Origin of the sequence: Blastochloris sulfoviridis (assembly GCF_008630065.1) — a bacterium.
Lineage (GTDB): Bacteria > Pseudomonadota > Alphaproteobacteria > Rhizobiales > Xanthobacteraceae > Blastochloris > Blastochloris sulfoviridis.
Map to the genome: position 1 here is coordinate 1 of NZ_VWPL01000011.1, position 112179 is coordinate 112179.

Below are 112179 nucleotides of genomic sequence, written 5' to 3' on the forward strand. Positions count from 1 at the left end.
GCAAAGTCCGGTTCCGCTGGCTCCATCGCCCATCCTCCGCATCCGAATCGAAGGAACCGACAGATTCAGCACTTCAGGACCTTGTCACGCCTTTCTTCACCCGATCGCCCTGGGCCGGCAGGGCGTCGATGTTGCGCCTACCGGACCCTTGGTGTAAGAGCCCGCTCTTCGAACCGCCCGGCTGTATGGGCTGCCGCGGCGGTTTCGGTTTGCTCACGCAACATCAAGAGCGTGGCCGGCCCTCGTTGGGGCCAGATTGCCGCGCGCATGGAGAGCTGAATGCCCAAGCTGAAGACCAAGTCAGGCGCAAAGAAGCGCTTCAAGATCACCGGAACGGGCAAGGTCAAGTACACCCAGTCCGGCAAGCGCCACGGCATGATCAAGCGCACCAACAAGACCATCCGCGAGCATCGCGGCATGACGGTGCTGTTCAAGACCGACGGCGACAACATCAAGAAGTACTTCCTGCCCAACGGCTGATCGCCCGGGCTTTCCCAACTATTCGAGGAGATCGGCCATGTCTCGCGTCAAGCGCGGCGTTACCGCCCATGCCAAGCACAAGAAGGTGCTGAAGGCCGCCAAGGGCTATTTCGGGCGCCGCAAGAACACCATTCGCATCGCCAAGCAGGCGGTCGAGAAGGCGATGCAGTACGCCTATCGCGACCGCAAGAACCGCAAGCGCACCTTCCGCGCGCTGTGGATCCAGCGCATCAACGCCGCGGTGCGCGCGGCGGGTATCGATTTGACCTATTCGCGATTTATCGACGGTCTCGGCAAGGCCGGGGTCGAGATCGATCGCAAGGTGCTGTCCGACCTCGCCATTCGCGAGCCGGAGGCGTTCAAGGCGCTGGCCGAGAAGGCCAAGGCCGCGCTCGCCGCCTGACGCACCCTATCCCCTTCCCGCAAGGGGAGGGCCCCAGCCTTTCCGAGGCCGCCTGCCGGCGGGGACGAACATCCCCGCACGGCCCGGCGCGGGCTCGCTTTTCCCTCGCCGGGCCGGTAAGACCAGCGGCGGCTGATGCCGGCCGCTGGTGCCGGTCGCAGATTTTCGTGAAATCAGAGCTTTAGCCACAGATTTCACTTATGAAAATCTGCGAGTGCCGCGGCCCGACACCGTCCGGTGCCTGGGTCGTGGGATGCTCGAACGGCCCGACCCGAGGGATATCATGACCGACACCACCCCTTCGTCCGATGCGCTCGGCCCGCTTGAGCGCACGATCCTGGATGCCGTCGCCGCCGCAGGCGACGAGGCCGCGCTGGAGGCCGTCCGCGTCGCCGCCCTTGGCAAGAAGGGCTCGGTGTCGGCGCTGCTCGCGCAGCTCGGCAAGATGAGCCCGGAGGAGCGCAAGACCCAGGGTGCGCTGATCAATGGCGTCAAGGAGCGCGTCACCGCCGCCCTCGCCGAGCGCAAGTCCGCGCTGAAGGATGCCGCGCTCAGCCAGCGCCTCGCCGCCGAGCGCGTCGACGTTACGCTGCCCCTTCGCGATCCGCCGGCCGAGCAGGGCCGCATCCACCCCATCAGCCAGGTGATGGACGAGATCACCGCGATCTTCGCCGACATGGGCTTCTCGATCGCCGAGGGGCCGGACATCGAGACCGACTACCACAACTTCACGGCGCTTAACTTCCCGGTCGGCCACCCGGCGCGGGAGATGCACGATACGTTCTTCTTCAATCCGAAGGAGGATGGCTCGCGCCTGCTTCTGCGCACCCACACCTCGCCGGTGCAGATCCGCACCATGCTGAGCCAGAAGCCGCCGATCCGGGTGGTGTGCCCGGGGCGCACCTATCGCTGCGATTCCGACCAGACCCACACCCCGATGTTCCACCAGGTCGAGGGCTTGGTGATCGACACCGAGAGCCACCTCGGGCACCTCAAATGGATCCTGGAGGAGTTCTGCAAGGCGTTCTTCGAGGTGAAGGACGTCAAGATGCGGTTCCGCCCGTCCTTCTTCCCCTTCACCGAGCCGTCTATGGAGGTCGACATCCAGTGCCGGCGCGGCAAGGACGAGATCCGGTTCGGCGAGGGCGAGGATTGGCTGGAGATTCTGGGCTGCGGCATGGTGCACCCCAACGTGCTGCGGAATTGCGGCATCGATCCCGACGTGTACCAGGGCTTTGCCTGGGGCATGGGCATCGACCGCATCGCCATGCTGAAATACGGCCTGCCCGATCTGCGCGCCTTCTTCGAGGCCGACGTGCGCTGGCTGAAGCACTACGGCTTCCGCCCGCTCGACTTTCCGACGCTGGCGGGTGGGCTGAGCGCATAGGCTTAATAGGATATAGTTCGACCGGGCTGGACCGGAGAGCGCGATGACCAACGCACCGCTTGATCTGATCGAGGATGTGCTTCGCCGCACCCTGGGCCCCTATGGCTTTGACCATGCCGAAGTGCAGGTCAAGGAAGACCATGCCGGCGAGGAAGCCATTTTCATCAACGCGATCCTGAAACCGAACTCGGACCTCGTCGGCGGCGCAGCGGCGACTGCGGCAGACGCCGCGTTGTACGACGCCCTGCTGGCGCAGGGCGATAAGCGCTTCGCCTATATCTTCATCCGCCACCCCGATGACGAGCCGTCGAGCGAGCCCCCGGCGATGGAACAGGATCCGCCTCAGCAATGAGCCCCGACGAACTCCTTGTCCTTGCAGACCACCTGGCTCGCCTGGAAAAAGGTCGTCCGAAGAAGACATCGCTGCGTCGGGCAGTTTCGACGGCCTATTATGCCGTGTTCCACCAGATGGCTTACTTGTGCGCCAACGAGTTGGTGGGCTGGAACAATCCATGGTCGATGGTCTCCCCGGTGTACCGGGCACTCAACCACGCTATGCCGCGAAAGCTCTTCGCCAAAGACCGAAACGGCAGTCTCCTGGGTGTCGAAATCCGCGATATCTTGGGCGCCTTCACCAAGCTTCAGGAGGCGCGCCACACGGCGGACTACGATCCGGAGCCATATGGGCCGCGGCGCGGCGAAGCTCTGGAGCTGATCGATCAGGCGCGACGTACGGTGAAGGCGCTACGATCCTTGCCGCCGGATAAAAAGAAGCTCCTTGCCGTCCATCTGATCGCGAAACCGCGATAGAGCTCAGCTATCATGTGTCCGTTTCAAGCAGCATTTCACATTTGTTTGCCGCGCGCGTGGCGCTCGGGAGAATTCCCATGGGCGTGATCGATGTGCTGGATGACCAGCTCAAGTCCTTGCTGCTCAGGGGGTGGGACGAGGAAGCGCTGCAGCGCTTCCTGCGCAACATCCGCCGCAGCCACGCCGCGTCGACGGACCAGGGCGCCATTCGCCAGGCGGTCGACCAGATCGACGTGCAGGCCACCGGCATCCTCACCCATGTGTCGATGATGATCGCGGCACTCGGGGTCACGGCGGCGTCCGACATCACCTCCGAGTTCCAGGAGACAGTGCTCTACGTCACCATCGTCTGCTACCTGTTCGTCGCCATCGTCTGCCTGCGCTGCATCCGTCCGCCGTCGGTGGAGCACGGCGACTATGAGGAGGACGATTACATCAACGAGCTGCTGCTCGAACTGGTCTATGAGCGCGAACTCAACCGCCGCGCCAACAGCGCCGCCATCGCCCTGACGCTGTTCGTGTTTCTCTATCTGCCGTTTTCCGTTCTGACGTGAGGCGGTGGCTGGCTGGTTGGACATGGTTCGCAACGACGAAGCTGCCGCCGGTTCCCTCCCCCCTTGCGGGGGAGGGTTAGGGTGGGGGGTGACGATGCCACACGAGCAGGTGTGCGACCGCCAGCGCGCCCGTGCCAAGGCGTTGAGACGGACCATGACCCGCGCCGAGACGCTGCGTCGGGCTCGACCTCGACGTCGATCAGGGCTTCGCCTGGGGCATGGGCATCGACCGCATCGCCATGCTGAAATATGGCCTGCTGGACCTGCGCGCCGTCTTCAAGGCCGACGTGCGCAGGCTGAAGCACTGCAGCTTCCACCCGCTCGACGTCCCGCCCCTGGCGGGGGGACTGAGTGCGTGAGACAATTCTTTGGTCTTCGGAGCGCCCCCATGGTGAGTGATCAAGAGCTTGGCCGGATCATCGGTCCCATCCTGTCTCGCCGCCTCGGTGATCTCGGACCTGGAGATCTGAGCTTCGAGACCGGCGAAGATCACGACGGTGATCCCGCGCTGTTCGTGATCGTTCGCAGGCACGATCCCGAACAGGAGATCGACGCGGTGGCGTTGTTGGATAGCATCCGGGACATCCGCGAAGCCTTGTGGACACGCGGCGACGTTCGTCTGCCTTATCTGCGCTACACGACCGATGAGGCGACGTCGTGATCTCCTCCGATCTGGTCGAGGTCGCTTGGCTCCTCGCCCGCCACCCATCGAAAGGCAAGCTGAAGCAGGCGCACACCCGGCGCGCCATCAGCACAGCGTACTATGCTTTGTTCCATGCCCTTGCGACTTTATGCGCCAACGAACTCGTTGGTGCTGGAAAGTCAAAATCGCTTGCCTGGGCACGGACCTATCGCGCCTTGGAGCATAGTTTTGTCAAATCGGCTCTAATCGATCTCGCACGTCGCACGCATGATAAGGATATTGAACTGCTCTCGGAGGCGTTCATCCTCCTTCAGCAAACCCGGTACGAAGCGGATTACGACCCACAGAGAACTTATACCGGCCTCGACGGTCCTCCGTCCGTTCGGCTGGCGGAGTACGCCATTTTAGGACTCTCCAAGTTGACGGACGAGATGAAACTCGAACTCGCAACGACTCTCGTCATGAGAACTCGGCGCTGACATTGCGATAAAGAACGGCAACAATAATGAAATTCACCCTGTCCTGGCTGAAAGACCATCTCGACACCGACGCCCCGCTCGACAAGATCGTCGAGACGCTGACCCTCATCGGCCTTGAGGTGGAAGGCGTCGAGGATCCCGGCGCCAAGCTGAAGGGCTACGTCATCGCCCACGTGGTGGATGCCAAGCCCCACCCCAATGCCGATCGGCTGCAGGTGCTCACCGTCGACGCCGGCACCGGCACGCCGCTGCAGGTGGTGTGCGGCGCGCCCAATGCCCGCGCCGGCCTCAAGGGCGTGTTCTCGCCGCCCGGCACCTACATTCCCGGCAAGGGCATCACCCTGCAGGTCGGCTCGATCCGCGGCGTCGAGAGCTTCGGCATGATGTGCTCGGAGGCCGAGCTGGAGATCTCCGACAATCACGACGGCATCATCGAGCTGCCCGCCGATGCGCCGGTCGGCGTGCCCTACGCAGAGTGGGCCGGGCTCGACGACCCGGTGATCGACGTCGCGGTGACGCCCAACCGCGCCGACGCGCTGGGCGTCCACGGCATCGCCCGCGACCTCGCCGCCGCCGACCTCGGCAAGCTCAAGGACCGCACGCCCAAGCAGGTGGCGGGCAAGTTCCCCTGCCCCGTGACGGTGACGCTCGATTTCGCCGGCGGCGACAGCCTTTGCCCGGCCTTCGCGCTGCGCCTCGTGCGCGGCGTCAAGAATGGCCCCTCGCCGGATTGGCTGCAGGCGCGGCTGCGCGCCATCGGCCTGCGGCCGATCAATGCGCTGGTCGATATCACCAACTACATGACCTATGACCGCGGCCGGCCGCTGCACGTGTTCGACGCCGGAAAGGTTCACGGCAATCTGGTGGTGCGCCGCGCCAAGGCCGGCGAGAGCCTGCTCGCGCTCGACGGCAAGACCTACGCGCTCGACGACACCATGTGCGTCATCGCCGACGAGCAGGGCGTGGAGTCGCTCGCCGGCATCATGGGCGGCGAGGTCTCGGGCTGCTCGGAGACCACCACCGACGTCCTCATCGAATCGGCGCTGTGGAACGAACTCAACATTGCCCAGACCGGCCGTCGGCTCGGCCTCAATTCGGATGCACGCTATCGCTTCGAGCGCGGCGTCGACCCGGCCTTCTGCCTGCCGGGCCTGGAGCTGGCGACGCAGATGGTGCTCGATCTGTGCGGCGGCGAGCCTTCCGAACCCGTGGTGGCCGGCCGGGTGCCGGACGCCGACCGCGTCATCAATTTCCCAATCGCCGAGGTGAAGCGGCTCGCCGGCATCGAGCTCAAGCCCATCCGCATCGCCAACACACTGCGGGCGCTGGGCTTCCACGTCGTCGGCCAAAGCGAGACCGTCAAGGTGGCGGTGCCGTCCTGGCGCGCCGATGTCGAGGGCAAGGCCGATCTGGTCGAGGAGGTGGTGCGCATCCTTGGGCTGGACAATGTGCCGTCCGTGCCGTTCCCGCGCGGGCCGGAGGCGCGGCGCCCGGTCCTGACCCCGCTGCAGCTTCGCACCCGCCGCGCCAAGCGGGCGCTCGCCGCCCGCGGCATGGCGGAGGCGGTGACGTGGTCGTTCGTCTCCAAGCTTGAGGCCGAGACCTTCGGCGGCGGCCAGCCGGAGCTGGCGCTGGCCAACCCGATCGCGTCGGACCTGTCCGACATGCGGCCGAGCCCGATCCCCGGCCTTCTCGCCAACGGCCAGCGCAATGCCGACCGCGGGACGCCCGACGTCGCGTTGTTCGAGGTCGGCCAAGTGTTCGCGGGCGACCGTCCGCAGGACCAGAGCGTGGCCGCCGCCGGCATCCGCCGCGGCCTTGCCGGCTCTGCTGGGCCCGGCCGCCACTGGAGCGGCAGCGTGCCGCCCGGCGTGTTCGACGCCAAGGCCGACGCGCTGGCGGTGCTGGCCGCGGCCGGCGCGCCGATGGCAAGCCTGATCATCGAGGCGAAGGGGCCCGACTGGTGCCACCCCGGCCGCTCCGGCACCATCAAGCTCGGGCCGAACGTGTTCGGCTGGTTCGGCGAGCTGCACCCGAAGGTGCTGGAGACGCTGGAGGCGGATGGCCCGGTCGCGGCCTTCGAGGTGATCCTCGACAAGATCCCTGAGCCGAAAGCCAAGCCGACCCGCGCCAAGCCGCTCCTGGAGCTGTCGCCGTTCCAGCCGGTGGTGCGCGACTTCGCCTTCATCGTCGACAAGGCGGTGAAGGCCGGCGACCTGGTGCGCGCCGCCCAGGGCGTCGACAAGAAGCTGATCGCCGAGGTCGGCGTGTTCGACGTCTATGAGGGGCCGGGCCTCGGCGAGGGCAAGAAGTCGATCGCGGTGGCGGTGACGCTGCAGCCGCGCGAGAAGACGCTGACCGACGCCGAGATCGAGGCGGTGGCCGGCAAGATCGTCGCCGAGGTGGGCAAGAAGACCGGCGCGACGCTGCGGGCGTGACTGCGGTTTGTGGAAGGCGGCTCTTTTGTTCCCTCTCCCCTTGCGGGAGAGGGTGCCGAGCGATCGCCAGATCGCGAGGCGGGTGAGGGGTGAATCTTCCAGCGTTCGCCCGTATGCACCCCTCACCCGGCTCGACCTCGCTTCGCTCGGTCTCGCCACCCTCTCCCGCAAGGGGAGAGGGAAGAAGGAAACCGAGCCGATCGCCCGGAAGCCGAATCCTGCGGCTGGAGCCGCTCAGGCCTCCAGCCGCGGCGCGTAGCCGTACCATCGCGCGAGGCGGTCCGGCGAGACCCCGCACCAGAAGAGAAACCGCAAGGCCCACATCAGCACGATGGTCCGCACCACGCCGCCGCGCTCCCAGCGGCGGCCGGAGGTGAGCGCCCTGGCGCGGAGGCACAAGGGCGGGCCGAGCCGGCGCAGGCGTCTGGACAGCGCGATGTCCTCCATCAGCGCGATATCGGCGAAGCCGCCGGCCGAATCATAGGCGGCGCGGGTGGCGAACATCGCCTGATCGCCGGTGGCGATGCCGGTGAGGCGGGAGCGCAGGTTCATCATCCGCGCCACCGCCGCAAGCAGCGGGTGGCGGCCGGCGATGGCGACATCGAAGCGGCCCCACGCCCGGCCGCTGCGGGCAAGCCCGTCCAGCACCAGCCGGTCGGCCGCCTCGGGCAGCACGGTGTCGGCGTGCAGGAACAGCAGCACGTCGCCGCGGGCGATTTCGGCGCCCCGGTGCATCTGGGCGCCGCGGCCGCGCGGCGCGCCGATCACGTGGCTTGCCAGCGGCCGGGCGCGGGCAACAGTGTCGTCGTCAGAGCCGCCATCGACCACGATCAGCTCGGCGCCGCGGTCCAGCAGCGGGGCAAGCCGCGCCAGGGCGGCCGCGATGCCGGCCGCCTCGTTCAGCACAGGCACGATGATCGAGAGCCTCATCGCGCGCCCCCGCCGCTCATGCGATTTCCGGCTTGATCGGCCGGAAGCCCGATCACGCCACGGCGGCGCGCTTGGCGGTCTTCAGGCTCAGGCCCGCCGCCGCGGTATCCTTGACGAACGCCTTCACCCCGTCGAGCGAGAGCTGCTCGGCCGTGCCGCCGAGACCGGACAGCTTCTTCAGGATGTCGGCCGGCGCGGTGATGATGTGGCAGCCGATGCGGTCGGCCTCGATGACGTTCCACACCTCGCGGGTCGAGGCCCAGATCACCTCGATATTGTCGGTGCCGCGGGCGAGCCCCACCGCGTAGCGCATGGTCGGCATGTAATCGAGGCCGCAATCGGCAAGCCGGCCGGCGAACACCGACACGTAGGCGGGCGCGCCGCCGCGCAGGGCGTCGGTGGCCCGCGTCACCTGCTCGTCGGCGAAGATGACGGTGAAATTGATCTTGATGCCCTCGTGCGACAGCTTGCGGACGAGGTCGTAGAGCGGCTCGCCGCGCGAGGTGGTCACCGGCAGCTTGACATAGACGTTCGGCCCCCAGGTCGCGATCAGCCGCGCCTGATCCTCCATCTCGGCGATGTCGTCGGAGATCACCTCGAACGAGATCGAGTGGTTCGGCACCGCCTGGAGCAGATCCCGCGCATAGGGCTCATAGTCGGTCACCCCGGCCTTGCGCAGCAAGGACGGGTTGGTGGTGAATCCGGCGATGAACGGCAACTTGGCCATATCCACGATCTGCGCCTTGTCGGCGCCATCGGTGAACAGCTTTACCTTGAGGTCGGCGAGCGAAGTCATAAGCGTGTCCTCCGATGTGCCAAAGCTGGCCCCTTGCCATGGGGGTCCCAGGCTCGACGGGATCTGGGCCGATACAAGTTGTCGTGTCCGACCGATTGATATGAGCTGATGCATGCCCGGGCAACCCGTTCCTGACGGCGATCGCCATCAACGTGATCTCACCCTTCTCTGGGCGAGCGTTTGCGACGAGCAAGCCCGTCAACAACTAGCATCACACTTTTGAAGAAGGCCAAATACAAAGCGATGACAAGTGAAATGGCCCCAACGCAAGTCATGAGCCACATAGCCCAGTCGCCATTTTGATTAAACGAAATAGCTCCGTATAAGTAGTGATGCCATATAAAATATGACCTAGCAAAGAACACAATAACCAGCGGGATCGCAAATATAGATAAAAAAACGCATGAACGCCTGATTTGAAATAAAAGAAAAATCGGCGAAATCCATACTGAGTAGTTTATAATTAAATGTTTCGTATGCGGCCAGACCCAAAATAATTTACTGTGATATTGAAACATTATCCAAAGAACCGATAACATATGAACAAAACAAATTATAATAAACAATGCTGTACGAAATTTGTCTTTAGTTATCATCGATACATCTGTTTAAGTAGCTCGAAGTCACATAAACCAACTCACCATTCAATGTATTCACCGCAGGTGCCCCGGGATTTCGCTGCATCTGCAGCCGGGGCGCAACGCGCAAAGACTGAAACCCTGTCAGGTTTCGCGGAACTGGATGGCGTAGAGGTGGGCGTACTTGCCCTTGGCCGCCAGCAGCTTGTCGTGACGGCCGTGCTCGACCACCCGGCCCGCCTCGACCACGCAAATCTTGTCGGCGGCGACGATGGTCTGCAGGCGGTGGGCGATGACGATGGTGGTGCGCCCGCGCATCAGCTCCTCCAGCGCCCGCTGCACCTCGCGCTCGCTCTCGCTGTCGAGCGCGGCGGTGGCCTCGTCGAGCAGGATGATCGGCGCGCTCTTGAGGATGGCGCGGGCGATGGCGATGCGCTGGCGCTGGCCGCCGGAGAGCTGGGTGCCGAGCTCGCCGACCTGGGTCTGGTAGCCCCTGGGGAAGCCCATGATGAAATCATGGGCGTGGGCGGCCCTGGCCGCCGCCTCGATGTCGGCCTGGCTCGCGCCCTCGCGGCCGAAGGCGATGTTGTCGCCCACCGTGCCGGCGAACAGGAAGGTGTCCTGCGAGACGAAGGCGCAGGCGTCGCGCAGCGAGCCGAGCGAGACCGAGGCGATGTCCTGGCCGTCGATGACGATACGGCCGCCATCGACCGGCCAGAACCGCTGCACGAGGTTGACGATGGTGGTCTTGCCCGAGCCAGAGGGGCCGACCAGGGCCGTGGTGCGCCCCGGCTCGGCGACGAAGGACAGGCCCCGCAGCACCGGCTCGTCCGGCCGGTAGCCGAACGTCACGTCGTCGAATTCGATGCGGCCGCCCTTGACCTCCAGCGCCGGCCGCCCCGGCGGGTCGCTCTCGCCGGGCGGCACGTCGATGATGTCGAACAGCAGCTTGGTGCCGACCAGCGCGGCGGAGAGATCGACGTTCAGCTTGGCGAGCCGCCGCGCCGGCTCGTAGGCGAGCAGCAGCGCGGTGATGAAGGAGAAGAACTCGCCCGGCGTCTGGCCGCCCTTGATGACGCTGTGGCCGGCATACATGATCACCAGCGCCACGGCGACGCCGCCCAAAGTGTCCGACAGCGGCACCGGGCGGGAGGCAACGTTGGCGATGCGGTTGGCGGCCTCCTCCACCTCATGGACGTGGTGGACCATGCGCTGGCGCATCAAGGGCTCCAGCCGGAAGCTCTTGACCACGCGGATGCCCTGCACGGTCTCCTGCAGCGCCGACACCACGCCGACGGTGCCGGCGATCTCGCGCGGCACCACCTTCTTCACCCGCTTGACGAAGCCCTTCACCACGAAGGCGGCGACCGGCATCAGGACCAGCGCGATCAGCGACATCGCCGGATCCTGGACGACCATCACCACGATCAGGGCGACGAGCGTGAGCGTGTCGCGGCCGATCGAGGTGGCGAGCAGGTTCAGCACGTCGCGGGTCGAGGTGGCGCCCTTCTGGATGCGCCCGACCAGCTCGCCCGAGGTAAGATCGGCAAAGAAGCCGACGCCCTGGCTGAGCAGGCGGTCGAACGCCCGGGTCTGGGTCTCGGCGATGATGCGGTTGCCGATGTGCGCCAGCACCACCGCGTGGCCCCAGCTCGCGAAGCCCTTGACGACGAAGATGACGATGACGGCGCCCGACAGCCACCAGATCGCGGCGTAGTTCGCCTCGACGAAGATGCGGTTGATGACGTCGCGCATCAGCCAGGCGGCGAGCGCGGTCATCGCCGCCACCACCCCCATCAAAGCGAGGGCGACAAGGTAGCCGCGCATATGCTGGCGGCCCTGATCGGTGATCAGGCGTTTGATCAGAGGCCAAGACCCGGCATCGAGCTTGGGCTTGCCGGCGTCAGGCTTGGGTCCGGCATCGAGCTTGGGATTTGCGGGTTGCGGCGGCGTGGTCGAAGTTGCATGCATGGCGACGGGCTTCTAGCACGGATGGCAAGCCGTCCGGCAATTGGTTATGAGACGTCCATGCCCGATCCGCTGCGCGTTGCCATCGTTCTTCCACGCCACATGAGGTTTTCGCGGCGTGGGGCGACGTCCATCGACCTCGTGGCCCACGACCTGTTGCTGTTCAGCCGCCACCGGGCCTCGTCGGTGGTGGTGGCCGAGCTGGTCGACGACCCGTTCGACGACGTGGCGGTGGTGCCGTTCGCCCGCTGGCCGTTCGAGCCGCACGCCGTGCTCGGCTGGCGCCTGGGCCGCCGGGTGGCGGTGCGCGGGGTGGATGTGGTGGTGGTGCACCAGCACCTGCCGACGGCAGCCGCGCTGACCCGGGCCGTGGCGCCGGTGCCGGTGGTCTTCCACACCCATGGCTGGCCGAAGCCGCCGAAGAACCCGTTCGACCGCGTGCGCCGCCACCATTTGCTCAGCCGGTTCGCCGGCATCGTGCTGGTGTCGGAGGCCTGCCGCGCTGCCTTCGTCGAGGCCTGGGGGCCGGACATCCCGTCCCATGCGGTCCCCAACGCCCTCGATCTGTCGACCTGGCGGCCGGCTGCGGCCCGCGAGCCGCTGATCGTCATGGCTGCCCGGCTGTCGCCCGAGAAGGGCCTCCTGGAGACCGCCCAGGCGCTGGCGAAGGTGCTGCCGGCGCTGCCGGACGACTGGCGGGCGGAGATGTTCGGCGCCATGGGCGACCGATTCCCCGACTACACGGCGGCGGTCAGCGCCGCGCTCGCCCCGCTCGGCGAGCGGGTGACGCTGCATGGCGACCGGCCGCACGCCGACGTGCAGGCGGCCTTCGAGCGGGCGGCGATCGCGCTGGTGCCCTCCAAGGTGCGCGAAGCGTTCGGCCGTACCGCGCTGGAGGCCTTCGCCGGCGGCGCGGCGGTGGCGGCGAGCCCGGTCGGCGGGCTGGCCGAGCTGATCGAGGGCTGCGCCCTGCCCCTCCCCGACGTCAGCGCCGATGCCATCGCCGAGGCCATCCGCAGGCTTGCGGCGGACGAAATCCTGCGCGCCGATCTCGCCGCCAAGGGCCAGGGCCGCGCCGCCGGCTTCGACATCCGCACCGCCGCCGCCGCCTATGACGGCCTGCTGGAAGCCGCGGCCGCCAGCCCCAAGCGCTGACCGGCCGCGATCAACCGGAAACCCGATCATGCCCGTCGTGGGCAGCGGCGAGCCGGCCTGCCTCCCAGCCCAGCATGGCGCGCTTCCGGATCAGGCCCCAATGATAGCCGGTGAGCGCGCCGCCCTGCCCCACCACCCGGTGGCAGGGCACGACGAAGGCGACCGGGTTTTTCCCTACCGCCGCACCGACCGCGCGGACCGCCTGGGGCCGGCCGATCGCCGCGGCAACGTCGGCATAGGTGGCGGCGCGGCCGAGCGGAATCCGCGCCAGCGCCTCCCACACCCGGATCTGGAAATCGGTACCGATCAGCACCACGCGCAGCGGTTCCTTCGGCTGCCACGCCGCGGCGTCGAAGATGCGCCGGGCGAGCGGCGCGGTGCGCGCGGCATCCTCCACGAGGTGCGCCGCCGGCCAGCGGGCGCGCATGTCGGCAAGGGCTGCCGCCTCGCCGCCGGCATCGGCGAAGGCGAGGCCGGCGAGCCCGCGGGCGGTGGCCATCACCAGCGCCGTGCCGAACGGCGAGGGATGAAAGCCGTACCAGACGGTGGCGCCGGCCCCGCCCTGTTTCCACTCTCCCGGCGACATCGCCTCGAAGCTGACGAACAGGTCGTGCAGCCGCGAGGGGCCGGACAGGCCGAGGTCGAGCGCGGCGTCGAACACATTGCCGCTTGCGGCCAGCACGCGCCGGGCATGATCAAAGGTCACCGCCTGGAGAAACGCCTTCGGCGTCAGCCCGGCCCAGCGCCGGAACAGGGCGTTGAGCTGGCGCACGTCGAGCCCGGCGGCATCGGCGATCGCCTCCGTCTCGGGCTGGCTCTTCCAGGCTTCGCCGATGAAGGCGATGGCGCGGCGCACCGCCTCGTAATCGGCGGGATCGACGGCGGGATCGGGAGCGGTCGGCACGCGGTCGAGCATGGCGGTCTCCGAGACGCAAGGATCAATTCTGGCAAGCGCCCGGCCGCCGCGCCACCCGATTTCGCCGCCGATTGGCCGGGCCGACGGCAACGGCTATAGAGACGGGCCGTTCCCCGGATCGCGACATGCCGCGCAAACCCGCCCTCAAAGCCGTATCCGTCGCGCCTGCGAAACCCGGCGCCCCAGGCGCGAGCCGCCTGAGCGCCGACGAGATCGCCGAACTGTTCCGCCGCTTCGCCGCCGCCAATCCGGCGCCGACCACCGAGCTTCACTACACCAACCCGTTCACCCTGCTGGTGGCGGTGGTGCTGTCGGCGCAGGCGACCGATGCCGGCGTCAACAAGGCGACCCCCGCTTTGTTCGCCGCCGCCGACACGCCGGCCAGGATGGCGGCGCTGGGCGAGGACAGGGTGCGCGACCTCATCAAGACCATCGGGCTCTTCCGCAACAAGGCAAAGAACGTCGTGGCGCTGTCCGAGCAGCTCGTCGCCCGGCACGGAGGCGAGGTGCCGCGCCAGCGCGAGGCCCTGGAGGCGCTGCCCGGCGTCGGCCGCAAGACCGCGAACGTGGTGCTGAACACCGCCTTCGGCGAACCGACGATCGCCGTCGACACCCATCTATTCCGGGTTTCAAACCGGCTCGGCCTCGCCCCCGGCAAGACGCCGCTGGCGGTGGAGGCGGAGCTGGAGCGGGTGGTGCCCGACGCCTTCAAGCCCAACGCCCACCACTGGCTGATCCTGCACGGCCGCTATGTGTGCAAGGCCCAGAAGCCCGACTGCCCGCACTGCCTCGTGCGCGACCTCTGCCGGTTCCCCGACAAGACGGGGTGAGGATCGGGCTCGGGGGCTCGGCCTCAGATCACCTTCGCGGCGATCACGAAGCCGGCCACCACGATCAGCGCCAGCGCCGCCGTCACCAGCCCCAGCCGGCGCTCGATGAAGATGCGGGCCCCGATGCCCCATCGGTCGATCAGGAAGGCGAGGAAGAAGAAGCGCAGGCCGCGGGTGATCGCCGACAGCACGACGAAGGACAAGAGGTCGTAGCCGGAGAAGCCCGAGGCGATGGTCACCAGCTTGTAGGGGATCGGCGTCAGCCCCTTGATCAGGATGATCCAGGCGCCCCAGTGGGCATAGGCGGCGCGGAAGGCCTCCAGCTTGTCGCCATAGCCGTAGAGCGACACGATCCACTGGCCGACCGAATCATAGAGCAGGGCGCCAATGGCATAGCCGACGAGCCCGCCCAGCACCGAGGTGACGGTGCATACCAGCGCGAGGAACCAGGCCCGGTCCGGCCGCGCCAGGGCCATCGGCACCAGCATCACGTCCGGCGGCACCGGGAAGAACGAGCTCTCGGCGAACGACACCGCCCCCATGTACCAGGGCGCGGACTTCTTCTCGGACAGAGCGATGATGGCGTCGTAGAGGCGGCGAAGCATGGCGGGCCAAATCGGGTGGGAACGGGGCGGCCCCGCGATACACCGGGCGGGCGGCGCCGGCTACCCTGCCGCCCGGCCCGCGCCGGCCTGATAGCGGCGATTCACGACATCGGGATGTCCGGCCCGTGGCACGATCCGGGCGTGATGCGGCTTCCGGTTGATCCCTTCGGGATGCCGGAAACCGTATTGATCAGCCGGATTTCGTCTGGGAGATCAGATCGTGAAGTCCTCGCCGCTGCGGTCGCGGCCGAGGCCCATGGCCTCGGCCTGCCGGCAGAGGTCGTCCAGCGTGGTGGCGCGGAGCCGCTCGCGGGCGCCGGCCGCGGCCTCCGCCAGCACCGGCGTGACGATCTGCTCGATCAGCGCCGATGGCGGCAGTCCGTCGGGCTCGGCGCGCTCGGCCGCGGCGAGGATGTCGGAAAGCCGGATGCGCCGGCGCTCGCGCGCCAGCGTGTAGCCGCCGTGCGGGCCACGCGTGCCGGCGAGAAACCCTTCGCGCACCAGCGCTTGCAGCAAAGGTTCGAGGGCGCGCGCGGGCAGGCCGAGCCGGGCGGCAACCGCCTTGCCGGGCACCGCGGCGCCGCGCGCATGGAGCGCCACGTCGAGCACGGCGGCAACGGCGAGATGAGCCCGGCGCGACAGCAGCCGCATGGCGGATCCTTCAGGCGCACCCGGAGCCGACGCCGGTCGAACCGAAGCCGCCGGCGCCGCGGGCGGTGGCGGGAAGCTCATCGACCGGCACGAGGCGAGCCTGCGTCACCGCCGCCACCACGAGCTGGGCGATGCGGTCGCCGCGGGCGATGGTGTGCGGGGCCGCGCCGAGATTGACCAGGATCACCGCCACCTCGCCGCGATAGTCGGAATCGATGGTGCCCGGCGCGTTGAGCACGGTGACGCCGTGCTTCAGCGCCAGCCCCGAGCGCGGGCGCACCTGCGCCTCGAAGCCGGGCGGGATCGCCATCTCAAGCCCGGTCGGCACCGCGGCGCGGGCGCCGGGTTGCAGCGTCAGCGGCGCATCCAGCGACAGGGCGGCGAGAAGGTCGAGCCCGGCCGCGCCCTCGGTGGCGTAAGACGGCAGCGGCAGGCCCGCGGCGTGCGGCAGGCGGCGGACGGCAAGCTCGATCATCGCGCCACCTCGCCCAGCAGCACCGCGATGCGCGCCACGAGGCGGCGCGCCACCTCGTCCTTGGACAGATCCGGCCAGCTCTCGACACCCGCCGCCGACACCAGATGCACGCGATTGCGCTCGCCGCCCATCACGCCGGACTCGGGCGACACGTCATTGGCGACGATGAGGTCGCAGCCCTTGCGGGCGAGCTTGGCCTTGGCGTGGTCGAGCACGTGCTCGGTCTCGGCGGCGAAGCCGATGACGAGCGGCGGCCGGCTGGGGCTGCGCGAAATGGTGGCGAGGATGTCGGGGTTCTCGACCAGCGCCAGGGCCGGCGGGCCGTCGCCGGTCTTCTTGATCTTCTGGCCGGCATCGCGCGCAACGCGCCAATCGGCCACTGCGGCGGCGAACACCGCGGCATCGGCCGGCAGCGCCGCCTCGCAGGCGGCCAGCATGTCGCGGGCGGTCTCGATGTGCACGACATCGACGCCTTGGGGGTCGGCAAGCCGCACCGGCCCCGAGACCAGCGTGACGCGGGCGCCTGCTGCTGCCGCAGCAGCGGCGATGGCGTGGCCCTGCCTGCCGGAGGAATGGTTGGCGATGTAGCGCACCGGGTCGATCGGCTCGCGGGTCGGGCCGGAGGTGACGAGCACGTGCCGCCCCTTGAGCGGGCCGGGCTGAGGCGCGAGCCGCGCCATCACCGCGTCGACGATCTCCGGCGGCTCGACCATGCGGCCGAGCCCGCTCTCGCCGCGCTCGGCCATCGCGCCCATGGCCGGCCCCAGCACGGCGACGCCGCGGGCCTGAAGGGTTGCCACGTTGGCTTGCGTCGCGGGGTGCGCCCACATCGACGGGTTCATCGCCGGCACGATGAGGATCGGCCGGTCGGTGGCGAGCAGCGCGGTCGAGGCGAGGTCGTTGGCCAAGCCCAGCGCCATCTTCGCAATCAGGTCGGCGGTGGCCGGCGCCACCACCACGAGGTCGCAGTCGCGCGCGAGCTTGATGTGGCCGACATCGTGCTCGTCGGTGAGGTCGAACAGCTCAAAGAACACCCGCTCGGCCGACAGCGTGCCGACGGTGAGCGGGGTGACGAATTCGGCGCCCGCCTTGGTGAGGATGCAGCGCACAAGCACGCCGCGCTCGCGCAGGCGGCGGATCGCCTCCAGCACCTTGTAGGCGGAGATGCCGCCGGCGATGACGAGAAGGACGCGCTTGGCGGGGGCGGAGGACGTGGCGGACACGTGGGATGTTCCGGGTTCAGGCGGACCAGGGGTCGATGATGTCGAGGCCGACACCGTGGAAGTCTTTCACATTGCGCGTCACCATGGCCATGCCGTTGGCCCGGGCGATGGCGGCGATACCGGCGTCGAAAGGCGCGATCGGGCGGCCGAGCTTTCCTCGGCTGGTGAAAATGTCAACGTAATGGACTGCGGCGAGGGAATCGAATGCCAGGATTCTGCCGTGGAACCGATCCGAAAACATGATTCCCGCGCGTGCGACCAGGACATCGCGGCGGGCACCGTGCGGCATCTTAGCGATGCCGAACAGGATTTCGCACTGGGTGAAGACCGCGATGAACAGATCGTTGCGGCTTATGGCATCGACCCACTCGAAGACCCGTGGCTCCGGCGCTGGGCGCATCAGCTCGGAGACCACGTTGGTGTCGAGCACGAACATCAATCGAAGGTCGGCGGCTCGCGACCGGGCTCGCGCGGCGGCAGGTCGAGCTCGACACCCCCGAGCGGCGCAAACAGCTGATGAATGGCGGAGGCAAGGCCGGTCTCGGGCTCGGCCGGTTCGGCCAGCGCCCGGGTCAGCAACTGCCGCGCCTCCTCCTCCATTGAGTGGCCGCGCTCGGCCGCGCGGCGGCGCAGCCGCGCCTTCACCCCGGCGTCGAGGCCGCGGATGGTCAGGCTGGCGGTGCGCCGCGCGCCGGCTTTCCCGGCAGTCGTCTTGCCGGTTTCCGACTTGCCGGGAGCGCGCGATCTCGGTCTGGCGGACGTTTTCGGCATGCTGGGAGTATAGGCAGCGCCGGCAATGCCAGCAACGCCCTCACCCCAGCTTCACCACCAGCACGGCCAGCAGCGCGGCGATGATCCAGGCCGCCGCGGCGAGCGAGCGGTTGCCGCGGCCCTCGGCGCGGCCGATCGCTTCGACGGTCTCCGGCGCCAGCACGAAGCCGGCGCGGGTCAACTCGTCAGCGCGGCGGGTGATGATCGCGGCGCGGGTGAGAAGATCCGGCACGGCACCGACGAAGCGGCCGATGCCGATGGCGCCATCTGTGACGTCCTCCACCCGGCCGACCGGGCCGAGATTGCGGGCGATCCACTCCTTCACCACCGGCGCGGAGGCCGCCCACATGTCGAACTTCGGGTCCAGCGCGCGGGCCACGCCCTCCACCACCACCATGCTCTTCTGCAGCAAGAGCAGCTCGGGCCGGGTGCGCATGCCGAACAGCGCGGTGATCTCGAACATCAGCGTGAGCAGCTTGGCCATCGAGATCTGGTCGGTCGAGCGGCCGTGGATCGGCTCGCCGATGGCCCGCACCGCCTGGGTGAACGCCTCCACCGAATGGATGTCCGGCACGTAGCCGACCTCGAAATGGATCTTGGCGACCCGCCGGTAGTCGCGCACGATGAAGCCGTGCAGCACCTCGGCGAGGAAGCGCTGCTCGGTGTCGCCGAGCCGGCCCATGATGCCGAAATCGACGGCGACGATGCGGCCCTTCTCGTCCACGAACAGATTGCCGGGGTGCATGTCGCCGTGGAAGAAGCCGTCGCGCATGGCGTGGCGCAGGAAGCTCTGCATCAGCGCCCGGCTGATGGCCCTGAGGTCGTGGCCGGCCGCCAGCAGCGCCGCCTGGTCCGACAGCTTGATGCCGTCGATCCATTCCTGCGTCAGCACGCTGCGGGCGGTGCGGTCCCAATCGACATCCGGCACGCGGAAATCGGCGTCCTCGGCGGTGTTCTCGGCCATTTCTGACAGGGCTGCCGCCTCCAGGCGGAAGTCCATCTCCATGGTGACCGAGCGGGCGAGGGTCTCCACGGCGGCGACGAGACGCAGCCGCTCGCCCTCCTTGCTGTTGCGCTCGGCGAGGTGGGCGAGGAAAAAGAAGTCGTCGAGGTCGCGCTGGAAGCGGCGCTCGACGCCCGGGCGCAGCACCTTCACCGCCACCGCCCGCAGGCTGCCATCCGGCAGCGCCACCGCGGCGCGGTGGACCTGGGCGATGGAGGCCGCCGCCACCGGCGGGCCGAACTCGACGTACAGCGTCTCGACCGGCGCGCCCAGCGCGTCCTCGATCACCTTGCGCGCCTCGTCCGTGCCGAAGGGCGCCATCCGGTCCTGGAGATTCTCCAGGTCGCGGGCGAGCGCCGCGCCGACGATGTCCGGCCGCGTCGCCAGGAACTGGCCGAACTTGACCCAGGACGGCCCGAGCCGGGTGAGCGCAGCCGACAGCCGCACATCGGCGCCGCCGGCATTGCGGCGCTCGATCAGCCGGCCAAGCGCGACGGCAAATCGCAGCGCCGGCGGCAGCGCCTGGGGATCGATAATGGCGAAGACGCCTTCGCGCGCGCAGATGAAGCCTGCGCGGGCGAGGCGGGCAAGATGGCCGATGGCACGCAGCACGAGATCGAGGCTTTCAGAACAGATCTTCTTGGAACCACGGTTTCCGGGTGATCACGTCGTGCCACCCGGAAGCACACTCGCCAAAGATCCGAAAGCGAGAGCGGGATTTTTGGCGATCGGACTGCGAAACTCCGGCCCCAAGGGCCGGATTTCGCATCAGATCTTCCAGGCGGAATGCAGCGCCACCACGCCGCCGGTCATCGGCGTCGCCGACACGCGCTCGAAGCCGGCCGCGGCGATCATGTCGGAGAACACCGCCCGGTTGGGGAAGCGGCGGATCGACTCGACGAGATACTCGTAGGGTTGGGCTTCGCCCACCACCATCCGGCCGATGCGCGGGATCAGATGGAAGGAGTAGAAATCGTAGATCTTGTCGAGGCCCGGCACGTCGACATTGGAGAATTCCAGGCACAAAAACCGCGAGCCCGGCTTGAGCACCCGGTAGGCCTCCGCCAGCGCCCGGTCGATGCGCGGCACGTTGCGGATGGCGAAGGCGATGGTGTAGCCGTCGAACTCGCTGTTCCCGAACGGCAGCTCCTCGGCATTGCCCTCCACGAAGGAGACGCGGTCATCGATCCCGCGTTCGCGGGCGCGCTCCTCGCCGACCTTCAGCATCTCGGAATTGATGTCGCACACCGTGGAGGTGACGGCGGGGCCGGCCCCCTCGACCACCCGGAAGGAGATGTCGCCGGTGCCGCCGCCGACGTCGACCAGCCGGAACGGCCGGCTCGACTTGGGCGCCGCCAGCGTGTTGACCATGGCGTCCTTCCACAGCCGGTGAAGGCCGCCGGACATCAGGTCGTTCATCAGGTCGTAGCGCCGGGCGACGGTGGCGAACACGTCGTCCACCAGCGCCTGCTTCTCGGCAAGCGGAACCTCTCTGAATCCGAAATGGGTCGCTTCCGTATCGCGAAGCGTATCGCCGCCGGCCATCTGTCCTACCACCCTGCTCGAAAAACCGTCCCTGCTCGAAGCGGCGCGGACCATAGCCCAGCGCCGCCCTGCGCGCTATCTCATTGGCGTCCATCGGGCAAGGATCGCCGCAACGGGCATGCCGCCCACCGCCGGCGGGAAAATCGTCCGGGATCCCAACCCCTTGGGCCGGCGGGGCGCGGTTTCGCAGGGTCTGCCCTGCCGGTTTCGCATCAAGACGCCTGCCCGCGTGCGGTGTTTCCCGCAAGCCTCGTTCCTGAAAGGTTCCATGCCCGAACTGCCCGAAGTCGAAACCGTGCGCCGCGGCCTGCAGCCGGTGCTGGAGGGCGCCCGCATCACCGCCGTCCGGCTGGGCCGGGCCGACCTACGCCTGCCGTTTCCGCCCGGCTTCGCCCGCCGCCTCGCCGGCTGCCGCATCGATGCGCTGGGCCGCCGGGCGAAATACCTGCTGGCCGACCTCGACAGCGGCGAGGTGCTGGTGATGCACCTCGGCATGTCCGGCTCGTTCCGCATCGAGGCCGAGGCGGTGGGCATCTTTCACCATCCGCGCAACCGCGACCCGGCCCACGACCATGTGGTGTTCGAGCTCGCCTCGGGCGCCCGCGTCACCTACAACGACCCGCGCCGGTTCGGCCTGATGACCCTGGTGCCTCGCGCGGAGCTGGAGAGCCACAGGCTGTTCGCCGGCCTCGGGCCGGAGCCGCTCGGCAACGCCTTCTCGGCCGCGACGCTGGCCGAGGCCGCCCGCAACCGGACGACCAGCCTGAAGGCGCTGCTGCTCGACCAGCACGTGATTGCCGGGCTCGGCAACATCTATGTGTGCGAGGCGCTCCACCGCGCCGGCCTGTCGCCGCTCAACGCCGCCGCCACGCTGGCAACCGCATCCGGCGCGCCCAATGCTGCGGCAACGCGGCTCGCCGGGGCGGTGCGCGAGGTGCTGACCGAGGCGATCGCCGCCGGCGGCTCGTCGATCGCCGACCATGCGCGGCCGGACGGCAGCCTCGGCTATTTCCAGCACGCCTTCCGCGTCTATGACCGCGAGGGCGAGCCCTGCCCGCGCCCGCGCTGCCGCGGCATCGTGCGGCGCGAGGTGCAGGCGGGACGCTCCACCTTCTTCTGCCCGGCCTGCCAGCGCCCAAGCCGCTGAGTGCCTGCCGGCAAAGGTCTCTTGGCTTGCCTCACCGTCCCCCGACCAACGGACGAGACGCCGCGCGGTTGCGTGAGCGGTGCCATTCGGTAACCTCCCGGCAAACACCCCGGGAGGACCAGATGAGCTACGAGACCCTGATCGTCGAGACCCACGGCCGCGTGGGGCTGATCACGCTGAACCGGCCGCAGGCGCTGAACGCGCTGTGCGACCAGCTCACCAGCGAGCTCGACGCGGCGCTGACGGCGTTCGACGCCGATCCCAATATCGGCTGCATGGTGCTCACCGGCTCGGCCAAGGCGTTCGCGGCGGGCGCCGACATCAAGGAGATGCAGTCGCGCCAGTTCCCGGCGACCTATCTCGACGAGTTCCTCAACTGGGGCGCCATCGCCAAGAAGCGCAAGCCGATCGTCGCCGCCGTGGCCGGCTATGCGCTCGGCGGCGGCTGCGAGATCGCCATGATGTGCGACGTGATCATCGCCGCCGACAATGCCAAGTTCGGGCAGCCGGAGATCAAGCTCGGCGTGACGCCGGGCGCGGGCGGCACCCAGCGCCTCACCCGGCTGGTGGGCCGCGCCAAGGCGATGGATCTCTGCCTCACCGGCCGCATGATGGACGCGGCCGAGGCCGAGCGGGCGGGGCTGGTGTCGCGCGTGGTGCCGGCGGCGGAGCTTCTCACCGTGGCGCTGGATGTCGCCGCCACCATTGCCGCCATGCCGCTCGCCGCGGTGCTGGCGGTCAAGGAGTGCGTCAAGCGCGTCGACGAGGTGTCGCTGGAGGAGGGGCTGCTGTTCGAACGGCGGGCGTTCCATTCGATGTTCGCCACCGCCGACCAGAAGGAAGGCATGGCGGCCTTCGCCGAAAAGCGCGCAGCGCAGTTCCAGAACAGGTGAGGCGCTTCGGGCGGGCGAGCGGCCGGCGGCGTAAGCCGGTGCCCCGCCCGGGACGGTCGTCTACTCGCCGAGCATCATCTCGACGGCCGAGATCGCCCCTTCGAGATCGGCGATCTTGCGCAAGGTCTTGTCGCTCGGCAGCGTATCCGTCTGCGCGCACTGCAGCAGCAGTTCCCGCTGGGCTTGCTTGAGCCGATCGAGCAGCGCCTGCAACTGTTCGTTCATGGCATTCCACCTTTCGAGCGCCGGTCTGCGATGCCTGTGCGTCGGAGACGACGAAGAGGCGTCCGTACATGCAGCCGTTCGCCGCGGCAACATCCTTCCCGCGCCCTTTCCAGTTAATTTCCGCGCACCAGATCGCTGATATGGAATTGGCCGCCACGGCCCGGCGGTCCACACCCGTGCGGAGGCGCCCTGATGAAACAGTTCGGCGGACGCGTGCTCCTTGCGGCCAGCGCCATCGGGCTCGGCCTGTCATCCGGCCTCAGCCCGACCACGGCGCAGCAGGCGCCGATGTCGTTCTTCGTCACCAGCGCCGGCCTGGGCGATGGAGCGAATTTGGGTGGCCTCGCCGGGGCCGATGCCCATTGCCGCGCGCTGGCCAAGGCGGCCGGCGCGGCCGGCGAGACATGGCGCGCCTATCTCAGCACCACCGCGCCGGGCGGCGCGGCCGGGATCAACGCCCGCGACCGCATCGGCAGCGGGCCGTGGGCGAACGCCAAGGGCGTGGTGGTGGCGCGAAACCTGGACGACCTGCATTCGCCCGCCGTCAACATCACCAAGGAGACGGCGCTGACCGAGACCGGCGAAACCGTGAGCGGCCGGGGCGACGCCGTCAACAGCCACGACATGCTGACCGGCTCCGACCCGCAGGGCCTCCATTCGACCGCGGGCGGCGACACAACCTGCGGCAACTGGACGAAAAGCGGCGAGGGCTCGGCGATCGTCGGACACCACGATCGCATCGGCCTGACGGACTCCCGGCACATGACGTCGTGGAACTCCTCGCATGGCACCCGCGGCTGCAGCCAGGATGCGCTGAAGAGCACCGGCGGCGCCGGTCTGTTCTATTGCTTCCTGGCCGAGTGAGGTCCCGACCGATTGAGCTTTCGGCCGTCCAGACCTACCTTGGCGAGCTCCACGCCAGCCCTGGCGAAGGCACCAATCGGTCCTACATGAGAGGCATGTCACCGATGCTGACCGTTCCCTCCTGGTACCCGTCCTGGTATTCCTGGCGCGCCTCGCTTGAGGCGGTGATCGCCGGGGCGGTTTCGGGCGTCGGGCTGCTCACCCTGTTTGCCGCAGTCCACGGCACGCATTTCGACGGCGCGACCCTGTTCTTCATGCTGGGCGTCGCCCTGCCGGCGGCCCTGGTGGTGGCGGCGCCGGTGGGCTTCGTCATCCTGCCGCTCGCCCGGCTGGTGCTCGACAAGATCGAGGCCTACACCGCCGGCCGGCTGGTGCTGGTCGGTGCCGCCACGGGCTTCGTGCTGCCGCTGGCCGTGGCGTGGCGCTTCCACTCCGGCTTCGTCACCGGAAGCTGGGTGCTGATGATCATCTTCGTGGTGGCCGCCACCGCTGGCGGCGCTATCGGCGCGCTGGCCTTCCACCGCCGCATGGCACAGGTGGACCGTGCCTGATACGGTTTGTGGTTGATCCCTTCGGGATACCGGGAACGGTCTCGCCGAAAAATCCTTGGTCCGGAAAGGATTTTTCGGCGACAGGAATACGGTTCTCCGGCCTGATCGGCCGGAAACCGTATGACATCTGCATCCGCAACCGTCAGGGCAAGCCGGCCCCACATGATTGATCCTGCGAATGAAATCGTCCGACATTTGGGAGCCAAGTGTCGGATTTCACCCCTCAGCCGGCGCTGACCCAGCCCGCCGGAGCGGCTTTCGGGAGCACGGAATGCGACGTCGCCTCGCCCTCGGTCTTGCCCTGTCCCTGACCGCCGGCCCGGTGCTGGCCGCGGGCCCGCACGACGGGCAATGGGAGGTGGAGGTGGTGGTCCAGCGCGGCGCGTGCGACCAGGGCTTCGTCTTCCCGATCCAGGTGGATGACGGCGCCATCCGCTATGCCGGCGAGATCGACATCACCGCCACCGGCAAGGTGGGCCGCGACGGGCGGCTCAATGTCCGCTTCACCCGCCAGGCGGAGTCGGTCAGCGTCTCGGGCCGGCTGTCGGGCGGCAGCGGTGGCGGGGTGTGGACGGCGCCCTCGCGCGACTGCGCCGGCCGCTGGCAGGCGCGCAAGCTCTGATCCGGCGTCCGGCCGACCCCGCCATGTGGCGAGATGGTTAAGTTTATCTTCAGATAAAGCAATATTCTACCGCTGCCCGCGCGGCGATTTTTGTGCAACTCTGCGCAAACCCTTGCGTCTTGGCCAATGCTGAAATCGCGGCAACGCGCAATCCCCGGTTCATCCGAAATTTACGGTCGTCATGTAAGGTTGAAACCGGGCCGGCAATGACGTGCTGGTCCGGGTTGTTCTTGCACAACAAGCTATTGTCAGGGTTCCGATGAGCAACAATCGTACCTTTGTGCGGATCCAGACCGGCGGCCGCATTTCCACAGCCGGCAAGATTTTCGCCGATTCCCGCAGTCCCACGATCGATTGCACGGTCATCGATCTCAGCGCGCGCGGCGCCTGTCTCGACGTGCATGGCACGGTCGAGATCCCCAAGCGGTTCACCTTCCTCCATGGCGGCCTCAAGAAGAGTTGTCGCATCCTGTGGCAGAAGGGCCGGCGGATCGGCGTGTCGTTCTGACGGCGGGGCTTCGGTCGCGCCGGCGCGGCCGCCGGATCTCCGGGTTGGGAAAATTGTGAGGCCGTCGATCCGCTGCCAGCGGGCCGGCGGCCTCGCAGTGTTGATCTGCCGCGTCCTGGCGCCGCCGGCACCCCTGGCCGGCCGCAGTGGCATCCTGCATAATCGATTTCCATGGTCGGCCCCGCCGCGAGGCGGTAGGAAGGATTTGGGCGGTTACGAAGGATCGGGCACCAGCGGTGCCAGATCCCGCCCTGGCGAAGCACGCACACAGAAGCACGCACATGAGCCGCATTCCCGATTTCACCCGCGTTGCGTTCACGGACGCACCCCTGCCGGCCGTCGCGGCGACGGGCGAGCCGTGGCTGACGCCCGAGGGCATTCCGGTGAAGAGCGCCTACGGCCCTGCGGATCTGGCCGGGCTCGACTTCCTCGACACCTGGCCGGGCCTGCCACCCTATCTGCGCGGGCCGTACCCGACCATGTACGTCAACCAGCCCTGGACAGTGCGCCAATACGCCGGCTTCTCGACGGCCGAGGATTCCAACGCCTTCTACCGCCGCAACCTCGCCGCCGGGCAGAAGGGCCTGTCGGTGGCGTTCGATCTCGCCACCCACCGCGGCTATGATTCGGACCATCCGCGCGTCTCGGGCGACGTCGGCATGGCGGGCGTGGCGATCGACTCGATCTACGACATGCGCACGCTGTTCGCCGGCATCCCGCTCGACCAGATGAGCGTGTCGATGACCATGAACGGCGCGGTGCTGCCGATCATGGCGCTCTACATCGTCGCGGCCGAGGAGCAGGGCGTGCCGGCTACGAAGCTCGCCGGCACCATCCAGAACGACATCCTCAAAGAGTTCATGGTGCGGAACACCTATATCTATCCGCCCTTGCCCTCGATGCGGATCATCTCCGACATCTTCGCATTCACCTCGGCCAACATGCCGAAGTTCAACTCGATCTCGATCTCCGGCTACCACATGCAGGAGGCCGGGGCGACGCAGGATCTCGAACTCGCCTATACGCTGGCCGACGGCGTCGAATACATCCGCGCCGGCATGGAAGCGGGGCTGACGGTGGACGCCTTCGCGCCGCGCCTGTCGTTCTTCTGGGCGATCGGCATGAACTTCTACATGGAAGTCGCCAAGATGCGGGCGGCGCGCCTGCTCTGGGCCAAGCTCGTCAAGCAGTTCAACCCGCAGAGCCTGAAGTCGCTGCCCTTGCGCACCCACTCGCAGACCTCGGGCTGGTCGCTCACCGCGCAGGACGTGTTCAACAACGTCATGCGCACCGCCATCGAGGCGATGGCGGCAACCCAAGGCCACACCCAGTCGCTGCACACCAACGCGCTGGACGAGGCGCTGGCGCTGCCGACCGACTTCTCCGCCCGCATCGCCCGCAACACCCAGCTGTTCCTGCAGCAGGAGAGCGGCACCACCCGCATCATCGATCCGTGGGGCGGCTCGTTCTATGTCGAGCGGCTGACCGCCGACCTCGCCCGGCGGGCGTGGGAGCACATCCAGGAGGTCGAGGCGCTGGGCGGCATGGCCAAGGCCATCGACGCCGGCATCCCCAAGCTGCGCATCGAGGAGGCGGCGGCCAAGACCCAGGCCCGCATCGACTCCGGCGCCCAGACCGTGCTCGGCGTCAACAAGTACCAGGTGGCGGACGAGAAGCCGATCGACGTGCGCAAGGTCGATAATTCGGCGGTGCGCACCATGCAGATCGACAAGCTGAAGCGGCTTCGCGGTGAGCGCAATGAGGCGGCGGTGGCCGCGGCCCTCGACGCGCTGAGCCACGCCGCGTCCGACCGTGCGAAGGGCAATCTGCTGGCGCTGGCGGTCGAGGCCGCCCGGCACAAGGCGACGGTGGGCGAAATCTCCGACGCGCTGGAGCGGGTGTGGGGCCGCCACCACGCCGAGATCCGCGCAATTTCCGGCGTCTACAAGCGCGAGGCCAAGAGGATGGACGACAAGATCGCCCGCATCCAGCGCCGGGTCGAGGCGTTCGAGGTCGAGGAGGGCCGCCGCCCGCGCATCCTGGTGGCCAAGGTCGGCCAGGACGGCCACGACCGCGGCCAGAAGGTGATCGCGTCCGCGTTTGCCGATCTCGGTTTCGACGTCGACATCGGCCCGCTGTTCGCCACCCCGCAGGAAGCGGCGCGGCAGGCGGTGGAGAACGACGTCCACATCATCGGCGTGTCCTCGCTCGCCGCCGGCCACCTGACGCTGGTGCCGGAGGTGAAGGCGGCGCTGGCCGCCGAGGACCGCAGCGACATCATGGTGGTGGTGGGCGGCGTCATCCCGCCGCAGGATTTCCCGGCGCTTTACGAGGCCGGCGCGGCGGCGATCTTCCCGCCCGGCACGGTGGTCGCCGACGCCGCCGAGAGCCTGCTGGAGAAGCTCGCCGCCCAACTCGGCCACCTGCCCAAGCAGGCGGCGGAGTAACAGCGGCGGCGCGGTCTTCCCTCTCCCCATGCGGGAGAGGGTGGCGAGGACTGAACAAAGTGAAGTCCGAGCCGGGTGAGGGGTGTCTTCGGACCTTACCCCTCACCCGCCCTCGCTTTGCTCGGGCACCCTCTCCCGCAAGGGGAGAGGGAAGAGAGGGCGCTTCCCGCGCCACCGGCCTTCCCGTTCTACCGCGCCTCCAGCACCGTGCGGGCGTGGCGCACCACATGGTCGGCGACCACGGCGTGGCCTTCCGCCGTGGGGTGGAAGGCGCCGCCATAGAGCGCGGCATAGACCGGCTGCAGCACGTCGAAGGGCGAGATGTCCTCGCGGTGGGTGTTGGCGGTGAGAATGGCGTCGTTGGGCGTGTGGAACAGCCGCCAGCGCTTGCCATAGGGCAGCGCTGCCGCCGGCGAATAGGGCACGAATTCGCCGCTCGACAGCGCGCGGCGCGGCACCGCCATCATCGCCTGATCGAGCTGGAGCCGCTGCGGATCGCGCGCACACAGGCCGCGCCGGCCGAAGGCGGCGAGGTGGTCGCCGACCAGGTGGAAACCGGTGCCGGCGCCGGTGGCAAGGTCGAGCGGACAGTCCGCCCCCTTGGCGCTGGCGATGCAGCCCAGGCGCCGCACCAGCTTGGCATGGAAGGCCGAGACCTCGCTCAGGCGCTGCCGGCTGAAGCGCAGATTGGGGCCGACGTCGAGGCCGAGCGTCGGCAGACTGCCGCAAACCTGGCCGGTCTCGTCGAACTGCAGCGGCTCGTACTGGGTCTGCACCACCTGCGCCGGGGCGACGCCAAAGCCCTCTTCGAGCGCCTGCTTCACCGCCTGCAGCCGCTCGTCGAGCACTTCGAGATAGGCGCCGGAGACGCTGGGCGGGAAGCGGATCTCGTGTCCGACCCACACCGCGATCGGCGCCACGTCGGCGGCGCTCTCGGTCACCGAATAGAGCGCGAGCGAGGAGAAGCCGACGTCATTGCCGCCGATTGACAGCAGCACGAGGTCGATCGGCCGCTTGAGCGCCGCACGCGCGCACCAGTCCATGGTCACCGGCGTGACGCCGATCTCGGTCGAGCCGCGCCGGAAGGCCGGCAGGCGGTAGGTGGCGGACTGGTCACGCGGCCCGGCGCACATCAGCTCGGCGAGTTGGTCGAACTGCGGCGGCACCCGGGCGCCACCCGGCTCGGTGAAGCCCTCGCGCGCCTCGCGCGGCAGGAACAGGCCGTCGGCGACCTCCGAGCCGGTGCAGGCGAGGCTGACCAGCGTCACCGCGCGCCTTCGGTTCTCCAGCGCGAGTTCGAGGCCGACCCGCATCGGATAGCCGTAAAGCGAGCGGTGGCAATCCGGGCTCAGCCAGCGGGCGCCGGCGCGCTCGAAGGCGCGGGTGAATTCGCGCGAGGCGAGCTTGAAGGCGATGTCGCGATCCTCGTCCTCCATCCGGCGGCGCGGTAGGGTCTTGGGATCGAAATCCGGCGCCACCGATGCCAGCCCGAAGGTCTGGACCGGCGCCAGCTGCTTCTTCAGCGCCGCGATGTCGTCGCGCAGCAGGGTCGGGTCGTAGACCATCTCGCGCCGGGCGCTGAACACCACCGGCCGGTCGGGATTGCTGTCGCCGGAGGCGAACGAATCGCCCAACGCGACGATCAGCAGGTCCTCGACCACCACGCCGGGATCGGCGAGCACCTGCCCGGTCGGCAGCGTCACCGACACCGCCACGCCCGATTCCGCCATGTTGGGCGAATAGGGCACCCGCGCGATCACCAGCGGCGCCGCGCAGGCCTGCCGGCGGGTTTCGACCCGGCCGCCGGGGCGGCGCGGCTGCCACGTCCAGATGCACTCGCCCTTGACCTCGGCGGAATTGGCCTCGGCGAGGCGCGCCGGCGACAGGCGCACCTGCACGGTGTGCGCCTCGGGCAGGACGTAGGATTCCCTTGCCGTGCCCCAGGAGTACTGGCGCTCGCACGCCTGCCCGTAGCGGCGCGGGCGGACGTCGCGGTCGTAGCAGGTATCCTCGAACAGCTGCGCCGCCCAGCCGAGGCGCGACGCCTCGTAGCGCGCCCGGGCGGTCGCCTCGCAGGCGGCGGGCGTCGAGGGGTCGGCGCAATCGGGATCGTTGAGCCGGCGCTCGGTGCGCCAGACGATGTTGGCCGGCAGCCGGCCGGTGCCCTTCACCGCGCTGAAGGCGCGCTCGTGCAGCGCGAAGGCCGCGGGCTTGCGGAACAGGCGGAACGGGTTCTCCACCTCCCACACCAGATCGCCCGCCGCCGACGCGGGCACGACGAGCGCCAGCGTCGAGGCCAGCGCCAGAGACAGCGAAGAGACGAATAGACGCATGCGACACCTTCCGGCCGGTCCGCAATCGGCGGTCTCGGGACAGGTTCCCACGGGCGGCCGGCTCATATCCGCCCTATGGGAACTTGGCGGGCGGAGCCTATCGCGGTCTTGACCGGCGCGCGACCCTCCACCTCATCCCAACATCACCATCCTTCCTGTCCTTGGGGGCGCTTGGAAACCTGCGGCCGGCGCGCCTATATGTTGTGTGCGGACAGCGAGGGGGACGGTATGGCCGGCGACACCGAGGACAGGATCTTCATCGGCCGGAGCGTGCCGGCAAAGGGCGACAAGGCGGCCGACCAATATCTGACGCTGAGGTTCGGCAACCGTCATGGCCTCGTCACCGGCGCCACCGGCACCGGCAAGACGGTGTCGCTGCAGGTGCTGGCCGAAGGCTTCTCCCGCGCCGGCACCGCGGTGTTCGCCGCCGACATCAAGGGCGACCTCTCCGGCATCGCAGCACAGGGCGAGCCGAAGGATTTCCTGGTCGAGCGCGCCACGGCGGTCGGCCTCGATAACGGTTACCAGCCGGATGAATTTCCGGTGACGTTCTGGGATCTGTTCGGCGAACAGGGCCACCCGATCCGCGCCACCATCTCGGAGGTCGGCCCGCTGCTGCTGGCGCGGCTGATGGACCTCAACGACACCCAGGAAGGCGTGCTCAACATCGCCTTCAAGGTCGCCGACGACGACGGGCTCTTGCTGCTCGACCTCAAGGATCTGCGCGCGCTGCTCGGCCACATCGCCGAGCGGGCGGGTGAGCTCACCACCGAATACGGCAACGTCACCAAGCAGAGCATCGGCGCCATCCAGCGCCAGCTCCTGGTGCTGGAGAACCAGGGCGGCGCCAAGTTTTTCGGCGAGCCAGCGCTCAACATCAAGGATCTCATCCGCAAGGACCGCGATGGCCGCGGCATGATCAACCTGCTCGCCGCCGACAGGCTGATGAACTCGCCGCGGCTCTACGCCACCTTCCTCTTGTGGCTCCTGTCGGAACTGTTCGAGGAACTGCCGGAGGTCGGCGACCTCGATGCGCCGAAGCTGGTGTTCTTTTTCGACGAGGCGCACCTGTTGTTCGACGATGCGCCCAAGGCGCTGCTCGACAAGATCGAGCAGGTGGTGCGGCTGATCCGCTCCAAGGGCGTCGGCGTCTATTTCGTCACCCAGAACCCGCTCGACGTGCCCGAGAGCGTGCTGGCCCAGCTCGGCAACCGGGTGCAGCACGCACTGCGCGCCTTCACCCCGCGCGAGCAGAAGGCGGTGCGCACCGCCGCCGAGACCTTCCGCCCCAATCCCAGGCTCGACACCGCCCAGGTGATCATGGAGATGGGCAAGGGCGAGGCGCTGGTGTCGATGCTGGAGGGCAATGGCGTGCCCTCCATGGTGCAGCGCACGCTGGTCCGGCCGCCGGCCGGGCGCATCGGCCCGATCACGCCGCAGCAGCGGGCGGCAATCCTCGGCCGCAGCCCGCTGAGCGGCAAGTACGACACGGCGATCGAGTCAGAATCCGCCTATGAGGTGCTGAAGGAGCGCGCCGGCGAGCGCGCGACGGAGCGCAATGGCGGCCCCGCCGGCGCGCCCTCCGGTCCTTGGGGGCGCCAGCCGGCCCCGCAACAGCCGGCCGAGGCACCGCCCGCCGGCGGCGGGGGACTGGGCGGCATTCTCGACAGCATCTTCGGCAGCGGTACGCCAGGACCGCGCGGTGGCCGCCCATCGGGCCGCGCCAGCGTTACGGAAGTTGTAGCCAAGCAGGTGGCCCGTTCGGTGGCCAGCCAGGTCGGCACCCAATTGGGCAAGGCCATCCTGCGGGGCGTGCTGGGCGGCATGCGCCGTTAACGCGGCGCGTTTACCGTTAAGGGTGCCTAATTGCGGCGCAAGCATAACAGTTGCGCACAACCTCCCGGCTGGGTATGAATGGGTCGCGGCTTTTCGCGCGGCGACCGTACCTCCGGGACGGGCCGAATGGCGAGCTTGCCTTGGGCGCCCCGAGACGAAACTGACTCGACGATGAAACTGATCCTCTCCGCCCACGTGCTCGTGGTCGACCCCGACCCCCAGACCCGGCACGATACCGGCGAAGCGTTACGCTTGCTCGGAATCCAGCGGATCACCGAGGTCGGAACCCTTGAAGAAGCCAGCGAGACCTTCGCCGGCGCGCGGGTCGACGTCGCCGTCGTAACCTGCGTCGGCGAGTCCGAGGGCGAGCCGCCTCCCGGCCAGCTGCGCCAGTTTCCGGCGGCGCCGGGACGCGATCTCAACGCACCGAGCATCCTCCTGCTCGCCGACCCGGTGCGCGGCGACATCCGCGCCGCCAATGCCGCCGGCTACGACGCCGTAGTGGCGCTGCCGCTGGTGGCGCGTACGCTCTACCGGCGGATCGGCTCGCTGATGCAGCGGGCGCGCCGGCAGGAGCGCACACGCCCGCCGGTCGGCTTCCCCGGCGGCCCGGTGATGCTGCCGGCCGCGGCCGAAGCCAAGGAATGATACCAACGGCGGCGATGGCCGACCGTTGGTCCCGCTTGCGGATTTTCGTGAAATCGTTGATTTCCTTAAAGAAAATTCGCAAGAGTCCACGACCCCACGCGCCAGCGGTTGGGGCCGTTGGCATGATGCGAAATCCGGCATCCCGAGAGGATCGACCGGAGACCGAAGGATCCGACATCCGGCCCACGCGGCCGGATTTTCGCATCACCCGCTTCAATGATTTGCGAGCGGAGCCGCCGCCGGGCTGCACAATATGACGTGGTCCGCAAAATTCGGTATAGGGTCGGACGACATGACCGGAGCCGCCTGATGCCGGAGCTGAACCGAATCCTCGACGCCGTCGACTGCGAGCTCGACCGCAGCCTGGAGCGCCTGTTCGCGCTCCTGCGAATCGCCTCGATCTCGACCGACCCGCTGCACGCCGCCGAATGCCGCCGCGCCGCCGACTGGATCGCGTCCGACCTTACGGACCTCGGCTTCGAGGCGAGCGTGCGCGAGACCGGCGGACATCCGGCGGTGGTCGGCAGGCACCACGACGGCAGCCGCCACCGCGTGCTGTTCTACGGCCATTACGACGTGCAGCCGGTCGATCCGCTGTCGCTGTGGGAGACCGCGCCGTTCGAGCCGCGCATCACCACCGGCAAGACCGGCACCCAGCACATCGTCGCCCGCGGCGCCAGCGACGACAAGGGTCAGATCATGACCTTCATCGAGGCCTGCCGCGCCTACAAGATCGCCACCGGCACGCTGCCCATCGGCGTCACGGTGCTGATCGAGGGCGAGGAGGAGATGGGCTCCAAGCACCTGCCCGCCTTCGTCGAGGCCCATCGCGAGGAACTCGCCGCCGACGTCGCGCTGGTGTGCGACACCGGCATGTGGGACCGGGCGACGCCGGCCATCACGCTGTCGCTGCGCGGCCTGGTCTATGAGGAGGTGCGCGTCCGCTGCGCCGACCGCGACCTGCATTCCGGCCTGTTCGGCGGGGCTGCGCGCAATCCCATCCACGTGCTGTCGCGCATCCTCGCCGACCTGCACGACGAGACCGGCCGCATCACCCTTCCAGGCTTCTATGACGGGGTCGCGGAGCTGCCGGCCGACCTGCGCGACGAATATGCGCGGCTGAACCTGTCGCCGGAAGGCTTCCTCGGCCAGGTCGGGCTCAAGGTTCCGGCCGGCGAGCGCGACCGGCTCTTGATCGAGCAGATTTCCACCCGGCCGTCCTGCGACGTCAACGGCATCTGGGGCGGCTATACCGGCGAGGGCACCAAGACGGTCATCCCCGCCGAGGCCTCGGCGAAAGTGTCGTTCCGGCTGGTCGGCGCGCAGGATCCGGCCAAGGTGCGCGAGGCGTTCCACGCCTTCGTGCGCGCCCGCCTGCCGGAGGATTGCCGCGTCGAGTTCATCTCGCACAAGGGCTCGCCGGCCGTCAGCGTGCCGTTCGACCACCCCCGGCTTGAGTGTGCGCGCGCGGCATTGGCCGACGAATGGGGCAAGCCGGCGGTGCGCATCGGCTCGGGCGGATCGATCCCGATCATCGGCGATTTCAAGCGGGTGCTGGGGCTCGATTCGCTGATGATCGGCTTCGCGCTGGAGGACGACCGCGTCCATTCCCCCAATGAGAAGTACGACCTGACGTCCTTCCACAAGGGCATCCGCTCGTGGGTGCGCATCCTGCACGCGCTGGCGCAGTAAGGTTCCGCCTCGCCCGGTCCGCGTTCACGCGGCGGCGCCCGCCTGCTTCATCACGGCCGGGCGCGAAAAGTCGAGGTCGGCGGCCGGCGCCGGACGTCCGAACAGATAGCCCTGGCAGAAATCAACCCCGGCACCGCGCAACAGTTCGAGCTGGGCGTGGTTCTCGACGCCTTCGGCGATGGTCGCCACGCCCAGGCAGCGGGTCAAGGTGATGACCGAGGCAATCACCGCCGCGCAATCGGCGCGCTTGGTCATGTTCATGGTGAAGGAGCGGTCGATCTTCACCGTGTCGAACGGGAAGGTGGTCAGATAGCTCAGCGAGGAGTAGCCGGTGCCGAAATCGTCGAGGGAGATCGAGACGCCGAGCTCCTTCATCTGCCGGACGATGGCGATATTGTCCTCGGCGCCGGTGAGGAACACATTCTCGGTGATCTCGATTTCAAGCCGGCGGGCGGGAAGGCCGGAGTCCGCCAGAGCCTGCCGGATCATCGCCACCGGATTGGCGCGGCGAAACTGGGCCGGCGACAGATTGACCGCCACCACCGTGTCGTCCGGCCAGGCCGCCGCCTCGATGCAGGCGCGGCGCAGCACCCATTGGCCGATCTGGTCGATCAGGTCCGACTCCTCGGCAAACGGAATGAATTCGAGCGGCGGCACCAGTCCGCGGCGGGGGTGGCGCCAGCGCACCAGCGCCTCGGCGCCGCAGACGCGGCGCGTGTGGGCGTCGACGATCGCCTGATAGTGCAGCTCGAACTCGCCATTGGCGATGGCGTGGCGCAGCTCGCTGTCCAGCCGCTGGCGGGCATCGGCCACTTCCATCAGCCCGTCGTCATAGACGCTGTAGCCATTGCGGCCTTCGCCCTTGACCCGGTACATCGCCAGATCGGCATTGCGGATCAGCTTGTCGGCCTCGACGCCGTGCTCGGGCGCCAAGGCGATGCCGATGCTGACGCTGACCGTCACCTCCTGTCCGCCGAGATCATAGGGCGCGGCGAGGCAGGCAAGCAGCCGATCGCTGAACGCGGTCGCCGCTTCGAGCTGATTGTCGGCGCCGATCTGGATGATGGCGAATTCGTCGCCGCCGAAGCGGGCAAGCACGTCGGTCTCGCGCAACGCCGCCTTCAGCCGCTCGGCGGTCTGCTTCAGCAGCAGGTCGCCGGCCAGATGGCCGAGCGTGTCGTTGACCTGCTTGAAGCGGTCGAGATCGAGCAGCAGCACCGTGAAGGTCTCGCCGAACCGCCGCTGCCGCGCGGCCGCCTCCTCGATCTTCTCGGAGAAGGCGGCGCGGTTGAACAGGCCGGTCAGGAGATCGTGGCGCGCCATATAGGCGATCTGGGTTTCGCTGCGGTGGCGATCGGTGATGTCCTCGTGGGTGGTCATCCAGCCGCCGTCGGCCATGCGCTGGCAGCGAATGTGGATGGCACGCCCGTCCGGCAGAAGCTGCACCTCGGAGGGGCTCGCGGCGAGATCGGAAAAATAGTTGCGCGGCGGCTCGCCGGCATGCGTGCCGTTGCGGATGCGGCTGTCGAATATCGCGACGAGCGAGGTGCCGGGCGCGGCCTCGTCCGGCGACAGCCCGTAGATTTCGGCGAAACGGGCGTTCGACACGACGATGCGCTCGTCGACGTCGAACATGCACAGGCCCTGCGAAATGTTGTTGAGCGCCGAATCGAAGCGGATGTTCGACACCGCGAGCGCCCGGCTCTTGTCGCGCAGCTTGCGCTCGGAACGGCGCAGCCGCTGGAACTGCCCCAGCACGGCCGACAGCAGAACGGTCGCCGCCGACAACAGCAGTGCCGCGCCGACTGCGATCGCAACGGCGCGGCGATACCAGCGGGCCAGCATCTCGCGCTCCGAGACGCCGACATTGAGCACCAGCGGATAGGTCTGCAGCGGCCGCACCGAGAACCAGCGCGCCACGCCGTCGAAATAGCCCGGCGAACGGAACTCGCCGCCACCCTTGGCCACCAGCACGTACCAGGGCGAGGACGCCGGGATCATGGCGCCGGTGGTGGCGTTCGCCAGATCGGGATAGCGCAGCATCACCGTGCCGTCGCGCCGCACCAGCGTGAGCCGCATGTCGCTGAGCGACTTGATCGGCGCATAGATGGTCTCGAAATAGTCGACGGTGACGGTGATCAGCACGACACCGGCGAACGCGCCGGCGGCGTCGGTGATGCGGCGCGCAAACGCGATGTTGCTCACGCCGGTCATACGGTTGGTCAGAGGCTGCGAGATGTAGAGGCCGCGCGCGGCATCGCTCTTCAGCTCGCGAAAATAGTCGCGGTCGGAAACGTCGATGACCCACTTGATGTCGGGAAACGTGGTGACGAGGTTCCTGCCGTCGGCGCCATAGACCGAGGCGCCATAGGCCTGCGGCAGTCGCTCGACGCGCTCGCGCAGCAGGTTCTGGAAGCGGTCGCCGGTGACGAGGTCGGCAAGACCGCGCTGATCCCGCACGCCGGCCAGCGCGATGAACTCCATCAGATCGAGCAGCGTGATGTCGATCGCCTCGATCGAGCGTTCGAGCTGGCCGGACAGCACGATGGCGAGGTTGCGGACCTGGATGGTGCTGTCCTCGATGTCGTCGGCCCGGAACTGCCAGGTCGCCATCCCGACGCCGACGAAGCAGGCGAGCAGGAACGCCGCGGCGACGCTCAAGATACTGCGCACCGAGAAGCGGTTCAGAACCGACAGAGTCACGTCGCCCTCGCCCGGTCGCAGACGGGCAACGTCCTGCCGGCCGCCGGCATCCATGCCGGCTCAGGCCGCCAATCCGACATTGCGCACATTCGGAATGCCTCCCCGGCGGCCGGTTGCGCCGGCTCGCCCATTGCGTGTCCGCATCAGCAGCCTGCACCGTAACGTTTTAATCGGCGCTAACGGTCGCCCGGCCGGGGGAGGACATTGCCGAGAGGGTGAATTTTCTGCAACCAAGGATGGGGTGCGGTTGTTCATGTCCAAGCTGTCCCCGTGGGATGGCCACGGATGTCGCTTCGGACGGAATTCGCACGGTCTGCGGCTTGATCCGCCGGCAACCGGTTCAGGCCAGCGTGTAGGCCACCTTGACCGCGGTGTAGAACTCGCGCGCATAGGTGCCCTGCTCGCGCGGGCCGTAGGAGGAGCCCTTCCGGCCACCGAACGGCGCGTGATAGTCGATGCCGGCGGTCGGCAGATTGACCAGCACCATGCCGGCCGCCGAGCGCTTCTTGAAGTCGGCGGCGTATTTCAGCGAGGTGGTGCAGATGCCCGACGACAGGCCGAACTCGGTGTCGTTGGCGACCGCGACCGCCTCCTCGTAATCCTTGACGCGGATCACCGAGGCCACCGGCCCGAACACCTCCTCGCGATTGATGCGCATGGCGTTGTCGGTCTCAGTGATCAGCGCCGGCGACATGTAGTAGCCCGGCGTGTCGCGGTTGAGCCGCTCGCCGCCGGTGACCACGCGCCCGCCCTCTTTGCGCGCGATCTCGACATAGGCGAGGTCCTGCTCAAGCTGGCTTTGCGACACCACCGGCCCAAGCTCGCTGCCGGGGGACAGCGCATCGCCCACCTTCAACGCCGCGGTCTTCTCCGTCAGCGCCGCAACGAAGCGGTCGTGGATGCCGGCGGTGACGACGAGGCGCGAGGACGCCGTGCAGCGCTGGCCGCACTGGAAGAACGCGCCGTTGAGGGCGGCCGCCACCGCCACGTCGAGATCGGCGTCGTCGAGCACGACCAGCGGGTTCTTGCCGCCCATTTCGAGCTGCACCTTCTTGCCGCGGCTGACGCACTCCACCGCGATCGTCCGCCCCACCTCGACCGAGCCGGTGAAGCTCACCGCCCGCACCTTGGGCGACGTCACGAGGGCGTTGCCGACCTCGCGGCCCGCCCCCATCACCAGATTGAACACGCCGGCCGGCAGCCCGGCGCGGGATATGATCTCGGCCAGCGCCCAGGCCGAGCCCGGCACCAGATCGGCGGGCTTCAGCACCACCGTGTTGCCGAAGGCGAGCGCAGGCGCGATCTTCCAGGCGGGAATGGCGATGGGGAAGTTCCAGGGCGTGATCAGCCCGACCACGCCTTCCGGCTCGCGGGTGATCTCGACATCGACGCCGGCCCGCACCGAGGGGATGCGATCGCCGCCCGGCCGCAATGCTTCGCCGGCAAAGAACTTGAACACCCGTCCGGCCCGCACCACCTCGCCGATGCCATCGGCGAGCGGCTTGCCCTCCTCGCGCGACAGCAGGCGGCCGAGCTCGTCCCTGCGGGCCAGAATCTCGGTGCCGATGCGATCGAGGATGTCGGAGCGCTGCTCGATGGTGGCGGCCCGCCAGGCCGGCAACGCCGTGAAGGCTGAGTCGATGGCGGCCTCGACCTGCGCGGCGCTGGCGCGCGCATACTCGCCGATCACGTCGTCGAGGTTGGACGGGTTGATGTTGCGGTTGAGGTCGGTGCCCTCGACCCAATCGCCGGCGATGAAGTTCCTGTGCAGCATGCCCGGTCCTTCCCGAAAACCTGCGCGAAATCCTGCTCGCAATCCTCGCTGAAATCCCGCGCGGCCGACGATCTCGCCCGCGCGCGGCCCAGAGGGCGGCGGTTCAGCCCGGAAGGCCGATGTCCTCGGGCAGGACGACATAGCGGGTCGAGCAGAACTCGCACGTCACTGTGATCCTGCCGTCCTCGACCATGTGGGCGCGGTCCTCCAGCGAGAAGCGGGACAGCATGTCGCGGATGGCCTCCTGCGAGCAGCGACAGAAATTGGTCACCGGCCGCGGCGCGAACACCCGAACGCCGCGCTCGTTGAACAGCCGCCACAGCAGCCGCTCCGACGACAGGCCGGGATCGACCAGCTCGTGGTCCTCGACGGTGGCGGCCAGCGTGCGCGCCTCCACCCAGGCGTCATCCTCCTGCACCTCGTGCGGGGCGATGCCCGCCGGCGCATCGCCGGGGTCGAGATCGGCCCGCGCCAGCCGCGCCGGGTCCTTGGGCATGAACTGCACCAGCAGGCCGCCGGCCCGCCAGCTCCGCCGCGTGCCCTGGCCGGTCGCCGTCATCTCCTCGGCAACCGCCAGCCGCACGAAGGTGGGGATCTGCTCCGACTGGGCGAAATACTGGTGGGCGGCAGCTTCCAGCCCCTGCCCCGACAGATCGACCACGCCCTGGTAGCGGGCCATGTCCGGTCCCTGGTCGATGGTCATGGCGAGGTGGCCGCGCCCCAGCAGCGCCGCCGGCCGCACATCCTCCGCCGCCGCCACGGCCTCGGCGTCGAAGCGGGCGCAGGCGCGCACCTTGTCCGGGCTCTCGAAGTCGACCACCAGCATCCGCACCGGGCCGTCGGTCTGGGTCTGGAGGATGAAGCGGCCCTCGAACTTGAGCGAGGCGCCGAGCAGCGCTCCCAGCGCCACCGCCTCGCCGAGCACGCGCGACACCGGCTCGGGATAGCCGTGGCCGGAAATCATGGCGTCGACCGCCGGCCCGAGGGTGACGATGCGGCCGCGGACATCCAGCGTCTCGACCTGGAACGGCGTGATGAGGTCCTGCCCGGCGGTGTCGTCGGGCAGGCGCTCGCGAGCCTCGCCGCTCATGCCGCCGTCCCGCCGTCGAGACACCAGGCCAGGATGCTCTTCTGGGCATGCAGCCGGTTCTCGGCCTCGTCGAACACCGCCGACTGCGGCCCGTCCATCACCTCGTCGGTGACCTCCTCGCCGCGATGGGCCGGCAGGCAGTGCATGAAGATCGCGCCGGGGGCGGCCAGCGCCATGAGCTGCGCATTGACCTGGAAGGATTTCAGCATGTTGTGGCGGCGGGCGCTCTCGCGGTCGCCCATCGACACCCAGGTGTCGGTCAGCACGCAATCGGCGCCGCGCACCGCCGCCTCGGGATCGTCGCCGAAGGTGACGCAGGCGCCGGTTCGCCGCACGAAATCGATCAGTGCGGGGCGCGGCGCGAGCTCCGGCGGCGTCGCCACCCGCAGCGAGAACTCGAAGCGCTCGGCGGCGTGGATCCACGAGGCCAGCACATTGTTGGCGTCGCCGCTCCAGGCCACCGTGCGGTCGCGGATCGGCCCCTTGCGCTCCTCGAAGGTCATGACGTCGGCCATCACCTGGCAGGGATGCGACAGGCGGGTAAGGCCATTGATGACCGGGATGGTGGCGTAGTGCGCCAGCTCCATCACCGCCTCATGGTCGAGGGTGCGGATCATGATCGCATCGACATAGCGCGACAGCACGCGCGCGGTGTCGGCGATGCTCTCGCCGCGGCCGAGCTGCATCTCGGCGCCGGTGAGCATGATGGTCTCGCCGCCGAGCTGGCGCATCGCCACGTCGAAGGAGACGCGGGTGCGGGTCGAGGGCTTGTCGAAGATCATCGCCAGGATGCGGCCTTCGAACGGCCCCTTGGCGCGGGCGCCTCTTGCGCGGTCGCGCTTCATCTCGACGCCGTGGTCGAGAATGCGCCGCAGCTCCGACGCCGGAAGCTGGTCGAGATCGAGGAAATGCCGGGGCGCGCCGTTGCTGCTCATGCCGCGGCTCCCGCCTGCGGGGCGGCGGCAAGCCGCACGCACGCCCGGTCGATCGCCTCGATGGCGGCGTCAATCTCGGCCTCGCCGATGATCAGCGGCGGCAGGAGCCGCACGACATTGTCGCCGGCCGCCACCGTCAGGAGCTTCTCGGTGCGAAGCGCGGCCTGCATCGCGGTGTTGGGGATGGCCGGGCGCAGGCCGAGCAGCAGCCCCTCGCCGCGCACCTCGTCGATGATCGCGGGATGGCGGTCCTTCAGCTCGGCGAGGCGCTGCTTGAGCCGCAGCGCGGTCTCGCGCACCCGCTCCAGGAAGCCGTCCGCCAGCACGATATCGAGCACCGCATTGCCCACCGCCATGGCCAGCGGATTGCCGCCGAAGGTCGAGCCGTGGGTGCCGGCGGTCATGCCGCGGGCGGCCTCAAAGGTGGCGAGGCACGCCCCCATCGGAAAGCCGCCGCCGATGCCCTTGGCGATCGCCATGATGTCGGGGGTGATGCCGGCCCATTCGTGGGCGAACAGGCGGCCGGTGCGGCCGACGCCGGTCTGCACCTCGTCCAGCACCAGAAGCAGGCCGGCCTCGTCGCAGATCTGGCGAAGCGCCCGCAGCGTCTGCGTCGGCAGCGGCCGCACGCCGCCCTCGCCCTGGACCGGCTCGACCAGGATGCCGGCGGTGGCGGGGCCGATCGCCGCGCGCACCGCGTCGAGATCGCCGAACGGCACCTGATCGAAACCGTCGACCGGCGGGCCGAAGCCTTCGAGATATTTCGTCTGGCCGCCGGCGGCGATGGTCGCCAGCGTGCGGCCGTGGAACGCGCCCTCGAAGGTGATCAGCCGGTAGCGCTCCGGCTGGCCGCCGCTGGCGTGATGCTTGCGGGCCGTCTTGATGGCGCACTCCAGCGCCTCGGCGCCGGAATTGGTGAAGAACACCAGATCGGCGAAGGTGGCCGCGGCGAGGCGCGCCGCCAGGCGCTCGCCCTCGGGAATGCGATAGAGATTGGAGACGTGCCACAGCCGCGCCGCCTGCTCGGTGAGCGCGGCCACGAGATGCGGATGGGCGTGCCCGAGCGAGACGACCGCAACGCCGCTGCCGAAATCGAGATATCGCTGCCCATCAAGTGCGGTCAGCCACGCGCCTTCGCCGCGGGCGAAGGCAAGGTCTGCGCGGGCATAGGTCGGCAGCAAGGCGGACGGGGCGTTCGACGTCACGGGCTCGACAGTCACGGGCACCTCTCCGACACACTCGCGCCGGATGGGGCTTGACGCCGGAGCGCGAGGCGGAACGGGCAGAAAGAGGTCAACAAACGAAACGTGCCGCCCCGCGGGGCGGCACAATCACGCTTGATAGTACCCCCGAAAGGCCGTGTGTCAACCGCGCCACACTCATCGGGATTATTGCGGTTCAGCGGGCCGTTTTTTGGGGAAAATGAGTCGCGAGTCCGGCGGACTCTTGTCGGCGAGTCAACGCATATGTAGCCTCTGCTTTGCCTGATACGACATCTCGTCTGCGGCGGCTGTTCCCCTGAGTGATGCGGCGCGTTTTGCCGAACCCGTATGGGCTCGGCATGGGGAGGGATTCTGCCAAGGGCGGGGTGGCGCGACCCCGGACGAGAGGCTGACGACCATGTCGTGGAACGACGAGCGGATCGAACAACTCAAGAAGCTGTGGGCGGATGGCCTCTCGGCCAGCCAGATCGCAGCCGAACTTGGCGGCATCACCCGCAATGCGGTGATCGGAAAGGTCCACCGGCTCGGCCTGTCGGGCCGGGCCAAGACGGCCACGGCTGCCGCGCCGCGCTCGCGCAAGCAGCGCACCCCGGCGCCGGCGCCCCGGCAGAACGGGTTCGTTCGCGGCAATGTGGTGCTGGCGCCGCGGGTTGCCCCCGAGGAGGTTCCAGAGGTCGAGACGGAACTGGCCGCCGAGCCGGTGGAAAACGTGGTGCCCATCGGCCAGCGCTGCTCGATCCTCGAACTGAACGAGGCCACCTGCCGCTGGCCGCTCGGCGAGCCGGGCCGGCCCGACTTCTCCTATTGCGGCGGCCGGGCGATCTCGGGGCTGCCCTATTGCGCCTTCCACGCGCGCATCGCCTACCAGCCGGTGGCCGACCGGCGGCGCGACCGGCGCGCGAGCTGACGCCAACCGGATTCCGGCCGATCGGCTCGGCGCCCTCGTCCTCTCTCCCGCAAGGGAAGAAGGGGACCGGGCGCCTCGCCTGGAACAGGGACGATGAGGGCGGGCCCGCTCCGGCGCGCGTCACGAATTGCGGGCGAACAGCTCGTTGAAGGAATAGCCGGCGCCGCGCACCGTGCGGATCGGGTCCGGCTCGCGGCCGCGATTGATCGCCTTGCGCAGCCGGCCGACATGGACGTCCACCGTGCGCTCGTCGATATAGACGTCGTGGCCCCACACGCCGTCGAGGAGCTGCTCGCGGGTGAAGACGCGGCCGGGCGACTGCATCAGAAATTCCAGCAGGCGGAATTCGGTGGGGCCGAGGTGGATCTCGCGGCCGGAGCGATGGACGCGGCGGGTTTCGCGGTCGAGCTCAAGATCGCCGTAGCGCAGCAGCATGGCGATGTGCTCCGGCTTGGCGCGGCGCAGCAAGGCGCGGATGCGGGCGATCAGCTCGGGCACCGAGAACGGCTTGGTGATGTAGTCGTCGGCGCCGGTGGCAAGGCCGCGCACGCGTTCGGATTCCTCGCCGCGGGCGGTGAGCATGATCACCGGCAGGCGCTGCGTCTCCGGCCGCGCCCGCAGGCGCCGGCACAGCTCAATGCCCGACAAGCCCGGCAGCATCCAGTCGAGCAGCACGAGGTCGGGCAGCCGCTCGCGCAGCAGGGTCTCGGCCTCGTCGCCGCGGGCGACGGCATCGACCTCGTAACCTTCGACTTCGAGATTGTAGCGCAGGAGAAGCGTCAGTGGCTCCTCATCCTCCACGATGAGGATCTTGGTGCTCATCGTCCGGGGTCCGTGCGAAGAGTGTTCGAGGGTCACGTCTCCTCCGCCACATGCTTGGGATTGAGCGTGGTCGTGTCAGCTTTCGGCCGCTCGACCGGCAGCAGTTCCCCGGTGATCAGATAGTGCGCGGTCTCGGCGATGTTGGTCGCGTGGTCGCCGATCCGCTCGATGTTCTTGGCGCAGAACAGAAGGTGGGTGCAGAAGGTGATGTTGCGGGGATCCTCCATCATGTAGGTGAGGAGCTCCCGGAACAGCGACGTGTAGAGGGCGTCGACCTCGTCGTCGCGCTTCCACACCTGCGTCGCCAGCTCGAGGTCGCGCCGCGCATAGGCGTCCAGCACGTCCTTGAGCTGCGCCAGCACCAGCGTGGACAGGTTGACGGCGCCGAACACCACCTTGAGCGGCGGGTATTCGCCGTTCATCGCCAGAACGCGCTTGGCGATGTTCTTGGCGAGGTCGCCGATGCGCTCGATGTCGCTGGCCAGCCGCATCGCCGAGATGATCTCGCGCAGGTCCGAGGCCATCGGCTGGCGCTTGGCGATGGTCAGCACCGACCTGTCCTCGACCTCGCGCTGCAGCAGGTCCAGCCGGCGGTCGGCGACGATCGCGGTCTGGGCCAGCGTGGTGTCGCGCTTCAGCAGGGCCTGCATGGCGTCCGACAGCATCTTCTCGGCGAGGCCGCCCATTTCGGCGATGCGCTGGCGCAACTCGATGAGCTCGGCGTCGTAGGCACGCACGGTGTGGTCGGTGATCATGTTCGCTCGCTCCTCAGCCGAACCGGCCGGTGATGTAGTCGAGGGTGCGGCGGTCCTTCGGATTGGTGAAGATGCTGTCCGTCAGCCCGTCCTCGACCAAGACGCCAAGATGGAAGAAGGCCGTGCGCTGCGAGACGCGCGCCGCCTGCTGCATCGAGTGGGTGACGATGATGATGGTGTAGTTCTCGCGCAGCTCGTCGATCAGTTCCTCGACCTTGGCGGTGGCGATCGGATCGAGCGCCGAGCACGGCTCGTCCATCAGGATGACCTCGGGCGCCACCGCGATGGCGCGGGCGATGCACAGGCGCTGCTGCTGGCCGCCGGACAGGCCGGTGCCGGGCTCGTCGAGCCGGTCCTTGACCTCCTCGAACAGCCCGGCCTTCTGCAGGCTGCTGATCACGGCCTCCTCCAGCTCGGCCTTGGTGCGGGCGAGACCATGGATGCGCGGTCCGTAGGCGACATTCTCGAAGATCGATTTGGGGAACGGGTTGGGCTTCTGGAACACCATGCCGACACGGGCGCGCAGCTGCACGACGTCAAGCGCCGGATCGTAGATATCCTGGGAATCGATCTCGATCCGGCCGCTGACGCGGCAGCTCGCGATCGTGTCGTTCATCCGGTTGATGCAGCGCAGAAAGGTCGACTTGCCGCAGCCGGACGGACCGATGAACGAGGTCACCGAGCGGGCGTCGATGTCGAGCGAAACGTCCTTGAGCGCCTGCTTGTCGCCATAATAGACGTTGACGCCCCGGGCGACGACCTTGGCCGGGCGTTCCAGCTGAGGCTGCGCCGTACCGGAAGTCACCGTTTCGACAGTCGGCATCGTCGTCATCCTAATACTCCGGAAGGTTGCGGATCACCAGCGTCGCTCGAAGCGCTTGCGCAGCACGATGGCGACCGCATTCATGCAGATCAGGAACGCCAGCAGGATGATGATCGCGGCGGCGGTCTTCTGCTGGAAGGCGAGTTCGGGGAAGTCGGCCCACATGAAGATCTGGACCGGCAGCAGCGTCGCGGCATCGGAGAAGCCCTTGGGCAGGTCGACCACGAAGGCCACCATGCCGATCATCAGCAGCGGCGCCGTCTCGCCCAAAGCGTGGGCCATGCCCAGAATGGTGCCGGTGAGAATGCCCGGCATGGCCAGCGGCAGCACGTGGTGGAACACCGCCTGCTGGTGCGAGGCGCCGACACCGAGCGCGGCCTCCTTGATCGAGGGCGGCACGGCGCGGATGGCGGCGCGCGAGGCGATGATCACGATCGGCAGCGTCATCAGCGCCAGCACCAGACCGCCGACCACCGGCGCCGAGCGCGGCATGTCGAAGAAGTTGAGGAACACTGCCAGACCGAGCAGGCCGTAGATGATCGAGGGCACCGCGGCGAGATTGTTGATGTTGACCTCGATCACCTCGGTGAAGCGGTTCTTGGGCGCGAACTCCTCCAGATAGAGGGCCGCCGCCACGCCGATCGGGAAGGCCAGGAGCAGCGTCACCGACAGCGTGAGGAAGGAGCCGACGATGGCCACCCACACGCCGGCCATCTCGGGCTCGCGGCTGGCGCCGGCGGTGAAGAACTCACGCGAGATGCTCTGTTCGATCAGGCCGCGCTCCTTCATCGTCTGCAGGAAGATGACCTCGCGGTCGCCGATGCGGCGGCTGGCCTCCGGCACCGGCAGGCGCAGAATCTCCCACGCGCCGGCCTTGGCGACGGCATCGGAGGCGAGCGGCAGGATCACCTGGCCCTCGGCCTGGGCGCTGGACAGCGCGGTGAGCTTGATGACGCCGCCATTGATGCGGACGAAATAGCTTGGAATGGTCCGCTCCAGCGCCTCGCGCTCGTCGGCGGCGCCGGCGCGCGCATCGAGCTCCGCGACCCGGAGGCGCAGATCGGCGATCTCGCCACGGGTCGCATCGAGCGCCCGGGTCTCGGTGCGAATGCGCGCGTCATTGGCGGGCGAGCTCGCGCGGGCACGAAGCGCGGCCAGGTCGCTCTCGAGCCGCGCCGCGACGCGTTCCTTGCCGGCGAGGTCGGCCCGCGTGCGGGCGGCAAGGGCGCGAAGCTCGGCCTTCACCTCCGCGATGATCGGCTCGAAATTGTTGACGGTGGAGGAGAGCTGCACCGTGCCGGTGGTGCCCGAAACCCCGATCTCGCCCACGCCGGGACGTATCTCGACCGGCGTCATCCCGCCCTTGAAGAACATGTCGGCGACGTCGTCGACCGGCACGGCGATGCGCTGGCGGGTGCCGATCCAATCGGGATTGTCGAGCACGGCCCGGCGCAGCACCACCGGGGCGCCGCTCGACAGCACCGACTGCAGCGCGCGCCGGTCGGCGCGGCCGGTCACGCCGGGAAACTGCGCATAGAGGGCGTCGCGCAGCAGGCCGTCATAGTCGGCACGGCCGATGACCTGCGGGTCGCGGGTTCCCTCCGGATCGATCTTGTCCTTGCGCAGGTCGAATTCCAGCGTGGCGTAGTTCTGGAAGAAGGCCGGAATCCCCTGGCTGAAGATCGTGCCCAGGAACACCGCCAGGAAGGTGACGGCGAGCAGCACCGCGGTGAGACCGTAGGCCTTGAAGCGGGCCTCGGCGCGATAGCGCGCGCGCAGGCGCACCAAGGCGGCCTCGGTCTGGTGGACTTTCGACGGATCAAGCGGGGTCGCCGCTTCGGGCAGCGCAACGTCACTCATACTGTTCTCGATACCGCTTGACCACGCGCAGCGCGATCAGATTGAGGGTGAGCGTGATGACGAACAAGGCAAGCCCGAGCGCAAAGGCCGACAGCGTCTTCGGACTGTCGAACTCCTGGTCGCCGGTGAGCAGCGTGCCGATCTGCACGGTGACGGTGGTCACCGCCTCCAGCGGATTGAGGGTGAGATTGGCGGCGAGGCCCGCGGCCATGACCACGATCATCGTCTCGCCGATGGCGCGGCTGATGGCCAGGATGAGGGACGACACGATGCCCGGCAGCGCCGCCGGCAGCACCACCTTGCGGATGGTCTCCGACTTGGTGGCGCCCATCGCCAGCGAGCCGTCGCGCAGGGACTGCGGCACGGCATTGATGACGTCGTCCGACAGCGAGGAGACGAACGGCACGATCATGATGCCCATCACCACGCCGGCGGCGAGCGCGCTCTCGGAGGAGACGTCGAGCGTCAGCGACATGCCGGCGTCGCGGATCGCCGGGGCCACCGTCAGCGCCGCGAAGAAGCCGTAGACGACGGTGGGAATGCCGGCCAGCACTTCGAGCACCGGCTTGCCGATCGCCCGCACCGGCTTGGAGGCGTAGTCGGACAGATAGATCGCCGACAAAAGGCCGATCGGCGCGGCCACCGCGATGGCGATGGCGGTGATCAAGAGCGTGCCGACGATCAGCGGCACGAAGCCGAACGCCGCCTCGCCTCCCACCTGATCGGCGCGGAACGCCATCTGCTGCGGCGTCCAGCTCAAGCCGAACAGGAAGTCGATCGGCGAGACATAGGTGAAGAAGCGCAGGGATTCGGCGATCAGCGAGAACACGATGCCGATGGTGATGAGGATGGCGAAGCCGGCGCAGGCGACCAGGAACACCTTGACCGCGCCCTCGACCCGGTGGCGGGCGCGGAACGCCGGCGCAATCCTCCGCCAGCCATAGAGAAATCCGAGCACGGCGACGACCGCCAGCAGCACCGCCAACACAGCCATGCCGGCGGCATGAAGATCGGCATAGCTGCGCACCGCGTCCGCGAGCAGCGCATCATGGAGCCCCCGGGCGCCGCCGCCGGCGCGAATGTCGCGCCACAGCCCCTCAAGCTGCGCAGGACCGAGCCCACTGAGGCGGTCGGCATACCAGTCGAACACCAGGGCGCGCTCGACCCGCGGCGCGAGCAGCGACCACAGCACCAGCAGCGCCAGCGCCGGGCCGGCGCAGGTCATGGCCAGCCAGCCGCCATGATAGGAGGGCAGAGAGTGCAGCCGGGAGAATTCGCCGTTCACCACCGCGAGCGCACGGTTGCGGCCGAGGCCGACGCAGACGACCGCGGCCACGAAGACGCTCACGAACAGCCAGAACATCATTAGCTTCAGGTCCGCAGGAAAGAGCCGCGCCCGTTCGGGCCTGCGAGGGACCGGCGTCTGCCGCCGACCCCTCGCGTCGCATGACGGAATGCGAAACCCGGCCCGACCGGTCGGGTTTCACGTCAGATCACAGCCCGGCCATGCCGGTGGCGGCACGGGCCGCCTTGGCGACCGCCTCGCGGTCCGCCTTCGGCAGCGGCACAAGGCCCTTCTTCTCGAGATAGCCGTCCTCGCCGAAGGCCGCTTCCGAGACATACTCGTTGATGAAGTCCTGCAGCCCCGGGATCACGCCGAGGTGCTCCTTCTTGATATAGACATAGAGCGAGCGCGACAGCGGGTACTTGCCCGAGGCGATGTTGTCGACCGAGTCCTCGATGCCATTGACCTTGGCGCCCTGGATCTTGTCCTGGTTTTCCTCAAGGAAGGAATAGCCAAAGATGCCGAAGGCGTTCGGATTGGAATCGAGCTTCTGGACGATGATGTTGTCGTTCTCGCCGGCTTCGATATAGGCGCCGTCGGCACGGATCTGCATGCACCGCTTGTTGTCGATCTTGATGCCGAGACGCTTCTGCACGGACTTGCAGCCGCCTTCCATCGCCATTTCGTTGAAGGCATCGCGGGTGCCGGAGGTCGGCGGCGGGCCGAGCACCTCGATCTTCTGGTTCGGCAGGTTGGGAGCGACGTCCGACCACTTCTCGTTGGGGTTCTTCACCAGCTTGCCGTCTGCCCCCGGGATTTCGGCGGCGAGCGCGAGATAGAGCTGCTCCAGCGTGATATCGATCTCGCGCGACTTCTTGGAATTGGCCAGAACGATGCCGTCAAAGCCGACCTTGACCTCGATCGGCGTGGCGCCGTTCTTCTTGCAGGTGTCGAACTCGGACTGGGTGATGCGACGCGAGGCGTTGCTGGCATCCGGCGTGTTGGCGCCGACGCCGGCGCAGAACAGCTTCATGCCGCCACCGGTGCCGGTCGACTCGACGATCGGCGCCTTGCCGAACTTCTGGCCGAACCGTTCCGCCACCGCCGTGGTGAAGGGGAACACGGTGGAGGAACCGACCACCTGGATGCGGTCGCGGGCTTCGGCCGCGCCGGACACGAGAGCGCCGGCCGCCACAAGCGCAAGCGCGCTGGCGATAGTCGTGAGCTTCACGAGAAATCTCCTTGGTTGCGAATCCGGCCCCGGTAACGGCCGCGCAGGCGGCGACGGGCGCAGACTCATTCAGACACGGACAGTGCTACAGGTCCGCCGGCAAGCTTGTATGACTCATTCATGAAGGCCATGTGACACTTCATGGCATTGACTCCGCTTGCTTTTTAGCCGGCGGCAAAACCTGCGACAGGTCCATCCGAACGGCGAAGATCGTGCCCTTGCCGGCCTCGCTGGCGATCGACAGGCGGCCGCGATGGCGGTTGACGATGTGCTTGACGATGGCCAGCCCGAGGCCGGTGCCGCCCTGCTCGCGGCTTCTCGGCACATCCACGCGGTAGAAGCGCTCGGTGAGGCGCGGCAGGTGCTCGGGCGCGATGCCAAGGCCGTAATCGATCACCGACACCACCGCCTCCCGGCTGCCGTCCTCGCGCGCGGTCTCGGCGCAGACGACGTCGATGCCCCGCTCGGTGCCGCCATATTTCAGCGCGTTCTCGATCAGGTTCTCGAAGACGCGGATCATCTCGTCGCGGTCGCCCTGCACCGGCAGGCTGGCGGCCTGCTCGTTCAGCCGCAGCTCGATGCCGCGGTCGAGCGCAAGCGGCGCGAGCGCGTCGATCACCTCGCGCGCAACGTGCACGAGGTCGACCCGGGTGTCGGGCCGGATGTGCAGGTTGAGCTCGATGCGCGACAGCGACAGAAGGTCGTCGATCAGCCGCGACATGCGCTTGGCCTGCTCGGCCATGATGGCCAGGAATCGCTCGCGCGCGGCGGCGTCGTTGCGGGCCGGCCCCTGGATGGTCTCGATGAAGCCGGACAGCGAGGCGAGCGGCGTGCGCAGCTCGTGGCTGGCATTGGCGACGAAGTCGGCCCGCATCTGCTCCAGCCGGCGCTGCTGGGTGAGGTCGCGCAGCAGCACCAGCACCACGTCGGGCAATCCCGGCGCCACCGCCTCCGTGCCCGAGAAGCGCACCGGGGCGACGTGGGCCTCATACCAGCGGTCGACCGGGATGCGGGCTTGGAACTCGACGCGGCGGGCCGAGGCGCCGCCGGCCACCGCCCGCACCGCCTCCAGCACCTCCGGAACCCGGAGCGTGAAGGTCAGCGGCTCGCCGATGCGCGCCGGGCCGATCGTCGCCTCGACCCGCGAATTGGCGGCCAGCACCCGGGCGCGCCGGTCGACCAGCAGCGCCGGCTCGGGCAGCGCCGCGACCAGGTGGCCGAGCCGATCATCCTGGGTGGGCGAATGCGCCTCGCGCGGAAGCGCGGCCAGCGGCGACCGGCGGCGGCGGTCGGGCAGTGCTGCGGCGCCGGTCACCAGGGCGAAGCCGGCGAGGGCGACCAGGGGATCGAGCCCGCCGATCATGACACCGCCCGCCGCCGCGCCCGCCGCGGCGATCAGGACCCTGCGTGCCACAACGAGGCGCCCCGGAAGATCCAGGCCGGCCAAGTCAGCGGCGTCGGACTGCTCGCGAAAACGCATGTTGATCCGCCCGATCTGGTGCATAACCCCATGGCCGGCCGGCGCCAACCATGGCTCGCCTGCAACCACGCATGGTTCGCCCGCAACGCCGGTCGGCCCGCGCACGGCTTGGCTTTCCTTGGCCGTCCTTGCCCTGCCTTGGCTTGGCCGTCCTTGGCCGGCCGTCCCGGCGGCGGCGAATCACCGGACCTGTATGCCACGCGCGTGCCACGCGGCTATGTCAGGGACAGGAATACCATGGAGGTTTCGACGATGCGGTTCGGCCGAAGGCCGGTTGGCCAGATGCTCCTCACCCTGCTCGCGCTCTGGCCGGCGGCGGTCCGTGCCGGCGAGCCCCTGCCGCTGCCGAGCGTGGACTTCGCCGCCCACGGCACCTTCATCGGCGGCGGCACGATGACCATCCGTCACCACGGCGGCACGCTGCGCACCGACATGACCATGCCGGGCGCACCGATGCCGATGACCGGCTATTTCGACCTGGCGACCAAGAAAGCCCTCATGGTGGTGTCGACGCCGGCCGGACCGATGGCGATGGAGGTCAGCCTTGCCGACCAGGTCGGCTATGGCGCGATGATCGGCACCGGCGTGCGCGAAGGGCGCGACGCGGTGGCCGGCGAGCCCTGCGACATCTGGCGCATCGAGACCAGCCGCCCGGAGGAGCCGGTGCGCTCCTGCATCACCGCCGACGGGATCGCGCTGCGCACCGATGCCGTGGTCGGCGGCAAGCCCCAGACGGTGTTCGAGATCGCCGGCCTGACGCGTGGCGCCCAGAACCCCGCAGATCTGCGCATGCCGCGCGACGTGCCGGTGATGCGCATGCCGATGCCGCAGCCCGGCGCGCCGCGGCCTGCGGTGCCGGCGCGCTGAAGCCCCCGGCCTGAGGCCGGGGGGCTCAGGCGCCGGGGGCGGTGCCGTCCGGCTTGCCGGCGCAGGCCGTGCCGGGGTCGCGACAGGCTGGGCCGGCTTCGGAAGACGCCTTGGCTTCTTTGGTCCTGAACAGCAGGGCGTCGCGCAGGCCGCTCACGCCGCCGAGCCAGACCTCCCGCGACGCCAGCAGCACCAGCGCGACGGCGAACGGCATCAGATAATAGAACACCCGGAACAGCAGGAGCGAGGCCAGGAGCTCCTCCTTGTCGAACACCGGCACGCCCCACTTGCCGCTGGTGAAGGCCACCAGCATGGCGGCGTCGAACACGCCGATGCCGCCGGGCGTGTGGCTGGCGAAGCCGAGCAGCGTTGCGGTGATGAACACCACCGCGACGGTGATGAAGTCGGCATCGGGGTGCGCCGGCATCAGCACGAACATCGCCAGCGCGCAGCAGGTGAGATCGACGACGCCGATGACGATCTGCAGCAGCGTCGGCCCGCGCGCCGGCAAGGTGACGTACCAGCTCCCGCGGCCATAGATGCGCGGCTTGCGGCCGATCCACATCACATAGGCCACCAGCCCGCACAGCGCGGTGACGGCGATGATGCGATTGGCCAGCGGCGGAAGCTGATCCACCGCCGAGGCGGCCTCGGGATGGATGAAGATGCCGATGCCCAGCACCGTGATGTTGCCGAGCCAGAAGGTGAGGCCGGCGACGAAGGCGAGCCGCGCGACATCGAGCACGGTCAGGCCCCAGCCCGAATAGAGGCGATAGCGCACGGTGCCGCCGGTGAACACCGTGGCACCGACATTGTGGCCGATCGAATAGCTGGAGAAGCCGGCCAGCGCCGCCACTCGATAGGGAATGTGACCCTTGCCGATGGTGTGCAGGCCGAACCAATCGTAGAAGGTGAGCGTGAAGTAGCCGAGCACGACGAACAGCGCGGCCAGCAGCAGCGCGTGCACCGGCTTGCTGGTGAAGGCCTCGCCCACTTCGGCGAGGTTGATGCCGTGCAGCATCTTCCACAGCACGTAGCAGGCGACACCGAGAATGAGCACCGACAAGATGAGCCCGAGGCGGTGCCAGCCGATCCGGGTACGCAGCAGGTGGCCGACGCGACTCAACAAACTGCCGGCCATGCTCTCTCCCCGCTGCGGTCCACGCGATACTGCCCGCACCCACGTCCGGACGAGCCGGCCGTCTGGGTAGCAGAGCCGCGGCGGGTCGAGAACATCAATTTTGCAGCACCCGCCGGCCGCGGTGCCGGAGATCGGATGCCGGCGCGTCATGCGATCCCCGGCGACCATCCCCTGGCCGCCGGAAACCGGCTTGTCGGACTTCCTCGTTCGGAAGCGGGACTTTCAGCGATTTCACGCCGCCCCCCCCGGCCGGCGGCCGGGGTTCTGGTCAGTCGACGACCTGTCAGTCGACGACCTGGACGGTGACCGGGGCGAGGCCCGACGAAATCATGCCGATGCGCTGGGCCGCGGCACGCGACAGATCGATCACCCGGCCGCGCACATAGGGCCCGCGATCATTGATGCGGACACGGACCGAGTTGCCATTGCGGTGATTGGTGACGCGCACCACCGTGCCGAGCGGCAAGGTGCGGTGGGCGGCGGTGAGGCCATTGGGGTTGAAGCGCTCGCCGGTGGCGGTGCGCTGGTTCTGCCAGTAGTAGGAGGCGACGCCGCGCTGGCCGCCGCGCGACTTCCGGCCGCTGTCGGCGTCCGCACGCTCGGCTGCGGCCGGCTGCGTCCTGGCGAACCGCCCTTCGACGCTGGCAGCGGCCACGCTTGGGGCAACGACGCTGCCGGACGCGGCCAGGGCCGCAAGAATACTGGAAACCTTCAGCAACGCTCCTGTTCGTCTAAGCAAAAGCTACTCTCCTATACTCGACGTATCACCACGGTTTTGTTTCAAACCAGCGAATGGTCGGGCAATATCCACATGAATTTGACCATTATTCGATGCCTTGGCCATAACCATGGTATAATTTAGCTCTCTATGAAATTTCACCTATTATGCATAATTCCATTCATTCAAAATCGTTTTTCATGAAATTCAACCTGCCGCGCCCTTTCGATTCTCGCGTCATGGCTGCAGATCCTGGGATCCTCCCCAATAGACTTATCCCGCTACGGCCTATTCAGGATGCGGGGCGGCGAGGCCTGGAGGTCCTTGTCGATTGATGCCTCGGCGGCATGGCGCGCTGCCGTCTCATCTTGCCGGACCGCCAGCAGGGCGGCGGCGCCTGGGCGGCTCCGCGGCGAGGGGCGGCGCGCCGATGCAGGCTGAAGCTGCGGAAGCGGCGGCAGTGAACTGCCAACTTGCACCGGCTGACCGTTTCCGGCATATTGGCCTCGTCCGTTATGGATTCTCATCCGGGCCTGATCGGCCGCAGTTGAGAGTGGGCCCCACCCCGGGACCCGCTCTTTTTTATTACCTGCGGCATGACGGCCCGCGGGAGCAGCAATGAGCGTGATCGCCGCGGCCGATGAGCCGCGTTTCGCCACTGAGCAGGGGCTGGCCGCGCGCGTGGCCGCCGTGGTCGAGCCGGTGCTGGGCGGCATCGGCCTGCGGCTGGTGCGCGTGCGCATCAGCGGCATCGCCGGCAAGACCGTGCAGATCATGGCCGAGCGGCCCGATGGCACGATGACCATCGACGATTGCGAGGCGGCGAGCCAGGCGATCTCGCCGGCGCTCGACGTCGACGATCCGATCGAGGGCGCCTACCATTTGGAGGTGTCCTCGCCCGGTATCGACCGGCCGCTGGTGCGCCGCAGCGATTTCGTCCGCTGGGCCGGCCACGTCGCCAAGATCGAGATGCGCCTGCCGCAGGCACGCGGCCGCAAGCGCTTTCACGGCCTGGTCAAGGGGCTGGAGGACGACGCGGTGCGGCTGGAGCGCAGCGATGCCCGCGAGGACGAGCCGGTGGAGGTGCTGCTGCCGGTCGCCGAGATCGGCGAGGCGCGGCTGGTGCTGACCGATGACCTGATTGCGGAAGCCCTGAGGCGGAGCCGCGCCGACGAGCCGGATGAACCGCCGGCTGACGAGACCGTTCTTTCCAACGACGCCGACCGGGCGCCGCGCCGCGGCCCCGGGCGATTCAAACGCAAGGAGACCCACTGATGGCGACGGTCAGCGCCAATAGGCTGGAGTTGTTGCAGATCGCCGACGCCGTGGCGCGCGAGAAGGTGATCGACCGCTCGATCGTCATCGCGGCGATGGAGGATGCGATCCAAAAGGCCGCCCGCTCGCGCTACGGCAGCGAGACCGAGGTGCGCGCCGAGATCAACCCCAAGACCGGCGAACTCCGGCTGTCGCGCCTCCTCTTGGTCGTCGACCAGGTCGAGAACGACGCCACGCAGATCGCGGTGGAGGAGGCGCGGCGCAAGAACCCGGCCGCCCAGGTCGGCGACTACATCGCCGAGACGCTGCCGCCGCTGGAATATGGCCGCATCGCCGCCCAGTCCGCCAAGCAGGTGATCGTGCAGAAGGTGCGCGAGGCCGAGCGCGACCGCCAGTACCAGGAATTCAAGGACCGCATCGGCGAGATCGTCAACGGCGTGGTCAAGCGCGTCGAGTACGGCAATGTCATCGTCGATCTCGGCCGCGGCGAGGGCATCATCCGCCGCGACGAGCTGTTGCCGCGCGAGGTGTTCCGCAATGGCGACCGGGTGCGCGCCTTCGTCTACGACGTGCGGCGCGAGGCGCGGGGCCCGCAGATCTTCCTGTCGCGCACCCACCCGCAATTCATGGCCAAGCTGTTCGCCCAGGAGGTGCCGGAAATCTATGACGGCATCGTCGAGGTGAAGGCGGTGGCCCGCGACCCGGGCTCACGCGCCAAGATCGCGGTGTCCTCGCGCGATTCCTCGGTCGACCCGGTCGGCGCCTGCGTCGGCATGCGCGGCTCGCGCGTGCAGGCGGTGGTCAACGAGCTGCAGGGCGAGAAGGTCGACATCATCCCCTGGAACCCGGACTTCGCCACCTTCATCGTCAACGCCTTGGCCCCGGCCGAGGTGGTCAAGGTGGTGCTCGACGAGGACCGCGAGCGCATCGAGGTGGTGGTGCCCGACCAGCAGCTGTCGCTGGCCATCGGCCGGCGCGGCCAGAACGTCCGCCTCGCCTCCCAGCTCACCGGCTGGGACATCGACATCCTCACCGAGCAGGAGGAGTCCGAGCGGCGCCAGAAGGAATTCGCCGCCCGCACCCAGGCCTTCATGGAGGCGCTCGACGTCGACGAGATGGTCGGCCAGCTCCTGTCGTCCGAAGGCTTCAACTCGGTCGAGGAACTGGCCTACGTCCCGGTCGAGGAACTGGCCGGCATCGAGGGCTTCGACGAGGAGACCGCGGCCGAGCTGCAGACCCGCGCCCGCGACTATCTCGCCCGCGTCGAGGCCGAGTTCGACACCGAGCGGCAGGCGCTCGGCGTCGAGGATGCGGTGAAGGAGGTGCCCGGCGTCACCACCAAGATGCTGGTGGCGCTCGGCAAGGCCGGCATCAAGACGGTCGAGGACCTCGCCGGCTGCGCCACCGACGACCTGCTCGGCTGGACCGAACGCCAGGACGGCGAGAGCGTCCACACGGCGGGCGCGCTCGACGGCTTCGAGCTGTCGCGCGAGGACGCCGAGACGCTGATCATGCAGGCCCGTCTGAAGGCCGGCTGGATCACCGAGGCCGACCTCGTCAAGCCGGAACCCGAAGACGCGGCGGACGGGGACGAGACCGAGGCCGAGACCAGCGCCGAGACTGAGACCAGCGCCGAGGCCGGCGCCGGCGCCGGCGCTGACGCGCCGGAGGCGTGAGGGAGGCCCGTCGCGTGCTGGCAGATCTCGACCACGCAAACGCCGAGCCGGACACCGAGACCGATCGCGGCCCCCGCGACGGCCGGGCCGGGCCGGTGCGCACCTGCATCGCCACCCGCCGCCAGGGCGCGCGCGAGACGATGGTGCGCTTCGTGGTCGGGCCGGACGGCGCGGTGGTGCCCGACCTTGCCGCGCGCCTGCCGGGCCGCGGCGCCTGGACCAGCCTCAGCCGCGCCGCGGTCGCGACCGCGGTGAAGCGGCGGGCGTTCGCGCGGGCGTTCCGGCGGGAGGTGACGGTCGATCCGGCGCTGGCCGATCAGGTCGACCAGCTGCTGGAGCGGGCGGCGCTGGAGGCGCTGTCGCTGGCCAACAAGGCCGGCGCGGTGGTGGCGGGCTTCACCAGGGTCGAGGCGGCAATCGCCGCAGGCGACGTGGCGGCGCTGATCCATGCGCGCGAAGCCGCCGACGACGGCGTCGCCCGGCTCGACCGGGCGTTGCGTGCGTCTTTGTCCGGATATGGGCCTGGAAATGCCCCCAATGGCGGAGAACTACCGATCCTCCGCCTGTTCACCGTCGAGCAATTGAGTTTGGCACTCGGGCGACCAAATGTGATACATGCAGCCGTGCTCGCTGGCGCGGCGAGCAGCGGGTTTCTCGCGCGAACAACTCGGCTCGACCGCTACCGCACGGGTGACCCGGCGGAGACAGTCTAGCCGCAAACTTGCGTGCGATTTTAGGACCAGGACCGGATGACCGAGACGAAGACCCCCGGCGACAAGACACTGAGCGTCTCGAAGACGCTGACTCTGAAGCGCCCCTCCGAGCAGGGCTTGGTGCGCCAGAGCTTCAGCCACGGGCGCACCAAGGCCGTGGTGGTGGAGAAGGTGAAGCGGCGATCGAGCCCCGGCGAGACCGGTGGCGGCACGGCGCCGTCGGCCCCGGCGAAGCCCGGTCCATCAACGACGCCGCTGTCGACCAAGCCGCGCGTCGGCGGTCCGCCCGCCAGTCCGTCAGCCGGAACGCGGCCGTCGGGCGTGGTGCTGCGCACCCTCACCGAGGACGAGCGCGACGCCCGCACCCAGGCGCTGCAGGAAGCCCGCATCCGCGAGGCCGAGGAACGCCGCGCCGCCGTGGAAGAGGCGCGCCGCCGGGTCGAGCGCGAGGCCAAGGAGCGCGTCGAGCGCGAGGCCGCCGAAGCCCGCAAGCGCGAGGAAGATGCGCGCCGCGTCGCTGAGGAGGAGGCCCGCCGCAAGGCCGAGCAGGAAGCCCGCAAGCGTTTCGGCGAGGAAGAGGCCGCGCGCCGCACCGCCGCGGCCGCTGCGCCATCCGGCCAAGCGGCATCCTCGCCCCAGCAGACCCCAGGTTCGCAGCGCCCGTCCTACCGGTCGGGCGGCGGAACGGGCGCGCCGCGTCCCGCCGGCTCTGGTGCCGGTGGACCCCGCCCCGGCCCCGGTGGTGCGCCCGCGATCGCGCGTCCCGGCGGCGTCCCGGCCGGACGGCCGGGGGGCGGTGAAGAAGAGGAAGCCCGCAAGGTTCGCCGTCCCGGCGGCGGTGGCCCGGCCAAGCCGGCCATCCCGCCCAAGGCGCCCAAGGCCACGCCCGGCGAGGAGAAGCGCCGCGGGCGCCTGACCGTGGTCACGGCCTATCAGGAGGGCGAGCAGCGCGAACGCTCGGTGGCGGCCTTCCGCCGCCGCGTCCAGCGCATGACCGGCCACCGCCAGAGCGAAACCAAGGAGAAGATCTCGCGCGAAGTCATCATTCCCGAGACCATCACCATCGCCGACTTGGCCAACCGCATGTCAGAGCGTGCGGTCGACGTCATCAGGATGCTGATGCGCCAGGGCCAGATGGTGAAGATCAACGACGTCATCGATGCCGACACCGCGCAGCTGATCGCCGAGGAACTCGGCCACACGGTCAAGCGCGTCGCCGAGGCCGACGTCGAGGAGGGCCTGTTCGACGCGCCGGACGATCCGGACGCGCTGGAGTCGCGGCCGCCGGTGGTCACCATCATGGGCCACGTCGACCACGGCAAGACCTCGCTGCTCGACGCCATCCGCCACGCCAATGTGGTGGCGGGCGAGGCGGGCGGCATCACCCAGCATATCGGCGCCTATCAGGTGACCTCGCCGTCCGGCGGCAAGGTCACCTTCATCGACACGCCCGGCCACGCCGCCTTCACGGCGATGCGCGCCCGCGGCGCCAAGGTGACGGACGTGGTGGTGCTGGTGGTGGCGGCCGATGACGGCGTGATGCCGCAGACCATCGAAGCCATCAACCACGCCAAGGCGGCCAAGGTGCCGCTCATCGTGGCGATCAACAAGATCGACAAGCCCGACGCCAAGCCCGAGCGGGTGCGTACCGAGCTGCTGCAGCACTCCATCGTTGTCGAATCGATGGGTGGCGACACGCTTGAGGTCGAGGTGTCGGCCAAGCAGAAGATCAATCTCGACAAGCTGCTCGAGGCGATCAACCTGCAGGCCGAGGTGCTCGACCTCAAGGCCAACCCCGAACGTGCCGCCGAAGGCACGGTGATCGAGGCCAAGCTCGACCGCGGCCGCGGCCCGGTGGCAACCGTGCTGGTGCAGCGCGGCACGCTGCGGGTGGGCGACATCGTGGTCGCCGGCGCCGAATGGGGCCGCGTGCGGGCCCTGGTCACCGACACCGGAACGCAGGTCGAGACCGCGGGTCCCTCCTTCCCGGTCGAGGTGCTGGGCTTCAACGGCACGCCGGAGGCCGGCGACCGGCTGGCGGTGGTCGAGAACGAGGCGCGCGCCCGCGAAGTCGCGGACTATCGCTCGCGCCAGCGCCGCGACAAGGCGGCGGCCAAGGTCACCGGCCGCGGCTCGCTCGCGGAGATGATGAAGGAGCTCAAGGCCGGCGCCGGACGCAAGGAGTTCACGCTGCTGGTCAAGGCCGACGTGCAGGGTTCGCTCGAAGCCATCGTCGGCTCGCTCGACAAGCTCGGCACCGACGAGGTGATGGCGCGCGTCGTCCATTCGGGCGTCGGCGGCATCTCGGAGTCGGACGTCACGCTGGCGGCCGCCTCGGGTGCGGCGATCATCGGCTTCAACGTGCGCGCCCACAAGGAAGCGCGCGAGGCGGCCGAGCGCGCCGGCATCGAGATCCGCTACTACAACATCATCTACGACCTCGTGGATGACGTGAAGCAGGCGATGAGCGGCCTCCTGCCGCCGACCGTGCGCGAGATCATGCTCGGCAACGCACTGGTGCTGGAGGTGTTCAACATCACCAAGGTCGGCAAGATCGCCGGCTGCCGCGTCACCGACGGCACCGTCGAGCGCGGCGCCCACGTCCGGCTGATCCGCGACAATGTCGTCATCCATGAAGGCAAGCTCAGCCAGCTCAAGCGCTTCAAGGACGACGCCAAGGAGGTGCTCGCCGGCCAGGAATGCGGCATGTCCTTCGAGAACTACCAGGACATGCGTGCCGGCGACGTGATCGAGTGCTACCGCGTCGAGACGGTGAAGCGCTCGCTGTGACGCTGATCTGATCCCCGTTCTGCGCCGCCCGGGCCACTGGCCCGGGCGCCCGAACCGCGACGGCCCGGCCGTGCGCGGCCAAAGGCATCCCCATGGCCATGTCCCGAAACCGCCCCGACAGCGCCCAAGCCGGTCCGTCCCAGCGCCAGCTCCGGGTGGCCGAACTGGTGCGCCACGCCATCGCCGACATCCTGGCGCGCGGCGAGATCGCCGACCCGGTGATCTCCGGCCACCTGATCACCGTGCCGGAAGTGCGCATGTCGCCCGACATGCGCCTCGCCACGATCTATGTCGTCGCCCTCGGCGGCAAGGACGAGACGGCGGTGCTCAAGGCGCTGGAAGCCCACCACAAGTTCATCCGCACCGAGATCGCCCACCGCGTCAATCTGCGCTACGCCCCCGACATCCGCTTCCGCCGCGACGACCGGTTCGAGGAGGCCGAGCGCATCGACCGCCTGCTGCGCTCGCCGGAAGTGGCGCGCGATCTCGACCCTTCCGAAACGACGGACGATTCCGACGAGGAGACCAGGTCTTGAACGCTCCGCGCCGCATCAAACGCGATGTCGATGGCTGGCTCATCCTCGACAAGCCGGTCGGCATGACGTCGACGCACGCCGTGTCGATCGTCAAGCGCGCCTTCCAGGCCAAGAAGGCCGGCCATGCCGGCACGCTCGATCCGCTCGCCTCCGGCGTGCTGCCGATCGCGCTGGGCGAGGCCACCAAGACGGTGCCGATGGTGATGGACGGCCGCAAGGCCTACCGCTTCACCGTGCGCTGGGGCATCGAGACCGATACCGACGACGCCGAGGGCCGCGCCATCGCCACCTCCGACGTCCGCCCCGACCCGGCGGCGGTCAAGGCGCTGCTGCCGCGCTTCACCGGCGAGATCGCCCAGGTGCCGCCGCGCTTCTCGGCGATCAAGATCGACGGCGAGCGCGCCTACGACCTCGCCCGCGAGGGCGAGGAGGTGGTGCTGGCGGCGCGCCCGGTGATCATCGACAGCCTGGAGCTGGTGTCGGTGCCCAACGGCGACCATGCCGAGTTCGAGGCGGTCTGCGGGAAGGGCACCTATGTGCGCGCGCTCGCCCGCGACATCGGCCGGGCGCTCGGCACCCATGGCCATGTGGTGGCGCTGCGGCGCATGTCGGTCGGCCCGTTCCAGGCCGAGACGGCGGTGCAGGTCGCGCCGTTGGAGGCGCTGTTCGACGCCGAGCCCGAGGCGCGGCTCGCCGCCCAGACGGCGCTGCTTCAGCCGGTCGCCTCGGCGCTGACCCAGCTCGTCTGCATCCCGGTGAGCCACAATGACGCGGCGCGGCTGCACCGCGGCCAGCCGGTGCTGCTGCGCGGGCGCGACGCACCGGTGATGGCGGGCCTCGTCTACGTCACCGCCGGCGGCAATCTGGTGGCGCTGGCCGACGTCGAGCAGGGCGAGCTGGTGCCCAAACGGGTGTTCAAGCTCGCCGGCGCGCGCACGTGATCCCAACGACCCCAACGCTGACGCGTGGGGCCGGAGGTCTGACGCGGGCTCCCGGTGATTTGCCGCACTGTCGCGAAGATGTTATACGCGCCCCTTCGGGTTGGCCTGCAGAGGCACGACACGGCTGGACGACATCCCGGCCGCTGCCGCCCGGGCGGAGGACGCCTCTCATAAGCGCGTCCGCTGCAATTGTTTTCCCTGAAGATAGAAAGGACTGCCCGATGTCGATCACGGCCGAGCGCAAGGCTCAGCTCATCAAGGACTACGCCACCAAGCCGGGCGATACCGGCTCGCCCGAGGTTCAGGTCGCGGTGCTCACCGAGCGCATCGTCAACCTGACCGAGCACTTCAAGATCCACGGCAAGGACAACCATTCCCGCCGCGGCTTGTTGAAAATGGTGTCGCAGCGCCGCTCGCTGCTCGATTACGTCAAGGCCAAGGACGAGCAGCGCTATCGCTCGCTGATCGAACGGCTCGGCATCCGCCGCTGAGGCGGCGCCGTTCCGGCCCGCACCGGGCCGGGCGCCCGACCGGAGGCCGCGCACGCTACGCGGTCGCCGCAGGCGGAGGGCAATGGGGCCCTCCCGGTGGATGAAGTCCGGCAGGCCGCCATTGCGGGCCGGGCGCGTTTCATCCGCGACTTCAAATGGAGTGGGCAGGCCGTCCGGGCACACCGCAAGGTGTGCGTGCCCGGGAAAGGCACTGCCAGGAAATTCACCCGTGACGAAAGCCATCGGCAGGATCGCCGGATGCTGTGGTGCGCAGGAGTTTTTGCTCCGCGACACAGCCTCTCGCCGTCTTGCTCGTGGCTTTCGCGCGGCCTCAAGTCATGGAGACAGACCGAATGTTCGAAATCCATCGTGAAGAGCTGATCTGGGCCGGCCGCAAGCTGACGCTCGAGACCGGCAAGATGGCCCGCCAGGCCGACGGCGCCGTCGTCGTCACCTATGGCGAGACCAAGGTGCTCGCCACCGTGGTGTCGATGAAGGAGCCCAAGCCCGGCGTCGACTTCTTCCCGCTCACCGTCAATTATCAGGAGAAGTTCTACGCCGCGGGCCGCATCCCCGGCGGCTTCTTCAAGCGCGAAGGCCGCCCGACCGAGCGCGAGACGCTGATCTCCCGCCTGATCGACCGGCCGATCCGCCCGCTGTTCCCGGACGGCTACCGCAACGACACCCAGGTGATCCTGACCACGCTGTCGCACGACCTGGAGACCGATCCCGACATCCCGGCGATGATCGGCGCCTCGGCGGCGCTGACGATCTCGGGCATTCCGTTCATGGGGCCGGTCGGCGGCGCCCGCGTCGGCTACATCAATGGCGAGTTCGTGCTCAACCCGCAGCTCGACGAGATGAGCGAGTCCAAGCTCGAACTGATCGTCGCCGGCACCGCCGACGCCGTGCTGATGGTGGAATCGGAAGCCAAGGAACTGCCCGAGGACGTCATGCTCGGCGCGGTGATGTTCGGCCACAAGCACTTCCAGCCGGTGATCGACGCCATCATCCGCCTCGCCGAGAAGGCGGCCAAGGAGCCGCGCGAGCTGACGGTGTCGGATTCCACCGAGCTTGAGAACGCCATCCTCGGCCTGGTCGAGGGCGACCTGCGCGAGGCCTACCGCACCCCGGCCAAGCAGGAGCGCCACGACAAGGTCGACGCCGCCCGCGCCAAGGTGGTGGCGGCGCTGCTGCCGGAGGGCGGCGAGGCGCGCTGGACCGCCTCGCAGGTCAAGGAGGCGTTCAAGACGGTCGAAGCCAAGATCGTGCGCTGGAACATCCTCGACACCGGCATCCGCATCGACGGCCGCGACGTGAAGACGGTGCGCCCGATCGTCGCCGAGGCCGGCGTGCTGCCGCGCGCCCACGGCTCGGCGCTGTTCACCCGCGGCGAAACCCAGGCGCTGGTGATCGCCACGCTCGGCACCGGCGAGGACGAGCAGTTCGTCGACGCGCTGGAGGGAACCTACAAGGAGCCCTTCATGCTGCATTACAACTTCCCGCCATTCTCGGTCGGCGAGACCGGCCGCATGGGCGGGCCCGGCCGCCGCGAGATCGGCCACGGCAAGCTGGCCTGGCGCGCCATCCACCCGATGCTGCCGCCGCACCACGAGTTCCCCTACACCCTGCGGGTGGTGTCGGAGATCCTGGAGTCGAACGGCTCCTCCTCGATGGCCACCGTGTGCGGCACCTCGCTCGCGCTGATGGACGCCGGCGTGCCGCTGCGCCGGCCCACCGCCGGCATCGCCATGGGCCTGATCCTGGAGGGCGAGCGCTTCGCGGTGCTCACCGACATCCTGGGCGACGAGGACCACCTCGGCGACATGGACTTCAAGGTGGCGGGCACGTCCGAGGGCGTCACCTCGCTGCAGATGGACATCAAGATCGCCGGCATCACCGAGGAGATCATGCGGGTCGCCCTCGGCCAGGCCAAGGACGGCCGCCTGCACATCCTCGACGAGATGTCCAAGGCGCTGACCACGGCGCGCGCCGAGCTCGGCGAGCACGCTCCGCGCATCGAGGTGATGCACATCCCGGTCGACAAGATCCGCGAGGTGATCGGCTCGGGCGGCAAGGTCATCCGCGAGATCGTCGAGAAGACCGGCGCCAAGATCGACATCCAGGACGACGGCACGGTCAAGGTCGCCTCGGCCAATGGCGAGTCGATCCGCGCGGCGATGAACTGGATCAAGTCGATCGCCTCGGAGCCGGAACTCGGCGTGATCTATGACGGCACGGTGGTGAAGACCACCGACTTCGGCGCCTTCGTGAACTTCTTCGGCTCGCGCGACGGCCTCGTCCACATCAGCCAGCTCGCGCCCAAGCGGGTGCAGAAGGTCACCGACGTCGTCAAGGAAGGCGACAAGGTCAAGGTGAAGCTCTTGGGCTTCGACGAGCGCGGCAAGGTGCGCCTGTCGATGAAGGTGGTCGACCAGGAGACCGGCGAGGACATCGAGGCCAAGATCAAGGCCGAGGCCGAAGCCCAGGCGCAGGGCGAGGCCGGCGCGGCGGAGTGATCCGGTTTCCGGCCGATCCCTTCGGGATACCGGAACCGGTCTCGCCGAAGAATCCTTGAACCGATGGGGATTTTTCGGCGATCGGACTGCGAGGCTCCGGCCTGATCGGCCGGATTTCGCAGGCGCCCGCGCCCAAAGGTGTGAAGATCGAAAGGGCGGCCGCAGGGCCGCCCTTTTTCGTTGGTCCGGTGATGATCCATCGGCGCGAGGCTTGTCGGCCGCGTCGCGAAACGCTACCTCCGCAGCGTCGAGGTCCGCTCATGATCCGTTTCCTGATCCGTCTTGCCGGATTCCTGCTGCTCGCCGGGGGGTTCGCCTCGCTGGTCATCGACGGCACCCGCTCGATCGCCGTCTCGGCGGTCACCGTCACCCGTGCCGGCGACGCCTGGTACGCGCTGTCGCCCGCCACGCTCAACCTCGTGCAGGCCGCCACCGAGCGCTATGCCGCGCCCTGGCTGTGGGACCCGGTGCTGGTGAGCGTGCTGTTCGTGCCGGTGTTCGCGCTCCTTGGCGGCCTCGGCTTCCTGCTGCTGGTGATCGGCCGCCAACCCGCCACCCCGATCGGCTGGTCGTCGCGCGACTGAGCCGGCGGACGCCCGCTCGCCGGCAGCCGCGCCTCGTCCCCTCGCGATTTGTTGACCGCTGCCGTGATCGCAGCCCGGCGGGCGCGCGCCCATATCGTGTGGGCGCGACGCGAACGCTGGGCGGGCAGGCCTGCGTTTGGCGGCGCGCTCGCCGGAAATCGCCCCCCCAATGCGGATTTCCGGTGACAGTCGGATCCGGGAGACCCAACACTGGTCTCCCGGATCCCGTGTCGGGAGGAACTGACGATGTTTCCCTTCAAGATCGCCTCCGCCTTGCCGGGCGCGCACGAGGCCTTGCCCGGCCGTCTCGTCCCGATCGACACCGCCGAGCGCCACGCCGTCTCCGGCCGGCCGCTGAAGGGGCCCTATCCGCCGGGCTCGGAGACCGCGGTGTTCGGGCTGGGCTGCTTCTGGGGCGCCGAGCGCAAGTTCTGGCAGATCCCCGGCGTGTGGGTGACCGCGGCCGGCTATGCCGGCGGCCACACGCCCAACCCAACCTATCGCGAGGTCTGCACCGGCCGCACCGGCCACGCCGAGGTGGTGCTGGTGGTGTTCGACCCTGCGCGCGTGTCCTACGCCACCCTGCTCAAGACCTTCTTCGAGGCGCACGACCCGACCCAGGGCATGCGCCAGGGCAATGACGTCGGCACCCAGTACCGCTCGCTCATCCAGGTCGCCGACGACGGCCAGCGCGCCCAGGCGGACGCGGCCCAGCGGGCCTATGCGGCGGCGCTGGCACGAAACCGCTTCGGCCCGATCACCACCGAGGTCGGCCCGCGCGGCCCGTTCTATTTCGCGGAGGCCGACCACCAGCAGTATCTCGCCAAGAACCCGGCGGGCTATTGCGGCCTGGGCGGCACCGGCGTGAACTGCCCGGCAGGCGAGGCGGCCGGCGCCGCCTGATCCGGTTCCCGCGCGATCCCTCCCGGATTATTGAAACGGCTTCAAGCTTGCCCTGTGCCGGGCCGCCATGGCATCAATCCAATATGGTTTCCGGCTCAACAGGACGCGGTCTCAGGAAACATACCCGCCGAAGATCCCTGTTCGGAAACGGGATTTTCGACAACCGGACGACAATGCTCCGGCCCCTCGGGCCGGAGTTCGCGTGATGCGACAGGCGGAGGGGCGCGATGCTTGAAAAGCCGATCGAAAAGACGATCTTCCTCAGCCGCTGGCTTATGGTGCCGTTCTATCTCGGCCTGCTGGTCAGCCTCGCGGTGCTGGTCATCACCTTCCTCAAGGAGCTCGGCCACCTTCTCGGCCACGCCTTCGACGCCACCGAGGCCGACATCATTCTGGGCGTGCTGGCGCTGATCGATCTGTCGCTGGCGGCCAATCTGGTGCTGATCGTGGTGTTCTCGGGCTATGAGAACTTCGTCTCCAAGATCGACGCCGCCGGCCATCCGGACTGGCCGGACTGGATGACCAAGGTCGATTTTCCCGGCCTGAAGCAGAAGCTGATGGCCTCGATCGTGGCGATCTCGGCGATCCAGCTTCTCAAGGCGTTCATGCACATCGACACCTCGTCCGCCGGCACCTTCAACAGCGAGGCGCTGATGTGGCTGGTGATCGTGCACATGGTGTTCGTGGTCTCCGGCGTCATCCTGGCCTGGACCGACGCTATCGGCTCGAAGGGCCATGGCGAGGCCGGGGACGCACATTGACCCGCCCGCCGCCGAGAGGATCCTCGACCATGCGGAACCGATCGCTGCTTGCGCTTTTCGTCCTCGCCGCGAGCGTGCCCGCCGCGGCGGCGCAGAGCCCGCGCGAGGCGCTGCGCAGCGCCTGCAGCGCCGACGCTAAGAGCTTCTGCGCCAACGTAACGCCGGGCGGCGGGCGCATCCTGCGCTGCCTGCAGGACAATCGCGACAAGCTTTCCGAAGCCTGCCGCGCCGCCTTGGCGGCGGCGAAACAGGCGAAATAGCGCTTCCCTTCCCACGAGATGCCGACGCGCCGCCATGCCGGATTCCGTCTCATGTCGGCCCAGGCGCGGCCGCACAGCTCAGATTGGCCGACATCTGCATCAGCACCGCCAGGAACTCCCGCGTCTGCGCATCGCTGAGACCGCGACCGGCCAGGCGGTTGACCTCGTGGGCGGCGGCGACGGCGGGCGCCTGCACCGACCAGCCGCGGGCGGTGAGCCGCACCAGGGCGCGGCGGCGGTCGTCCGGGTCGGCGGCGCGGGCGATCAGGCCGTCGCGCTCCATGCGGGAGAGTATCTGCGCCATGGTCGGCTGCTCCACCCGCACGATCCTCACCAGCTCGCTCTGCGCCAGGCCGTCGCGCTCCCACAGCGCCAGCAGCACCGGAAACTGGCCGGTGGTGAGGCCGAGCGGCGCGATGCGCTCGGCGAGCGCGCGCTCGAACAGCCGCGCCGCCAGATTGATCATGTAGCCGCTGGATTCGTAGCGCCAGGGCAGCGGCCGGGCCGGTTCGGCCGGCGGCGGCTGAGCGGTCCCGGCGGGCGCCGGTGCTGGTTCGGGTTTCGCCATCGGGGTTCTCCGGCTGCAACCGGATTGACTTAACATAGGCTCCTATGCAATAAAAGATAGGTTGCTATGCAATTGCCCGCCGCCTGCCGTGCAGGCCCATCCGCCAGGGAGACCGCCATGACCAAGACCGACACCGCCGACGCCACGGTCGAGCTCGACCGCTCCGACATGCCGCCGCTGCTGCGCCTGATTCACCCGCTCGCCGGGGCGGTCGCGCTCCTCACCATCGCCACCTTCTGGATTTCGACCGTCGCGGTCGAGGCGCTGGGCACGCCCACCGACATCGCCCGGCTCAAGGATGCGATTCTGTGGGGCATGCTGGTGCTGGTGCCGGCGATGGCGATTGCCGGCGCCTCCGGCATGCGCCTGGGCCGCACATCGCTGCACCCGCTCGTGGAGGCCAAGCAGAGCCGCATGCCGATCATCGCGCTCAACGGCCTCCTGGTGCTGGTGCCGGCGGCGTTCTTCCTCGCCAATCGCGCCGCGGCGGGCATGTTCGATCAGGTCTTCTACACCGTGCAGGCCATTGAGCTGGCCGCCGGCGCGTTCAATTTCTACCTGCTGGTGCTGGCGATGCGCGACGGCTTCCGGCTGACCGGCCGCTTCGGCTTCCAGCCGGCCGCGCGCTGAGCGTCGCCGTCACTTATGCCAATGGCAGCGAAAGCTGGCCGTTGGCCCCGGTCGCGGACTTTCTCGAAATCTTTGATTTCCCAAAATAAAATCCGCGAGTGTCAACGGCCCCACGCGTCAGCGTTCGGGGCCGTTCGTATTACACCGGCGCCCGCTCGGCGAGCAGGCGGGCCAGCGAGGCCCGCAGCTCCGGAATGCCGGCGCCGGTGCGGCTGGAGGTGACGAGAATCTCCGGATACGCCGCCGGGTGCTTGGCCAGCGCCGCCGTCACCTTGGCGACGGTGTCGGCCAGCGCCGCCGTCTTGGTGTCGTCGGCCTTGGTCAGCACGATCTGGTAGGACACCGCGGCGCGGTCGAGCGTGTCCAGCACCGGGATGTCGGCGTCCTTCAGCCCATGGCGGGCGTCGATCATCACCAGCACGCGGGCGAGGTTCGCCCGTCCGCGCAGGAAATCGTGGATCAGCCCGGTCCAGGCCGCCACCTTCTCCTTGGCCACCGCGGCATAGCCGTAGCCCGGCATGTCGACCAGCGTCAGCGGGCCGCCGGCCGAGAAGAAGATCAGATCCTGCGTGCGCCCCGGCGTGTGCGAGGTGCGCGCCAGCGCGTTCTGCCCGACCAGCGCATTGATCAGGCTGGACTTGCCGACATTGGACCGGCCGGCGAAGGCGATCTCCAGCCCTGCCATGGCGGGCAGCGAGGCGAGCGAACTGGCGGCGGTGGCGAACGCCCAGGGCGCGGCGAACATCCGCCGGCCGGTCTCCATTTCGTCGGGCGCGAACGGCTGGGCGCTGGGCATGGCGGGTCTTCGGTACTCGGTTTCGGGAGAGCAGTCTGCGCAAAACCGATACCGGTCTTGCGAAAGAGAATGCGGCAATTCGGGTTTCCGGCAGATCCCTTCGGGATGCCGGAAACGGATTCGCCGAACCCCCCTTGTTCGATAACGGGATTTTCGTCGGCCGGAGCCGCCGGCGAAGGGGGCCATTCAGCCGAAGTCCCGGCGCGGCGTGCGGCGCCGGCCGGGACCACGGGCAGGGGCAAACGCGGCGCCGCCTCAGCTCGACGCCGGCTTCTTCTTGTTCGGCTCCGGCTTCTTGACCGTCTTCTTGAGGTTGTCCCAGAGCTCGACCTTGACGCCATGCTTGCGCATGATGACGTACTGTTGGGTCACCGACAGGAAGTTGTTCCAGGTCCAGTAGATCACCAGCCCCGCCGGGAAGCTCGCCAGCATGAAGGTGAACAGAACCGGCATCCAGGCGAAGATCATCTGCTGGGTCGGGTCGGGCGGCGGCGGATTCATCTTCATCTGAACCCACATCGTCACGCCCATGATGATCGGCCACGCGCCGAGCATCAGGAAGGACGGCGGCGCCCAGGGAATCAGCCCGAACAGGTTGAAGATGGTGGTGGGATCGGGCGCGGCAAGGTCGTGGATCCAGCCATAGAACGGCGCGTGCCGCATCTCGATGGTGACGAACAGCACCTTGTAGAGCGCGAAGAACACCGGGATCTGGATCAGCACCGGCCAGCAGCCGGCCAGCGGATTGATCTTCTCCTTGCGGTAAAGCTCCAGCATCGCCTGCTGCAGCTTCATCTTGTCGTCGCCGTAGCGCTCCTTGATGGCCACGAGCTGCGGCTGGATCGCCTTCATCTTGGCCAGCGAGGCATAGGACTTGTTGGCCAGCGGGAAGAAGATCAGCTTGATGAACACCGTGACGATGAGGATGGCGAGGCCGAAATTGCCGACCAGCTTGTAGAAGAAGTCCAGCGCATAAAACAGCGGCTTGGTGATGAAGTAGAACCACCCCCAGTCGATCAGCAGCTCGAAGCGCTTGATGCCGAGATTGACCTCGTAGCCGTCGACGACCTGCACCTCCTTGGCGCCGGCGAACAGCCGGCCGACCACCTCGGCGGTGGCGCCGGGCGCGACGGTGACGGCATCCGACAGGAAGTCGGTCTGGTAGGTCTTGAGCGCGCCGAGCTGGCCGGCCGAGAAGCGCGACTGGACCGGGCTCGCCTGATCCGGGATCAGGGTCGCCGCCCAGTACTTGTCGGTGATGCCGAGCCAGCCGCCGGTCGACTTCCAGGTCTTGGGGCCGTCGTCGGTAATGCCGGAATAGCCCACCTCCTGCAGGCCGGCGTCGCCGAACACGCCGATCAGGCCCTCGTGCAGGATGTAGAAGCCGGACACCGGCGGCGTGCCGTGCCGGGAGATCAGGCCGTAATTGTAGAGATTGACCGGCTCGCCGCCGCGGTTCTCGACCTGGTCCGTCACCGTGAACATGTAGCGGTCGTCGACCGCGATCGTGCGGCGGAAGACGAGGCCCTTGCCATTGTCCCAGGTGAGCACCAGCGGCTGGGCCTCGCTCAGCGGCCCCGACGTCTTGGGCGTCCATTCCGTCGTCGGCCCCGGCAGCGGGATCGCGCCGTTCGCCGGGCCGACCCAGCCGAACTCGGCATAGAACGGGTGCTCGGAGCCCGACGGCGACAGCAGCACGATGTTCGGGCTCTTGCGGTCGACCGTCTCGTGAAAATTGAGCAGCGACAGGTCGTCGATGCGTCCGCCGCGCAGATTGACCGATCCCCGCAGGCGGCCGGTCTCGATGGCGACGCGCGGGCTCGCGGCGAGGGCCGCGGCGCGGTCGACCGCCGGGCTGGCGGTGGTGGCCGGCGGCGTGGCGCCCGCGGCGGGCGCCGGCGGCTGGCCGGGCTGGGCGGCCGGCTGCGGCGCGCCTTGGGGGGCGCCTGGAGCGGCCGGTGCGGGCTGGGTCTGGCTGGTCTGGGCCTGCTGGGCGGCCTGGCGCTGCTTGTCCGCCTGCGGCACGCCGACAAAGTACTGCCACACCAGCAGCACGATGAGCGACAGGCCGATGGCCAGGCCCAAATTCTTGTTGTCATCGCTCATCGCGATCATCTCCGGTACGCGCCGGCGCCGCCCGGCCGGATCGACCGCGGCGGTCTGCGGCGTGGACGCGGCTGAGCGTCCGCGAAAACTCTCGGGCAAGCTCCGCGAAGGGAGCGTTGATGGCGTCGCGCCGAGCCACGACGACATAATCGAAGCCCGGGCGGGCGGCGGCGCCCTCCTGGCGCACGATCGCGCGCAGGCGGCGACGGACGCGGTTCCGCTCGACGGCGGTTCCGACCTTCTTGGTAATTGTCAGGCCGAACCGCGGACCGGCGTCATCGCCGCGGTCGCGGCTCTGTAGCACAAAGGCGCCGGCATGGGCACGCGCGCCGCGCTGGGCGGCGATAAAATCGGCGCGTTTCCGCAGGCGGTCCGTCGCTGTCGACATGTGGCCCGTCATACGCGGCCCGTCACGCTTGGCCAGATGCAGGCGAGGCCGGGAACACGCCCCGGCCTCCCGCCCCGCTCAGGCCGACAGGCGCTTGCGGCCCTGCGCCCGGCGCGCCGCAATCACCTTGCGGCCGCCCTTGGTTGCCATGCGCGCGCGAAAGCCGTGGCGGCGCTTGCGCACCAGCTTGCTCGGTTGATAGGTCCGCTTCACGATCGATCTCCGGAAGTTGCGGCGAGAGCCCTCTGCGATCGCATCGAATCGGGCCCTGGATCCTCGGTCAGTCGCGCCCCCGTTGGCTGGCCCCGTGGCGGCCGCTGCGGAAGACGCTGCAAATCCTTGAGTTTGTCGCGTCTTCCGGCGCCGGGCTGGACCCCAGCCTTCGCCGAAAACGCTCCGCCCCCGGGAACCGCTGCTGGCAGGCCAACCGATACCGGCCCGTCAAGCCGTCCCGGCTGCGAGTTGGCGGCGCTTATACTGGCGCCCCGCCTGCGAAGTCAATTGAAGCCGGCCGAGGCCCGGCCGGCTCCGGCGGCGCCGAAGCGCACAGGTGGGTGTTCAGCGCTCCTCGTCGTCCTCGACATCGCCGATGACGTCGGAGAGATCGTCGTCCCCCTCCTCCTCCTCTTCGAGGAAGGTCTCGTCATCGTCGTCGAGGGTCTCGTCCTCGATCTCGATGTCCTCCTCGGAGGTCACGGTCTTGCCCGCATCCTCCTCGGCCTCCTCGAGCGGCACGATTTCGACGTCGCTCGCCTCCTCGGTCTCGGGTTCCTCTTCCGAAGCCGGCGCAACGGCAGCACGCGCCGCCACGCCGCGCGCGCTCAGCCGGCCCGCAACGGGATCGAACATGCTGCGGGGATAACTCTCGCCGGTATAAGGCGAAACGATCGGGTCCTTGTTCAAGTCGTAGAACTTGCGCCCCGTGACAGGGCAGACCCGCTTGGTGCCGAGTTCGTCTTTGGCCACCGCGGACGTTCCTTCGAATAAATGTCTTCGGAGAAACGATGCGGTTAGCGGCGCCGGGCGCCCCCGTCAATACCCTCCCGTGCCCCGGTTGACGGTCCCGGCCGGCCATGTCACAGCCCGCGGCCGAACGAGGCAGGCCACGAGCCCACATAGCATGACACCAGACACCGGCTCCCACGCCGCCACCCGACCCGTCACGGCGCGCCGCTCCGGCCCGCTGCGCGGCCAGATTCGCGCGCCCGGCGACAAGTCGGTGTCGCACCGGGCGCTGATCTTCGGGCTGCTCGCCTGCGGCACCACCGAGATCGCGGGCCTGCTGGAAGGCGCCGACGTCTTGGCCACCGCGCGAGCCTGCGCCGCGCTCGGCGCCAAGGTCGACCGGCTGGGCGAAGGCCGCTGGCGGGTCAAGGGGGTCGGCGTCGGCGCCCTGCTCGCGCCCACCGAGACCCTCGACTTCGGCAATTCCGGCACCGGCGCCCGGCTGATGATGGGCGTGGTCGCCGGCCATCCCGTCACCGCGCGGTTCGACGGCGACGCGTCCTTGCGCAAGCGGCCGATGAAGCGGGTGCTCGATCCGCTCGCCCTGGTCGGCGCCCGCGTCGTCGAATCCGCCGAGGGCGGCCGCCTGCCGCTGGTGCTCGCAGGCGCGCGCGAGCCGCTGCCGGTGACCTATGAGACCCCGGTGCCGTCGGCGCAGGTGAAGTCCGCGGTGCTCCTGGCCGGCCTCGCCGCGCCGGGCGAGACCGTCGTGATCGAGCGCGAGGCGACGCGCGACCACACCGAAGCCATGCTGGCCTATTTCGGCGCCGACGTCCGCGTGGTGCCGGAAGGCGCCCACGGCCGGCGCATCACGCTGGCGGGACGGCCGGAATTGCGCCCCGCCCCGGTGAGGGTGCCCTCCGACCCCTCCTCCGCCGCCTTCCCGCTGGTGGCGGCGCTGCTTCTCAAAGGCTCCAAGCTGGCGATCGACGGCGTGATGGCCAATCCGCTGCGCAACGGGCTCATCGTCACCCTGCGCGAGATGGGCGCCCGCATCGAGGTGCTGGATGCGCGGCGCGAGGGCGGCGAGACCGTCGAGGATCTGGTCGTTCAGTTCTCGGAGCTGACCGGCGTCGAGGTGCCGGCCGCGCGCGCGCCGTCGATGATCGACGAATACCCGATCCTCGCCGTCGCCGCCGCCAATGCCCGCGGCGTCACCCGCATGCGCGGTCTCTCGGAACTCAAGGTCAAGGAGAGCGACCGGCTGGCCGCGGTTGCCGCCATGCTGCGCGCGGCGGGCGTCGACGCCCAGATCGAGGGCGATGATCTCATCGTCGAGGGCAAGGGCCCTGGCGGGGTGGCGGGCGGCGGCACCGTCGTCACCCACATGGACCACCGAATCGCCATGAGCGGGCTTGTGCTGGGGCTGGCCGCCGAGGCCGGCATGACGGTGGACGACGCATCTTTCATCGCCACCTCCTTCCCCGACTTCCTGCCCATGATGGCGGGACTCGGCGCGGAGATCGGCTGATGGCCGCCACCCTGATCATCGCCCTCGACGGCCCGGCCGCCTCCGGCAAGGGCACGCTCGCCAAGAAGATCGCCGGTCAGTTCGGCCTGCCGCATCTCGACACCGGCCTGCTCTACCGCGCCGTCGCCCGCGGCGTGCTCGACCGCGGCGCCGACCCCGGCGACACGGCGGCCGCGGCGGCGGTGGCCGCAGCGCTCGATGTCGCCGCCCTCGACGAGGACCGGCTGCGCGGCGCCGAGATGGGCGAGGCGGCGAGCCGGGTGGCGGCCATTCCGGCGGTGCGGGCGGCGCTGTTCGACCTGCAGCGCGCCTTCGCCGCCCGGCCGGGCGGGGCGGTGCTCGACGGGCGCGACATCGGCACGGTGATCTGCCCCGACGCCACGGTGAAGATCTTCGTCACCGCCACGCCCGAGGTGCGGGCCGAGCGGCGCTACAGGGAGCTTCAGGGCCGCGGCGAGAGCATCGCGTTCGCCGACGTCCTGGCCGACATCCGCCGGCGCGACGCGCGCGATTCCAGCCGCACCGCCGCGCCGCTGGCGGCGGCGGCCGATGCGCACTTGCTCGATACCACCACTTTGGATATAGACGCGGCGTTCCAGACGGCCCTCGGCATCATCGGTCGCAGGTAGCGCGGACGGCGCGGTTCAAGTCCACCGTCGGCCCGGCTTCCTCCGCTCCTGCCACGGCCATCGCGAACAGAACCCTGTCCCGATCGACGTGGTTCACGCGCCGGCCCGCCGGGAGTCTCCGGCGGCTCGTCCGATCCGCATCATGCGGCGGGCGCGCGTCGAACGGGGCGAACCGCAACACGTGACGCCGGCGCCGCCCATCCAACCAATTCAGGACACTGCATGACCGCTGTCGCCGCTCCGACCAAGGAGGACTTCGCCGCACTTCTCGAAGAGAGCCTTGCCCATACCGAACTCAACGAGGGAACGGTCGTCAAGGGCATCGTCGTCGGGATCGAAAAGGATCTCGCCATCATCGACGTCGGGCTCAAGACGGAAGGCCGCGTGCCGCTGCGCGAATTCGCCGGCCCCGGCCGCGAGGCGGCGCTCAAGATCGGCGACACTGTCGAAGTCTATCTCGACCGGGTCGAGAACGCGCTCGGCGAAGCGGTGATCTCGCGCGACAAGGCGCGCCGCGAGGAAAGCTGGGGCAAGCTGGAGAAGGCGTTCCAGAACAACCAGCACGTCTCCGGCGTGATCTTCTCCACGGTGAAGGGCGGCTACACGGTCGACCTCGACGGCGCGGTGGCCTTCCTGCCCCGCAGCCAGGTCGACATCCGCCCGGTGCGCGACGTCGGCCCGCTGATGCACCAGCCGCAGCCCTTCCAGATTCTCAAGATGGACCGCCGGCGCGGCAATATCGTGGTCTCCCGCCGCACCGTGCTGGAAGAGACCCGTGCCGGCCAGCGCCAGGAACTGGTGGCCTCGCTCGAAGAGGGCCAGGTGATCGACGGCGTGGTGAAGAACATCACCGATTACGGCGCGTTCGTCGACCTTGGCGGCATCGACGGCCTGCTGCACGTCACCGACATTGCCTGGCGGCGCGTCAACCACCCGTCCGAGGTGCTGAACATCGGCCAGCAGGTCAAGGTCAAGATCATCAAGATCAACCACGAGACCCACCGCATCTCGCTCGGCATGAAGCAGCTTCTCGCCGACCCGTGGGAAGGCATCGAGCGGCGCTATCCCGAAGCCACCCGCTTCAAGGGCCGGGTGACCAACATCACCGACTACGGCGCGTTCGTGGAGCTGGAGCCGGGCATCGAGGGCCTGATCCACGTCTCCGAGATGAGCTGGACCAAGAAAAACGTCCACCCCGGCAAGATCGTCTCCACCTCGCAGGAGGTGGAGGTGGCGATCCTCGAGGTCGACCCTGTCAAGCGCCGCATCTCACTCGGCCTCAAGCAGACCCTGCGCAACCCCTGGGAAGTGTTCGCCGAGAAGCACCCGCCCGGCACCGCGGTCGAGGGCGAGGTCAAGAACAAGACCGAGTTCGGCCTGTTCCTCGGCCTCGACGGCGAGGTCGACGGCATGGTCCACCTGTCGGATCTCGACTGGAACCGGCCCGGCGAGCAGGTGATCGAGGAGTTCAAGAAGGGCGACATGGTGCAGGCGGTCGTTCTCGACGTCGATGTCGACAAGGAGCGCATCTCGCTCGGCATCAAGCAGCTCCAGGGCGACCCCTTCACCACCTCCGGCGAGGTGCGCAAGGGCTCGGTCGTCACCTGCGAGGTGATCGAGGTGAAGGAAGCCGGCCTTGAGGTGAAGATCGCAGGATCCGACCTCACCGCCTTCATCAAGCGCGCCGAACTCGCCCGCGACCGCGCCGACCAGCGCCCCGAGCGCTTCGCGGTCGGCGACAAGTTCGACGCCCGCGTCACCCTGATCGACCGCCGTGCCCGCAAGGTCACCGTCTCCATCAAGGCGCTGGAAATCGCCGAGGAGAAGGAGGCCGTGGCGCAGTACGGCTCGCAGGACGCCGGCGCCTCGCTCGGCGACATCCTGGGCGCCGCCCTCAAGGAGCGCGAGAAGCAGCGCCGCTGAGGCCGCCTCGCCACGACACGCTGATCAGCCCCGGCGGGCCTCCCGCCGGGGCTTTTCGTTGCGCCGAGCCCGGCCCACGGGCGAGGCGCGCGGTTTCCAGTGCGGCAAGGGGTGAACGATCCGCGCCGCCGTACTATATGTGCGCTTATCAATGTCCCGCGCGCCGCTTGGGCGGCCGGGGCCGTCCCTGACCGCCGCTTCGGGAATACCGCATGTCGCTTGATGCCGATCTCATTGTCGAACGCCGGCGCCTGCGCCGCGCGCTGACGAAATGGCGCGTCGCCGCCGTGCTGGCGGCCGCCGCCGCCATCGGCGCCCTCGTCGTCGGGCTCGACGGGCCCGGATTCGTCGAGAAGCGCCAAGCCCACATCGCCCGCATCCCGATCACCGGCCTCATCCGCGCCGACCGTGAACGCCTCAAGATGATCGAGGAGGTCGCCAAGTCGGGCGCCAAGGCGGTGATCGTGGCGATCGACAGCCCCGGCGGCACGGTGACCGGCTCCGACAGCCTGCACACCGCCATCCGCCGGCTGGCCGAGAAGCGGCCGGTGGTGGCGCTGGTCGAGGGCATGGCGGCCTCCGGCGCCTATGCCGCGGCGCTGGGCGCCGACGAGATCATCGCCGGCCGCAACAGCATCGTCGGCTCGGTTGGGGTGATCGTACAGTTCCCCAATGTCAGCGGGCTGCTCGACTCGGTCGGCGTCAAGGTCGAGGAGGTGAAGTCGACTCCGCTCAAGGCGGCGCCGTCCGCCTTCGTGCCGACCTCGCCCGAGGCGCGCCAGGCGCTGCAGTCGGTGGTCGACGACAGCTACGCCTGGTTCAAGGATCTGGTGAAGACGCGGCGCAGCCTCGATGATTCGCTGGCCCAGACGGTGTCGAGCGGCCGGGTGTGGACCGGCGCGCAGGCGCTGGAGCTGAAGCTGGTCGACCGGCTGGGCGACCAGGAGGCCGCCGTGGCTTGGCTCGCCGAGACCCACGGGATTGACAAGACCCTGCCGGTGCGCGACTGGCAGGCGAGCCGGTCGGCGACCGACGAGATCCGGCTGTCGACCCGCGTCCTCGCCTGGCTGGCGGAGGCCGCCGGGTGGCCGGTCTTGGCGCAAAACCTGCGGACGGAGGCGTCTGCGCTCTCCACCACGCTTGACGGTGTTCTGGCGGTTTGGCACCCTCCTGCCGGTCAGTGAGGGTTGAAATCCACCACGCACTTTCGGACGCTCGAGCGTCCGCCGATCTGATTGAACCGGGCGGCCGCTCTAAGGTATTGAGTTGTCGCATTCTCTTTCGCAAAACCGGTTCCCACTTTTGCGGAGAATGCTCTAGCGGCGGGCCTCATGATCAAATCCGAACTCGTTCAGAAGATTGCCGAAACCAATCCCCACCTCTACCAGCGCGATGTTGAGACCATCGTGAACGCGATTCTCGACGAGGTCACCGCCGCCCTGGCGCGCGGCGACCGGGTGGAGCTCAGGGGGTTCGGCGCATTCTCGGTGAAGGCCCGGCCGGCGCGGGTCGGCCGCAATCCCAGGACCGGCGAGCATGTGCCGGTCAATGAGAAGTACGTGCCGTTCTTCAAGACCGGCAAAGAGATGCGCGACCGGCTGAACGCCGACTGACCGACGCCGAAGGAGGATCGCGGTGCTCAGGAAGCTGCTGTTTCTGGTTCTCGGCCTGCCGCTCGGGATCGTGCTGGTGGTGCTGTCGGTGGCGAACCGTGCGCCGGTGACGCTGGTTCTCGACCCCTTCACCGGCGACGCGGCGACGGCGGCCTACACCGTCTCGGTGCCGCTCTATCTGCTGATCCTCGGCACGCTGACCCTGGGCGTCATCCTCGGCGGCGTCACGAGCTGGCTGACCACCGGCCGCTGGCATCGCACGGCCAAGCGGGCGCGCGCCCATATCCACCAGCTCCAGGCCGAGATCGAGCGGCTGCGCGGCGGCGGCGCATCGGCGCCCCCCGCCGAGGCCGTGCCGGCCCTGCCGCGGCCGCGCCGCAACGCCACCTGATCGGCACGTCGCAGATCGCGACCGACGCGCCCTCCTGCGCCGGCGGAGCGAAGCGGAACCCGCAAACGGGCCGCGGGTGACCGTGCGGTTTTGGGGTAGAATGCCGGCCGCAAAGCGTGGCTCTCGCAGAGCAGGTGCCTGCAAGGCGCGGCGCTCGATCAGGGGCGGGGTGGTTGGCGGAGGGCTGCATGAACGTTCCGATCCTCGACCGGTCGGCCCTGCTCAAGCATATCCGCGCCGTCGAACAGGACCATCCGCTGAAGATCATCGCGCTCCTGCCGCGGGGCGCCGCGCCGCACGTCGAGGGTGACGATGCCGTCGACTTTCTGGCGGAAAAGCGTGAGGGACTGTCGCTGCTTGGCCTGACCCGTGCCGAGCTCGACCTCGCCGCCCGTCTCGGGCGCCCCGTCGGCATCGTGCTGGCGAGCGAACTCCGCGGTGCCGAGAAGGCGCGGATCGAACGGTCCGCGAGACCCTTATGAGCGGCCGCACGACCGTCGACTTCCTGACCGACGCACGAAACCATTGCATCATGCTGGCCGACCGGGCGCGCGACGTTGCGCCGGCCGCCTTTGCCGGCGACGAGGTCCGTCTGCAGTCGGCGATCTATTGCGTGCTGGTGATCGGCGAGGCGATGAACCGCGTCCCGAAGGAGGTCCGCACGCTGGTGCCCGAAGTCGCCTGGGAGCCGGCGATCGCCATGCGTCACCGCCTCGTCCATGCCTCTTGGCTGGCCGATCCGGAGATCGTCTTCCGCGTCGCCGCCGACGATGCGCCGAAACTGGCCGGACAACTCGACCGTCTGATCCTTCGCCTGAGCTGAGCGCCGATGACCCTGCTCGTCAAGATTTGCGGGCTCTCCACCCCGCCCACCCTTCAGGCGGCGCTGGAGGCCGGCGCCGACATGGTCGGGCTGGTGTTCTTCGCCAAGAGCCCGCGACACGTCTCGCTCGACGCCGCCGCCGGGCTGGCGGCGCAGGCGCGCGGCCGGGCGCGGATCGTGGCGCTGACGGTGGACGCCGACGACGCGACGCTTCAGTCGATCGCCGGGATGGTCCAGCCCGACCTGTTCCAGCTCCACGGCCGCGAGACTCCTGAGCGGGTGGCAGAGGTCCGCGCCCGCTTCGGCTTGCCGGTGATCAAGGCCCTTCCGGTCGCGACGCGCGACGACCTCGCGCCGGTCGAATCTTTCGCGCGGGTCGCCGACATGCTGCTGTTCGACGCCAAGCCCGCCCCCGGCGCGGCGCTGCCGGGCGGCAACGGCCTCGCCTTCGACCATACGCTGGTGGCCGGCCTTGACCCCGGCGTGCCGGTCATGCTGTCTGGCGGCCTCGATCCTGCAACGGTGGCGCAGGCGATCGGCCTTGTCCGGCCCGCCGCGGTCGACGTCTCCTCGGGGGTCGAACGGGCGCCGGGCGACAAGGATCCGGCGAAAATCCGCGCCTTCGTCGCGGCGGCGCGGGCCGCGGATGCGCGCGCGACGCTATAGGAGCCGCTTCGGTGACGGTGCACCAACCCAATTCCTACCGGTCCGGCCCGGACGAGCGCGGCCGGTTCGGCAAGTTCGGCGGCCGCTTCGTCGCCGAGACCCTGATGCCGCTGATCCTTGAGCTGGAAGAGGCCTACGCCGCGGCCACGGCGGACCCGGCCTTCCGGCAGGAGATGGACGGCTATCTCGCCCATTATGTCGGCCGCCCCAGCGCGCTTTATTTCGCCGAGCGGCTGACGGAGCACTTTCGCGCGGTTTCGACGGCCTCCGGCCTGTCGGGCGGCGCCAAGATCTACCTGAAGCGCGAGGAGCTGAACCACACCGGCTCCCACAAGGTGAACAACGTGCTGGGCCAGATCATGCTGGCGCGGCGCATGGGCAAGAAGCGCATCATCGCCGAGACCGGCGCCGGCCAGCACGGCGTCGCCACCGCCACGCTGTGTGCGCGGTTCGGGCTCGACTGCGTGGTCTATATGGGCGCGGTCGACGTCGAGCGCCAGAAGCCCAACGTGTTCCGCATGAAGCTTCTCGGTGCCGAGGTGGTGCCGGTCGAATCGGGCACCAGGACGCTGAAGGACGCCATGAACGAGGCGCTGCGCGACTGGGTGACCAATGTCGAGACGACGTTCTACTGCATCGGCACGGTGGCTGGCCCGCACCCCTACCCGATGATGGTGCGCGACTTCCAGTCGATCATCGGCCGCGAGACGAAAGAGCAGATCCTGGCCATTGAGGGCCGGCTGCCGGATTCGCTCGTCGCCTGCATCGGCGGCGGCTCCAACGCCATGGGGCTGTTCCACCCCTTCCTTGACGATCCCGCCGTCGAAATCTACGGCGTCGAGGCCGCCGGCCACGGCATCGCGACCGGTCTGCACGCCGCCTCGCTGTCGGGCGGCAAGCCCGGCGTCTTGCACGGCAACCGCACCTATCTGCTGATGACCGAGGACGGCCAGATCAAGGACGCCCATTCGATCTCGGCCGGGCTCGACTATCCCGGCATCGGACCTGAGCATTCGTACCTGCACGAGACCGGCCGGGTGACCTATCTCTCCGCCACCGATGAGGAGGCGCTCGAGGCGTTCCAGCTGCTGTCCAAGCTCGAAGGCATCATCCCGGCGCTGGAGCCGGCCCATGCGCTGGCCAGGGTCGCCGAACTGGCGCCCAGGATGCCGAAGGACCACCTGATGGTGGTCAACCTCTCCGGCCGCGGCGACAAGGACGTGCCGCAGGTCTCCGAGATGCTGGGGAGCAAGGTGTGATGACCGCCCGCCTCGACGCGAAGTTCGCCGCGCTCGCCCAGGAGGGCCGCGCCGGGCTCGTCACCTTCCTCACCGCCGGCGATCCCGACCCGGCGACCACGCTTGAGCTGCTGAAAGGTCTGCCCGCCGCCGGCGCCGACGTGATCGAGCTGGGCATGCCGTTCTCCGACCCGATGGCCGACGGCCCGGCGATCCAGTGGGCCTCGCTGCGGGCGCTGAAGGCCGGGCAGACGCTGGCCAAGACGCTCGACCTCGTGCGCGCCTTCCGCGCCGCCGATGCCGCCACGCCGCTAGTGCTGATGGGCTACTTCAACCCGATCTATGTCTATGGCGTCGAGCGCTTCCTCATCGAGGCCAAATCGGCCGGCGTCGACGGGCTGATCGTGGTCGACCTGCCGCCGGAGGAGGACGACGAACTCTGCCTGCCGGCGCTGAAGGCGGGGCTCGCCTTCATCCGGCTCGCCACCCCCACCACCGACGATCACCGCCTGCCCAAGGTGCTCGCGAATACCGCCGGATTCGTCTATTACGTCTCGATTACCGGCGTCACCGGCACCGCGACGCCCGATTTCGACAGGGTCGGCTCGGCCGTGGCCCGCCTGAAACGCCACACCACCCTGCCGGTCGCGGTCGGCTTCGGCGTCAAGACCGCCGCACACGCCGCCGCGGTGGCCAAGGGCGCCGACGCGGTGGTGGTGGGATCGGCGCTGGTGGAGCGGCTGCGGACCTCGCTCGATGCCGAGGGCCGCGCCACGGCGGCCACCGTGCCGGGCGTGCTCGACCTCGCCAGGGAACTCGCCGCCGGCGTGCGCGCCGCCGCCAAGGCGGCTTGAAAGGACCGGCCATGAACTGGATTTCGACGACGCTGCGACCCAAGATCCGCACGCTGTTCAAGACCGAGACGCCGGAGAATTTGTGGATCAAGTGCCCGGAAACCGGGCAGATGGTGTTCCACCGCGACCTCGAAGCCAACCAGTACGTGGTGCCCGGCTCGAACTACCACATGCGGATGGGCGCCACCGCGCGGCTGAAGTCGGTGTTCGACAACGCCACCTGGTTCGACGTGCCGCTGCCGGAAGCGCCGGTCGATCCGCTCAAGTTCCGCGACGAGAAGCGCTACATCGACCGCCTCAAGGATGCCCGCACCAAGACCGGCATGCAGGACGCCGTGAAGCTCGGCTTCGGCAAGCTGGAGGGCCTGCCGGTGGTGATCGGGGTGCAGGATTTCAGCTTCATGGGCGGCTCGCTCGGCATGGCGGCCGGCGAGGCGATCATCAAGGGGCTCGACACGGCGCTGGAAAAGGGCACGCCCTTCATCCTGTTCGCGGCGTCGGGCGGCGCCCGCATGCAGGAGGGCATCCTGTCGCTGATGCAGATGCCGCGCACCACCGTGGCGGTGCAGCGCCTGCGCGAGGCGAAGAAACCCTACATCGTGGTGCTGACCAACCCCACCACCGGCGGCGTCACCGCCTCCTACGCCATGCTCGGCGACGTCCAGATCTCCGAGCCCGGCGCGCTGATCGGCTTCGCCGGCCCGCGCGTCATCGAGCAGACCATCCGCGAGAAGCTGCCGGAGGGCTTCCAGCGCGCCGAATATCTGCGCGCCCACGGCATGATCGACATGGTGGTGCACCGCCACGAGATGCGCGCCACGCTGGCCCGGCTGTGCCACCTCCTGACCAAGACGCCGCGGCCGGAGCCGCCGGCACCGCCGGCCCCCGCGCCGGTGCAGGACGCGGCACCGCCGGAACCCGAGACGCCGCCCGCCGCCGAGGCGGCCCCGGCGGAGACCCCGGCTGCGTGAGACGGGGGTGCCACGGCCACCTGAGACCGGGTTGCGGGGTCACGGCGTGACCCCGCGGTGGCGAAATCGCCCGAAATCCCTGCTTGAACGTGTGATTTCGGCACTCCGAGTGCGAAGCTCCAGCTTAGTCTGCTGAATTCTGTGCCGCAAAATCCGAATGTCACTGGCGAAAGACCGCCCCTGCAATTCAATGCCCGGGGCAGCATAAGCTGCTCAGGACTGCAGTAAGCGGCCACATGACTCACCGAACGATAGAAATTTTTTCCTGTTCCCACGGTGTTCGTGTAAGCAACAAAGGGGGATTTTGTTTTTATCTGCCTTTCACTATCGAATAAGCTGTAGCTATAAGAGACACCATCACCTTCCGACACAGAGTAACCGCGTCCCTTTGTTTTTAGGAAATTCGCCAACGGCCACATAGCCGGCTTGCAATTGCGCCATCAGGGCCGACAGCAGGCCGCCGAACACCCCAACCGGGCGCGTTGCATTGGCGGTCGACAGGGCCGACCACGACACCGTGCAGTCTCCGAGATGATACAGCTTGCCGGCGTGGGTCTTCAGGTTGGTTTCGAGATCGCGCAGGCTCCGCACACCGAACAGCTGCGCATACAGCATGGCGATCAAATGAGCCTTGGTCTTCAGGCCGCGATCGTCCCAGTCGGCGTTGTGCCCGTCCACTAGCCGGTCGAACACCGCCCACGGAACGTGCTTCAGAAGGCCATGGAAGACGCTATTCTGGTGCTGCACGGCGTTGATCCTCTCGGGTCCAATTGATTCGCAACCAACTGGAAACAAGCAGAATCAATGCCGTGCACCTCTTCAAGCACAATCCGTGCCGGACAGCCGTGGGCCAAGCGCGGGCATGACGAGTCATAGTCCGCGACCGTTGGTATAAGGGTCAGGGCCGCAGGCCGTCGGCCCGTTTGGGGATCGCGCCGACGATCGTCGGGTCGGGGTCGAGGATCGAGGTGATGACGCGGGTCCGCACAACCGGCGGATCGCCCGGCTTGCGGGCAACCTGGCTCGTCAGCGAATCCCCGACCGTCGCTGCGATATTGGCGAGCCAAGTGAACGCTATGGCCGCGACGACCGCCGCAAACGCCATGATCTGCACCCTCGACATGCCGTCCTCCTGCGCGCTTCGCACAGGATCGGCAGCATGGATGGCGGCGGTGGACATAGCGTTAACCGCCGCTGTCCCGACTGCGTAAAATTTGAAGGATCGGCGGACCTTCGTTGAGGCAACAGCCCGGCGGGATGCGGGTGACGGATGAAGGTCGCGCGCACCGGGATGTTCCTGTTCAACCGGGAAGATGGTCGACACTTTGGACCGGGATGATGGTCGACAGGTCTGGGTTGGGGTTTGCGGTTTGTTCCGCCGGTTCGCGGAGCCCCGTCCGGGGCGGAGCGAAGCGGCGGAAAACGCGGCCGTGGCGCCGCCGGCAAGACCCCGATCGTCGCGGCGGTCGAGACGACGGCGGAGGGCAAGCCGGTGCGCATCAAGCTGCGGCGGGTCCAAGGCTTCCGCCGCAAAGAGGTCAAGGCCCTGGCGCGCCGCAATTTCGAGCCGACCAGTACGGTCGTCAGCGACGGTCTCGGCTGCTTCGTCGGCATCGCCGACGCCGGATGCAGCCATCAGCCGATCCTTACGGGATCCGGAAAGAAGGCCGTTCAGACCCCGGCCTTCAAATGGGTCAACACCATGCTCGGCAACATCAAGAACGCCCTGACCGGCACCTACCGCGCCATTCGCAGCAAGCATATTCCCCGCTACCTGGCCGAATTCGAATACCGTTTCAACCGACGCTACGACCTCGCCGCCATGATGCCCCGCCTCGGATGGGCCGCCGTCAGGACCCCGCCAATGCCCTACCGCTTCCTCAAATTGGCGGAGGATCATGCGTAATCAGGTTCTGTTTAGCTCTCGCTCCGGCTATTCCTCGTTGCGATAGCGCTTGATGTCCATGCGCAGCTCGCCGAACTGCCGGGTCAGCTTGGCCAGATCATGTTCGAGCCGGGCGACCCGCTCGGCGAGACTGGCGGCGGCCGGCCCCTCCGGCTCGGCCGCCTCGAAATGCACGCCGATGTCGCGGTTGCGGGTCCAGACGATCCGCACCGGCCGGGACGCGAAATCGAGCTGCGGCACCGCCAGCGCGAAGGTTTCCGGCAGGGCGGCGTCCGTCTGCACCTCGAGCCGCGCCCCGCCGACCGACACGTCGCGCACGGTGCAGTCCAGGCTGACGCTGCGGCCGGTGTGCAGGATGGTTCCCCGGTAGAAGGTCCGGCGGCGCTTGGTGCGACGGCGCTCCTCGATCATCGCTGGTCTCTCCGCAATCCGCTGCCCGGTTTCGCCCAGGCGAAATCCGACCGATCGCGCGGAGCATCGCACCAGTCGCTGAAGATCCGGTTTGCAGCGGCAGCGTTCGGTGCGCGTGGCGCCGAAGATCACGAAGAAATCATTCGAGCCTTTATCATACGGCTTCGGCGCCGGCCGGTGCCGCGGGCTTCGCGGCCGGACCTTGCGCGAAATCCGTCACCGCCCGGCGGATCGCCGCGAACAGCCGGGCGCGGTCCTCGGCCGCCACCGCCGCCTCGACCTCGGCCACCAGCCGCCGCATCTCGGCCAGCGGCGGGAACACCGGCTGGGCCGCCACCACGCCGGGGATGCCGATATCGGCGGTCGGCTCCTCGCGGGCGAACAGGATCTCGTTCAGCCGCTCGCCGGGCCGCACGCCGGTGAAGGCGACCTCGATGTCGCGCCCCGGCTCGAGCCCGGACAGGCGGATCATGCGCTCGGCCAGATCGAGGATCTTCACCGGCTGGCCCATGTTCAGCACATAGACCGAGATCCGGTCCTGGTCGGGCGAGGCGTGCGGCGCCAGCGCGTGGCTGGCCGCCGTCACCACCAGATTGCACGCCTCCCGGATGGTCATGAAGTAGCGCACCATGTCCGGGTGGGTGACCGTCACCGGGCCGCCGGCGGCGATCTGGGCCTTGAACTTCGGCACCACCGAGCCGTTGGAGCCCAGCACATTGCCGAAGCGCACGGCGATCAGCCGCGTCGGGCCCGACGCCAGCTCGGCGTCGAGCGCCTGGCAGTACATTTCGGCGAAGCGCTTGGTGGCGCCGAGCACCGAGACCGGCTCGATCGCCTTGTCGGTGGAGATCATCACCATCGCCCGGGCGCCGGCGGCGACCGCGGCCTCCGCAACGTTCACCGAGCCCAGGATGTTGGTCTTCACCCCCTCGATCCAGTCGGCCTCCAGATAGGGCACGTGCTTCAGGGCGGCGGCGTGGAACACCAGGTCCGGCTTGAACTCGGCCATCAGCCGATCCATCCGCGACCGCTCGCGCACATCGCCGATGCGGCCTTCGACCTGGGTCTCGGGATCGAGCGCGGCGAGCTTTTCCAGCACCGCGTGCAGCGCCGGCTCGGCATTCTCGACCACCATCAGGTGCGAGGCCCGGTGGGCGACCGCGCGCTCGCAGATCTCGGCGCCGATCGAGCCGCCGCCGCCGGTGACCAGCACGCGCCGGCCGCCGACCGCCGCCTCCAGCCGGCGATAGTCGATCGCCACCGTCGGCCGCAGCAGCAGGTCCTCGACCTCGATCGGCGCGAGGCGGACCGCCCCGCCCTCGTCCAGCGTCTGCATGCGCGAGATCGGCAGGCCGAGTTTGCGGGCGCGCGCGAGCAGGGTGTCGGGCGCGGACTCCGGCGCCAGGGCGGAGGGGGTGACGATCAGCCGGCCGATGCGCAGGCCCCGCGCCTCGTATTCGGCGACCGTCGCCTCCAGCAGGTCGAAGCCGCCCAGCACCGGCACCGCCCGCAACGACTGATCGTGGTCCGAGGCGTTCGGCGACAGGATGGCGATCGGCATCAGCTTCTTGAGCGCGCCGGATTCGAAGGCGCGCACCACCACCTCGGCGTCGTGGGCGCGGCCGAGCACCAGGGCCCGCGTCGCATTCTCGACGCTGGCGCCGTGGCGGGTGCGGGCATAGCGATAATAGCGATAGGCGATGCGCGGCCCGCCCAGGAGGAACATCTGAATCACCCAGTAGAGGGCGATGGTGACCTTGCCGAAGAAGAACTCGTTATAGAATGTCGAAGATGCGAGAATGTAATCGAGCACCAGCAGGCTGAGCGCCAGCACCGTCACCGCGCGGAAGATGCTGGAGAGATCCGGCAGCGAGGCGAAGCGCCACTTGGCCCGATAGAGCGAGAAGAACGAATAGACCAAGCTGGCGTAGAGGGCGAACAGCGGCAGGAACACCGCGAGCACCGGCCAGCGGGCTTCGAGCCCGGCCGCATCGAACCGCACATAGAAGCTCGCCAGCACGGCGAGGCACGTCATCACCGCGTCGTGGATGACGACGACGACTTGGCGGACGTTCCGAAATGGCGTGAGCAATGACGGTATCGGCAAGGGCTTCGACTCGTTGAACACCGGCGACCGTGTCTAGCCGCGTTCGTTCGCCAGCGCCACTGCGTCGATCATCCGGACGCCAGTCTCAGAGACGTGTAGATTCTCTCCCGAATCAAATGGCACACTTTGCGCGCGCGAGTTCGAGAAGACGTAGGAATATTTACGGAAATGAAGCGTAATTTGGTCACGTTTGCTACAGTTCTAGTGGCGATTTTTGCGGTTACGCTGACCTTCTGGCTTTATGGGGCCAGCGGAATCGTCGAAACCATTCTCGGTTACTCGCCGGGGTCCATCCTGTTAGCCTTGGCTTTCCTTAGCCTTAACTATGTCATCGCCTTTGCGAGGTTTCTCTTTGTTATCAGGCGCTTGTCGGGGGAGTGCCTCGCGTGGCCGGCGGCTTTCGCCGCCTACAATGTCGGCCAGATTTCGAGCATCTTCCTTTTCAACATCGTCGGACAGAGCCTGGGACGGGCCGCGATGCTCTCCCGGCAAGGCATCGGGGTGGATGCCAGCGTCGTCGGAACCTATGTCGAGCGGCTGGTCGCCACCGCGGTGCTGGGCCTGTCGGCTGTCTTCGCCGCCATCCTGCTGTTCGGAACGATTGGCCTGACGTTCGAGGGCGGCTTCGACTACCTGCTCGCGGTGACGCTGTCGCTGACCATTGCCGCGTGTTTCGCGTGGCTGCTGGTGTTGCGGGGCCGGCAGGAGTGGCGCGTCTGCACCAGCATCGTGCCGACAGGGTCGCTCCTGTGGCTGACGGTCCTTCTGACCGTGATCGCCCAGATCGCGATGGGGGCAGCCTATTGGGTACTGCTCTCTCCGCACACCGCCGGCATCGATGCAGGCCAGATTGCCGCGGCCCTGGTCATCGTGATGTTCACCTCCAGCCTGCCGATCAGCTTCTCCGGCTGGGGAATCCGCGAGCTCAGCGCGGCCAAGGCGCTTGGGCTTCTCGGCGTGCTGCCGACGGCGGCCGTTGCGTCGGCGTTGACGATCGGGACGATCTCGCTCGTCATTCCGCTGATCGGGGCCGCGCTATCGGCGATCCTGGCGCGCGTTCTGCCGGATCGTCGGCGCTCCGAGGCAAACACCGCCGGACGGGTGGCGGTGCCGGGAGCCGCGGCGCTCGTCCTGATCCTGGCGTTCGCGACCGCCATCCTGGTCCTGTTCCAGGTTCGCGTGCCGTTCGAGAACCATGTCGCGACGGTCAGCCCCGGCGACGCCGGTGCGCTCACCGCGCTCGGTCTTGTCGGTTACCTGCTGTGGCGTCAGCATCGCGGGCACGCCGTCCTGCCGCCGGCAGTGCTGGGATGCCTCGGACTTCTCAGCCTCGTGGTGGGATATGCCCTTTGCATCGGCTATGTGCGCTTCGGCACGATCGACTGGGCCTGGCTCAATCGCGGGCTCGGTTGGATCGTCTGCCTCGGCTACGTCTCGGTCGGCGCCGGCGTGGTTCTGGTGGCGGGCGACCGCGGGCGGCTTCGCGTCCTGGCCGTGTTCCTGGTGGCGCTGCTCACGGTCTCGATCATCCAGATCGGTCTCTATGCGGCAGCGCATCTGCAATTGTTTGATGAAGCCTGGTTCAACAGCAGTTGGATCGAAGGCTTCGCGCTCAACCGGAATGCCTTCGGGTTCCAACTGGCCATTGGCCTCGTGGTGGCGTGGCTGTTCGTATTTCGCGATGTCGGTCCGAGGTACTGGCGGTGGCACTGGCGGTGGCACTGGTTTTCGGCCTCCTGTCTGTTCCTCGCTACCTACCTCACTTTGTCGCGCGCGGCCTTTGTCACGCTGGGCGTGCTGATCGTGCTGGGCGCCGCCTTCGCGTCCCGGCCGCGGTGGCAACGCCTGTCGGTGTTCGCCGCCGCTCTCGCCACCGCGACCGTGCTGGGGACGGCCGCGCCGACCCTGGAGCCGCTCAACGGCTTCGCCACGGCGATCGGCCGGCAGGTCGCGGGCGATTGGCGGGCACACAGTCCAAAAGCCGAATTGTCCGCGGATTTGGCGGCAAACCGGCAAAGCTCCGATGCCGAAAGGTGGCAGACCATCAATGACGGTCTGGCGCTGTGGCGCCGGCATCTGCTGTTCGGGGCGGGCCTCGGTGGCTATGTTCAGGAGCGGTTGCAACGCGGCGAGAGCTTCCAGGTCATCCACAGCGTGCCGGTCTGGCTGCTCGCCGAAGCGGGAGCGGCCGGCCTGATCCTGACGCTGGCCGGTGTCGGCTGGGTTCTGCTTTGGCTGTGGCGGCAGCGCGACGGCCGGCAGGGACTTCAGGCCCGCGCGGCCGCGATGGCGCTGGCCGTGTTCGGGGTCTTCGGGCTGGTTCACGACGTGTTCGCCCAGCGAACCTTCTGGTTCGTGTTCGGGCTGCTCGTCGCCATGAACCTGCCTGGTCGTTCCTCAACGACGACTTGGAGCGACGCTCCCAACCGCGAGTCACCTTCCGTCGCCACTGGGTAAACCTGTGATCAGGATGGCATCAATCTCTTGATATCCAGAAAATGAAAGCCAATCAATCTCTGCAAGTCCGTCATAAAAAATCAGCGAATCACCGCCGCGAATTCGATAATTGATATACTTTTCTCCGGAATTAATCGGATCAACATTTGTTTTAACGAAATATTTGTTCATTTTGTTGATAGTAAATATTGTAATTTCTGCATCGTTTTTGAATCGCATTGTTCTTACCCAGGATCTGTCGTAGCGACTTCCCAAATAGTCCCAAAATGTCGTCAGCTTGAGATGGGAAGAATTGCGCCGAACATCTTTTGATGATCCATCAACGGTGCCGATGTGCATTTGCTCGCCGGCGCCAATCGGTACTTCGACTTCGATGTTGAGTGTGTCGCCCTGGCGGGCAAATCTCGGCGAGTGCATTTCCAAGTAAAAATCCGCGCGACCGGAAGCGGCAACAGCATGCCATTGCATCGGCCTCCCGGAGCGCGTCAGGACGGGTTCGGGTCCTGCAATCCGCCCATCCTGCAGGGGGACGACTCCGAAGAACGGATCCAAGAAAATGTGCCTGCCGCCATCAATCTCTGCGACCACGCCGGAGTGGCCCGTCGTGTCGTCTACGATGTTGATTTGGTCCGCATCGATCCCCCGGGATTCGAGCAGGAATATCAGGGCTCGCGCCGCGGAATCGCACAGCCCGTAGGGGAACAAGAGATCGACAGCTTCCTGATTGACGCGGAAAAACTGCGGAATATGCCGACTTGATAATATGTATAAAATGGATTTGTATCTCGGAAGTTGGCTGGATTTTACGAAGGATGCGTGAATATGTCGCGTCATTTCGATCGCAAGACGATCTTTGTCTGTTGAAATCTCAGAGGATGCCTTTGATATGGTGGCTGCCTTTGACAGCGCGGCTATCTCAATGCCGATTTTTGTTATAATGAGAAATACGACGACAATCAGTGACAAAATAAAAACAGATCGGACTATTTTCCAGCCCACAACGGTGCTCCACGATCTAGAGCGGGATCCGATCTGACGCTCTAAGTTTTGGTTTGTCGCATTTTCTTTCGCACAACCGGTGTCCACTTGTGCGGAAAATGCACTAACGAAATACCTCTTTCGACGAGGCTAGTGTGGCGTCATCATAGGAATTAAACCCTGCCGCGGCCTGAATGAATCGCACGCACGGCGTCATCGCGCGGCCGATTCCAATCCTGGGGAACACTGTCGCAGGTCGGCGGTAGATGGTCTAGACAAGGCGCATGGCCAATCCCACCACCATCACCATTCGCCGGCCGGACGACTGGCACCTGCATCTGCGCGACGGTGTCATGCTGGCCGCCGTGCTGCCCTTCACCGCCAGCCAGTTCAGCCGCGCGGTGATCATGCCCAATCTGGTGCCGCCGGTCCGCCGCGCCGCCGAGGCCTGCGCCTATCGCTCGCGCATCCTGGCGGCCCTGCCGCACGGGCTGAACTTCCACCCGCTGATGACCTGCTACCTGACCGACGAGACCGATCCCGACGATCTGATCGAAGGCCAGCGCACCGGCGCCTTTTTCGCCGCCAAGCTCTACCCCGCCAACGCCACCACCAATTCGCAGTTCGGCGTCACCGACCTCGAACGGCTGAACCGCGTGCTGGAGGCGATGGAGTTCGCCGGCATGCCGCTGCTGGTCCATGGCGAGGTCAGCGATCCCGCCGTCGACATCTTCGACCGCGAGGCGGTGTTCATCGAGCGGGTGCTTGAGCCGATCCGCCGCCGCTTTTCGGCGCTGCGCATCACGCTGGAGCACGTCACCACCGCCGACGGCGTGGCCTTCGTCACCGAAGCCGGCGAGCGCACCGGCGGCACGGTGACGCCCCACCACCTCACCTTCAGCCGCAACGCCCTGTTCCAGGGAGGCTTGCGGCCGCATTTCTATTGCCTGCCGGTCGCCAAGCGCGAGCGCCACCGTCAGGCGCTGCGCGCCGCTGTCACGTCGGGCCACCCCCGCTTCTTCCTCGGCACTGACAGCGCCCCGCACCTGCGCAGTGCCAAGGAGAGCGCCTGCGGCTGCGCCGGCCTGTTCTGCGCGCCGACCGCGCTTGCCGCCTACGTCCAGGTGTTCGCCGAGGAGGGCGCGCTCGACAAGTTCGAGGCCTTCGCCGCCGAGAACGGCGCCCGCTTCTACGGCCTGCCGCTCAATGGCGACCGCATCGCTTTGACCGCCGAGGAGACCGACGTGCCGGAGGACGTGCCGGTGCAGGGGCTCGGCACGCTCCACCCCTTCCTGGGCGGCACCCGCATGGCCTGGCGCGTCGACGGACGGCCGGTGCCCGCCCGGTCTGACACGAGGACTCCATGACCGACACGTTCCACGGCAAGCGCCTGATCGCCCGCGAGACCGCCCGCATGCTGCTGGAGGTGAAGGCGGTGCTGTTCAATGCGACCGAGCCGTTCCGCTTCACCTCGGGCCGCATGAGCCCGGTCTATATCGACGGCCGCAAGCTGATCTCGTTTCCGCGCCTGCGCCGGCGACTGATGGAGTTCGCGGTCACCACCATCGAGCGCGAGGTCGGCTACGAGGCGTTCGACGCGGTGGCGGGCGGCGAGACGGCGGGAATCCCCTACGCCGCCTGGATGGCCGACAGGCTCGACCTGCCGATGCTCTATGTGCGCAAGAAGCCCAAGGGCTTCGGCCGCAACGCCCAGATCGAGGGCGACCTGAAGGAGGGCCAGCGCGTGCTGCTGGTCGAGGATCTGGCCACCGACGCCGGCTCGAAGATCAATTTCGTCAGCGGCCTGCGCAATGGCGGCGCCGTGGTCGAGCACGCCTTCGTGGTGTTCTTCTACGGCATCTTTCCGGTGGCCGAGACCAAGCTCGCCGAGCTCGGCCTCAAGCTGCACCACCTCGCCACCTGGTGGGACGTGCTGCAGGTGGCCAAGGACGGCGGCTATTTCGACGCCCACACTTTGGGCGAGGTCGAGGCCTTCCTCAACGCGCCCGAGCCGTGGTCGCTCGCCCATGGTGGGGCGCCGGTCGAGGTCGCCTGATTCCGAAAGGGTCTCCGGCCGAAGGGCCGGAGAACCTTATTCCGAGTCACACCGGCGGCTGGAAGCTCTTCAGCGTCCGGGTCTTGAACTCGTAGATGCGGCCCGAGTCAGTGAAGCTCGGCAGGCACATCTCGACGATCTTCTCGGCCGGCGCATCGGGCGGCGGCAGCGTCTCGGGATCCTCGCCCGGCATGGCGGTGGCGCGCATCTTGGTGCGGGTGGGGCCGGGATTGAACAGATTGACCTTCACCGGCGTGGTGGCGACCTCGGCGGCATAGGTGCGGCCCATGCAGTCGACGGCGGCCTTGGTCAGCGCATAGGGGCCCCAATAGGCCCGCGGCGACTGGGCGACGCCCGACGACAGCACCACCACCCGGCCGGCGTCCGAGGCGCGCAAGAGCGGGTCCATGGCGCGGATCGCCCGCCAGGTGGCGGTGATATTGACGGCGATCAGATGGTCCCAATGATCGACCTCGACATGGGCGAGCGGCGAGATCGGCCCCAGCGTCGCGGCGTTGGCCACTAGGATGTCGAGCTTCTTCCAGCGCTCCCAGATGGCGGCGGCGAGCCGGTCGAGCCCGTCGCCATCCTTGACGTCGAGCGGCACCAGGGTCGCGCCCTCGCCGGTGGCGGCCTTGATCTCGTCGTCGAGCTCAGTGAGGCCGCCCTCGGTGCGGGCAATGGCGATGACGTGGGCGCCGGCCTTGGCGAGCGCGAGGGCGGTGGCGCGGCCGATGCCGCGCGAGGCGCCGGTGACCAAAGCGATGCGGCCGGCGAGAGGTTGGGTCATGGCAGGATTCCGAACTCTTCTCGAAGGTGGTTGAAATTCACAGCATCCCGTTCGTTCTCGAGGAGCGCGACGTGCAAGGCGCTGTCGGTGGTGATCACGAGAACGCCGTCGGAGGCAAGGAGCGTCGCGCAATCGGCAACGCCGAGACCGGGGTATCGCTCACTCTGAACGGCCTTGATCGAGGCAATGGGAACTTCATGGATCACGGAGATCAGCTCGCGAACTTGGGTGCGGATGTCCTGTCCTCTCGGGTTTTGTCGGACAAGATTATCCGTCTCGGTGATGATGTTCGGGGTGGCAACGACCCGGTCTATCTGGTCAACAATGGACACAAGCAGGTGGAAGTCTTCGACTGAGAAATCTTTCGTGTTCTTGTGTTGGGAAATGTAGTTCGAGTCAAACGAACCCACAGCGAGCATCAACAGGATATTCGTATCGAGGATCACACCGGCGCGCCGGTAGCGTGCGATGAGGCGGTCGATGTCCACCGGTTTACTCGATCGGCAGGAGCTGGCGAACCTTCATGGATTTGACTTCACCGCTGCGCGCATCAATGCGGAAGACCTTGTAGTTGCGTTTTCCTTTTTCGAGCGCGAGCACGCGCCGCATCGTCTCCCCGCCGATGGTGGGCGAGGGCGGGATTTCGATCGTGCTCAAGGTAATCAGCCAGAATCCCCCATCGTCGTATTCGGTTTCTTCCAGCCGGATGTTCTCTCCGGGAATGAAGTCGCCAAGTTCCTGCAGGTAGCGGATCGCAATCCGCACCGCGGCTTTGACGTCGATGATGTCCTCGGCCATCTCCGTCTCCCTGGGCTGCCCCGCCCTCAGCTCGCCTCCGCCAGCAGCGACAGCTGGCGCGGCGGCGGCGCCTCGCCATTGCGGTCGGTCAGCGCGGTCGGGTACTCGCCGGTGAAGCAGTGGTCGGTGAACTGCGGCCGCGACGGGTCGCGTTTCTCCGCCCCCATGGCGCGGTAGAGCCCGTCCACCGACAGGAAGGCCAACGTGTCGGCGCCGATATAGCGGCGCATGCCGTCGAGATCGTGGTTGGCGGCGAGCAGCTTGTCGCGCTCGGGCGTGTCGATGCCGTAATAGTCGGGATGGGTGATCGGCGGCGAGGCGATGCGGAAGTGTACCTCGCGGGCGCCGGCGTCGCGCATCATCTGCACGATCTTCACCGAGGTGGTGCCGCGCACGAGCGAGTCGTCGACCAGCACGATGCGCTTGCCGGCCACCACCGCTTGGTTGGCCGAGTGCTTCAGCCGCACCCCCATCTCGCGGATGGTCTGGGTCGGCTGGATGAAGGTGCGCCCGACATAGTGGTTGCGGATGATGCCGAGCTCGTAGGGGATGCCAGCCTGCTGGGCGTAGCCGATCGCCGCCGGCACGCCCGAATCGGGCACCGGCACCACCACGTCGGCTTCGACCGCGGTCTCGCGGGCCAGCTCGCGCCCGAATCCCTTGCGCACCTCGTAGACCGGCCGGCCGCCGACCATCGAATCCGGCCGCGCGAAATAGATGAACTCGAAAATGCAGGGCCGCGGCGGCATCGGCGGGAACGGTTTCAAGCTCTCGACGCCCTCGTCGGAGACCACGATCACCTCGCCGTTCTCGACGTCGCGGACGTAGCGCGCGCCGATGATGTCGAGGGCGCAGGTCTCGGAGGCGAAGATCGGGTGGCCGTCGAGCATGCCCAGCACCAGCGGCCTGATCCCTTGCGGGTCGCGGGCGCCGATCAGCTTCTTGTTGGTCAGGCCGACGAAGGCGTAGGCGCCCTCCAGGTGGCGCAGGGCCTCGACGAAGCGGTCGACGAAGCGGTTGCGCTTGGAACGGGCCACGAGGTGCAGCATCACCTCGGTGTCGGTGGTCGACTGGCAGATGGCGCCGTCCTTGACGAGCTGGTGGCGCAGCGTCAGCCCATTGGTGAGGTTGCCATTGTGGCCGATGGCGAAGCCGCCGCCGTCGATCTCGGCGAACAGCGGCTGGACGTTGCGCAGGATGGTCTCGCCGGTGGTGGAATAGCGCACGTGGCCGATGGCCGAATCGCCGGCAAGCTGGGCGATGATGCCGGGATCGGAGAAGGTGTCGCCGACGAGGCCGAGCCGGCGTTCGGAATGGAAGCGCTGGCCGTCGAAGGTAACGATGCCGGCCGCCTCCTGGCCGCGGTGCTGCAGCGCGTGCAGGCCCAGCGCGGTGATGGCGGCGGCGTCGGGGTGGCCGAAAATGCCGAACACCCCGCACTCCTCGCGCAGGGTGTCGCCGTCCAGATCCTCATCGCGCCCGATCATGTCGTGCATCCTGTGCTGTGCCGGAAATGGAACCCGGGCCGGCGCCGCAGCCGTCACCACGTCAGCTTGTCGCCTTTTATCAGGTGCGGCCGGGCGTGCCGATCCGGAAGTCCCATCACGGTTTCGTGCCCGGGGGGCGCGGCCGGGCGGCGGGCTCGGCCTCCTCCGTGGGCGGCTTGAGATTGCGCAGCATCGCCTCGGGATCGTCCGGCAGCAGCGACATCAGCCAATCCCCGGTCGAGCGCAGCACCGCGTAGGACTTGGCGTCCTTGATCCAGGCCGGCTGCTTGTCCTCCAAGAGCCAAGTCAGGAACAGGAAGGCGACCACCATCACGATCAGGCCGCGCCCGAGCCCGAACACGAACCCCAGCGAGCGGTCGAGCGCGCCGATCCGGCTGTCGAGGATGGCGTCGGAGATCTGGGCGGTGAGGATCCATACCACCAAGAGCGTGACGAGGAAGATGCCGGCGGCCGAGGCGGCGAGCGCCAGCGTGTCATGGCTGATGTACTGGCGGGCGAACGGCAGCACCTGCGGATAGAACGCGACCGCGGCGGCGGCGGCGGCGATCCAGGAGCCGATCGAGAACAGTTCCCGGACCAGCCCGCGCACCATGGCGAGCAGCCCGGAGATCAGCATGATGACGAGCAATGCGATGTCGAGAGGGGTCAGCGGCATAGCATATCGCCGGAACGAATCGGCGCTTTCGGGCGGGACGGGAAGGATGGAACGGACAGGCTCGCAGCCCTCTATACCCTTGCCGCGCGCCGAAAGTCACCCGTCTTGTCGCCGGCTTGTGACAGCCGGGGGACGCTCGAGGTTTTCCCGGCGCGGCGGTTCGGTCCGCTCGCGGCGCGGGTCGCCCGTCCGCTCCCGGCGCGGGTCGCCCGTCCGCTCGCGGCGCGGGTCTTCTTGCCGCTCGCGGCGCGGGTCTTCTTGCCGCTCGCGGCGCGGGTCTTCTTGCCGCTCGCGGCGCGGGGCCTGGGCGGCGATGTCGGCGACGAGGCCGGCGAGCGCTCCGGTTGGGGACAGCGCGAGTCCGGGCTCGACGGGGTCTCGCCCGCCCTCCGGGCACACCGCCCGCTTGAAGCCGAGCTTCATCGCCTCCTTGAGGCGCGCCGCCGCGTGCGCCACCGGCCGGATCGCCCCCGACAGGCTGACCTCGCCGAAATAGACCGCGTCCGCCGGCAGCGGCGCCCCGGCCAGCGACGACACCAGGGCTGCGGCGGCGGCGAGATCGGCGGCGGGCTCGCCGATGCGCAGGCCGCCGGCGACGTTCAGGTACACATCGTGGCTCCCGAGCCGGACGCCGCAATGGGCCTCCAGCACCGCGATCACCATGGCCAGCCGGTTGGCATCCCACCCCACTACCGCCCGGCGTGGCGTGCCGAGTGGGCTCGGCGCCACCAGCGCCTGGATCTCGACCAGCAGCGGCCGCGTGCCCTCCATGCCGGCGAACACCGCGGTGCCCGGCGCGCCGAGGTCGCGCTCCGACAGGAACAGCTCGGAGGGGTTGGCCACCTCGGCCAGGCCCTTGCCGGTCATCTCGAACACACCGATCTCGTCGGTCGGGCCGAAGCGGTTCTTGAGCGCGCGCAGGATGCGGAAATGGTGGCCGCCCTCGCCCTCGAAGGACAGCACCGCGTCGACCATGTGCTCGACCACCCGGGGACCGGCGATCTGGCCGTCCTTGGTGACGTGGCCGACCAGGATCACCGCCGCGCCGCTGGTCTTGGCGTAGCGGATCAGCGCCTGGGCCGAGCCGCGCACCTGGGCCACGGTGCCCGGCGCCGATTCCACCGCGTCGGTCCACATGGTCTGGATCGAATCGATCACCGCCAGCCGCGGCGGCGGGCCGTCGGACAGCGTCGCCAGGATGTCCTCGACATTGGTCTCGGCGGCGAGCGCCACCTTGGCGCCGGCAAGGCCGAGCCGCTCGGCCCGAAGCCGCACCTGGCCGGTCGCCTCCTCGCCGGAGATGTAGACCACGCCCTCGCCGCGGCCGGCCATCGCGGCGGCGGCCTGGATGAGGAGCGTCGACTTGCCGATGCCGGGGTCGCCGCCGATCAGGATCACCGAGCCGCGCACGAAGCCGCCGCCGGTGACGCGGTCGAGCTCATGGATGCCGCTCGGGGTGCGCGGCGCGTCGGCGCTGCCGCCGGCCAGCGTCTCCAGCGCAACGAGGCGGCCCTTGCGGCCGGGGCGCTGGGCGGCCGGGGCGCTGACGAGGGGGCTCGTCTCCTCGGCGATGGAGTTCCACGCGCCGCAGGCGTCGCACTTGCCCTGCCAGCGCGAAGACACCGCGCCGCAGGCTTGGCAGACGAAATTGACGGTGCGCTTGGCCATGGCGCCATCGAGACGGAATCAATCCGGAAGTCAACGCTGAGTCGCGGCCGGCGTCGAAGAGCGGTGGGCGTCCCGCCTCGTCCGCAGGACGAACATCACTGGGGTTCAGTGACTACCATGCACACGGCCGACGATCTTCCCGCAAAGATCGCATTGCGTTACTCTAGGTTGCCAAAACGGTGGCACACTGAGTCAAATGGAGACGAAATGTCCAGTCAAGATGTTCTTCTTCAACGTGAGTACCACCGCAGGACAGCTGGCGCATATGACGATATGCACGTCGAATCTCATGATGAGCATGCCTTGTCTCTGGCGATATTGTCCGCTCTTATTGAGTTTAATGGGGTAAATAGTATCCTCGACGTTGGCAGTGGAACCGGAAGAGCGCTAAAGGTTCTTCAAAAGCATTTTCCAGAACGAAAAATCGTCGGTATAGCGCCTGTTGCAAACTCATCAATCTATAGTTGACGTACATCTATGCACAATCTATAGTAAATTTCGCTGGCTTTGCCAGTTCGCTTCGCGCTCGATTGTGTTGCCCGAGTTTCCGCATGGCCCACTATTTCCGCGAACCTGATCGCCGCCAGCGCTTCTTGTTGCCGGTCGACATGATGGACTGGCTGCCGCAAGGCGACATCGTTCATCTGATCGTCGACGCCGTGGCGCTGATGGACCTCTCCAAGTTCGAGGCGACGTGCAAGATCGGGCGGGCCGGCCAGGCGCCGTTCGCGCCGCGGGTTCTGCTCGCCCTGCTGATCTACGCCTATAGCCATGGCGTCCGCTCCAGCCGGGCGATCGAGAGATTGTGCGAGCGCGATGCGGGCTACCGGTTCATCGTCGGCGAGCACGTGCCCGATCACTCGGTGATCGCGCGTTTCCGGCAACGCCATGCGGAGCGGATGAAGGGTCTGTTCCTGCAGGTCCTGGAGCTGTGCCGCGAGGCGGGCCTGATCCGGCTGGGGCTGGTGGCGCTGGACGGCACCAAGGTGAAGGCCGCGGCCGGGCTGGATGCGAACCGCACGGCGGCACATCTGGACGGTGAGATCGCCCGGATGTTGACGGAGGCCGAGACTATTATCCGGATCCTGCGATCCCCGATCCGGCTTGCCGGACGATTTGTCGCAAATTCGCCCGATCGCGGAGAGGTTTCGTTAACCTTTCGGTCACCACCGGGCGCCTAGGCTTGGCGCGGCCTTCCGGACACGCCGTTCGCAATCCCGGAAGACGGCCTTGCCCGAGCGCCGGACGTGCGCGGCGGCCTTCGGCGGGCGGACTACGCGTCTCCGGCCTCGTGAGCCGGACTCCATCTCTTGATCGTGGGAGGCGCGCGTGAGTGTTGCTTTGAGACGGAATCTCCGACGGATCACCCTGATGCGCCGTGTGGCGACGGGCATCGAATACGGCCTGCTGGCGGTCGGCGCGGCGATCGTCGGCTTCGCCGCGCTGATCCTGGTCGAGGACACCGGCCGCGACAGGGTGGCCGTGCGCACCCAGCCCGGCCTCATCGAAGCCGGCCCCGTCCGCCCGGTTGCGTCGCCCGAGACGGTCGGCAGCATCCCCGCCGCCGAGCTGCGGCGCTGAGGCGGGCACCGCCTACGGCGACACCTTGGCGCGGGCCTGCTCGGCCATCTCCTTGAGGCTCTTGCGCAGGTCGGCCGGCGCGGTCAGGCGCTGCGGGAACGCCACCCGCGCCGTCTCGTCGCCGCAGGCCAGGTCGAGCCCCTCGGGATCGCAGCCGGTGACGCTCCAGCGCCCGTCCGGCGCCTTGGCGAGCCGCGTCGCATAGAGGCGGACCGCGTCCGCATGGTCCTCGTTCATGTGGTCGAGGATGCCGGGCTCGGCCTCGATCAGCGCCTCGGCACCGGCGACATCGGTCAGCACGTCGGCCGGGGTGACCGCGGCCGCCCGGCCGAAGCCGCCATTCAGGTGGACGGCCGCCAGCTCCATGCGCCAGAAGCCGAAATCCGGAAGCTGCACATAGAGCTGCGACTTCGGATGCTTGGCCAGGAAGCGGCGGCGGGTGCGGGCATCCGCCACGCGCGTGCAGCGACCGACCAGCGACAGGCGCGGATGGGCCAGCGGATCGCCCTTGCCGGTCTCCGCCAGCAGCAGCGAGGCGCGGCCGTCGGCGGCGAGGTTGCGGGTGTGCAGCGACAGGCCCGACAGCAAGAGCAGCGGCGCGCCGTCGATGTCGGTGGCGACATTGACCAGGGTGGTCAGCGGGAAGCCCGACTGCGGATCGTTGGTGGCGAGCGCGCCGGCGCGGGCGGTGCGAAGCAGGGTCTTGGCCAGTGCGGCGGCATCGAATCCGGCGGCCGGATTGAGCGGCAATTCGATGCCCGTGCCGGTGATCGGCGGCACGGCGTCAGGCGGCTGATTGCCCATCGCCTTCTCCGTATTGGGTTTTTTGTTTTCGGCTGCCGTCTTTCCGCCACCCTTCCGGCAGCGTCTCGGACGGGTATCGCGCAACTGACATCGCACTATATATTGGTGTCGGCGCGAGCCGGTCACAGATCGGCCCCGATCACGGTTTTTTTCGCAGCCACGCGGGCTGCGCCGGCTTGGCCGCGCGCCCAAATTCCCCGGTGACGCTTCGTCGCCGCGATGCAAAGGTCCCTTTCATGCCGACCATCGCCCTTGTCGACGACGACCGCAACATTCTCACCTCGGTCACGATCGCACTCGAGTCCGAAGGCTATCGCATCATGACCTACACGGACGGTGCGTCCGCCCTCGAAGGCTTCAAGACCAGCCCGCCCGACCTCGCCATCCTCGACATCAAGATGCCGCGCATGGACGGGATGGAGCTGTTGCGCCGGCTGCGCCAGAAGACCGACATGCCGGTGATCTTCCTCACCTCCAAGGACGAGGAGATCGACGAACTGTTCGGCCTCAAGATGGGCGCCGACGATTTCATCCGCAAACCGTTCTCGCAGCGCCTTTTGGTCGAGCGCGTGAAGGCGGTGCTGCGCCGCATCACGCCCAAGGACGGCGTCACGCCGCCGCGCGAGACCGACGCGGCCAAGGTGCTGGAACGCGGCCTGCTGCGCATGGATCCCGAGCGCCACACCTGCACCTGGAAGAACGAGCCGGTGACGCTGACGGTCACCGAATTCCTGATCCTGCAGGCGTTGGCGCACCGGCCGGGCGTGGTGAAGAGCCGCAACGCGCTGATGGACGCGGCCTATGACGACCAGGTCTATGTCGACGACCGCACCATCGACAGCCACATCAAGCGCCTGCGCAAGAAGTTCAAGGTGGTCGACGACAATTTCGAGATGATCGAGACGCTGTACGGCGTGGGCTACCGCTTCAAGGAATAAGGAACACCGCCGCCGATGGCGCCCGTCCGGCCCCCGCTCCCGCCCCAGCTCCAGGCAGACCGCCGATGACGGCCGACATTGAGGCGCGGCCGGCAAGCAAGCGGCGCGGCGCGCGCAAGGTGCGCGCCGCCGGCTGGACGGTGCGGCTGCGCCAAAGCGCGACGACGCTGGTGTTCTCCAGCCTCACCCGCCGCATCGTCGTCCTCAACCTCACCGGCCTCGTCGCCCTGGTCGCCGGCATCCTCTATCTGTCCGAGTTCCGGGCCGGGCTGATCGATGCGCGCATCCAGAGCCTGTTGATCCAGGGCGAAATCATGGCCGGCGCGGTGGCGGCGTCGGCCACGGTCGAGACCAACACCATCACCATCGATCCCAACCGGCTGCTCGAACAGCAGCTCGGCGAGTCCTATTCCGACGACGCCGTCTCGCCGCTCGAATTCCCGATCAATCCGGAGCGCGTCGCGCCGCTGCTGCGCCGGCTGGTGTCGCCGACCAAGACGCGCGCGCGCATCTACGACCGCGACGGCATGCTGGTGCTCGACAGCCGCGGCCTCTACGGACGCGGCGACATCCTGCGGCTCGATCTGCCGCCGCCGGTCGACAAGGCCAGCGGCCTGGAGAAGATCTGGGGCGAGGTGCAGCGCTGGTTCACCCGCGGCGCGCTGCCCTTCTACAAGGATCTGCCGGCCAGTGCCGGCAAGAGCTATCCCGAGGTGGCCCAGGCGCTGGCGGGAGCCAAGTCCAGCATGGTGCGCATGAACGACCGCGGCGAGGTGATCGTCTCGGTCGCGGTGCCGATCCAGCGGTTCCGGGCGGTGCTCGGCGCGCTCCTGCTGTCGACGCAGGGCGGCGAGATCGACGCGCTGGTCGAGCAGGAGCGCTTCGTCATCGTGCGGGTGTTCGTGGTGGCGGCGCTGGTGATGATGGTGCTGTCGGTGCTGCTGGCCGGCACCATCGCCGGCCCCGTGCACAAGCTCGCCGACGCCGCCGAGCGGGTGCGCCGGCGCATCAAGGGCCGGGTCGAGATTCCCGACTTCACCACCCGCGCCGACGAGATCGGCCATCTGTCCGGCGCGCTGCGCGACATGACCGACGCGCTCTACCGGCGCATGGAGGCGATCGAGAGCTTCGCCGCCGACGTCGCGCACGAATTGAAGAACCCGCTCACCTCGCTGCGCTCGGCGGTGGAGACGCTGCCGCTCGCCCGGAGCGAGGAGAGCCGCGGGCGGCTGCTGGAGATCATCCAGCACGACGTCAAGCGGCTCGACCGGCTGATCTCCGACATCTCCGACGCAAGCCGGCTCGATGCCGAGCTGCAGCGCCAGGTGGCCGAGCCGGTCGACCTTGTGAAGCTGCTGTCGGCGGTGGTCACCGTCGCCAACGAGGTGCGGCGCGACGACGGGGTGAACGTCCTCGCCAGCTTCGTCGAGCTTGCCGGCGTGGCGCCGGCCCGCCAGTTCGTGGTGCCGGGCCACGATTCGCGGCTCGGGCAGGTGGTCCACAACCTGATCGACAATGCCCGCTCGTTCTCGCCGCAGGGCGGCACGGTGCAGGTGACCTGCCGCCGCCTGCCCGACGAGATCGAGATCACGGTGGAGGATGACGGCCCGGGCATCAGCCCCGACGCGCTGGAGAAGATCTTCACCCGCTTCTACACCGACCGGCCCAACCAGGGCTTCGGCCAGAATTCCGGGCTCGGCCTGTCGATCTCGCGCCAGATCGTCGAGGCCCATGGCGGCGACATCTGGGCCGAGAACCGGACCGGGCCGGCCGAGGATGGCGACGACGCCGTTCTCGGCGCCCGCTTCGTCGTCCGCCTGCCGGCGGCGTGAGCGCGCGACGGGGGCCGCCATGCTCGCCACCGGCCGGACGATCCATGCCAGCGCGGTGCTGGTGGGCGAGAGCGCGGTGGTGATTCGCGGCCCCTCCGGCTCCGGCAAGTCGCGCCTCGCGCTCGGGCTGATCCGCCTGGCCGAGGCCGGCGGCACGCTCCCCTTCGCCCGCCTGGTCGGCGACGACCGCGTGGCGCTGGCGGCGGCCTCTGGCCGGCTCCTGGTGTCGCCCGCCCCCAACATTGCCGGTCTGATCGAGGTGCGCGGCCTCGGCGTGCTGCCGCTCCCCTACGAGCCGCTGGCGGTGGCCGGGCTGATCGTCGATCTCGCCGCCGAGGACGGCGCCCGGATGCCGGCGGCGGACAGCGCCCGGACACGCGTTTTCGGCGTCGAGGTGGCGCGCCTTCCGGTCGCCGCCGGCGCCGATCCGCTGGCCCTGGTGGCGGCCCTGATCGCCGGCCGGCGCGTCCCCTCCGCCGCGGCCCTGTGGGACCACCACTTGCGCTGGGGGAACCGGTGCGGCAATGATGCCGGCGGTCCGGGAGATGGGCATAGCTCCGTCTCCGGCGGAGCGGGGGCATGATCGGTCTGGTATTGGTTACCCACGGGCGGCTGGCCGTCGAGTTTCGCGCTGCCCTGGAACACGTCATGGGCGCCCAGCGGCAGATCGAGACCGTGACCATCGGTCCCGACGACGATATCGAACAGCGCCGCCACGAGATCATCGCCGCGGTCGAGGCGGTCGACAGCGGAGAAGGAGTGGTGCTGCTCACCGACATGTTCGGCGGCACCCCCTCCAACCTTGCCATCTCGGTGATGAACCGGCCGGGAATCGAGGTAGTGGCCGGGATCAATTTGCCGATGCTGGTCAAGCTCGCCACGGTGCGGGACGAAATGCCGCTCGCCGACGCCGTTTGCCAAGCGCAGGAAGCTGGCCGTAAATACATCTACATCGCGAGCCGGCTGCTGAACGGGAAGTGAACCAGGCGTCGCCGCACGCCGCCCGGACCGGAAACCTGCGGTGTCGCAATGGGGGTGGCGCCATCATGAACGAGTCCCAGGCGAACGGCGGCGGCCACAATGGCGAGGCGGCGGGATGCGATGGCGCGCTGCGCCGCGAGCTCCTGATCGTCAACAAGCGCGGCCTGCACGCGCGCGCCTCGGCCAAGTTCGTGATGCTGGCGGAGACCTTCGAGGCCGACATCACCGTCTCGCGCTGCGGCGAGACGGTGGGCGGCACCTCGATCATGGGGCTGATGATGCTGGCCGCCGCGCCCGGCACCTCGATCGAGATCGCCGCCAGCGGCCCGCAGGCCCAGGAGGCGATGGAGGCGCTGAGCGCGCTGGTCGCCGACCGGTTCGGCGAGGGCGAGTAGCCCCTCCGGCGGCATAAAGAAATCTTTATATGTTTATTGACTCGGGGGGCGGGTCTGCTAGACCAGCGCCGAACGCGGCCGGGCTCGCCCCGCCGTGCCCGATCCATATGCCGAGGTGGTTATGAGCAAGGATTACGTGGTCAAGGACATCGCTCTCGCCGAGTGGGGCCGCAAGGAGATCGACATCGCCGAGACCGAGATGCCCGGCCTGATGGCGACCCGCGCCGAATACGGCCCGGCGCAGCCCTTGAAGGGCGCGCGCATCGCCGGCTCGCTGCACATGACCATCCAGACCGCGGTGCTGATCGAGACGCTGGCCGCGCTCGGCGCCGACATCCGCTGGGCGTCGTGCAACATCTATTCGACCCAGGACCACGCCGCCGCGGCCATCGCCGACCGCGGCATCCCGGTGTTCGCCGTCAAGGGCGAGAGCCTGGAGGACTATTGGGAGTACACCCACAAGATCTTCGAGTGGGCCGACGGCGGCGCTCCCAACATGATCCTCGACGACGGCGGCGACGCCACGCTCTTGGTCCATCTCGGCCTGCGCGCCGAGCAGGGCGATGTCGCGTTCCTCGACACGCCGACCTGCGAGGAAGAGGAAGTGCTGTTTGCCGCCATCAAGCGGCGCCTCAAGCACAAGCCGGGCTGGTACTCCAAGCTCGCCGGCTCGATCCGCGGCGTCACCGAGGAGACCACGACCGGCGTCCACCGCCTCTACATCATGGAGCGCGAGGGCAAGCTCTTGTTCCCCGCCATCAACGTCAATGACTCGGTGACCAAGTCGAAGTTCGACAACCTCTATGGCTGCCGCGAGTCGCTGGTCGACGGCATTCGCCGCGGCACCGACGTGATGATGGCCGGCAAGGTGGCGATGGTCGCCGGCTTCGGCGACGTCGGCAAGGGCTCGGCCGCCTCGCTGCGCCAGGCCGGCTGCCGGGTGCTGGTGTCGGAGATCGATCCGATCTGCGCGCTGCAGGCGGCGATGGAAGGCTACGAGGTCACCACGATGGAGGATGCCGCGCCGCGCGCCGACATCTTCGTCACCGCCACCGGCAATGTCGACGTCATCACCATCGACCACATGCGGGCGATGAAGGACCGCGCCATCGTCTGCAACATCGGCCACTTCGATTCCGAGATCCAGGTGGCGACGCTCAAGAACCTCAAGTGGCACAACGTCAAGCCGCAGGTCGACGAGATCGAGTTCCCGGAAGGCAAGCGCATCATCCTGCTGTCGGAAGGCCGCCTGGTGAACCTCGGCAACGCCATGGGCCACCCGTCGTTCGTGATGAGCGCCTCCTTCACCAACCAGACGCTGGCGCAGATCGAACTGTTCACCAAGCCCGGCGCCTACGACAAGAAGGTCTATACGCTGCCCAAGAAGCTCGACGAGAAGGTGGCGCGGCTGCACCTCGACAAGATCGGCGTGAAGCTGACCCAGCTCTCCGACAAGCAGGCCAAGTATATCGACGTGCCGGCCGAGGGCCCGTTCAAGCCGGAAACCTACCGGTATTGAGCACAGCGCGCAGGGTGTAAGGTCGTCGTCCCGGGCAAGGGCCGCAGGCCTGCGACCCGGGACCGTTTTCAGAAAGGGGTGCCCTTTCCTGAGGACGATCCCGGCTCTCGCTGACGCTCGGCCGGGATGACGCCGGGAGCGATGATGACGCTGGGAACGATCCCGGGGTGAACGCAGGCGCAGGGCGCAATCGCGAGAGCGTCGTGCGCCGTTCGTCGGCGCGTCAGCGGCGGATCACGCCTTCGGCTGATCCGCCCTACGCGTTACTGGCCGCCATCGACCTCGACGATGAGCCGCTCCTCCCGGCAGACGAAGTCCACCACGAAACGGTCGATCGGCACCTGCCGGACGAACTTCCTCCCGAGCAGAGCGCGGCTGCGCAGGCGCTGCCAAAGCGCGGTCTCGGCATCCGTCGACTGCCGACGCAAGTGGCGCGCAAGATGGGTTCGAGGCTGATTGGCACCGCGCATCGTACCGAGGCGACGCGTCGAAATCCGAACCCGGAAGCCCGAATCTCGAAGCCACCCGGCCGCAAACCGCCTCAGACCACGGCCTTGCGGCTCGCCATCATCTCGGCGAAGCGGGCGAACAGATAGTGGCTGTCCTGCGGGCCGGGCGAGGCTTCGGGGTGGTACTGCACCGAGAAGGCCGGCCGGTCGGTCAGCGCGATGCCGCAATTCGAGCCGTCGAACAGCGACACGTGGGTCTCCACCGCATTGCCCGGCAGCGTGTCGCGGTCCACCGCGAAGCCGTGGTTCATCGAGGTGATCTCGACCTTGCCGGTGGTGAGATCCTTGACCGGGTGATTGGCGCCGTGATGGCCCTGGCGCATCTTGCGCGTCCGGGCGCCGACCGCGAGGCCCAGCATCTGGTGGCCGAGGCAGATGCCGAAGGTCGGCACCTTCGCCTCCAGCAAGGTGCGGATCACCGGCACGGCGTAGCGCCCGGTCGCCGCCGGATCGCCGGGGCCGTTGGAGAGGAACACGCCGTCCGGGCTCAAGGCCAGGATGTCCTCGGCCGGGGTGGTCGGCGGCACCACCGTGACCTTGGCGCCGGTGGTGGCGATGAGGCGCAGGATGTTGCGCTTGATGCCGTAGTCGATGGCGACGACGTGGCGGTTCGTCGCCTGCTGCCGGCCATAGCCGCCGGGCCACGCCCACACCGTCTCGTCCCAGCCGTAGCGCTGGGTCGAGGCGACCTTCGGCACGAGGTCGAGCCCGTCCATCGAGGGCAGCGCCGCCGCCGCGCGCGTCAGCGCCTCGACGTCGAAGCGGCCGTCCGGCGCATGCGCGATCACCGCATTGGGCATGCCGGCCTCGCGGATGCGCGCCGTCAGCGCCCGGGTGTCGAGCCCGGAAATGCCGATGATGCCGCGCGCCTTCAGCCAGGCGTCGAAATGCTTGGCGGCCCGCCAGTTCGAGGCGCCGGTGATCGGCGCGCGCAGCACCACGCCGCAGGCCCCCAGCACCGCCGCCATGTTGACGGTCTCGATGTCGTCGTCGTTGGTGCCGACATTGCCGATGTGCGGGAAGGTGAAGGTGATGATCTGCCCGGCATAGGACGGGTCGGTCAGGATTTCCTGGTAGCCGGTCATCGCGGTGTTGAAGCACACCTCGCCGGCGGCCTGGCCGGTGGCGCCGAGCCCGAACCCTTCGAGCACCAGCCCGTCGGCCAGCACCAGCAGCGCGGTGGACTTCGGGTCTTGCCAGACGTGGCCCTGCCAATTGTCTTGTTCGCTGCCCATCGCTCGCCTACATATGTGGCCGCGCGCGGGCGCACGCCGCAAACGCGACGCCCGGGCGCGGGTCGTTGTCGGATCTTGATCTGCGAACCTAAGTGACAAAGGTCCGCACGTCAACCGCCACCCAGATCGAAATTTCCACGTTTTATCAATTAGATAAAGCGATGCCGCCGTCGTTTCGGCGAACGCGTTGCCATCTCGCGAAACGCGTCGCCATCTTGCGAAAGGTCTGTTCCGTGTTCCGCACCACCCTCACCGAGGCGCTGACCGCCGCCGTCAAGGCCCAGGACAAGCGCAGGATGTCGACGCTGCGGCTGATCACCGCCGCGCTCAAGGACCGGGATATCGACGCCCGCGGCAACGGCAAGGGTCCGCTGGCGGACGACGAGATCTTCGCGTTGCTGGCCAAGATGATCAAGCAGCGCCAGGAATCGGCGACGATCTACGCCGATGCGGGGCGGCCCGAGCTCGCCGCGCAGGAGCGCGAGGAGATCGACATCATCGCCGCCTTCCTGCCCCAGCAGCTCGGCGAGGACGAGGCGAAGGCGGCCATCGCCGCGGTGGTGGCCGAGACCGGCGCCGCCGGCATGAAGGACATGGGCAAGGTGATGGCGGTGCTGAAGGAGCGCTTCGGCGGCCGCATGGATTTCGGCAAGGCCTCCAGCTGGGTCAAAGCCGCGCTGGGGTGACGCGCCTTCCGGCCGATCAGGTCGGGAAGCCGCATGCCGTTCGCCGAAAAATCCTCGTCCGATCAAGGATTTTTCGGCGAGACCGTTTCCGGTATCCCGAAGGGATCGACCGGAAACCGCACGATGCGCCTTCCGGCCGATCCGGCCGGCCACCGGCCCATCAGCCCGGCGCATGCTCCAGATCCACCACCTGCGCCCCGGTCAGCGCCGCGAGGCGGGCGGGCGCAAGCTCGATCTGCAGGCCGCGCCGGCCGCCATTGACCAGCACGGTGGCGTGCGCCATTGCCGCCGCGTCGAGGAAGGCCGGCACCCGCTTCTTCTGGCCGAGCGGCGAGATGCCGCCGACATGATAGCCGGTGATGCGCTCGGCCGCCGCCGGCGCCATCATCGCCGCCTCCTTCACCTTGGCCGCGGCGGCGAGCTTCTTGAGGCTCACCGTACGGTCGGAGGCGATGATCGCCACGGCCGGCTTGCCGCCGGCCTCGACCATCAGCGTCTTCAACAGGCGCGCCGGGTCGATGCCGAGCGCCTCGGCCGCCTGCAGGCCGATGCGGTCGGCATCGGGGTCGTAGTCGTATTCGTGCAGCGCGAACGGCTCGTTCGCGCGCTCCAGCGCCAGCGTCGCCGGCGTGCCCTTGGCCATGGACGGATCACCTCATGCGGTTTCCGGTCGATCCCTCCGGGATACCGGAAACGGTCTCGCCGAAAACCCCTTGTTCGATGCCGGGCTTTTCGGCGATCGGAATACGGTTTTCCGGCTTGATCAGCCGGAAGCCGCATCAAACGCCGAACCGCCCTGCACCGCCAGGGGATTGGGGCGGATGCAGGGCGGCCGCTCGCTTCGGGCGCGCCGAAGACGAACTCAGGCATGGGGGGACGCCGCGTCATAGGGTTGCCGGGTGATCCCCTCGGGCTGCCGGAGACGGTCTCGCCGAAAATCCCGTGTTCGATAACGGGCGTTTCGGCGACCGGAACGCGGCTCGAAGGCTTGATCAGCCGGAAGTCGCATCAGCGGCACACCCGCACGGTGCGGACATAGTTGCCGTAGCGGTCGAAGCGGTCCTGCAGGTAGCACTCGCGGTAGGAATTGGACGCCGCGGCCGCGGCGATGCCGCCGAGCAGCAGGCCGGCTGCGACGCCGCCGGCGATCGCGCCGCCATGGCCGCGATGCCAGTGGCCGCCATGGTGGTGGTGATGGGGGTGCGGATGCCACGCCTGGGCCGGGCCGGCGGTGCCGAGCGCGGCGGCGCCGAAGAGGACGGCGGCGAGTGCGGTGGCGATCGAGGTCTTGGCGATCGAGGTCTTGGTGATCGAGGTCTTGGTGATCGAGGTCTTGGCGAGGCGGATGGTGGCGGAGCGGGTCATGGTGGTCTCCTCGGGCTGGCGTGTGGGGCCGTGCGGCGCCGTCCTCCTTTGGTCGCGGCGTCCGCCGGGGAGGTTCAAGGGGTGCGCACGAAATTCGGATGCGCACGAAACTGCCGACGGCGGCCGGCCGGAAAGGGCGGCGTGTGTGCGCGCGTCGCGATGGCGCTCGCGGCAAATCCTGCGTAGATTTCGGCAAATCCGTCCGCCGGGGCGCGTCTCGGTTCAGGTGCAACCGGATTCCGGGGCGTGACGAACGCCTGTGGTGGGGGGCGGGTTCGGTCGCAAACCGGTCGCGCGAGCGGGCAACGTTTGCGCCTCGACAGGGGGCGATGCCGGCTCGCGACGCCGAAATTCGCATGAGTTCTTGATCGGACGCAGTTTCTTCCGCAAAACCGCGATCCCGTATCGCGATCCACACGTGCCGACCAATCGTGCCGACCACTTTTGCAGATGACCGCTCTGGGGAGCCTCGCCCGATGACCGACCTTTCGCTCGCGTCCGACTTTCCCGCCGCCACCCGCGACGACTGGCTGAAAGTGGTCGAAAACGTGCTGAAGGGGGCGCCGTTCGACAAGAAGCTGGTGTCCGCCACCGCCGACGGCATTCGCATCGAGCCGATCTATCCGCGCCGCGCCGACCGCGCTCCGCTGGCCGGCCGCGCCGCCGGTGCGCCCTGGCGGGTGATGGCCCGCCTCGACATCCCCGATCCGGCCCGCGCCAACGCCCAGGCGCTGGAGGATCTCGAAGGCGGCGCCACCGGCCTGACGCTGGTGTTCAACGGCGCCATCGGCGCCCGCGGCTTCGGCCTGCCGGCGTCGGCCGACGCGATCGCGGCCGTGCTCGCCGACGTGGTGCTCGACGCCATCGCCATCGATTTCGACCTCGGCCCCGAGGCCAAGGCGGCGCCGGGGATCTTCGCCGCGCTGGTGGCCGGGCTCGGGGTCGATGCGTCCGCACTCGACGTGTCGTTCGGCATCGACCCGCTGGGGGCTGCCGCGGTGCGCGGTGGGCTTGCCACCCCCTGGCCGGCGCTGGCGCCGGATTTCGCCGCCGAGATCGCGGCGCTGGCCCAGGCCGGCTTCCGCGGGCCGTTCGCGGTCGCCGATGGCCGCCCGGTGCACGATGCCGGCGGCTCGGAGGTGCAGGAGCTGGCCTTCGTGCTCGCCGCCGGGGTGGCCTATCTGCGGGCGCTGGAGGCCGGCGGCATTCCGCTGGAGGACGCCCGCCGCTTCGTCTATGCGCGGCTGTCCGCCGACGCCGACCAGTTCCTCACCATCGCCAAGCTCCGGGCGCTGCGCCGGCTGTGGGCGCGGCTGGAGGCGGCCTGCGGGCTTGAGCCCGCGCCGCTGCGCATCGTCGGCGAGTCCGCCTGGCGCATGTCGAGCCGGCGCGACCCGTGGGTGAATTTGCTGCGCAACACGGTGGCCTCCTTCGCCGCCGGCGTCGGCGGCGCCGACGG

113 protein-coding genes and 2 pseudogenes (1 of these 115 only partly in view) are annotated in these 112179 nt (G+C 68.4%); 64 read left to right on the forward strand and 51 right to left on the reverse strand.

Annotated elements, in window-relative coordinates:
- The first annotated feature begins 279 nt into the window (after window positions 1-279).
- The 10 genes and pseudogenes from rpmI (at window position 280) to pheT (ending at window position 7194) form a co-directional block, all read left to right on the forward strand.
- Window positions 280-480, forward strand: a complete 201-nt coding sequence (rpmI, locus tag F1193_RS07910) for a 50S ribosomal protein L35 (RefSeq protein ID WP_126401260.1) — start codon at window positions 280-282, stop codon at window positions 478-480.
- 37 nt (window positions 481-517) lie between these two features.
- Window positions 518-883 (forward strand): 50S ribosomal protein L20, encoded by a 366-nt coding sequence (gene rplT / locus F1193_RS07915; RefSeq protein ID WP_150097144.1) that lies wholly within the window; start codon window positions 518-520, stop codon window positions 881-883.
- A gap of 283 nt (window positions 884-1166) precedes the next feature.
- On the forward strand, window positions 1167-2270 hold the full coding sequence (pheS, locus tag F1193_RS07920; RefSeq protein ID WP_150097145.1) for a phenylalanine--tRNA ligase subunit alpha: 1104 nt from the start codon (window positions 1167-1169) through the stop codon (window positions 2268-2270).
- 43 nt (window positions 2271-2313) lie between these two features.
- Window positions 2314-2622, forward strand: a complete 309-nt coding sequence (locus F1193_RS07925; RefSeq protein ID WP_150097146.1) for a hypothetical protein — start codon at window positions 2314-2316, stop codon at window positions 2620-2622.
- On the forward strand, window positions 2619-3080 hold the full coding sequence (locus tag F1193_RS07930; protein WP_150097147.1) for a HEPN domain-containing protein: 462 nt from the start codon (window positions 2619-2621) through the stop codon (window positions 3078-3080). The genes F1193_RS07925 and F1193_RS07930 overlap by 4 nt, the downstream gene beginning before the upstream one ends.
- Before the next feature lie 77 nt (window positions 3081-3157).
- Window positions 3158-3634, forward strand: a complete 477-nt coding sequence (locus F1193_RS07935; protein ID WP_150097148.1) for a hypothetical protein — start codon at window positions 3158-3160, stop codon at window positions 3632-3634.
- A gap of 167 nt (window positions 3635-3801) precedes the next feature.
- Window positions 3802-3993 (forward strand): annotated as a pseudogene (locus F1193_RS07940) (tRNA ligase subunit PheS family protein); the annotation flags it as partial.
- A 29-nt stretch (window positions 3994-4022) separates the two neighbouring features.
- Entirely contained in the window at window positions 4023-4295 is a 273-nt protein-coding gene (locus tag F1193_RS07945; RefSeq protein WP_150097150.1) for a hypothetical protein, read from the forward strand.
- On the forward strand, window positions 4292-4756 hold the full coding sequence (locus tag F1193_RS07950) for a hypothetical protein (protein WP_150097151.1): 465 nt from the start codon (window positions 4292-4294) through the stop codon (window positions 4754-4756). The genes F1193_RS07945 and F1193_RS07950 overlap by 4 nt, the downstream gene beginning before the upstream one ends.
- A 26-nt stretch (window positions 4757-4782) precedes the next feature.
- Entirely contained in the window at window positions 4783-7194 is a 2412-nt protein-coding gene (gene pheT, locus F1193_RS07955) for a phenylalanine--tRNA ligase subunit beta (protein WP_150097152.1), read from the forward strand.
- Window positions 7195-7428: 234 nt separating this feature from the next.
- On the opposite strand, the gene F1193_RS07960 is transcribed toward pheT, so the two are convergent.
- The 3 genes from F1193_RS07960 to F1193_RS07970 all read right to left on the reverse strand — a co-directional run bounded on the left by F1193_RS07960 (window position 7429) and on the right by F1193_RS07970 (window position 11469).
- Window positions 7429-8124, reverse strand: coding sequence for a TIGR04283 family arsenosugar biosynthesis glycosyltransferase (locus F1193_RS07960; RefSeq protein WP_150097153.1), 696 nt, complete (start codon window positions 8122-8124; stop codon window positions 7429-7431).
- A gap of 52 nt (window positions 8125-8176) precedes the next feature.
- Window positions 8177-8920 (reverse strand): transaldolase, encoded by a 744-nt coding sequence (locus tag F1193_RS07965; protein ID WP_150097154.1) that lies wholly within the window; start codon window positions 8918-8920, stop codon window positions 8177-8179.
- Between the two features lie 722 nt (window positions 8921-9642).
- A complete protein-coding gene (locus F1193_RS07970) occupies window positions 9643-11469 on the reverse strand; it encodes an ABC transporter ATP-binding protein (protein WP_150097155.1) in 1827 nt (608 codons plus the stop codon).
- A 57-nt stretch (window positions 11470-11526) separates the two neighbouring features.
- On the opposite strand from F1193_RS07970, the gene F1193_RS07975 reads away from it, so the two are divergent.
- Window positions 11527-12621: a glycosyltransferase family 4 protein gene (locus F1193_RS07975; protein WP_170263456.1), complete on the forward strand. Its 1095-nt coding sequence runs from the start codon at window positions 11527-11529 to the stop codon at window positions 12619-12621.
- A 10-nt stretch (window positions 12622-12631) separates the two neighbouring features.
- On the opposite strand, the gene F1193_RS07980 is transcribed toward F1193_RS07975, so the two are convergent.
- Entirely contained in the window at window positions 12632-13537 is a 906-nt protein-coding gene (locus F1193_RS07980) for a methylated-DNA--[protein]-cysteine S-methyltransferase (protein WP_150097157.1), read from the reverse strand.
- Window positions 13538-13662: 125 nt separating this feature from the next.
- Between F1193_RS07980 and nth the strand changes: the two genes are divergently transcribed.
- Window positions 13663-14367 (forward strand): endonuclease III, encoded by a 705-nt coding sequence (nth, locus tag F1193_RS07985; protein ID WP_150097158.1) that lies wholly within the window; start codon window positions 13663-13665, stop codon window positions 14365-14367.
- 23 nt (window positions 14368-14390) lie between these two features.
- Here nth and F1193_RS07990 read toward each other — a convergent pair whose 3' ends face one another.
- From F1193_RS07990 to ubiE, 8 genes are all read right to left on the reverse strand, one after another.
- Window positions 14391-14972 (reverse strand): YqaA family protein, encoded by a 582-nt coding sequence (locus F1193_RS07990; RefSeq protein WP_150097159.1) that lies wholly within the window; start codon window positions 14970-14972, stop codon window positions 14391-14393.
- A 213-nt stretch (window positions 14973-15185) separates the two neighbouring features.
- Window positions 15186-15623 (reverse strand): RrF2 family transcriptional regulator, encoded by a 438-nt coding sequence (locus F1193_RS07995; RefSeq protein WP_150097160.1) that lies wholly within the window; start codon window positions 15621-15623, stop codon window positions 15186-15188.
- A 10-nt stretch (window positions 15624-15633) separates the two neighbouring features.
- On the reverse strand, window positions 15634-16098 hold the full coding sequence (dut, locus tag F1193_RS08000) for a dUTP diphosphatase (protein WP_150097161.1): 465 nt from the start codon (window positions 16096-16098) through the stop codon (window positions 15634-15636).
- Window positions 16095-17321 carry a bifunctional phosphopantothenoylcysteine decarboxylase/phosphopantothenate--cysteine ligase CoaBC gene (gene coaBC, locus F1193_RS08005; protein ID WP_150097162.1) on the reverse strand — a complete coding sequence of 409 codons (1227 nt, stop codon included), beginning with the start codon at window positions 17319-17321 and terminating at the stop codon, window positions 16095-16097. Before coaBC ends, dut begins: the two co-directional genes overlap by 4 nt.
- Window positions 17322-17337: 16 nt before the next feature.
- A complete protein-coding gene (locus tag F1193_RS08010; protein WP_150097163.1) occupies window positions 17338-17757 on the reverse strand; it encodes a type II toxin-antitoxin system VapC family toxin in 420 nt (139 codons plus the stop codon).
- Window positions 17757-18092: a FitA-like ribbon-helix-helix domain-containing protein gene (locus F1193_RS08015; protein WP_342781792.1), complete on the reverse strand. Its 336-nt coding sequence runs from the start codon at window positions 18090-18092 to the stop codon at window positions 17757-17759. The genes F1193_RS08010 and F1193_RS08015 overlap by 1 nt, the downstream gene beginning before the upstream one ends.
- A gap of 40 nt (window positions 18093-18132) precedes the next feature.
- A complete protein-coding gene (gene ubiB / locus F1193_RS08020; RefSeq protein WP_150097164.1) occupies window positions 18133-19707 on the reverse strand; it encodes a 2-polyprenylphenol 6-hydroxylase in 1575 nt (524 codons plus the stop codon).
- Between the two features lie 156 nt (window positions 19708-19863).
- Window positions 19864-20640 (reverse strand): bifunctional demethylmenaquinone methyltransferase/2-methoxy-6-polyprenyl-1,4-benzoquinol methylase UbiE, encoded by a 777-nt coding sequence (gene ubiE / locus F1193_RS08025; protein ID WP_150097165.1) that lies wholly within the window; start codon window positions 20638-20640, stop codon window positions 19864-19866.
- 268 nt (window positions 20641-20908) lie between these two features.
- Here ubiE and mutM point away from each other — a divergent pair, with 268 nt between their 5' ends.
- Both mutM and F1193_RS08035 read left to right on the forward strand, forming a co-directional pair.
- Window positions 20909-21787 carry a bifunctional DNA-formamidopyrimidine glycosylase/DNA-(apurinic or apyrimidinic site) lyase gene (gene mutM, locus F1193_RS08030; RefSeq protein ID WP_150097166.1) on the forward strand — a complete coding sequence of 293 codons (879 nt, stop codon included), beginning with the start codon at window positions 20909-20911 and terminating at the stop codon, window positions 21785-21787.
- A gap of 122 nt (window positions 21788-21909) precedes the next feature.
- Entirely contained in the window at window positions 21910-22680 is a 771-nt protein-coding gene (locus F1193_RS08035) for an enoyl-CoA hydratase (RefSeq protein ID WP_150097167.1), read from the forward strand.
- A gap of 60 nt (window positions 22681-22740) precedes the next feature.
- On the opposite strand, the gene F1193_RS17055 is transcribed toward F1193_RS08035, so the two are convergent.
- On the reverse strand, window positions 22741-22905 hold the full coding sequence (locus F1193_RS17055; RefSeq protein ID WP_165439200.1) for a hypothetical protein: 165 nt from the start codon (window positions 22903-22905) through the stop codon (window positions 22741-22743).
- Window positions 22906-23097: 192 nt separating this feature from the next.
- Here F1193_RS17055 and F1193_RS08040 point away from each other — a divergent pair, with 192 nt between their 5' ends.
- The 5 genes from F1193_RS08040 (at window position 23098) to scpA (ending at window position 27897) form a co-directional block, all read left to right on the forward strand.
- Window positions 23098-23769, forward strand: coding sequence for a hypothetical protein (locus tag F1193_RS08040; RefSeq protein ID WP_150097168.1), 672 nt, complete (start codon window positions 23098-23100; stop codon window positions 23767-23769).
- A 104-nt stretch (window positions 23770-23873) separates the two neighbouring features.
- A complete protein-coding gene (locus F1193_RS08045) occupies window positions 23874-24320 on the forward strand; it encodes a hypothetical protein (protein WP_150097169.1) in 447 nt (148 codons plus the stop codon).
- Window positions 24321-24591: 271 nt separating this feature from the next.
- Complete coding sequence (locus tag F1193_RS08050) at window positions 24592-24942, forward strand: hypothetical protein (RefSeq protein ID WP_150097170.1); 351 nt, start codon at window positions 24592-24594, stop codon at window positions 24940-24942.
- Between the two features lie 259 nt (window positions 24943-25201).
- Complete coding sequence (locus F1193_RS08055) at window positions 25202-25450, forward strand: PilZ domain-containing protein (protein ID WP_150097171.1); 249 nt, start codon at window positions 25202-25204, stop codon at window positions 25448-25450.
- 281 nt (window positions 25451-25731) lie between these two features.
- Complete coding sequence (scpA, locus tag F1193_RS08060; protein ID WP_150097172.1) at window positions 25732-27897, forward strand: methylmalonyl-CoA mutase; 2166 nt, start codon at window positions 25732-25734, stop codon at window positions 27895-27897.
- 188 nt (window positions 27898-28085) lie between these two features.
- On the opposite strand, the gene F1193_RS08065 is transcribed toward scpA, so the two are convergent.
- Window positions 28086-30230: an SGNH/GDSL hydrolase family protein gene (locus F1193_RS08065; protein ID WP_150097173.1), complete on the reverse strand. Its 2145-nt coding sequence runs from the start codon at window positions 30228-30230 to the stop codon at window positions 28086-28088.
- A 228-nt stretch (window positions 30231-30458) separates the two neighbouring features.
- On the opposite strand from F1193_RS08065, the gene F1193_RS08070 reads away from it, so the two are divergent.
- The 3 genes from F1193_RS08070 to F1193_RS08080 all read left to right on the forward strand — a co-directional run bounded on the left by F1193_RS08070 (window position 30459) and on the right by F1193_RS08080 (window position 34406).
- Window positions 30459-32066, forward strand: a complete 1608-nt coding sequence (locus F1193_RS08070) for a helicase HerA-like domain-containing protein (protein WP_150097174.1) — start codon at window positions 30459-30461, stop codon at window positions 32064-32066.
- A 171-nt stretch (window positions 32067-32237) separates the two neighbouring features.
- Complete coding sequence (locus tag F1193_RS08075) at window positions 32238-32714, forward strand: ANTAR domain-containing protein (RefSeq protein WP_150097175.1); 477 nt, start codon at window positions 32238-32240, stop codon at window positions 32712-32714.
- Between the two features lie 309 nt (window positions 32715-33023).
- Entirely contained in the window at window positions 33024-34406 is a 1383-nt protein-coding gene (locus F1193_RS08080; protein WP_150097176.1) for a dipeptidase, read from the forward strand.
- Window positions 34407-34430: 24 nt separating this feature from the next.
- Here the strand turns inward: F1193_RS08080 and F1193_RS08085 are convergent, their stop codons facing one another.
- From F1193_RS08085 to F1193_RS08105, 5 genes are all read right to left on the reverse strand, one after another.
- Window positions 34431-37109, reverse strand: coding sequence for a bifunctional diguanylate cyclase/phosphodiesterase (locus F1193_RS08085; RefSeq protein ID WP_170263458.1), 2679 nt, complete (start codon window positions 37107-37109; stop codon window positions 34431-34433).
- 340 nt (window positions 37110-37449) lie between these two features.
- Window positions 37450-38883: an aldehyde dehydrogenase family protein gene (locus F1193_RS08090; protein ID WP_150097178.1), complete on the reverse strand. Its 1434-nt coding sequence runs from the start codon at window positions 38881-38883 to the stop codon at window positions 37450-37452.
- A gap of 103 nt (window positions 38884-38986) precedes the next feature.
- The gene (locus F1193_RS08095; RefSeq protein WP_150097179.1) at window positions 38987-39973 is read right to left on the reverse strand and encodes an Hsp33 family molecular chaperone; all 987 of its coding nucleotides are present in this window, start codon (window positions 39971-39973) and stop codon (window positions 38987-38989) included.
- Window positions 39970-40908 (reverse strand): ornithine carbamoyltransferase, encoded by a 939-nt coding sequence (gene argF, locus F1193_RS08100; protein WP_150097180.1) that lies wholly within the window; start codon window positions 40906-40908, stop codon window positions 39970-39972. Before argF ends, F1193_RS08095 begins: the two co-directional genes overlap by 4 nt.
- Window positions 40905-42128: an aspartate aminotransferase family protein gene (locus F1193_RS08105; protein ID WP_342781793.1), complete on the reverse strand. Its 1224-nt coding sequence runs from the start codon at window positions 42126-42128 to the stop codon at window positions 40905-40907. The genes argF and F1193_RS08105 overlap by 4 nt, the downstream gene beginning before the upstream one ends.
- 391 nt (window positions 42129-42519) lie before the next feature.
- Here F1193_RS08105 and F1193_RS08110 point away from each other — a divergent pair, with 391 nt between their 5' ends.
- Entirely contained in the window at window positions 42520-43038 is a 519-nt protein-coding gene (locus F1193_RS08110; RefSeq protein ID WP_170263466.1) for a GcrA family cell cycle regulator, read from the forward strand.
- 120 nt (window positions 43039-43158) lie between these two features.
- On the opposite strand, the gene phoB is transcribed toward F1193_RS08110, so the two are convergent.
- The 8 genes and pseudogenes from phoB to F1193_RS08145 form a co-directional block, all read right to left on the reverse strand.
- A complete protein-coding gene (gene phoB, locus F1193_RS08115) occupies window positions 43159-43860 on the reverse strand; it encodes a phosphate regulon transcriptional regulator PhoB (RefSeq protein WP_150097183.1) in 702 nt (233 codons plus the stop codon).
- Between the two features lie 32 nt (window positions 43861-43892).
- Entirely contained in the window at window positions 43893-44612 is a 720-nt protein-coding gene (phoU, locus tag F1193_RS08120; protein WP_150097246.1) for a phosphate signaling complex protein PhoU, read from the reverse strand.
- Between the two features lie 16 nt (window positions 44613-44628).
- Window positions 44629-45447: a phosphate ABC transporter ATP-binding protein PstB gene (pstB, locus tag F1193_RS08125; protein ID WP_150097184.1), complete on the reverse strand. Its 819-nt coding sequence runs from the start codon at window positions 45445-45447 to the stop codon at window positions 44629-44631.
- Between the two features lie 24 nt (window positions 45448-45471).
- A complete protein-coding gene (gene pstA / locus F1193_RS17780; protein WP_425457222.1) occupies window positions 45472-46779 on the reverse strand; it encodes a phosphate ABC transporter permease PstA in 1308 nt (435 codons plus the stop codon).
- A 21-nt stretch (window positions 46780-46800) separates the two neighbouring features.
- Window positions 46801-47298 (reverse strand): annotated as a pseudogene (locus F1193_RS17730) (DUF3333 domain-containing protein); the annotation flags it as partial.
- Window positions 47291-48664: a phosphate ABC transporter permease subunit PstC gene (pstC, locus tag F1193_RS08135; protein ID WP_425457221.1), complete on the reverse strand. Its 1374-nt coding sequence runs from the start codon at window positions 48662-48664 to the stop codon at window positions 47291-47293. The gene pstC and the pseudogene F1193_RS17730, both read right to left, overlap by 8 nt.
- Before the next feature lie 127 nt (window positions 48665-48791).
- Window positions 48792-49814 carry a PstS family phosphate ABC transporter substrate-binding protein gene (locus tag F1193_RS08140; RefSeq protein ID WP_246164208.1) on the reverse strand — a complete coding sequence of 341 codons (1023 nt, stop codon included), beginning with the start codon at window positions 49812-49814 and terminating at the stop codon, window positions 48792-48794.
- A gap of 139 nt (window positions 49815-49953) precedes the next feature.
- Complete coding sequence (locus F1193_RS08145) at window positions 49954-51228, reverse strand: ATP-binding protein (protein ID WP_246164209.1); 1275 nt, start codon at window positions 51226-51228, stop codon at window positions 49954-49956.
- A gap of 348 nt (window positions 51229-51576) precedes the next feature.
- Here F1193_RS08145 and F1193_RS08150 point away from each other — a divergent pair, with 348 nt between their 5' ends.
- Complete coding sequence (locus F1193_RS08150) at window positions 51577-52161, forward strand: hypothetical protein (protein ID WP_150097189.1); 585 nt, start codon at window positions 51577-51579, stop codon at window positions 52159-52161.
- 25 nt (window positions 52162-52186) lie between these two features.
- Here the strand turns inward: F1193_RS08150 and F1193_RS08155 are convergent, their stop codons facing one another.
- Window positions 52187-53302, reverse strand: coding sequence for a putative bifunctional lysylphosphatidylglycerol flippase/synthetase (locus F1193_RS08155; protein ID WP_150097190.1), 1116 nt, complete (start codon window positions 53300-53302; stop codon window positions 52187-52189).
- A gap of 283 nt (window positions 53303-53585) precedes the next feature.
- Window positions 53586-53957, reverse strand: a complete 372-nt coding sequence (locus F1193_RS08160) for a septal ring lytic transglycosylase RlpA family protein (protein WP_342781794.1) — start codon at window positions 53955-53957, stop codon at window positions 53586-53588.
- Between the two features lie 681 nt (window positions 53958-54638).
- Here F1193_RS08160 and rimP point away from each other — a divergent pair.
- The 12 genes from rimP (at window position 54639) to F1193_RS08220 (ending at window position 67469) form a co-directional block, all read left to right on the forward strand.
- Window positions 54639-55295 (forward strand): ribosome maturation factor RimP, encoded by a 657-nt coding sequence (gene rimP, locus F1193_RS08165; protein WP_150097192.1) that lies wholly within the window; start codon window positions 54639-54641, stop codon window positions 55293-55295.
- Complete coding sequence (gene nusA, locus F1193_RS08170; RefSeq protein ID WP_150097193.1) at window positions 55295-56971, forward strand: transcription termination factor NusA; 1677 nt, start codon at window positions 55295-55297, stop codon at window positions 56969-56971. The genes rimP and nusA overlap by 1 nt, the downstream gene beginning before the upstream one ends.
- Before the next feature lie 14 nt (window positions 56972-56985).
- Entirely contained in the window at window positions 56986-57684 is a 699-nt protein-coding gene (locus F1193_RS08175) for an RNA-binding protein (protein WP_246164211.1), read from the forward strand.
- 36 nt (window positions 57685-57720) lie between these two features.
- A complete protein-coding gene (infB, locus tag F1193_RS08180) occupies window positions 57721-60474 on the forward strand; it encodes a translation initiation factor IF-2 (RefSeq protein ID WP_150097194.1) in 2754 nt (917 codons plus the stop codon).
- A 98-nt stretch (window positions 60475-60572) separates the two neighbouring features.
- Window positions 60573-61010 (forward strand): 30S ribosome-binding factor RbfA, encoded by a 438-nt coding sequence (gene rbfA / locus F1193_RS08185; protein WP_150097248.1) that lies wholly within the window; start codon window positions 60573-60575, stop codon window positions 61008-61010.
- Window positions 61007-61951, forward strand: a complete 945-nt coding sequence (gene truB / locus F1193_RS08190; protein ID WP_150097195.1) for a tRNA pseudouridine(55) synthase TruB — start codon at window positions 61007-61009, stop codon at window positions 61949-61951. The genes rbfA and truB overlap by 4 nt, the downstream gene beginning before the upstream one ends.
- 221 nt (window positions 61952-62172) lie before the next feature.
- Complete coding sequence (gene rpsO / locus F1193_RS08195; protein ID WP_150097196.1) at window positions 62173-62442, forward strand: 30S ribosomal protein S15; 270 nt, start codon at window positions 62173-62175, stop codon at window positions 62440-62442.
- A gap of 353 nt (window positions 62443-62795) precedes the next feature.
- Window positions 62796-64961, forward strand: a complete 2166-nt coding sequence (gene pnp / locus F1193_RS08200) for a polyribonucleotide nucleotidyltransferase (protein ID WP_150097197.1) — start codon at window positions 62796-62798, stop codon at window positions 64959-64961.
- 260 nt (window positions 64962-65221) lie between these two features.
- Window positions 65222-65545 carry a hypothetical protein gene (locus F1193_RS08205; RefSeq protein WP_150097198.1) on the forward strand — a complete coding sequence of 108 codons (324 nt, stop codon included), beginning with the start codon at window positions 65222-65224 and terminating at the stop codon, window positions 65543-65545.
- 246 nt (window positions 65546-65791) lie between these two features.
- Complete coding sequence (gene msrA, locus F1193_RS08210) at window positions 65792-66448, forward strand: peptide-methionine (S)-S-oxide reductase MsrA (protein ID WP_150097199.1); 657 nt, start codon at window positions 65792-65794, stop codon at window positions 66446-66448.
- A gap of 227 nt (window positions 66449-66675) precedes the next feature.
- Window positions 66676-67209: a TIGR00645 family protein gene (locus tag F1193_RS08215; protein WP_150097200.1), complete on the forward strand. Its 534-nt coding sequence runs from the start codon at window positions 66676-66678 to the stop codon at window positions 67207-67209.
- Window positions 67210-67238: 29 nt separating this feature from the next.
- Window positions 67239-67469 (forward strand): cysteine rich repeat-containing protein, encoded by a 231-nt coding sequence (locus F1193_RS08220; RefSeq protein ID WP_150097201.1) that lies wholly within the window; start codon window positions 67239-67241, stop codon window positions 67467-67469.
- Window positions 67470-67518: 49 nt separating this feature from the next.
- Here the strand turns inward: F1193_RS08220 and F1193_RS08225 are convergent, their stop codons facing one another.
- Window positions 67519-68037 (reverse strand): MarR family winged helix-turn-helix transcriptional regulator, encoded by a 519-nt coding sequence (locus tag F1193_RS08225; protein WP_150097202.1) that lies wholly within the window; start codon window positions 68035-68037, stop codon window positions 67519-67521.
- Between the two features lie 117 nt (window positions 68038-68154).
- Here F1193_RS08225 and F1193_RS08230 point away from each other — a divergent pair, with 117 nt between their 5' ends.
- Window positions 68155-68667 (forward strand): hypothetical protein, encoded by a 513-nt coding sequence (locus tag F1193_RS08230; RefSeq protein WP_342781795.1) that lies wholly within the window; start codon window positions 68155-68157, stop codon window positions 68665-68667.
- A 139-nt stretch (window positions 68668-68806) separates the two neighbouring features.
- On the opposite strand, the gene yihA is transcribed toward F1193_RS08230, so the two are convergent.
- The 5 genes from yihA to F1193_RS08255 all read right to left on the reverse strand — a co-directional run bounded on the left by yihA (window position 68807) and on the right by F1193_RS08255 (window position 72923).
- Window positions 68807-69463 carry a ribosome biogenesis GTP-binding protein YihA/YsxC gene (gene yihA, locus F1193_RS08235; protein ID WP_210247329.1) on the reverse strand — a complete coding sequence of 219 codons (657 nt, stop codon included), beginning with the start codon at window positions 69461-69463 and terminating at the stop codon, window positions 68807-68809.
- A 255-nt stretch (window positions 69464-69718) separates the two neighbouring features.
- Window positions 69719-71569: a membrane protein insertase YidC gene (gene yidC, locus F1193_RS08240; protein ID WP_150097203.1), complete on the reverse strand. Its 1851-nt coding sequence runs from the start codon at window positions 71567-71569 to the stop codon at window positions 69719-69721.
- Entirely contained in the window at window positions 71559-71957 is a 399-nt protein-coding gene (gene rnpA / locus F1193_RS08245) for a ribonuclease P protein component (RefSeq protein WP_150097204.1), read from the reverse strand. Before rnpA ends, yidC begins: the two co-directional genes overlap by 11 nt.
- Before the next feature lie 78 nt (window positions 71958-72035).
- Window positions 72036-72170, reverse strand: a complete 135-nt coding sequence (gene rpmH / locus F1193_RS08250; protein WP_126401410.1) for a 50S ribosomal protein L34 — start codon at window positions 72168-72170, stop codon at window positions 72036-72038.
- 345 nt (window positions 72171-72515) lie between these two features.
- On the reverse strand, window positions 72516-72923 hold the full coding sequence (locus tag F1193_RS08255; protein WP_150097205.1) for a TIGR02300 family protein: 408 nt from the start codon (window positions 72921-72923) through the stop codon (window positions 72516-72518).
- Window positions 72924-73077: 154 nt separating this feature from the next.
- Here F1193_RS08255 and aroA point away from each other — a divergent pair, with 154 nt between their 5' ends.
- From aroA to accD, 12 genes are all read left to right on the forward strand, one after another.
- A complete protein-coding gene (gene aroA, locus F1193_RS08260; protein ID WP_150097206.1) occupies window positions 73078-74433 on the forward strand; it encodes a 3-phosphoshikimate 1-carboxyvinyltransferase in 1356 nt (451 codons plus the stop codon).
- 11 nt (window positions 74434-74444) lie between these two features.
- Complete coding sequence (cmk, locus tag F1193_RS08265; RefSeq protein WP_150097251.1) at window positions 74445-75062, forward strand: (d)CMP kinase; 618 nt, start codon at window positions 74445-74447, stop codon at window positions 75060-75062.
- A gap of 222 nt (window positions 75063-75284) precedes the next feature.
- Window positions 75285-76985 carry a 30S ribosomal protein S1 gene (gene rpsA, locus F1193_RS08270; protein ID WP_150097207.1) on the forward strand — a complete coding sequence of 567 codons (1701 nt, stop codon included), beginning with the start codon at window positions 75285-75287 and terminating at the stop codon, window positions 76983-76985.
- A gap of 212 nt (window positions 76986-77197) precedes the next feature.
- Complete coding sequence (gene sppA, locus F1193_RS08275; protein WP_150097208.1) at window positions 77198-78169, forward strand: signal peptide peptidase SppA; 972 nt, start codon at window positions 77198-77200, stop codon at window positions 78167-78169.
- Between the two features lie 147 nt (window positions 78170-78316).
- Window positions 78317-78598 (forward strand): integration host factor subunit beta, encoded by a 282-nt coding sequence (locus F1193_RS08285; protein WP_150097210.1) that lies wholly within the window; start codon window positions 78317-78319, stop codon window positions 78596-78598.
- Window positions 78599-78620: 22 nt separating this feature from the next.
- A complete protein-coding gene (locus F1193_RS08290; RefSeq protein WP_170263460.1) occupies window positions 78621-78989 on the forward strand; it encodes a lipopolysaccharide assembly protein LapA domain-containing protein in 369 nt (122 codons plus the stop codon).
- Window positions 78990-79177: 188 nt separating this feature from the next.
- On the forward strand, window positions 79178-79471 hold the full coding sequence (locus F1193_RS08295) for a hypothetical protein (protein ID WP_150097212.1): 294 nt from the start codon (window positions 79178-79180) through the stop codon (window positions 79469-79471).
- Entirely contained in the window at window positions 79468-79812 is a 345-nt protein-coding gene (locus F1193_RS08300; protein WP_150097213.1) for a HepT-like ribonuclease domain-containing protein, read from the forward strand. Before F1193_RS08295 ends, F1193_RS08300 begins: the two co-directional genes overlap by 4 nt.
- Before the next feature lie 6 nt (window positions 79813-79818).
- A complete protein-coding gene (locus F1193_RS08305) occupies window positions 79819-80478 on the forward strand; it encodes a phosphoribosylanthranilate isomerase (protein ID WP_150097214.1) in 660 nt (219 codons plus the stop codon).
- An 11-nt stretch (window positions 80479-80489) separates the two neighbouring features.
- On the forward strand, window positions 80490-81737 hold the full coding sequence (trpB, locus tag F1193_RS08310; protein WP_150097215.1) for a tryptophan synthase subunit beta: 1248 nt from the start codon (window positions 80490-80492) through the stop codon (window positions 81735-81737).
- Window positions 81737-82570 (forward strand): tryptophan synthase subunit alpha, encoded by an 834-nt coding sequence (gene trpA, locus F1193_RS08315; protein ID WP_150097216.1) that lies wholly within the window; start codon window positions 81737-81739, stop codon window positions 82568-82570. Before trpB ends, trpA begins: the two co-directional genes overlap by 1 nt.
- Before the next feature lie 11 nt (window positions 82571-82581).
- Window positions 82582-83541 (forward strand): acetyl-CoA carboxylase, carboxyltransferase subunit beta, encoded by a 960-nt coding sequence (accD, locus tag F1193_RS08320; protein ID WP_150097217.1) that lies wholly within the window; start codon window positions 82582-82584, stop codon window positions 83539-83541.
- A gap of 357 nt (window positions 83542-83898) precedes the next feature.
- Here accD and F1193_RS08325 read toward each other — a convergent pair whose 3' ends face one another.
- Both F1193_RS08325 and F1193_RS08330 read right to left on the reverse strand, forming a co-directional pair.
- Window positions 83899-84288, reverse strand: coding sequence for a DUF4372 domain-containing protein (locus tag F1193_RS08325; protein ID WP_170263462.1), 390 nt, complete (start codon window positions 84286-84288; stop codon window positions 83899-83901).
- A 151-nt stretch (window positions 84289-84439) separates the two neighbouring features.
- Window positions 84440-84721, reverse strand: coding sequence for a hypothetical protein (locus F1193_RS08330; RefSeq protein WP_150097219.1), 282 nt, complete (start codon window positions 84719-84721; stop codon window positions 84440-84442).
- 171 nt (window positions 84722-84892) lie between these two features.
- On the opposite strand from F1193_RS08330, the gene F1193_RS08335 reads away from it, so the two are divergent.
- Complete coding sequence (locus F1193_RS08335) at window positions 84893-85447, forward strand: IS1595 family transposase (RefSeq protein ID WP_342781797.1); 555 nt, start codon at window positions 84893-84895, stop codon at window positions 85445-85447.
- 27 nt (window positions 85448-85474) lie between these two features.
- Here the strand turns inward: F1193_RS08335 and F1193_RS08340 are convergent, their stop codons facing one another.
- Window positions 85475-85858, reverse strand: a complete 384-nt coding sequence (locus tag F1193_RS08340; RefSeq protein WP_150097220.1) for a PilZ domain-containing protein — start codon at window positions 85856-85858, stop codon at window positions 85475-85477.
- A gap of 154 nt (window positions 85859-86012) precedes the next feature.
- Complete coding sequence (locus F1193_RS08345; RefSeq protein WP_150097252.1) at window positions 86013-87893, reverse strand: nucleoside-diphosphate sugar epimerase/dehydratase; 1881 nt, start codon at window positions 87891-87893, stop codon at window positions 86013-86015.
- 240 nt (window positions 87894-88133) lie between these two features.
- Between F1193_RS08345 and F1193_RS08350 the strand changes: the two genes are divergently transcribed.
- Entirely contained in the window at window positions 88134-90422 is a 2289-nt protein-coding gene (locus F1193_RS08350) for a lysylphosphatidylglycerol synthase transmembrane domain-containing protein (protein ID WP_150097221.1), read from the forward strand.
- On the opposite strand, the gene F1193_RS08355 is transcribed toward F1193_RS08350, so the two are convergent.
- On the reverse strand, window positions 90399-91421 hold the full coding sequence (locus F1193_RS08355; RefSeq protein WP_150097222.1) for a hypothetical protein: 1023 nt from the start codon (window positions 91419-91421) through the stop codon (window positions 90399-90401). The two genes, F1193_RS08350 and F1193_RS08355, sit on opposite strands and share 24 nt — an antisense overlap.
- Window positions 91422-91684: 263 nt before the next feature.
- Here F1193_RS08355 and pyrC point away from each other — a divergent pair, with 263 nt between their 5' ends.
- Window positions 91685-92767, forward strand: a complete 1083-nt coding sequence (gene pyrC / locus F1193_RS08360; RefSeq protein WP_150097223.1) for a dihydroorotase — start codon at window positions 91685-91687, stop codon at window positions 92765-92767.
- Complete coding sequence (locus tag F1193_RS08365) at window positions 92764-93456, forward strand: orotate phosphoribosyltransferase (protein WP_150097224.1); 693 nt, start codon at window positions 92764-92766, stop codon at window positions 93454-93456. Before pyrC ends, F1193_RS08365 begins: the two co-directional genes overlap by 4 nt.
- 46 nt (window positions 93457-93502) lie before the next feature.
- Here F1193_RS08365 and F1193_RS08370 read toward each other — a convergent pair whose 3' ends face one another.
- From F1193_RS08370 to radA, 6 genes are all read right to left on the reverse strand, one after another.
- Window positions 93503-94246 carry an SDR family NAD(P)-dependent oxidoreductase gene (locus F1193_RS08370; RefSeq protein ID WP_150097225.1) on the reverse strand — a complete coding sequence of 248 codons (744 nt, stop codon included), beginning with the start codon at window positions 94244-94246 and terminating at the stop codon, window positions 93503-93505.
- The gene (locus F1193_RS08375; protein WP_150097226.1) at window positions 94243-94734 is read right to left on the reverse strand and encodes a PIN domain-containing protein; all 492 of its coding nucleotides are present in this window, start codon (window positions 94732-94734) and stop codon (window positions 94243-94245) included. The genes F1193_RS08370 and F1193_RS08375 overlap by 4 nt, the downstream gene beginning before the upstream one ends.
- Before the next feature lie 4 nt (window positions 94735-94738).
- The gene (locus F1193_RS08380; protein WP_150097227.1) at window positions 94739-95044 is read right to left on the reverse strand and encodes a hypothetical protein; all 306 of its coding nucleotides are present in this window, start codon (window positions 95042-95044) and stop codon (window positions 94739-94741) included.
- A gap of 26 nt (window positions 95045-95070) precedes the next feature.
- Entirely contained in the window at window positions 95071-96540 is a 1470-nt protein-coding gene (purF, locus tag F1193_RS08385) for an amidophosphoribosyltransferase (protein WP_150097228.1), read from the reverse strand.
- A 106-nt stretch (window positions 96541-96646) separates the two neighbouring features.
- A complete protein-coding gene (locus tag F1193_RS08390; protein WP_150097229.1) occupies window positions 96647-97207 on the reverse strand; it encodes a CvpA family protein in 561 nt (186 codons plus the stop codon).
- Between the two features lie 96 nt (window positions 97208-97303).
- Window positions 97304-98875, reverse strand: a complete 1572-nt coding sequence (gene radA, locus F1193_RS08395) for a DNA repair protein RadA (RefSeq protein WP_150097230.1) — start codon at window positions 98873-98875, stop codon at window positions 97304-97306.
- Between the two features lie 207 nt (window positions 98876-99082).
- Here radA and F1193_RS08400 point away from each other — a divergent pair, with 207 nt between their 5' ends.
- From F1193_RS08400 to F1193_RS08410, 3 genes are all read left to right on the forward strand, one after another.
- Window positions 99083-99343, forward strand: coding sequence for a class I SAM-dependent methyltransferase (locus F1193_RS08400; protein WP_150097231.1), 261 nt, complete (start codon window positions 99083-99085; stop codon window positions 99341-99343).
- Window positions 99344-99426: 83 nt separating this feature from the next.
- Window positions 99427-100056, forward strand: coding sequence for a transposase (locus tag F1193_RS08405; RefSeq protein ID WP_150097232.1), 630 nt, complete (start codon window positions 99427-99429; stop codon window positions 100054-100056).
- Between the two features lie 190 nt (window positions 100057-100246).
- Window positions 100247-100456, forward strand: coding sequence for a hypothetical protein (locus F1193_RS08410; RefSeq protein WP_150097233.1), 210 nt, complete (start codon window positions 100247-100249; stop codon window positions 100454-100456).
- A gap of 12 nt (window positions 100457-100468) precedes the next feature.
- Here F1193_RS08410 and F1193_RS08415 read toward each other — a convergent pair whose 3' ends face one another.
- A complete protein-coding gene (locus F1193_RS08415) occupies window positions 100469-101260 on the reverse strand; it encodes a HugZ family pyridoxamine 5'-phosphate oxidase (protein ID WP_150097234.1) in 792 nt (263 codons plus the stop codon).
- Window positions 101261-101496: 236 nt separating this feature from the next.
- Here F1193_RS08415 and F1193_RS08420 point away from each other — a divergent pair, with 236 nt between their 5' ends.
- The 6 genes from F1193_RS08420 (at window position 101497) to ahcY (ending at window position 106925) form a co-directional block, all read left to right on the forward strand.
- Window positions 101497-102198, forward strand: coding sequence for a response regulator transcription factor (locus F1193_RS08420; RefSeq protein WP_150097235.1), 702 nt, complete (start codon window positions 101497-101499; stop codon window positions 102196-102198).
- 65 nt (window positions 102199-102263) lie between these two features.
- Window positions 102264-104030, forward strand: a complete 1767-nt coding sequence (locus tag F1193_RS08425) for a sensor histidine kinase (RefSeq protein ID WP_150097236.1) — start codon at window positions 102264-102266, stop codon at window positions 104028-104030.
- A 19-nt stretch (window positions 104031-104049) separates the two neighbouring features.
- Complete coding sequence (locus F1193_RS08430) at window positions 104050-104613, forward strand: HPr kinase/phosphorylase (protein ID WP_150097237.1); 564 nt, start codon at window positions 104050-104052, stop codon at window positions 104611-104613.
- Complete coding sequence (locus tag F1193_RS08435; RefSeq protein ID WP_126401539.1) at window positions 104610-105011, forward strand: PTS sugar transporter subunit IIA; 402 nt, start codon at window positions 104610-104612, stop codon at window positions 105009-105011. The genes F1193_RS08430 and F1193_RS08435 overlap by 4 nt, the downstream gene beginning before the upstream one ends.
- A 65-nt stretch (window positions 105012-105076) precedes the next feature.
- Window positions 105077-105406, forward strand: a complete 330-nt coding sequence (locus F1193_RS08440; RefSeq protein WP_150097238.1) for an HPr family phosphocarrier protein — start codon at window positions 105077-105079, stop codon at window positions 105404-105406.
- A 121-nt stretch (window positions 105407-105527) separates the two neighbouring features.
- Window positions 105528-106925, forward strand: coding sequence for an adenosylhomocysteinase (gene ahcY, locus F1193_RS08445; RefSeq protein ID WP_150097239.1), 1398 nt, complete (start codon window positions 105528-105530; stop codon window positions 106923-106925).
- A gap of 263 nt (window positions 106926-107188) precedes the next feature.
- On the opposite strand, the gene F1193_RS08450 is transcribed toward ahcY, so the two are convergent.
- Complete coding sequence (locus F1193_RS08450) at window positions 107189-107395, reverse strand: endonuclease domain-containing protein (RefSeq protein WP_150097240.1); 207 nt, start codon at window positions 107393-107395, stop codon at window positions 107189-107191.
- 71 nt (window positions 107396-107466) lie between these two features.
- Window positions 107467-108669 carry a glutamine-hydrolyzing carbamoyl-phosphate synthase small subunit gene (gene carA / locus F1193_RS08455; RefSeq protein ID WP_150097241.1) on the reverse strand — a complete coding sequence of 401 codons (1203 nt, stop codon included), beginning with the start codon at window positions 108667-108669 and terminating at the stop codon, window positions 107467-107469.
- A gap of 233 nt (window positions 108670-108902) precedes the next feature.
- Here carA and F1193_RS08460 point away from each other — a divergent pair, with 233 nt between their 5' ends.
- Window positions 108903-109355, forward strand: a complete 453-nt coding sequence (locus F1193_RS08460; protein ID WP_246164214.1) for a GatB/YqeY domain-containing protein — start codon at window positions 108903-108905, stop codon at window positions 109353-109355.
- A 160-nt stretch (window positions 109356-109515) separates the two neighbouring features.
- Here F1193_RS08460 and ybaK read toward each other — a convergent pair whose 3' ends face one another.
- Together ybaK and F1193_RS08470 are read right to left on the reverse strand one after the other, a co-directional pair.
- On the reverse strand, window positions 109516-109998 hold the full coding sequence (ybaK, locus tag F1193_RS08465) for a Cys-tRNA(Pro) deacylase (RefSeq protein WP_150097243.1): 483 nt from the start codon (window positions 109996-109998) through the stop codon (window positions 109516-109518).
- 365 nt (window positions 109999-110363) lie between these two features.
- Entirely contained in the window at window positions 110364-110720 is a 357-nt protein-coding gene (locus F1193_RS08470; RefSeq protein WP_246164215.1) for a hypothetical protein, read from the reverse strand.
- A gap of 476 nt (window positions 110721-111196) precedes the next feature.
- On the opposite strand from F1193_RS08470, the gene F1193_RS08475 reads away from it, so the two are divergent.
- On the forward strand, window positions 111197-112179 hold the 5' portion of the coding sequence (locus F1193_RS08475) for a methylmalonyl-CoA mutase subunit beta (protein ID WP_150097244.1). Its footprint extends 892 nt past the window's final position; the window shows 983 of its 1875 coding nt (coding positions 1-983); its start codon is at window positions 111197-111199; its stop codon lies off the right edge, out of view.

What these genes read in the sequence shown, in the direction of transcription:
- F1193_RS07990 (WP_150097159.1), bottom strand. Translation starts at nt 14,972, where the DNA reads ATGCTTCGCCGCCTCTACGACGCCATCATCGCTCTGTCCGAGAAGAAG.
- radA (WP_150097230.1), bottom strand. Translation starts at nt 98,875, where the DNA reads ATGGCCAAGCGCACCGTCAATTTCGTCTGCCAAGCCTGCGGCGCGGTG.
- F1193_RS08150 (WP_150097189.1), top strand. Translation starts at nt 51,577, where the DNA reads ATGCTCCTCACCCTGCTCGCGCTCTGGCCGGCGGCGGTCCGTGCCGGC.
- F1193_RS08045 (WP_150097169.1), top strand. Translation starts at nt 23,874, where the DNA reads ATGCTGACCGTTCCCTCCTGGTACCCGTCCTGGTATTCCTGGCGCGCC.
- F1193_RS08450 (WP_150097240.1), bottom strand. Translation starts at nt 107,395, where the DNA reads ATGCGCGGTGCCAATCAGCCTCGAACCCATCTTGCGCGCCACTTGCGT.
- rnpA (WP_150097204.1), bottom strand. Translation starts at nt 71,957, where the DNA reads ATGTCGACAGCGACGGACCGCCTGCGGAAACGCGCCGATTTTATCGCC.
- purF (WP_150097228.1), bottom strand. Translation starts at nt 96,540, where the DNA reads ATGCACGACATGATCGGGCGCGATGAGGATCTGGACGGCGACACCCTG.
- pyrC (WP_150097223.1), top strand. Translation starts at nt 91,685, where the DNA reads ATGGCCAATCCCACCACCATCACCATTCGCCGGCCGGACGACTGGCAC.
- rpsO (WP_150097196.1), top strand. Translation starts at nt 62,173, where the DNA reads ATGTCGATCACGGCCGAGCGCAAGGCTCAGCTCATCAAGGACTACGCC.
- pheS (WP_150097145.1), top strand. Translation starts at nt 1,167, where the DNA reads ATGACCGACACCACCCCTTCGTCCGATGCGCTCGGCCCGCTTGAGCGC.
- F1193_RS07945 (WP_150097150.1), top strand. Translation starts at nt 4,023, where the DNA reads ATGGTGAGTGATCAAGAGCTTGGCCGGATCATCGGTCCCATCCTGTCT.
- F1193_RS08350 (WP_150097221.1), top strand. Translation starts at nt 88,134, where the DNA reads ATGAAGCGTAATTTGGTCACGTTTGCTACAGTTCTAGTGGCGATTTTT.
- F1193_RS08015 (WP_342781792.1), bottom strand. Translation starts at nt 18,092, where the DNA reads ATGCCGAAAACGTCCGCCAGACCGAGATCGCGCGCTCCCGGCAAGTCG.
- msrA (WP_150097199.1), top strand. Translation starts at nt 65,792, where the DNA reads ATGTTTCCCTTCAAGATCGCCTCCGCCTTGCCGGGCGCGCACGAGGCC.
- F1193_RS08075 (WP_150097175.1), top strand. Translation starts at nt 32,238, where the DNA reads ATGAAACTGATCCTCTCCGCCCACGTGCTCGTGGTCGACCCCGACCCC.
- accD (WP_150097217.1), top strand. Translation starts at nt 82,582, where the DNA reads ATGAACTGGATTTCGACGACGCTGCGACCCAAGATCCGCACGCTGTTC.
- trpA (WP_150097216.1), top strand. Translation starts at nt 81,737, where the DNA reads ATGACCGCCCGCCTCGACGCGAAGTTCGCCGCGCTCGCCCAGGAGGGC.
- F1193_RS08050 (WP_150097170.1), top strand. Translation starts at nt 24,592, where the DNA reads ATGCGACGTCGCCTCGCCCTCGGTCTTGCCCTGTCCCTGACCGCCGGC.
- pstC (WP_425457221.1), bottom strand. Translation starts at nt 48,664, where the DNA reads ATGATGTTCTGGCTGTTCGTGAGCGTCTTCGTGGCCGCGGTCGTCTGC.
- F1193_RS08400 (WP_150097231.1), top strand. Translation starts at nt 99,083, where the DNA reads ATGTCCAGTCAAGATGTTCTTCTTCAACGTGAGTACCACCGCAGGACA.
- F1193_RS08440 (WP_150097238.1), top strand. Translation starts at nt 105,077, where the DNA reads ATGAACGAGTCCCAGGCGAACGGCGGCGGCCACAATGGCGAGGCGGCG.
- F1193_RS07930 (WP_150097147.1), top strand. Translation starts at nt 2,619, where the DNA reads ATGAGCCCCGACGAACTCCTTGTCCTTGCAGACCACCTGGCTCGCCTG.
- F1193_RS08345 (WP_150097252.1), bottom strand. Translation starts at nt 87,893, where the DNA reads ATGACGTGCCTCGCCGTGCTGGCGAGCTTCTATGTGCGGTTCGATGCG.
- F1193_RS08205 (WP_150097198.1), top strand. Translation starts at nt 65,222, where the DNA reads ATGATCCGTTTCCTGATCCGTCTTGCCGGATTCCTGCTGCTCGCCGGG.
- rbfA (WP_150097248.1), top strand. Translation starts at nt 60,573, where the DNA reads ATGTCCCGAAACCGCCCCGACAGCGCCCAAGCCGGTCCGTCCCAGCGC.
- pheT (WP_150097152.1), top strand. Translation starts at nt 4,783, where the DNA reads ATGAAATTCACCCTGTCCTGGCTGAAAGACCATCTCGACACCGACGCC.
- ubiE (WP_150097165.1), bottom strand. Translation starts at nt 20,640, where the DNA reads ATGGCCGGCGGCGATACGCTTCGCGATACGGAAGCGACCCATTTCGGA.
- F1193_RS08220 (WP_150097201.1), top strand. Translation starts at nt 67,239, where the DNA reads ATGCGGAACCGATCGCTGCTTGCGCTTTTCGTCCTCGCCGCGAGCGTG.
- phoB (WP_150097183.1), bottom strand. Translation starts at nt 43,860, where the DNA reads ATGAGCACCAAGATCCTCATCGTGGAGGATGAGGAGCCACTGACGCTT.
- F1193_RS08080 (WP_150097176.1), top strand. Translation starts at nt 33,024, where the DNA reads ATGCCGGAGCTGAACCGAATCCTCGACGCCGTCGACTGCGAGCTCGAC.
- F1193_RS08415 (WP_150097234.1), bottom strand. Translation starts at nt 101,260, where the DNA reads ATGGGCAATCAGCCGCCTGACGCCGTGCCGCCGATCACCGGCACGGGC.
- F1193_RS08425 (WP_150097236.1), top strand. Translation starts at nt 102,264, where the DNA reads ATGACGGCCGACATTGAGGCGCGGCCGGCAAGCAAGCGGCGCGGCGCG.
- F1193_RS08225 (WP_150097202.1), bottom strand. Translation starts at nt 68,037, where the DNA reads ATGGCGAAACCCGAACCAGCACCGGCGCCCGCCGGGACCGCTCAGCCG.
- F1193_RS08230 (WP_342781795.1), top strand. Translation starts at nt 68,155, where the DNA reads ATGACCAAGACCGACACCGCCGACGCCACGGTCGAGCTCGACCGCTCC.
- F1193_RS08330 (WP_150097219.1), bottom strand. Translation starts at nt 84,721, where the DNA reads ATGTCCACCGCCGCCATCCATGCTGCCGATCCTGTGCGAAGCGCGCAG.
- F1193_RS08435 (WP_126401539.1), top strand. Translation starts at nt 104,610, where the DNA reads ATGATCGGTCTGGTATTGGTTACCCACGGGCGGCTGGCCGTCGAGTTT.
- F1193_RS07980 (WP_150097157.1), bottom strand. Translation starts at nt 13,537, where the DNA reads ATGCTCGACCGCGTGCCGACCGCTCCCGATCCCGCCGTCGATCCCGCC.
- F1193_RS08370 (WP_150097225.1), bottom strand. Translation starts at nt 94,246, where the DNA reads ATGACCCAACCTCTCGCCGGCCGCATCGCTTTGGTCACCGGCGCCTCG.
- aroA (WP_150097206.1), top strand. Translation starts at nt 73,078, where the DNA reads ATGACACCAGACACCGGCTCCCACGCCGCCACCCGACCCGTCACGGCG.
- F1193_RS08215 (WP_150097200.1), top strand. Translation starts at nt 66,676, where the DNA reads ATGCTTGAAAAGCCGATCGAAAAGACGATCTTCCTCAGCCGCTGGCTT.
- F1193_RS07970 (WP_150097155.1), bottom strand. Translation starts at nt 11,469, where the DNA reads ATGCATGCAACTTCGACCACGCCGCCGCAACCCGCAAATCCCAAGCTC.
- F1193_RS07995 (WP_150097160.1), bottom strand. Translation starts at nt 15,623, where the DNA reads ATGCGGCTGCTGTCGCGCCGGGCTCATCTCGCCGTTGCCGCCGTGCTC.
- F1193_RS08055 (WP_150097171.1), top strand. Translation starts at nt 25,202, where the DNA reads ATGAGCAACAATCGTACCTTTGTGCGGATCCAGACCGGCGGCCGCATT.
- nusA (WP_150097193.1), top strand. Translation starts at nt 55,295, where the DNA reads ATGGCGACGGTCAGCGCCAATAGGCTGGAGTTGTTGCAGATCGCCGAC.
- F1193_RS08340 (WP_150097220.1), bottom strand. Translation starts at nt 85,858, where the DNA reads ATGATCGAGGAGCGCCGTCGCACCAAGCGCCGCCGGACCTTCTACCGG.
- F1193_RS07960 (WP_150097153.1), bottom strand. Translation starts at nt 8,124, where the DNA reads ATGAGGCTCTCGATCATCGTGCCTGTGCTGAACGAGGCGGCCGGCATC.
- F1193_RS08065 (WP_150097173.1), bottom strand. Translation starts at nt 30,230, where the DNA reads ATGCGTCTATTCGTCTCTTCGCTGTCTCTGGCGCTGGCCTCGACGCTG.
- F1193_RS08040 (WP_150097168.1), top strand. Translation starts at nt 23,098, where the DNA reads ATGAAACAGTTCGGCGGACGCGTGCTCCTTGCGGCCAGCGCCATCGGG.
- F1193_RS08470 (WP_246164215.1), bottom strand. Translation starts at nt 110,720, where the DNA reads ATGACCCGCTCCGCCACCATCCGCCTCGCCAAGACCTCGATCACCAAG.
- infB (WP_150097194.1), top strand. Translation starts at nt 57,721, where the DNA reads ATGACCGAGACGAAGACCCCCGGCGACAAGACACTGAGCGTCTCGAAG.
- rplT (WP_150097144.1), top strand. Translation starts at nt 518, where the DNA reads ATGTCTCGCGTCAAGCGCGGCGTTACCGCCCATGCCAAGCACAAGAAG.
- F1193_RS08155 (WP_150097190.1), bottom strand. Translation starts at nt 53,302, where the DNA reads ATGGCCGGCAGTTTGTTGAGTCGCGTCGGCCACCTGCTGCGTACCCGG.
- rimP (WP_150097192.1), top strand. Translation starts at nt 54,639, where the DNA reads ATGAGCGTGATCGCCGCGGCCGATGAGCCGCGTTTCGCCACTGAGCAG.
- yidC (WP_150097203.1), bottom strand. Translation starts at nt 71,569, where the DNA reads ATGAGCGATGACAACAAGAATTTGGGCCTGGCCATCGGCCTGTCGCTC.
- F1193_RS07935 (WP_150097148.1), top strand. Translation starts at nt 3,158, where the DNA reads ATGGGCGTGATCGATGTGCTGGATGACCAGCTCAAGTCCTTGCTGCTC.
- argF (WP_150097180.1), bottom strand. Translation starts at nt 40,908, where the DNA reads ATGAGCAGCAACGGCGCGCCCCGGCATTTCCTCGATCTCGACCAGCTT.
- yihA (WP_210247329.1), bottom strand. Translation starts at nt 69,463, where the DNA reads ATGCCCAGCGCCCAGCCGTTCGCGCCCGACGAAATGGAGACCGGCCGG.
- ahcY (WP_150097239.1), top strand. Translation starts at nt 105,528, where the DNA reads ATGAGCAAGGATTACGTGGTCAAGGACATCGCTCTCGCCGAGTGGGGC.
- F1193_RS07925 (WP_150097146.1), top strand. Translation starts at nt 2,314, where the DNA reads ATGACCAACGCACCGCTTGATCTGATCGAGGATGTGCTTCGCCGCACC.
- F1193_RS08285 (WP_150097210.1), top strand. Translation starts at nt 78,317, where the DNA reads ATGATCAAATCCGAACTCGTTCAGAAGATTGCCGAAACCAATCCCCAC.
- F1193_RS08095 (WP_150097179.1), bottom strand. Translation starts at nt 39,973, where the DNA reads ATGAGCGGCGAGGCTCGCGAGCGCCTGCCCGACGACACCGCCGGGCAG.
- F1193_RS08420 (WP_150097235.1), top strand. Translation starts at nt 101,497, where the DNA reads ATGCCGACCATCGCCCTTGTCGACGACGACCGCAACATTCTCACCTCG.
- F1193_RS08090 (WP_150097178.1), bottom strand. Translation starts at nt 38,883, where the DNA reads ATGCTGCACAGGAACTTCATCGCCGGCGATTGGGTCGAGGGCACCGAC.
- pstB (WP_150097184.1), bottom strand. Translation starts at nt 45,447, where the DNA reads ATGACGACGATGCCGACTGTCGAAACGGTGACTTCCGGTACGGCGCAG.
- F1193_RS08295 (WP_150097212.1), top strand. Translation starts at nt 79,178, where the DNA reads ATGAACGTTCCGATCCTCGACCGGTCGGCCCTGCTCAAGCATATCCGC.
- carA (WP_150097241.1), bottom strand. Translation starts at nt 108,669, where the DNA reads ATGGGCAGCGAACAAGACAATTGGCAGGGCCACGTCTGGCAAGACCCG.
- F1193_RS08380 (WP_150097227.1), bottom strand. Translation starts at nt 95,044, where the DNA reads ATGGCCGAGGACATCATCGACGTCAAAGCCGCGGTGCGGATTGCGATC.
- F1193_RS08070 (WP_150097174.1), top strand. Translation starts at nt 30,459, where the DNA reads ATGGCCGGCGACACCGAGGACAGGATCTTCATCGGCCGGAGCGTGCCG.
- nth (WP_150097158.1), top strand. Translation starts at nt 13,663, where the DNA reads ATGCCGCGCAAACCCGCCCTCAAAGCCGTATCCGTCGCGCCTGCGAAA.
- F1193_RS07965 (WP_150097154.1), bottom strand. Translation starts at nt 8,920, where the DNA reads ATGACTTCGCTCGCCGACCTCAAGGTAAAGCTGTTCACCGATGGCGCC.
- F1193_RS08035 (WP_150097167.1), top strand. Translation starts at nt 21,910, where the DNA reads ATGAGCTACGAGACCCTGATCGTCGAGACCCACGGCCGCGTGGGGCTG.
- rpmI (WP_126401260.1), top strand. Translation starts at nt 280, where the DNA reads ATGCCCAAGCTGAAGACCAAGTCAGGCGCAAAGAAGCGCTTCAAGATC.
- mutM (WP_150097166.1), top strand. Translation starts at nt 20,909, where the DNA reads ATGCCCGAACTGCCCGAAGTCGAAACCGTGCGCCGCGGCCTGCAGCCG.
- F1193_RS08410 (WP_150097233.1), top strand. Translation starts at nt 100,247, where the DNA reads ATGCGCCGTGTGGCGACGGGCATCGAATACGGCCTGCTGGCGGTCGGC.
- pnp (WP_150097197.1), top strand. Translation starts at nt 62,796, where the DNA reads ATGTTCGAAATCCATCGTGAAGAGCTGATCTGGGCCGGCCGCAAGCTG.
- scpA (WP_150097172.1), top strand. Translation starts at nt 25,732, where the DNA reads ATGAGCCGCATTCCCGATTTCACCCGCGTTGCGTTCACGGACGCACCC.
- F1193_RS17055 (WP_165439200.1), bottom strand. Translation starts at nt 22,905, where the DNA reads ATGAACGAACAGTTGCAGGCGCTGCTCGATCGGCTCAAGCAAGCCCAG.
- dut (WP_150097161.1), bottom strand. Translation starts at nt 16,098, where the DNA reads ATGATCGAGCTTGCCGTCCGCCGCCTGCCGCACGCCGCGGGCCTGCCG.
- F1193_RS08305 (WP_150097214.1), top strand. Translation starts at nt 79,819, where the DNA reads ATGACCCTGCTCGTCAAGATTTGCGGGCTCTCCACCCCGCCCACCCTT.
- sppA (WP_150097208.1), top strand. Translation starts at nt 77,198, where the DNA reads ATGTCGCTTGATGCCGATCTCATTGTCGAACGCCGGCGCCTGCGCCGC.
- rpsA (WP_150097207.1), top strand. Translation starts at nt 75,285, where the DNA reads ATGACCGCTGTCGCCGCTCCGACCAAGGAGGACTTCGCCGCACTTCTC.
- F1193_RS08300 (WP_150097213.1), top strand. Translation starts at nt 79,468, where the DNA reads ATGAGCGGCCGCACGACCGTCGACTTCCTGACCGACGCACGAAACCAT.
- F1193_RS08405 (WP_150097232.1), top strand. Translation starts at nt 99,427, where the DNA reads ATGGCCCACTATTTCCGCGAACCTGATCGCCGCCAGCGCTTCTTGTTG.
- F1193_RS08390 (WP_150097229.1), bottom strand. Translation starts at nt 97,207, where the DNA reads ATGCCGCTGACCCCTCTCGACATCGCATTGCTCGTCATCATGCTGATC.
- F1193_RS07975 (WP_170263456.1), top strand. Translation starts at nt 11,527, where the DNA reads ATGCCCGATCCGCTGCGCGTTGCCATCGTTCTTCCACGCCACATGAGG.
- F1193_RS08010 (WP_150097163.1), bottom strand. Translation starts at nt 17,757, where the DNA reads ATGTTCGTGCTCGACACCAACGTGGTCTCCGAGCTGATGCGCCCAGCG.
- F1193_RS08430 (WP_150097237.1), top strand. Translation starts at nt 104,050, where the DNA reads ATGCTCGCCACCGGCCGGACGATCCATGCCAGCGCGGTGCTGGTGGGC.
- F1193_RS08365 (WP_150097224.1), top strand. Translation starts at nt 92,764, where the DNA reads ATGACCGACACGTTCCACGGCAAGCGCCTGATCGCCCGCGAGACCGCC.
- ybaK (WP_150097243.1), bottom strand. Translation starts at nt 109,998, where the DNA reads ATGGCCAAGGGCACGCCGGCGACGCTGGCGCTGGAGCGCGCGAACGAG.